The 98,552-nt window shown below is 62.4% G+C and carries 90 protein-coding genes and 1 tRNA gene (1 of these 91 cut by a window edge); 57 read left to right on the plus strand and 34 right to left on the minus strand.

The features are described from left to right. Positions 1-726, plus strand: the 3' portion of a protein-coding gene (locus MA04_RS09595) for a Dyp-type peroxidase (protein ID WP_262460248.1). Its footprint begins 138 nt before the window's first position; only the last 726 of its 864 coding nucleotides appear in the window; the start codon falls outside the window, past its left edge; it ends in the stop codon at positions 724-726. A gap of 29 nt (positions 727-755) precedes the next feature. Continuing rightward, entirely contained in the window at positions 756-1,625 is an 870-nt protein-coding gene (locus tag MA04_RS09600; protein ID WP_262460249.1) for a DMT family transporter, read from the plus strand. Positions 1,626-1,765: 140 nt separating this feature from the next. Here the strand turns inward: MA04_RS09600 and MA04_RS09605 are convergent, their stop codons facing one another. The 7 genes from MA04_RS09605 to map form a co-directional block, all read right to left on the minus strand. Next, complete coding sequence (locus tag MA04_RS09605) at positions 1,766-3,340, minus strand: aldehyde dehydrogenase family protein (protein ID WP_262460250.1); 1,575 nt, start codon at positions 3,338-3,340, stop codon at positions 1,766-1,768. Positions 3,341-3,536: 196 nt separating this feature from the next. Next, the gene (gene dapE, locus MA04_RS09610; protein ID WP_262460251.1) at positions 3,537-4,667 is read right to left on the minus strand and encodes a succinyl-diaminopimelate desuccinylase; all 1,131 of its coding nucleotides are present in this window, start codon (positions 4,665-4,667) and stop codon (positions 3,537-3,539) included. Between the two features lie 23 nt (positions 4,668-4,690). Further along, on the minus strand, positions 4,691-5,725 hold the full coding sequence (dapD, locus tag MA04_RS09615; RefSeq protein ID WP_262460252.1) for a 2,3,4,5-tetrahydropyridine-2,6-dicarboxylate N-succinyltransferase: 1,035 nt from the start codon (positions 5,723-5,725) through the stop codon (positions 4,691-4,693). A 64-nt stretch (positions 5,726-5,789) separates the two neighbouring features. Continuing rightward, complete coding sequence (locus MA04_RS09620) at positions 5,790-6,134, minus strand: ArsC family reductase (protein ID WP_262460253.1); 345 nt, start codon at positions 6,132-6,134, stop codon at positions 5,790-5,792. Positions 6,135-6,167: 33 nt separating this feature from the next. Continuing rightward, the gene (dapC, locus tag MA04_RS09625) at positions 6,168-7,349 is read right to left on the minus strand and encodes a succinyldiaminopimelate transaminase (RefSeq protein WP_014994265.1); all 1,182 of its coding nucleotides are present in this window, start codon (positions 7,347-7,349) and stop codon (positions 6,168-6,170) included. Between the two features lie 20 nt (positions 7,350-7,369). After that, positions 7,370-10,078, minus strand: a complete 2,709-nt coding sequence (locus MA04_RS09630) for a [protein-PII] uridylyltransferase (protein WP_014994266.1) — start codon at positions 10,076-10,078, stop codon at positions 7,370-7,372. A 119-nt stretch (positions 10,079-10,197) separates the two neighbouring features. Further along, a complete protein-coding gene (gene map / locus MA04_RS09635) occupies positions 10,198-10,992 on the minus strand; it encodes a type I methionyl aminopeptidase (protein WP_262460255.1) in 795 nt (264 codons plus the stop codon). Between the two features lie 451 nt (positions 10,993-11,443). Between map and rpsB the strand changes: the two genes are divergently transcribed. From rpsB to MA04_RS09780, 29 genes are all read left to right on the plus strand, one after another. Continuing rightward, the gene (gene rpsB, locus MA04_RS09640) at positions 11,444-12,205 is read left to right on the plus strand and encodes a 30S ribosomal protein S2 (protein ID WP_014994268.1); all 762 of its coding nucleotides are present in this window, start codon (positions 11,444-11,446) and stop codon (positions 12,203-12,205) included. Between the two features lie 75 nt (positions 12,206-12,280). Continuing rightward, the gene (gene tsf / locus MA04_RS09645; RefSeq protein ID WP_262460256.1) at positions 12,281-13,162 is read left to right on the plus strand and encodes a translation elongation factor Ts; all 882 of its coding nucleotides are present in this window, start codon (positions 12,281-12,283) and stop codon (positions 13,160-13,162) included. A gap of 415 nt (positions 13,163-13,577) precedes the next feature. Beyond that, positions 13,578-14,339: a UMP kinase gene (pyrH, locus tag MA04_RS09650; protein WP_014994270.1), complete on the plus strand. Its 762-nt coding sequence runs from the start codon at positions 13,578-13,580 to the stop codon at positions 14,337-14,339. A 43-nt stretch (positions 14,340-14,382) separates the two neighbouring features. Then, positions 14,383-14,940 carry a ribosome recycling factor gene (frr, locus tag MA04_RS09655; RefSeq protein WP_014994271.1) on the plus strand — a complete coding sequence of 186 codons (558 nt, stop codon included), beginning with the start codon at positions 14,383-14,385 and terminating at the stop codon, positions 14,938-14,940. A 157-nt stretch (positions 14,941-15,097) separates the two neighbouring features. Beyond that, the gene (gene uppS, locus MA04_RS09660) at positions 15,098-15,886 is read left to right on the plus strand and encodes a polyprenyl diphosphate synthase (RefSeq protein WP_014994272.1); all 789 of its coding nucleotides are present in this window, start codon (positions 15,098-15,100) and stop codon (positions 15,884-15,886) included. Beyond that, positions 15,880-16,704, plus strand: a complete 825-nt coding sequence (locus MA04_RS09665; protein ID WP_014994273.1) for a phosphatidate cytidylyltransferase — start codon at positions 15,880-15,882, stop codon at positions 16,702-16,704. Before uppS ends, MA04_RS09665 begins: the two co-directional genes overlap by 7 nt. Then, the gene (gene ispC, locus MA04_RS09670) at positions 16,701-17,873 is read left to right on the plus strand and encodes a 1-deoxy-D-xylulose-5-phosphate reductoisomerase (protein WP_262460260.1); all 1,173 of its coding nucleotides are present in this window, start codon (positions 16,701-16,703) and stop codon (positions 17,871-17,873) included. Before MA04_RS09665 ends, ispC begins: the two co-directional genes overlap by 4 nt. A gap of 69 nt (positions 17,874-17,942) precedes the next feature. Continuing rightward, complete coding sequence (gene rseP, locus MA04_RS09675; protein ID WP_262460261.1) at positions 17,943-19,256, plus strand: RIP metalloprotease RseP; 1,314 nt, start codon at positions 17,943-17,945, stop codon at positions 19,254-19,256. Beyond that, positions 19,253-21,616: an outer membrane protein assembly factor BamA gene (gene bamA, locus MA04_RS09680; protein ID WP_262460262.1), complete on the plus strand. Its 2,364-nt coding sequence runs from the start codon at positions 19,253-19,255 to the stop codon at positions 21,614-21,616. The genes rseP and bamA overlap by 4 nt, the downstream gene beginning before the upstream one ends. Before the next feature lie 75 nt (positions 21,617-21,691). Then, on the plus strand, positions 21,692-22,189 hold the full coding sequence (locus MA04_RS09685; RefSeq protein WP_014994277.1) for an OmpH family outer membrane protein: 498 nt from the start codon (positions 21,692-21,694) through the stop codon (positions 22,187-22,189). 3 nt (positions 22,190-22,192) lie between these two features. Beyond that, on the plus strand, positions 22,193-23,221 hold the full coding sequence (gene lpxD / locus MA04_RS09690) for a UDP-3-O-(3-hydroxymyristoyl)glucosamine N-acyltransferase (RefSeq protein WP_014994278.1): 1,029 nt from the start codon (positions 22,193-22,195) through the stop codon (positions 23,219-23,221). 78 nt (positions 23,222-23,299) lie between these two features. Beyond that, positions 23,300-23,737, plus strand: coding sequence for a 3-hydroxyacyl-ACP dehydratase FabZ (gene fabZ / locus MA04_RS09695; protein WP_014994279.1), 438 nt, complete (start codon positions 23,300-23,302; stop codon positions 23,735-23,737). Positions 23,738-23,853: 116 nt separating this feature from the next. Next, the gene (lpxA, locus tag MA04_RS09700) at positions 23,854-24,624 is read left to right on the plus strand and encodes an acyl-ACP--UDP-N-acetylglucosamine O-acyltransferase (RefSeq protein WP_014994280.1); all 771 of its coding nucleotides are present in this window, start codon (positions 23,854-23,856) and stop codon (positions 24,622-24,624) included. A gap of 1 nt (position 24,625) precedes the next feature. Continuing rightward, positions 24,626-25,771, plus strand: coding sequence for a lipid-A-disaccharide synthase (gene lpxB / locus MA04_RS09705; protein WP_262460321.1), 1,146 nt, complete (start codon positions 24,626-24,628; stop codon positions 25,769-25,771). Beyond that, the gene (gene rnhB, locus MA04_RS09710) at positions 25,768-26,406 is read left to right on the plus strand and encodes a ribonuclease HII (RefSeq protein ID WP_014994282.1); all 639 of its coding nucleotides are present in this window, start codon (positions 25,768-25,770) and stop codon (positions 26,404-26,406) included. The genes lpxB and rnhB overlap by 4 nt, the downstream gene beginning before the upstream one ends. A 37-nt stretch (positions 26,407-26,443) precedes the next feature. Next, complete coding sequence (gene dnaE / locus MA04_RS09715) at positions 26,444-29,947, plus strand: DNA polymerase III subunit alpha (protein WP_262460265.1); 3,504 nt, start codon at positions 26,444-26,446, stop codon at positions 29,945-29,947. A gap of 238 nt (positions 29,948-30,185) precedes the next feature. Next, a complete protein-coding gene (accA, locus tag MA04_RS09720) occupies positions 30,186-31,157 on the plus strand; it encodes an acetyl-CoA carboxylase carboxyl transferase subunit alpha (RefSeq protein WP_014994284.1) in 972 nt (323 codons plus the stop codon). Beyond that, positions 31,157-32,425: a tRNA lysidine(34) synthetase TilS gene (gene tilS / locus MA04_RS09725; RefSeq protein ID WP_262460267.1), complete on the plus strand. Its 1,269-nt coding sequence runs from the start codon at positions 31,157-31,159 to the stop codon at positions 32,423-32,425. The genes accA and tilS overlap by 1 nt, the downstream gene beginning before the upstream one ends. 447 nt (positions 32,426-32,872) lie before the next feature. Further along, the gene (locus MA04_RS09730) at positions 32,873-34,498 is read left to right on the plus strand and encodes a CTP synthase (RefSeq protein ID WP_262460268.1); all 1,626 of its coding nucleotides are present in this window, start codon (positions 32,873-32,875) and stop codon (positions 34,496-34,498) included. Positions 34,499-34,501: 3 nt separating this feature from the next. Next, positions 34,502-35,350 carry a 3-deoxy-8-phosphooctulonate synthase gene (kdsA, locus tag MA04_RS09735; protein ID WP_262460269.1) on the plus strand — a complete coding sequence of 283 codons (849 nt, stop codon included), beginning with the start codon at positions 34,502-34,504 and terminating at the stop codon, positions 35,348-35,350. A gap of 26 nt (positions 35,351-35,376) precedes the next feature. Continuing rightward, positions 35,377-36,666 (plus strand): phosphopyruvate hydratase, encoded by a 1,290-nt coding sequence (gene eno / locus MA04_RS09740; RefSeq protein ID WP_014994289.1) that lies wholly within the window; start codon positions 35,377-35,379, stop codon positions 36,664-36,666. 43 nt (positions 36,667-36,709) lie between these two features. Then, positions 36,710-37,024 carry an FtsB family cell division protein gene (locus MA04_RS09745; protein WP_014994290.1) on the plus strand — a complete coding sequence of 105 codons (315 nt, stop codon included), beginning with the start codon at positions 36,710-36,712 and terminating at the stop codon, positions 37,022-37,024. Beyond that, positions 37,008-37,742, plus strand: a complete 735-nt coding sequence (gene ispD, locus MA04_RS09750; protein ID WP_262460270.1) for a 2-C-methyl-D-erythritol 4-phosphate cytidylyltransferase — start codon at positions 37,008-37,010, stop codon at positions 37,740-37,742. Before MA04_RS09745 ends, ispD begins: the two co-directional genes overlap by 17 nt. Further along, the gene (gene ispF, locus MA04_RS09755) at positions 37,739-38,221 is read left to right on the plus strand and encodes a 2-C-methyl-D-erythritol 2,4-cyclodiphosphate synthase (protein WP_022994553.1); all 483 of its coding nucleotides are present in this window, start codon (positions 37,739-37,741) and stop codon (positions 38,219-38,221) included. Before ispD ends, ispF begins: the two co-directional genes overlap by 4 nt. Then, positions 38,208-39,290 (plus strand): tRNA pseudouridine(13) synthase TruD, encoded by a 1,083-nt coding sequence (gene truD / locus MA04_RS09760; RefSeq protein ID WP_262460271.1) that lies wholly within the window; start codon positions 38,208-38,210, stop codon positions 39,288-39,290. Before ispF ends, truD begins: the two co-directional genes overlap by 14 nt. 39 nt (positions 39,291-39,329) lie before the next feature. Then, complete coding sequence (locus MA04_RS09765) at positions 39,330-39,989, plus strand: protein-L-isoaspartate(D-aspartate) O-methyltransferase (protein ID WP_262460272.1); 660 nt, start codon at positions 39,330-39,332, stop codon at positions 39,987-39,989. Continuing rightward, complete coding sequence (locus tag MA04_RS09770) at positions 39,986-40,909, plus strand: DUF368 domain-containing protein (protein ID WP_014994295.1); 924 nt, start codon at positions 39,986-39,988, stop codon at positions 40,907-40,909. Before MA04_RS09765 ends, MA04_RS09770 begins: the two co-directional genes overlap by 4 nt. Positions 40,910-40,943: 34 nt before the next feature. After that, positions 40,944-41,675: a peptidoglycan DD-metalloendopeptidase family protein gene (locus tag MA04_RS09775; protein ID WP_262460274.1), complete on the plus strand. Its 732-nt coding sequence runs from the start codon at positions 40,944-40,946 to the stop codon at positions 41,673-41,675. After that, positions 41,672-42,586 (plus strand): cation diffusion facilitator family transporter, encoded by a 915-nt coding sequence (locus MA04_RS09780; RefSeq protein WP_014994297.1) that lies wholly within the window; start codon positions 41,672-41,674, stop codon positions 42,584-42,586. Before MA04_RS09775 ends, MA04_RS09780 begins: the two co-directional genes overlap by 4 nt. Positions 42,587-42,777: 191 nt before the next feature. Here MA04_RS09780 and MA04_RS09785 read toward each other — a convergent pair whose 3' ends face one another. Next, positions 42,778-45,426, minus strand: a complete 2,649-nt coding sequence (locus MA04_RS09785; protein WP_262460275.1) for an efflux RND transporter permease subunit — start codon at positions 45,424-45,426, stop codon at positions 42,778-42,780. A 33-nt stretch (positions 45,427-45,459) separates the two neighbouring features. Next, complete coding sequence (locus MA04_RS09790; RefSeq protein WP_014994299.1) at positions 45,460-45,888, minus strand: SRPBCC family protein; 429 nt, start codon at positions 45,886-45,888, stop codon at positions 45,460-45,462. Between the two features lie 233 nt (positions 45,889-46,121). On the opposite strand from MA04_RS09790, the gene MA04_RS09795 reads away from it, so the two are divergent. From MA04_RS09795 to MA04_RS09805, 3 genes are all read left to right on the plus strand, one after another. Next, positions 46,122-47,189, plus strand: a complete 1,068-nt coding sequence (locus MA04_RS09795; protein ID WP_163127314.1) for an AraC family transcriptional regulator — start codon at positions 46,122-46,124, stop codon at positions 47,187-47,189. A 150-nt stretch (positions 47,190-47,339) separates the two neighbouring features. Further along, positions 47,340-48,206: a fructosamine kinase family protein gene (locus tag MA04_RS09800; protein WP_262460276.1), complete on the plus strand. Its 867-nt coding sequence runs from the start codon at positions 47,340-47,342 to the stop codon at positions 48,204-48,206. Positions 48,207-48,244: 38 nt separating this feature from the next. After that, positions 48,245-49,411, plus strand: coding sequence for a 4-phosphoerythronate dehydrogenase (locus tag MA04_RS09805; protein ID WP_262460277.1), 1,167 nt, complete (start codon positions 48,245-48,247; stop codon positions 49,409-49,411). Here the strand turns inward: MA04_RS09805 and MA04_RS09810 are convergent. Continuing rightward, on the minus strand, positions 49,344-49,517 hold the full coding sequence (locus tag MA04_RS09810) for a PA1571 family protein (RefSeq protein ID WP_167321212.1): 174 nt from the start codon (positions 49,515-49,517) through the stop codon (positions 49,344-49,346). The two genes, MA04_RS09805 and MA04_RS09810, sit on opposite strands and share 68 nt — an antisense overlap. Positions 49,518-49,625: 108 nt before the next feature. Between MA04_RS09810 and MA04_RS09815 the strand changes: the two genes are divergently transcribed. From MA04_RS09815 to MA04_RS09830, 4 genes are all read left to right on the plus strand, one after another. Beyond that, entirely contained in the window at positions 49,626-50,768 is a 1,143-nt protein-coding gene (locus tag MA04_RS09815; protein ID WP_262460322.1) for an ATP-NAD kinase family protein, read from the plus strand. Between the two features lie 165 nt (positions 50,769-50,933). Next, positions 50,934-51,731: an SDR family oxidoreductase gene (locus MA04_RS09820; protein WP_014994304.1), complete on the plus strand. Its 798-nt coding sequence runs from the start codon at positions 50,934-50,936 to the stop codon at positions 51,729-51,731. 41 nt (positions 51,732-51,772) lie between these two features. Then, a complete protein-coding gene (gene ttcA / locus MA04_RS09825) occupies positions 51,773-52,642 on the plus strand; it encodes a tRNA 2-thiocytidine(32) synthetase TtcA (RefSeq protein WP_262460278.1) in 870 nt (289 codons plus the stop codon). A gap of 149 nt (positions 52,643-52,791) precedes the next feature. Then, positions 52,792-54,966: a malate synthase G gene (locus MA04_RS09830; RefSeq protein ID WP_262460279.1), complete on the plus strand. Its 2,175-nt coding sequence runs from the start codon at positions 52,792-52,794 to the stop codon at positions 54,964-54,966. Positions 54,967-55,117: 151 nt separating this feature from the next. Here MA04_RS09830 and MA04_RS09835 read toward each other — a convergent pair whose 3' ends face one another. Further along, positions 55,118-56,047, minus strand: coding sequence for a LysR family transcriptional regulator (locus tag MA04_RS09835; RefSeq protein ID WP_262460280.1), 930 nt, complete (start codon positions 56,045-56,047; stop codon positions 55,118-55,120). Between the two features lie 133 nt (positions 56,048-56,180). Here MA04_RS09835 and MA04_RS09840 point away from each other — a divergent pair, with 133 nt between their 5' ends. From MA04_RS09840 to MA04_RS09855, 4 genes are all read left to right on the plus strand, one after another. Then, positions 56,181-57,383: an MFS transporter gene (locus MA04_RS09840; RefSeq protein ID WP_163127310.1), complete on the plus strand. Its 1,203-nt coding sequence runs from the start codon at positions 56,181-56,183 to the stop codon at positions 57,381-57,383. Positions 57,384-57,466: 83 nt separating this feature from the next. Then, complete coding sequence (locus MA04_RS09845) at positions 57,467-58,498, plus strand: aldo/keto reductase (RefSeq protein WP_262460281.1); 1,032 nt, start codon at positions 57,467-57,469, stop codon at positions 58,496-58,498. 173 nt (positions 58,499-58,671) lie between these two features. Next, positions 58,672-58,989 (plus strand): hypothetical protein, encoded by a 318-nt coding sequence (locus MA04_RS09850; RefSeq protein WP_262460282.1) that lies wholly within the window; start codon positions 58,672-58,674, stop codon positions 58,987-58,989. A 77-nt stretch (positions 58,990-59,066) separates the two neighbouring features. Next, on the plus strand, positions 59,067-59,552 hold the full coding sequence (locus MA04_RS09855) for a hypothetical protein (protein ID WP_262460283.1): 486 nt from the start codon (positions 59,067-59,069) through the stop codon (positions 59,550-59,552). Here MA04_RS09855 and MA04_RS09860 read toward each other — a convergent pair. The 3 genes from MA04_RS09860 to MA04_RS09870 form a co-directional block, all read right to left on the minus strand. Next, positions 59,549-60,565 (minus strand): aldo/keto reductase, encoded by a 1,017-nt coding sequence (locus MA04_RS09860; protein ID WP_262460285.1) that lies wholly within the window; start codon positions 60,563-60,565, stop codon positions 59,549-59,551. The two genes, MA04_RS09855 and MA04_RS09860, sit on opposite strands and share 4 nt — an antisense overlap. Positions 60,566-60,584: 19 nt before the next feature. Beyond that, complete coding sequence (locus tag MA04_RS09865; protein WP_262460286.1) at positions 60,585-61,313, minus strand: hypothetical protein; 729 nt, start codon at positions 61,311-61,313, stop codon at positions 60,585-60,587. 111 nt (positions 61,314-61,424) lie between these two features. Continuing rightward, entirely contained in the window at positions 61,425-62,348 is a 924-nt protein-coding gene (locus MA04_RS09870) for a toxin-antitoxin system YwqK family antitoxin (protein WP_262460287.1), read from the minus strand. Positions 62,349-62,508: 160 nt separating this feature from the next. On the opposite strand from MA04_RS09870, the gene trmB reads away from it, so the two are divergent. Continuing rightward, entirely contained in the window at positions 62,509-63,195 is a 687-nt protein-coding gene (gene trmB / locus MA04_RS09875; RefSeq protein ID WP_041716975.1) for a tRNA (guanine(46)-N(7))-methyltransferase TrmB, read from the plus strand. A 24-nt stretch (positions 63,196-63,219) separates the two neighbouring features. Here the strand turns inward: trmB and MA04_RS09880 are convergent, their stop codons facing one another. Then, complete coding sequence (locus tag MA04_RS09880) at positions 63,220-65,340, minus strand: hypothetical protein (protein WP_262460288.1); 2,121 nt, start codon at positions 65,338-65,340, stop codon at positions 63,220-63,222. 96 nt (positions 65,341-65,436) lie between these two features. Here MA04_RS09880 and MA04_RS09885 point away from each other — a divergent pair, with 96 nt between their 5' ends. After that, the gene (locus MA04_RS09885) at positions 65,437-66,831 is read left to right on the plus strand and encodes an MFS transporter (RefSeq protein WP_262460290.1); all 1,395 of its coding nucleotides are present in this window, start codon (positions 65,437-65,439) and stop codon (positions 66,829-66,831) included. A gap of 45 nt (positions 66,832-66,876) precedes the next feature. Here MA04_RS09885 and MA04_RS09890 read toward each other — a convergent pair whose 3' ends face one another. From MA04_RS09890 to MA04_RS09925, 8 genes are all read right to left on the minus strand, one after another. Then, positions 66,877-68,238 (minus strand): TrpB-like pyridoxal phosphate-dependent enzyme, encoded by a 1,362-nt coding sequence (locus MA04_RS09890; RefSeq protein ID WP_262460292.1) that lies wholly within the window; start codon positions 68,236-68,238, stop codon positions 66,877-66,879. Positions 68,239-68,282: 44 nt separating this feature from the next. Next, the gene (locus MA04_RS09895) at positions 68,283-68,708 is read right to left on the minus strand and encodes a GNAT family N-acetyltransferase (protein WP_014994320.1); all 426 of its coding nucleotides are present in this window, start codon (positions 68,706-68,708) and stop codon (positions 68,283-68,285) included. Positions 68,709-68,719: 11 nt separating this feature from the next. Continuing rightward, positions 68,720-69,847, minus strand: a complete 1,128-nt coding sequence (locus MA04_RS09900; protein WP_262460293.1) for a cupin domain-containing protein — start codon at positions 69,845-69,847, stop codon at positions 68,720-68,722. Between the two features lie 2 nt (positions 69,848-69,849). Continuing rightward, positions 69,850-71,217 carry an adenylosuccinate lyase gene (gene purB / locus MA04_RS09905; RefSeq protein ID WP_262460295.1) on the minus strand — a complete coding sequence of 456 codons (1,368 nt, stop codon included), beginning with the start codon at positions 71,215-71,217 and terminating at the stop codon, positions 69,850-69,852. 143 nt (positions 71,218-71,360) lie between these two features. Further along, positions 71,361-72,005 carry a high frequency lysogenization protein HflD gene (gene hflD / locus MA04_RS09910; protein WP_014994323.1) on the minus strand — a complete coding sequence of 215 codons (645 nt, stop codon included), beginning with the start codon at positions 72,003-72,005 and terminating at the stop codon, positions 71,361-71,363. Next, positions 72,002-73,120, minus strand: a complete 1,119-nt coding sequence (mnmA, locus tag MA04_RS09915; RefSeq protein WP_262460298.1) for a tRNA 2-thiouridine(34) synthase MnmA — start codon at positions 73,118-73,120, stop codon at positions 72,002-72,004. The genes hflD and mnmA overlap by 4 nt, the downstream gene beginning before the upstream one ends. A gap of 25 nt (positions 73,121-73,145) precedes the next feature. Beyond that, positions 73,146-73,613, minus strand: coding sequence for an NUDIX hydrolase (locus MA04_RS09920; RefSeq protein WP_014994325.1), 468 nt, complete (start codon positions 73,611-73,613; stop codon positions 73,146-73,148). 58 nt (positions 73,614-73,671) lie between these two features. Then, positions 73,672-74,295 (minus strand): pseudouridine synthase, encoded by a 624-nt coding sequence (locus MA04_RS09925; protein WP_262460299.1) that lies wholly within the window; start codon positions 74,293-74,295, stop codon positions 73,672-73,674. A gap of 109 nt (positions 74,296-74,404) precedes the next feature. On the opposite strand from MA04_RS09925, the gene icd reads away from it, so the two are divergent. Next, a complete protein-coding gene (icd, locus tag MA04_RS09930; protein ID WP_163127299.1) occupies positions 74,405-75,667 on the plus strand; it encodes an NADP-dependent isocitrate dehydrogenase in 1,263 nt (420 codons plus the stop codon). 28 nt (positions 75,668-75,695) lie between these two features. Here the strand turns inward: icd and MA04_RS09935 are convergent, their stop codons facing one another. Beyond that, positions 75,696-75,968: a cold-shock protein gene (locus MA04_RS09935; RefSeq protein WP_014994328.1), complete on the minus strand. Its 273-nt coding sequence runs from the start codon at positions 75,966-75,968 to the stop codon at positions 75,696-75,698. A gap of 446 nt (positions 75,969-76,414) precedes the next feature. Between MA04_RS09935 and clpS the strand changes: the two genes are divergently transcribed. Beyond that, a complete protein-coding gene (gene clpS / locus MA04_RS09940) occupies positions 76,415-76,798 on the plus strand; it encodes an ATP-dependent Clp protease adapter ClpS (protein ID WP_205475470.1) in 384 nt (127 codons plus the stop codon). A 69-nt stretch (positions 76,799-76,867) separates the two neighbouring features. Continuing rightward, the gene (gene clpA / locus MA04_RS09945) at positions 76,868-79,141 is read left to right on the plus strand and encodes an ATP-dependent Clp protease ATP-binding subunit ClpA (RefSeq protein WP_163127298.1); all 2,274 of its coding nucleotides are present in this window, start codon (positions 76,868-76,870) and stop codon (positions 79,139-79,141) included. 75 nt (positions 79,142-79,216) lie between these two features. Here clpA and infA read toward each other — a convergent pair whose 3' ends face one another. Together infA and MA04_RS09955 are read right to left on the minus strand one after the other, a co-directional pair. Continuing rightward, on the minus strand, positions 79,217-79,435 hold the full coding sequence (gene infA, locus MA04_RS09950) for a translation initiation factor IF-1 (RefSeq protein WP_014994331.1): 219 nt from the start codon (positions 79,433-79,435) through the stop codon (positions 79,217-79,219). A 75-nt stretch (positions 79,436-79,510) separates the two neighbouring features. Next, the gene (locus tag MA04_RS09955) at positions 79,511-80,260 is read right to left on the minus strand and encodes an arginyltransferase (protein WP_014994332.1); all 750 of its coding nucleotides are present in this window, start codon (positions 80,258-80,260) and stop codon (positions 79,511-79,513) included. Positions 80,261-80,471: 211 nt separating this feature from the next. Between MA04_RS09955 and MA04_RS09960 the strand changes: the two genes are divergently transcribed. Continuing rightward, the gene (locus MA04_RS09960; RefSeq protein ID WP_163127297.1) at positions 80,472-82,472 is read left to right on the plus strand and encodes an acetoacetate--CoA ligase; all 2,001 of its coding nucleotides are present in this window, start codon (positions 80,472-80,474) and stop codon (positions 82,470-82,472) included. A gap of 99 nt (positions 82,473-82,571) precedes the next feature. Here MA04_RS09960 and aat read toward each other — a convergent pair whose 3' ends face one another. Together aat and trxB are read right to left on the minus strand one after the other, a co-directional pair. Further along, positions 82,572-83,294, minus strand: a complete 723-nt coding sequence (gene aat / locus MA04_RS09965; RefSeq protein ID WP_262460302.1) for a leucyl/phenylalanyl-tRNA--protein transferase — start codon at positions 83,292-83,294, stop codon at positions 82,572-82,574. 6 nt (positions 83,295-83,300) lie between these two features. Continuing rightward, complete coding sequence (trxB, locus tag MA04_RS09970; RefSeq protein ID WP_262460304.1) at positions 83,301-84,248, minus strand: thioredoxin-disulfide reductase; 948 nt, start codon at positions 84,246-84,248, stop codon at positions 83,301-83,303. Between the two features lie 363 nt (positions 84,249-84,611). Between trxB and MA04_RS09975 the strand changes: the two genes are divergently transcribed. The 6 genes from MA04_RS09975 to cysG are packed head-to-tail and all read left to right on the plus strand — an operon-like array spanning position 84,612 to position 92,117. After that, positions 84,612-86,957: a DNA translocase FtsK gene (locus MA04_RS09975; RefSeq protein WP_394356146.1), complete on the plus strand. Its 2,346-nt coding sequence runs from the start codon at positions 84,612-84,614 to the stop codon at positions 86,955-86,957. A 12-nt stretch (positions 86,958-86,969) separates the two neighbouring features. Beyond that, positions 86,970-87,581, plus strand: a complete 612-nt coding sequence (gene lolA / locus MA04_RS09980) for an outer membrane lipoprotein chaperone LolA (RefSeq protein ID WP_262460305.1) — start codon at positions 86,970-86,972, stop codon at positions 87,579-87,581. Between the two features lie 28 nt (positions 87,582-87,609). Further along, positions 87,610-88,941, plus strand: a complete 1,332-nt coding sequence (locus MA04_RS09985) for a replication-associated recombination protein A (RefSeq protein WP_163127292.1) — start codon at positions 87,610-87,612, stop codon at positions 88,939-88,941. After that, the gene (locus MA04_RS09990) at positions 88,938-89,333 is read left to right on the plus strand and encodes a fluoride efflux transporter FluC (RefSeq protein WP_163127291.1); all 396 of its coding nucleotides are present in this window, start codon (positions 88,938-88,940) and stop codon (positions 89,331-89,333) included. Before MA04_RS09985 ends, MA04_RS09990 begins: the two co-directional genes overlap by 4 nt. Before the next feature lie 46 nt (positions 89,334-89,379). Further along, complete coding sequence (gene serS / locus MA04_RS09995) at positions 89,380-90,672, plus strand: serine--tRNA ligase (protein ID WP_262460308.1); 1,293 nt, start codon at positions 89,380-89,382, stop codon at positions 90,670-90,672. 32 nt (positions 90,673-90,704) lie between these two features. Continuing rightward, complete coding sequence (cysG, locus tag MA04_RS10000) at positions 90,705-92,117, plus strand: siroheme synthase CysG (RefSeq protein ID WP_262460310.1); 1,413 nt, start codon at positions 90,705-90,707, stop codon at positions 92,115-92,117. 262 nt (positions 92,118-92,379) lie between these two features. Here cysG and MA04_RS10005 read toward each other — a convergent pair whose 3' ends face one another. The 5 genes from MA04_RS10005 to MA04_RS10025 are packed head-to-tail and all read right to left on the minus strand — an operon-like array spanning position 92,380 to position 95,041. After that, positions 92,380-93,366, minus strand: a complete 987-nt coding sequence (locus MA04_RS10005) for a glycosyl transferase family protein (protein WP_262460311.1) — start codon at positions 93,364-93,366, stop codon at positions 92,380-92,382. A 32-nt stretch (positions 93,367-93,398) separates the two neighbouring features. Further along, the gene (locus tag MA04_RS10010) at positions 93,399-93,659 is read right to left on the minus strand and encodes a hypothetical protein (protein WP_163127287.1); all 261 of its coding nucleotides are present in this window, start codon (positions 93,657-93,659) and stop codon (positions 93,399-93,401) included. A gap of 2 nt (positions 93,660-93,661) precedes the next feature. Beyond that, entirely contained in the window at positions 93,662-93,976 is a 315-nt protein-coding gene (locus tag MA04_RS10015) for a DsrE family protein (RefSeq protein WP_262460314.1), read from the minus strand. Continuing rightward, positions 93,969-94,355 carry a sulfurtransferase complex subunit TusD gene (gene tusD / locus MA04_RS10020; protein WP_163127285.1) on the minus strand — a complete coding sequence of 129 codons (387 nt, stop codon included), beginning with the start codon at positions 94,353-94,355 and terminating at the stop codon, positions 93,969-93,971. Before tusD ends, MA04_RS10015 begins: the two co-directional genes overlap by 8 nt. Beyond that, positions 94,355-95,041: a Bax inhibitor-1/YccA family protein gene (locus MA04_RS10025; protein ID WP_262460315.1), complete on the minus strand. Its 687-nt coding sequence runs from the start codon at positions 95,039-95,041 to the stop codon at positions 94,355-94,357. The genes tusD and MA04_RS10025 overlap by 1 nt, the downstream gene beginning before the upstream one ends. Positions 95,042-95,192: 151 nt before the next feature. On the opposite strand from MA04_RS10025, the gene MA04_RS10030 reads away from it, so the two are divergent. Continuing rightward, positions 95,193-95,280 (plus strand) — tRNA-Ser (locus MA04_RS10030). Between the two features lie 91 nt (positions 95,281-95,371). Here MA04_RS10030 and MA04_RS10035 read toward each other — a convergent pair. Continuing rightward, the gene (locus MA04_RS10035) at positions 95,372-96,034 is read right to left on the minus strand and encodes an AraC family transcriptional regulator (RefSeq protein WP_262460316.1); all 663 of its coding nucleotides are present in this window, start codon (positions 96,032-96,034) and stop codon (positions 95,372-95,374) included. A 197-nt stretch (positions 96,035-96,231) separates the two neighbouring features. On the opposite strand from MA04_RS10035, the gene MA04_RS10040 reads away from it, so the two are divergent. Both MA04_RS10040 and MA04_RS10045 read left to right on the plus strand, forming a co-directional pair. Further along, positions 96,232-96,567, plus strand: coding sequence for a hypothetical protein (locus tag MA04_RS10040; RefSeq protein ID WP_262460318.1), 336 nt, complete (start codon positions 96,232-96,234; stop codon positions 96,565-96,567). A gap of 217 nt (positions 96,568-96,784) precedes the next feature. Beyond that, positions 96,785-98,552: Ig-like domain-containing protein (locus MA04_RS10045; RefSeq protein WP_262460319.1), on the plus strand; the 1,768-nt coding region annotated here is incomplete at its 3' end.

Genomic DNA, 98,552 nt, shown 5'->3' on the forward strand with positions numbered 1-98,552 from the left:
ACCCCGCTGTTGATGGCGTTCGGCCCCGGGCTGTGGCGGAAGCTGTCCCGCTCATTCACCTTTCCGCCGTTCTCCCTGGAAGGCAAGGCGCCTTCCACGCAGGGGGATCTGTTGATCTGGATCCAGGCGGAAAATCCCAGTGACCTGTTTGACACCGCCCTGGCGGCGTCGCGGCGGTTGCGTGAGGTATTGGCTCTGCAACTGGAGGTTCAGGGTTTCGTTTACCACGATATGCGCGATCTGTCCGGCTTCGTCGATGGCATTGGCAACCCCACCGGTGACAAGGCTCTGGCCGCCGCGGTGATTCCGGAAGGGCAGCCCGGGGCGGGTGGCAGCTGGATGATCACGCAGAAATGGGTGCATAAACTCGAAAGCTTCAACGCCCTGCCGGTGGAAGAACAGGAAAAGGTGTTCGGCCGTACCAAGGCCGACGCGGTGGAGTTCGATGAGGAGAACATGCCGGAGAACTCCCACGTTGGCCGCACCGATGTGGACCATGATGGTGTGCCGCAGAAAATCTGGCGGCGCTCGGTACCCTATGGCACCACCACCGAGCACGGTTCCTACTTCATCGCCTTCACCTGCGAGCGGGAACGTTTCGAGTTCCTGCTACGGCGTATGTACGGCATGGTCGACGGTGTTCGCGATCGTCTGCTGGATTACAGCAGGCCGGTCACGGGCTCCTGGTGGTACGCGCCCAGCCAGGAATGGCTGAGCGCGCTCTGAACCACCGGCAAACGGGCGGGCAGGTCGGCATGGCTCCGCCGCCCGCACCGGCGCCGGCCCCACGGGCCCTCACCGGTGTCCTGCTGATGGCCGCCGGCGTCGGCATCCTGCCGTTGATGGACAGCCTGGCCAAATACCTCAGCGACGAATACCACGTGGTTCAGGTTACCTGGGCCCGGTATCTGTTCCATTTCCTGCTGCTTGGCGCACTGCTGCTTTGGCGCTTGCCCTTGTCCGCGCTGATCCCGCGCCATGCCGGCCTGCAGGTGATCCGTAGTGCTTTCCTGCTCAGTACCACCCTTTGTTATTTCGGTGCCATTGCCTTTTTGCCGCTGGCCAATGCATTGGCTCTGGCGTTTCTCGGGCCGCTGGTCAGTACCGCTCTGGCGCCGCTGATCCTGGGCGAAAGCGCTGGCCCGCGCCGTTGGATCGCGGTGACGGTGGGTTTCCTTGGCACTCTGGTGGTGATCCGTCCCGGCTGGGGCGAGTTCCATTGGGCCTCATTGCTGGGATTGGGGGCGGGGGTGTCCTACGGGCTGTACCAGCTCACCACCCGGCGCCTGTCCGGCAGCGGCCGTCCCTCGGTGACGCTGTTTTACACCTCGGTGTTTGGCCTGGCGGTGCTCAGTTTAATCGTCCCGATGGTCTGGCGCTGGCCGGACCCGGCCACTTGGGGACTGATGCTGTTGATGGGCTCGGTGGGCGCCCTGGCGCACTTTCTCATCATCCGCGCCTTCGAATACGCCAGCGCCCCGGTCCTGTCCCCGGTGAGCTATATGGAAATGGTCTCCGCGGTCACCCTGGGCTGGCTGATCTTCGGCGACTTCCCCGACCCCTGGACCTGGGCCGGGATTGGATTGATCGTGGTCAGTGGGTTATTGATTGTTATATGGGAATGATAAGAGCAGTTAATAGTGAACAGTGAATAGTTAACAACGAAAACAAGAGCCACCGAAAAGGTTTTGTGCACATTGCAAATCCCCTCATGCGTCCCTGCAACGGTGTTTTTCACTATTCACTGTTACTTGTTACTTATTAACTAGTCTCTGCTTTTCCCAAACATTTTCCGGACCAGGAACGGAGTCAGCTTCAGGCTGGCGCCGAGCCATTGCAGCGGGCTTTTGGGGAAAGCAAAGTACAGGGCGTTGAGCAGGCCCTTGTAGGTGGCGTGGTCGAAGGGGTACCACCAGAGGTTACGCTTGGCCGGGAGTAAGTCCCAGTTGATCGCTTTGACGTGGGTCATTTCCTCCAGGCCTTCCGGGCCGTGGGTGCGGCCGATGCCGGATTCCTTCCAGCCGCCCCAGGGGGTTTCCGACAGGCCATGACTGTAGAGGTGGTCATTGAGGGTGGTGACGCCGGATTCCAGCCGGGCGGCGAGGGCGCGGCCTTTTTTGTTGTCGCGGGTCCAGATCGAGGAGGTCAGGGCCAATTTGGAGTCGTTGGCTTTTTCCAGGGCTTCCTCGGCGTTGGCCACAGCAGTGACGGCAATGATCGGGCCGAAGGTTTCTTCACGCATCACCAGCATGTTGTCGCTGACCTGGGTGAGCAGGGTGGCGGGCAGGAAATAGCCGTTTTCCACCTCGCCCACCGGTCGTGACTGGGCCTCGATACGCGCGCCTTTGGCGAGGGCGTCTTCCAGATGTTGTTCCACCGTGCGTTTCTGGCCCTCTGTGGTGAGGCTGCCAATGTCCACCGGGATGCTTTTATCGTTGCCGGGACCATGGCGCAGGGCGCGGGTTTTCTTCGCCAATAGTTCGACGAAGTCATCGTACACTGAAGCTTCCACATAGACGCGCTCGACACCCCCGCAGCTTTGCCCGGCGTTCTGGTAACCGGCCCAGGCGGCGCCGTTGCTGGCACGCTCCAGGTCGGCGTCGGCCAGCACGATCATCGGGTCGTTGCCGCCCAGCTCCAGCGACAGCGGCGTCAGTGTTTGCGCGGCCTGGGCCATCAGCACCTTGCCGGCGTTGACGCTGCCGGTGAAGAAAAGCTTGTCCACGCCATTTTCAAAGAAGGCGGTGGCCACTGCCGAGCCGGAGCCGACGATGTGCTGGAACAACCCGTCCGGCAACCGGCCGGCCTCGACGATGCCCTCGATGGCGCGGCCCACCGCCGGGGTGGCGGCGGCCACCTTCAACAGCACGGCGTTACCGGCCATCAGGCCCATGATGATTTCACCGAACGGAATCGACAGCGGGTAGTTCCAGGGGCTGATAATGCCCACCACGCCCAGGGGCAGGCGGCGAATCTCGGTGCGTTTATTGGCGAACAACAGACTGCCGCCGGGGCGGCGTTTCGCCGCCAGGACTTTCTCCGCGTTGCGACTGTACCACTGGCAGGCCAGGGCGCAGGGCAGCACTTCGGTGGCCAGGGCGTCGACCAGGGTTTTGCCGTTGCTTTCGCTCACCACTCGCGCCAGTTCCTCGGCGTTGTCGCGAATGTAATTGCGCATGCGCTTGATGTGGACGGCGCGTTCCTTGAACGATTTGGCGGCCCAGATCCGCTGCGCCTGACGCGCCTTCTCGAAACGTTCCGGCAGAGTAGCGAGGTCGGTTTCATTAAGTTCCGCTACGGCTTTGCCGGTGGCGGGGTTGGTGTCGATCACGACGGTCATGGTTACGGCTCCGGCGGCAACATTGAATCACTGGCGGTAATAGTGGAGCGATCGGGAAAGCCATGCCATGGCCGGGGCGCCGGGGATGAGGGCTGCTGTGGGAAGCTTGCTTGCAAGCGAATATTGCCAACGTCCGAAGTAACCCCATTCGCTTGCAAGCAAGCTTCCCACAGCGGCTTCGTAGCGACCTAATAAGTCACACCAGAAGGTTTTCCAGCACCCGTCGATAGATTCCGGTGAGGGTATCCAGTTCGCTGATACTGGTGTGTTCGTCCACTTTGTGGATGGTGGCGTTTACCGGTCCCAGTTCCACTACCTGAGCGCCGGTGGGGGCAATGAAGCGGCCGTCGCTGGTGCCGCCGGCGGTGGACAACTCGGCATCGCGGCCGGTTTCCTGGCGAATCGCCGCCACGGTGGCGTCCACCAGGGCACCGCGATCGGTGAGGAACGGCTGCCCGGACAGAGTCCATTGCAAGTCATAGTCCAGGCCGTGTTTGTCCAGAATCGCCTCGGTGCGCTGGCGCAATATCGCTTCGGTGAGTTCGGTGGAGAAACGGAAATTGAAAAGTACCCGGCAATGGCCGGGAATCACGTTGGTGGCGCCGGTGCCGGCCTGAATGTTGGAAATCTGGAAGCTGGTGGCGGGGAAGAAGTCGTTGCCCTGGTCCCATTCCTCGGCGGCCAGTTCCGCCAGGGCGGGAGTGGCCTGGTGCACCGGGTTTCGGGCCAGGTGGGGGTAGGCCACATGACCCTGGATGCCTTTGACCGTGAGCACGGCGCCGAGGGAGCCGCGCCGGCCGTTTTTAATCACATCGCCGACGGTGTTGGTGGAGGAGGGCTCGCCCACCAGACAGTAATCGATGGCCTCGTCGCGTCCCTGTAAATACTCCACCACTTTGACGGTGCCGTTCATCGACGGCCCTTCTTCGTCGGCGGTGATCAGAAAACCGATACTGCCGTGGTGATCGGGGTGGGCGGCGACGAAATCCTCCACCGCCGCCAGCATGGCCGCGATGGAGCCTTTCATGTCCGCCGCGCCGCGACCATAGAGCAAGTCTCCGTCGATAGTGGGGGCGAACGGATCATGGGTCCATTCCTCGCGTTCCCCGGTGGGCACCACATCGGTGTGCCCGGCGAAGACGAACAGCGGGCCGCCGTTGCCGCGCCGCGCCCACAGATTGCGCACCTCTTCGAACCACAGGGTTTCGCACTGGAAACCCAGGGCTTCCAGTTTTTCGATCATCCAGTCCTGGCACCCTTCGTCTTCCGGCGTAACGGAAGGGCGGCGGATCAGTTCCCGGGCGTAGTCGAGGGTTTTGCTCACCATGGGCTCCCGTGTCGGTGTGGGCGTCAGTTGTGCTTGTGCAGTTCTTCGTTCAGGGCGATGGCGCTCTTGTTGGTCCGGCACTGCACCGCGCCGCTTTCCGAGTTACGGCGGAACAGCAGATCGGATTTGCCGGCCAGATCCCGTGCCTTGACGGTATCGACCACGTCGCCGTTTTCGTCCAGCACTTCCACCTTGGTGCCGGAGGTGATGTAGAGGCCCGCTTCGATGGTGCAACGGTCGCCCAGCGGGATGCCGGTGCCGGCGTTGGCGCCGAGCAGGCAGCCTTCGCCCAGGGAAATGACGATGTTGCCGCCGCCGGACAGCGTGCCCATGGTGGAAGCTCCACCGCCGATGTCGGAGCCCTTGCCGACGAACACGCCGGCGGAGATGCGGCCTTCGATCATGCCCGGGCCTTCGGTGCCGGCGTTAAAGTTGATGAAGCCCTCGTGCATGATGGTGGTGCCTTCGCCCACATAGGCGCCGAGGCGGACCCGGGCGGTATCGGCTATGCGCACGCCGGTGGGGACCACGTAGTCGGTCATTTTCGGGAACTTGTCAACGCTGTTCACTTCCAGCAGCTTGCCGTTGAGGCGGGCCAGCAGTTGACGCTCCGGCAGCTCTTCCAGATCCACCGCGCCTTCGTTGGTCCAGGCCACGTTCGGCAGCAGCGGGAAGATGCCGCTGAGTACCACGCCGTGGGGTTTCACCAGGCGATGGGAGAGCAGGTGCAGCTTCAGATAGGCTTCCGGGGTGGAGGCCGGCTCGGCATCGGTTTCCAGGATGGTAAGCACCACCGGTCGCTCGGATTCCTGGAACGCCACCGCGTAGCTGGCCTCATGCTCGAAACCGGCTTCACGCCATTCCCGGGCCAGGTGTTGCACCTGGCGATGGGTCAGTTCCAGGGCGGCATTGCCGCCTTGGTAGCCCACTTCCTCACGCACGACCTCAATCAGTTTGGGATCCGGATTCAGGTAAGGATCCGGATAAAACACTTCCAGCCAGTTGTCATCGCGGTTCTTGGTACCGCAACCCAGGGCGAAGGCGAAAATCGTGCTCATAACAATCTCCTTTGGCGTCGAACGTCAGACCGGGGCGCCCGACGCTAATTAAAACAAAACTCTTTTAGAACAAGGCTTGCCATTGGTCGGCGTTGAAGCCGGCCACCAGGGCCTCTCCGTGCTGGAGGATCGGCCGTTTAATAATGGATGGATTGTCCAGCGCCACGGGCACGGCCTGTTCGGCATCCATGTTGTCGCGCACGGCCGGGTCCAGTTTACGCCAGGTGGTGCCGCGACGGTTGATGACGGTTTCCCAACCCAGGGTATCGATCCAGCGGCGCAATTCCGCTTCCGGCACGCCTTCCTTTTTGTAATCGTGAAACACGTACTCCACGCCCTGGTCGTCCAGCCAGACCCGGGCCTTCTTCATGGTGTCGCAGTTCTTGATGCCGTAAAGGGTAGTGGCCACGGTAAGCTCCTTGCTGTGTTCATATGCCGGCGGTTACAGACGCTTGATCAGCGCGCGCATGCGCTCGGCGCCTTCCACGCACTGGTCCAGCTCCGCCACCAGCGCCATGCGCACCCGGTTATTACCGGGGTTGCGGCCGTTCACGGTGCGAGACAGATAGCGGCCGGGCAACACGGTGACGTTCTCTTCCGCCTTCAATTGACGGGCGAAACTTTCGTCGTCGATGGGTGTGCGCGGCCACAGGTAAAAGCCCGCGTCCGGGGCGGATACCTTAAGTTCGTCACCGAGAATGTCCAGCACCGCGCGGAATTTTTCCACGTACAGGGCGCGGTTGGCTTCCACGTGGGTTTCATCGTTCCAGGCGGCGATACTGGCCAGCTGGTGATGGACCGGCATGGCGCAGCCGTGGTAGGTGCGGTAGCGCAGGAACCGTTGCAGGATTTCGCCATCGCCGGCGACGAAGCCGGAACGCAACCCCGGCAGGTTGGAGCGTTTGGACAGGGAGTGAAACACCACGCAGCGGCGGTAGTCGTGGCGGCCCATTTCCGCGCAGGCCTGCAGCAGGCCGGCGGGCGCCTGATTCTGATAGATTTCCGAGTAGCACTCATCGGAGGCGATGACAAAATCGTACTTGTCAGCCAGTTGGATCAACGCTTTCAGCTGTGCCTTGGAGAGGGTGGCACCAGTGGGGTTGCCCGGAGTGCAGATGAACAGCAATTGAGTGCGGATCCACACGTCTTCACCGACCGCGTCAAAATCCGGTTGCAAGCCGGAAGCGCTGGTGCACGGCAGGTACACCGGCTCGCCACCGCCGAGCAGCGTGGCGCCTTCGTAGATCTGATAGAAGGGATTGGGCATCAGTACCAATGGCCGGCGCTGCCGGTCCAGCAGGGCCTGGGTGAAGGCGAACAGCGCTTCGCGGGTGCCGTTCACCGGAATCACCTGCCGGTCATGATCCACCGCGGTCAGTTTGAAGCGGCGCACCAGCCAGTCAGCGATGGCCTGGCGCAGTTCCGGCAGGCCGTTGGTGGCCGGATAGCGGGACAGTAAAGCGGTATTCTCGCGCAGCACTTGCTGCACGAATTCCGGTGCCGGATGTTGTGGTTCGCCGATGGAAAATGACACCGGGGCTTTGTCCGAGGCGGGCAGGTTGTTGAACAGCGTCGCCAGTTTTTCAAAAGGGTAGGGATGCAGCTGCTCCAAATCCGGATTCATGAGGCGCCGGCGCTCCTTGATCAAAAAGTGGTGGAATAAGTGTCGTTCTGATTGCGCTTGTCCAGTTCCTGCATGAGCGTGTCCTGCAGGTGCTGGCACAGTTCCGGGTCGGACACCGGATCACCGTTGAGGTCGGTGACGAAGAACACATCCTCGACCCGTTCTCCCAGGGTGGCGATGCGGGCGTTCTGCACCAGCAGTTCGAACTGCACGAAAATGCGACCGATGTGGGCCAGCAGGCCGGGGCGGTCCAGAGTGTGGATATCCACCACGGTGCGATCGTTGACGATGTCGTTGCTGATCACCACCTGGGTTGGCACGTCGAAATGCTTGTGCCGGCGCGGCATGCGCCGGCTTACCGTGGTGCCGAACTTCTCCGGGTGTTTGAGCGTCTCGGTCAGGGTCTGGCGAATGTGTTCGATACGCGGCCAATCATCGCCGATCGGCGTGCCATGTTCGTCCAGGACGATGTAGGTATCCAGACTGAAGCCGTCGGCACTGGTGATGATGCGGGCGTCCATGATGGTCAGGCCCAGGCTGTCGAGGGCGTTAACGGTGGCGGCGAACAGATTCTGGGTATCGGGCGTGTAGATAAAGATTTGCGAGCCGCCTTCGGTTTGCCCCTGGCCCATCTGGTTCTCACGGATCAGCACCAGCGGATCTTCCGGATTGGGGCGGCCGAGCAGCGCCTCGGTGTGCCAGGCGATATCCCAGGGGGTTTCGCGAAGAAAATACTCATCGCCGATGTTGGCCCACAGTGCTTCCACCGCCTGCGGATCCTGATCGCGATCCATCAGCATTTTAAGCGCCGCTTCGTGGGTTTCGTCGACCCAATCCTGTTTGTCCAGCGGGTTGTTCAGGCCGCGGCGCAGGGCGCGCTTGGTTTCCACGTACAACTGGCGCAACAACGAGGCGCGCCAGGAATTCCACAGGCTCGGATTGGTGGCATTGATGTCCGCCACGGTGAGCACGTAAAGGTAGTCCAGATGCACCAGGTCGCCGACCACGCGGGCGAATTCGTGCACCACGTCCGGATCGGAAATGTCCTTGCGCTGGGCGGTGACACTCATGGTCAGATGGTTCCGCACCAGCCAGGCCACCAGTTTGCCGTCCCAGTTGCTGAGGCCGTGGCGCTGGCAAAAGGCAATGGCGTCCTCGGCTCCCAGTTCGGAGTGATCACCGCCGCGGCCCTTGGCGATGTCGTGGTAGAGGCCGGCGACATACAGCAGTTCCGGCTTCGGCAGGCGGTAGAACACCTCGCTGGCCAGCGGGAACGTTTCGCGCATGTCGTCATAACGCAGCCGGCGCATGTTCTTGATCACCAGCAGGGTATGGGCATCGACGGTGTAAATATGGAACAGGTCGTACTGCATCATGCCGATGATGCGGCCGAACTCGGGCAGGTATTTGCCGAGCAGCCCGTAGCGTTTCATCCGCCGCAACTGGGTGAACAACGAGTGAGGGCTGCGCAGCAACTGCATGAACAGGGCGGTGTTGGCCGGATCGTTGCGGAACTGATCGTCGATGGTGGGCCGGGCTTCGATCAGCGCGCGAATAGTCTCCGCACGAATGCCTTTCAGGTCCGGGTTCTGGGCCAGTAGCACGAACATTTCCAACATCGCCGAAGGGTGCTTCTGGAACACGTCCGGAGCGCTGATTTCCAGGTAATCGTTGCGCGCCTGGAAGCGGCGGTTGAGCGGGCGTCTTTGTTTCGGGGTGGATAGTTCCGGGGTGCCGGAGCGCAGAATCGCTTCGTCGAACAACTGCAGCAGCATTTCGTTGAACACCGACATGGCCAGCGCCACCCGGTAGAACCCTTTCATGAAATGCTCCACCGCCAGGTTGGCGTCGGAATCCCGGTATCCAAGGCGGTCCGCCAGTTGCCGTTGATGGTCGAACAGCAGCCGGTTTTCATTGCGCCCGGTGAGCGTGTGTAGCGCCCAGCGGATGCGCCACAGCTCGGCCAGCCATTTTTGCAGCAGCGCGTGTTCCTTGCGGGTGATGAAGCCCGCTTCGACCATGGTGTCGATGCTGTCGGCGCCGAAATGCCGGTGCGCCACCCAGGAGATCATCTGAAAATCACGCAGGCCGCCGGGGGCGTTCTTGAGGTCCGGTTCCAGGTTGTATTCGGTGTCGTTGTGCTTGGCGTGGCGGGCGGTCTGCTCGTCCCATTTGGCGGCGAAGAAGCGGTCCGCCGGCCACATCCGGTCCGGGGCGGTGCGTTCGGCCAGGGCGGTCAGGACCGCGTTATCGCCGGCCAGGGTACGTGCCTCCATGATATTGGTGGCGACGGTGATGTCCTCGGCCGCCAGGGCCACGCACTCGTCAAGGGAGCGTACGCTGTGGCCGATTTCCAGGCCGATGTCCCAAAGAAAGGCAACAAAGCCTTCCAGGGAACCGCAGGCCTGCTCGTCCGGGCGCTGGCGGAACAGCACCATCAGGTCCACATCGGAATAGGGGTGCAGTTCGCCGCGGCCATAGCCGCCCACGGCCACCAGGGCGGCGTCGCTCAGATGGTCCAGGCCGAACAGGGACCAGGCGGCGATCAGGACCCGGTCCACCAGGGTGGCGCGGCTGTGCACCAGATCCTCGATCGGAGTCTGGTCAAAGGCGGCGTCCAACTGCGCCTGTCCTTCCTCCAGGTAAGCCCGGGCGGTCTGTCCCGGTTGGTCGGTGCCGCGCAGGCGTGCAAGAAGGTCGGACTGGCTCAGAGGGGGCGTCAACGTCATGCTGGAACCTGCCACATAAAAGAAGGGGCCGGCGCAAGGCCGGCCTCCGGGTTGGACGAGCCACCGGGCTGGCGGTGCCGTCCGCTCATTCTACACAAACCACCGATGACACGAACGGATCAATACAGGTCCTGTTCCTCATTGCGTGCGGTGAGCACTTCGTAGCCGTCGGCGGTGACCGCGATGGTATGCTCCCATTGGGCGGACAGCTTGCGATCCTTGGTGACCACGGTCCAGCCGTCCGGCAGCACCTTGTTGGAGGCCTTGCCGGCGTTGATCATCGGTTCGATGGTGAACACCATGCCCTCGACCAACTCCAGGCCGGTGCCGGTTTTGCCGTAGTGCAGGACCTGGGGCTCCTCGTGGAAGCCCTCGCCGATGCCGTGGCCGCAGTATTCGCGTACCACTGAGAAGCGCTCGCTCTCGGCCAGTTTCTGGATGCGGTGGCCGATGTCGCCCAGACGCACTCCGGGTCTGACCATCCTGATACCGGTCAGCATGCACTCGCGGGTGGTTTCCACCAGGCGGCGGGACAGTACCGACGGCTCACCCACGTAGTACATTTTGCTGGTGTCGCCATGCCAGCCGTCCTTGATCACGGTGACATCGATATTGACGATATCACCGCTCTTGAGCACCTTTTTCTCATTGGGAATACCGTGGCAGACCACGTGGTTCACCGAGGTGCAGATGGACTTCGGAAAAGGAATGCGGCCGGGCGCGCCACCATAACCCAGGCAGGCGGGGATGGCCTTCTGCTTGTTGACGATGTGGTCATGGCAGATACGATCCAGTTCCTCGGTGGTCACCCCCGGCTGAACGTGCTCGCCAATCATTTCCAGGACTTCGGCGGCCAGACGGCCGGCTTCGCGCATTTTGGCGATTTGTTCGGGGGTTTTGATCACTACATTCATGCCAGGAACCTGTTCGTGGTAAAGGATGTCGTCGTCAATGAGCCGCGGCAAATAAAGACCGAAGTCAGTAAAGGTCGAGAACGAGCCCGGTGTCTACCCTGGAGATCGAGGGAAAAATACCGTGTTTTCAGAGACTTGGACGGACCCGGTCGGGTAGCGGCCGGGTCTTTTCCGTTGCCTCGATGGGGGCGGTCGTGGTATAAAGCGCCCGCTTTCTCACTCGTCGGCGGTGCCGCATTGTAACCGTTCGGCGCTGAGGAGTGGAGCCTTGGACCGGGCAACCCTTCCCAATACCGGGAAATGGGGGCTCCGGCCGGGTAAACAACGACACACACGTTCCGACACATGGCTCGGGGTGCTTCCAGGCGCTTCCTCTCTATTTATTAGGGAAGGGGAGACCGGAGGTTGGGTCATGAGGGGACGTGGAGGCCTAACCCTTGGAGTTTACATTATGTCTAGCGTAACCATGCGCGATATGCTGAAGGCCGGCGTGCACTTCGGCCACCAGACCCGTTACTGGAACCCGAAGATGAAGCCGTTCATCTTTGGTGCCCGCAACAAGATTCATATCGTTAACCTGGAATCCACCCTGCCGCTGTTCAACGAAGCCATTGGCTTCCTGAACAAACTGGCCGCCAGCAACAACAAAGTGCTGTTCGTTGGCACCAAGCGCGCCGCCCAGAAGGCTATTCGCGAGGAAGCCACTCGTTGCGGCATGCCTTATGTGGATCACCGTTGGCTCGGCGGCATGCTGACCAACTGGAAAACCATCCGCCAGTCCATCAAACGCCTGCGTGATCTGGAAGCGCAAAGCGAGGACGGCACCCTGGCCAAGCTGACCAAGAAAGAAGCCCTGATGCGTCACCGGGAAATGGAGAAGCTGGAACGCTCCATCGGTGGTATCAAGGAGATGGGCGGCCTGCCGGATGCGCTGTTCGTGATTGATGTGGACCACGAAGACATCGCCGTTCAGGAAGCCCGCAAACTGGGTATTCCGGTGGTGGCGGTGGTGGACACCAACTCCGACCCGGATGATATCGACTATGTCATCCCGGGCAACGACGATGCCATTCGCGCTATTCAGCTCTACGTCCAGGCCGCCGCCGACGCGATCCTGGAAGGCAAGGAATACGCGAAAAACAGTGGTGCCGGCGGCGAGAGCGAATTCGTCGAGGTAGTGGAAGACTCGGAAGCCGACCAGGCCGAGGGTTGATTCGCGTCGGGCCGGGGCATACTCCGGCCCGTACCACCTGATTCAACACCCTGTTAAAAGATTCAAGAGGTAAGCATGGCTGCTGTAACTGCTGCAATGGTGAAAGAGCTTCGTGAGCGCACCGGCCTGGGCATGATGGAATGCAAAAAGGCGCTGGTGGAAGCGGACGCGGACATCGAAAAAGCCATTGATGACCTGCGCAAATCCGGCCAGGCGAAAGCCGCCAAGAAAGCCGGTCGTACCGCCGCGGAAGGCGCCGTGGTCGTGGCTACCAGCGACGACAAGTCCCGCGCGCTGATGGTTGAGATCAACTCCGAAACCGACTTCGTCGCCCGCGACGAGAACTTCCTTGGTTTCGCCGACAAAGTGGCTCAGGCCGCTCTGCAGGCTGGTGTCACCGACGCCGCCGGGATCGCTGAACTGAAGCTGGAAGATGGTGCTTCCGTGGAAGAAGCGCGTCAGGCTCTGGTGCAGAAAATTGGCGAGAACATTCAGGTGCGTCGCGCCGTGGCTCTGAACGTGGAAGGCGGCGTGGTCGCCTCCTACGTGCACGGCGGCAAAATCGGCGTGCTGGTTTCCCTGTCCGGTGGCGATACCGAGCTGGGTAAAGACGTGGCCATGCACGTGGCCGCGGTAGCGCCGATGGTGGTCAAGTCCGACCAGGTGCCCGCCGAGACGCTGGACAAAGAGCGTGAAATCATCCGCGCTCAGCCGGATATGGAAGGCAAGCCGGCGGAAATCGTCGAGAAAATGGTCGGCGGCCGCATCAACAAATTCCTCAAGGAAGTGAGCCTGCTGGATCAGCCCTTCGTGAAGGATCCCAACACCTCCGTTGGCAACCTGGTGAAAGGCGCCGGTGCCGAGGTGGTGGCTTTCGAGCGCCTGGTGGTGGGCGAAGGCATCGAGAAGGAAGAAGTGGATTTCGCCGCGGAAGTGATGGCTCAGGCGAAACGCTAAATTGCGCGCCGCATGGCGTGCCGGGGTGGCGGCCGTAAAGTCTGCATATTTACGCCGCCGCGCCACCAAAACGCCTTGTTGGGCTCCCCAGCAAGGCGTTTTTTTAAGATCATGAACAGGCTTCAAGCAGCCTATTGAAACCGGGTGCCAACCGGTGCGCCCGATGGCTTTGGCGCCGATGGCCGCTCTCTCTTCATGAGGGCGCGCCATGTTGTCCGCGGGCCCCGCGGAGACGGCGTGGCAAGCGTGTGAGCGAATCTTCGCCGGCGCGATTAAACAGTTGCATCCTCGCGTGCGGCGGGTAGTGTGTCGAGAGTCCTGTGGCTGCGGTACGCTTGCGGGCCGGGTCATTTCAGGCGCACGGACCGAACGATTAGCAAATGGCGGATATTCCATGAGTGGCGGAGAGCATGATATGGCCAAGAGCAAGGAGCGTTCACCGCGCTACAACCGCATCCTTCTCAAGCTGAGCGGTGAGGCGTTGGCGGGTGATGAGGGGTTCGGCATCGATCCCCGGGTACTGGACACCTTATCCCTGGAGATTGGTCAGTTGGTGGGGATTGGTGTTCAGGTCGGCATCGTGATCGGTGGCGGCAACCTGTTTCGCGGCGCCGCCCTGCAAACAGCCGGCCTGGACCGGGTGGCGGGCGATCACATGGGGATGTTGGCCACGGTCATGAACGGCCTGGCCATGCGCGACGCGCTGGAGCGCTCCAACATCCGCACCCGGCTGATGTCGGCCATTCCCATGAGCGGCATCGTGGAGCATTATGATCACCGGCACGCCATCCGCTATCTGAAAAACGGCGAGGTGGTGATCTTCTGTGCCGGCACTGGCAACCCGTTCTTCACCACGGATTCCGCCGCCTGTCTGCGCGGTATTGAAATCAGCGCCGACGTGGTGCTCAAGGCCACCAAGGTGGACGGTGTCTACGACGACGATCCGGTGAAGAACCCCGAAGCACGCAAATACGACCGCCTGACCTTCGATCAGGTGCTGGACAGCAAGCTCGGCGTGATGGACCTGACCGCCATTTGCCTGTGTCGTGACCATGACATGCCGTTGCGTGTGTTCAACATGAACAAGCAGGGCGCGTTGCTGAATCTGATGCTGGGGGGCAGTGAAGGCACCCTGGTGGCGTCCGAAGTACAGGAAGCGGGCTCCGAAACCGCATGATACGGCGGCGCAGCCCAGTGAAGAACAGGCGAGGAATCGAAAGGTGATCGAGGACATCAAGAAAGACGCGGAATCACGCATGAAGAAGAGCCTGGAGTCTCTGGACGTGGCTCTGAAAAAAGTGCGCACCGGCCGCGCCCATCCCAGTCTGCTGGACACTGTCCACGTGTCCTATTATGGCTCGGACACGCCGCTGAGCCAGTTGGCCAACATCAGCGTGGAAGAGGGGCGTACCCTGTTGGTGTCGCCGTTCGACAAGAGTCTGGTGCCGGATGTGGAAAAAGCCATCATGGCTTCCGATCTGGGCCTGAATCCCTCCACCGCCGGCACCGTGATTCGTTTGCCGCTGCCTCCTCTGACCGAGGAAACCCGTCGCGATCTGGTGAAGGTGGTGCGCGGCGAGGCCGAGCATGCCAAAGTGGCGATCCGCAACATCCGTCGCGACGCCAACGGTGACTTCAAGGATTTGCTCAAGGAGAAGGAAATCTCCGAGGACGAAGCCCGTCGTGGCGAAGAGCAAATTCAGCAGCTTACCGACCGCATGGTCGGTGAAGTGGAGAAGATGCTCAAGACCAAGGAAGAGGAGTTGATGACCGTTTGAGGATCCCGGGATCCTGAAGCGGCCATTGCCGTCAGTGCGGGCGCCGGCAGTTACCGGCGCCTGCGTTGTTTCGGGTGGTACGGGACGGCGAAACGGATCAGGCCCGTTCGTTGCCTGGTGAACAAGAGAAGCAAGGACGACAACCCGGAGGTTCTTGATGGAAGAAACCCGACCGGTTTCCTCGGCGCCGGACCTGGATTCCCACGCCGGGGCTTTGCCGCGCCACGTCGCCATCATCATGGACGGCAACAACCGTTGGGCCCGCCAGCGCGATTTGCCCGGCGTCGAAGGTCATCGGGCCGGTGAAGCCACGGTGCGGGAAGTGATTCGCCGTGCCGCCCGTCGCGGTATCGAAGTAGTGACGCTGTTCGCTTTCAGTTCCGAAAACTGGCGCCGGCCCGAGGACGAGGTGCAGCATCTGCTGGCGCTGTTCGTTCACGCTCTCGGGGCCAGGGTCGCCGAATTGCATGAAAACGGCATCCGCTTGCGCTTCATCGGCGAGCGCTCCGCCTTCAATGACGGCTTACGCCGGGGCATGGACCAGGCCGAGCAGTTGACCGCCAATAACGATGGCATGACCCTGGCCATCGCGGTCAATTATGGTGGCCAATGGGATCTGACCCAGGCCGCCCGCCGTGTGGCGCAACGGGTGCGTGACGGTGAGCTGGCGGTGGAGGAGATCACCGACGCCGAGTTGGGCAGTCACATTAGTCTGGCCGATCTGCCGCCGCCGGATCTGCTGATCCGCACCGGTGGCGAGCAACGCCTGAGCAACTTCCTGTTGTGGCAGGCCGCCTACAGTGAATTCTATTTCACCCCAACCCTGTGGCCGGATTTTGACGGCCAGGCGCTGGATCGGGCGCTGGCGGATTACGCCTCCCGGCAGCGCCGCTTCGGGCGCTCCGGTGAGGAAGTCAATCGCCTCGATGGAGACTCTTCATGCTGAAACAGAGGGTGATCACCGCTCTGATTCTGTTGCCGATCGTGCTGGGCGCGGTCTTTGGCCTCGGCCGGGTGCCGTTCGCGGTGATCGCCGGTGTGTTCTTCGTCGTCGGTGGCTGGGAATGGTCCGGCATGATGCGTGGCCCGGGGCAGGGCGCCCGCCTGCTATGGTGCCTGTCCCTGGCGCTGCTGATGGTGGCGGTCGAGATCTGTCGCCCGGCCTGGGTGCTGAACGCGCTGCCGTTGTGGTGGTTGCTGGCGTTGGTGATGGTGCTCGGCTATCCGCGTAACGCCCGGCTGTGGTTCCGGACACCGATCATGGTGGTGGTGGGCTGGTTGCTGCTGATACCGTCCTGGGCCGCGGTGGTGGAGCTGCAGGATCATGGCGCGCTGGGTCTGGCCGGCCCCTGGGCGCTGCTGTTTATTCTGGTGTGGGTGTGGGCGGCCGATACCGGCGCTTATTTCGCTGGCCGGGCCTTTGGACGGCATAAGCTGGCGCCGCTGGTCAGTCCTGGCAAAACGGTGGAAGGGCTGGTCGGTGGTGCTCTGCTGGCATTGGCCGTGGTGGCCCTGGTGTACGCCACAGGCTGGCTGCGGGCGACCTTGCCGGCGCTGTTGATCGTCGCGTTGATGACCGTGCTGGCCTCGGTGCTGGGTGACCTGTTCGAGAGCATGGTCAAGCGCGAGCGCGGTATCAAGGACAGTGGCTCGGTATTGCCGGGCCACGGCGGTATGCTGGACCGTATCGACAGTGTCACCGCCGCTCTACCGGTGGCGCTGGCCGGCCTTAACTGGTTCTCCCTGCCAGGAGGCGTGCTGTGAAGGAGCGTATTACCGTCCTCGGTGCCACCGGCAGCATCGGCTGCCAGACCCTGGAGGTGCTGGCCCTGCACCCGGAACGCTATGAAGTGGTGGCGCTGACGGCGGGCCATCGCTGGCGTGAACTGGCGGAACAGTGTCTGCGCTGGCGCCCGCGTTACGCCGCTCTGGCGGACGAACAGGCCGCCGGCGAGCTTCGGAACCATCTCAAGGCGGCAGGGTCTGACACCGAAGTGCTGGCCGGGCACCAGGGTGTGTGCGCTGTCGCCGGGCTGGACGATGTGGACGCGGTGGTCGCCGCCATCGTCGGCGCCGCTGGCGTGCGTCCGACCCTGGCGGCGGTCGGCGCCGGCAAGAAAATTCTGCTGGCGAACAAGGAAACCCTGGTGGTGACCGGCGCGCTGTTCATGGAGGCGGTGAAGCGCCACGGTGCCACGCTGTTGCCGGTGGATTCCGAGCATAATGCCATCTTCCAGTGTCTGCCCCGGGGCGGCGTGGACCAGGGCGTGCGAAGAGTGCTGCTGACCGCCTCCGGCGGTCCGTTTCTGGGCTGGTCCGCTGAGCAACTGGCGTCGGTGACGCCGGAGCAGGCAGTGCGGCATCCCAACTGGGACATGGGGCCGAAGATTTCCGTGGATTCCGCCACGCTGATGAACAAAGGCCTGGAATTCATTGAGGCCTGCTGGTTGTTCGATATGCCGCCCGAACGGGTGGACGTGGTGATTCACCCGCAAAGCGTGGTGCATTCCATGGTCGAATACCTGGACGGCTCGGTGCTGGCGCAAATGGGCACACCGGATATGCGCACGCCGATCGCCTGCGCGCTGGCGTGGCCACAGCGGATCGCCTCCGGCGCGCCGTCACTGGATTTCGCCAAGCTTGCCGAGCTGCGTTTCCTGCCGCCGGATGAGAAAGCCTTTCCCTGCCTGGCTCTGGCCCGGCAGGCGATGCAGGCGGGCGGCGCCGCCACCGCCGTGCTCAACGCCGCCAATGAAGTGGCGGTGGCCGCTTTTCTTGACGGCGGGCTGGGTTTCCAGCATATCGGTAGCGTGGTGGCGAACACTCTGGACGCCTTGCCCGGCGGTTGCTGTGACGATGTGGATGAAGTGATGGACCTGGACGGCCGCGCGCGGGAACTGGCCCGGCAACAATTAGTGACGTTGGGCCGATGAAGGAGAAGGTGTGAAACGCGATGGGCAGACAGCAATGCCGCCGCTGATGGCTTGTACAGAGGTCAATCGATGCTGACGGTTCTGGCTTTCGTCGTCGTCATTCTGGTCATCGTTGCCTTCCATGAATGGGGACATTTCCTTGCCATGCGCGCCTTTGGCGTGCGGGTTTTGACGTTTTCCGTCGGCTTCGGTCCGCGCCTGTGCCGTTTTACCGATCGCCGCGGCACCGACTGGGTGATCAGCGCGATTCCCCTGGGCGGCTTCGTCAGGCCGCTGGATCGCCGGGACAGCGAGATTCCGGAGGATGCCACTCTGGATGAAGAGTTCTCCGGCAAACCCGCCTGGCAGCGCGTGATCGTCTACGCCGCCGGCCCCATATTCAATTTCATTCTTGCTTTCCTGATCTACTGGCTGCTGATGATGACCGCCGGCGAGCGCGGCTATGCGCCGGTGCTGGGCAACCCGGCGGTGGATTCGCCGGCGGCGGCGGCGGGCTTCGAGCCCGGTGATCGCATGCTCACCGTTGGTGGTCGCAAGGTCGACACCTGGCAGGACGTGATGGGGCGGCTGGTGCTGCATCTGGGTGACGCCGAGCCGGTACCGGTGCAGGTGCGGGACAGCCGTGGCCAGGAGCGGACCCGGCAACTGGATATCAACGCCTGGTCCCGGGATCCGGAACAATCGCCATTGCCGGTATTGGGCCTGAGCCCGGCGGTGGTGATTGGTGAGATCGCCGAGGGCAGCGGGGCCCAGCGCTCCGGCGTGCGGACCGGCGATCAGGTGCTTACCACCGACGGCCAGCCAGTGCCGGGCTGGAGTGCCTGGCGGCAGAAGCTGCAGGAAAATCCGGGGCAGGCTCTGCCGGCTACCGTGCTGCGCGACGGCCGCGAGCATTCCCTGACGTTGCATCCCGAGCCGGTGACGGTGGAGGACCGCGTGGTCGGTCAACTCGGAGTGTTGCCCGGCGGTATCGTCGAACAGCGCTATAATCCGTTGTCGGCGCTGGATGCCGCCGGCGGTCGCCTGGCCGACCAGTCCGGCGTGGTGTGGGCGAGTATCGCCAAATTGTTTACTGGTCACTTGCCACTGGATAGTCTCGGTGGGCCGGTGACCATTGCCCAGGTGGCCGGCCAGAGCGCGGAGGTGGGAATTCTCAGCTTCCTGATGCTGCTGGCCTATCTCAGTATCACCTTGGGTATTATCAACCTGCTGCCGGTGCCGATGTTGGACGGCGGTTGGATTCTTTTCGGCATCATCGAAATGATTCGCGGGCGCAGCCTGCCCGAGCGGTTCCTGACCACCGCTCAAGGGGTGGGGTTGACGCTGGTGATGAGTTTCATGTTGTTGGCCATCTACAACGATCTGGTGCGACAGTTTTCATGAGATACCGGGAAACGACCCAAACCCTGTTCGGCGGGGTACTGCTGACTCTGGGGGCGCTGAGCCCCGCGCTGGTACAAGCCCAGGAAGCCGTGCCGTTTCAAGTAAGGGATATTCGCGTGGAGGGGCTGCAACGCATTCCCGTCGAGCGGGTATACGCCACCTTGCCCATTCAGCCTGGTGACACCGTGACCCGGCAAAGCGTGGTGCAGTCGGTGCAGTCCCTGTTCGCCACCGGCAATTACGAGGATGTGCAACTGGGGCGCGACGGCGACGATCTGGTGGTGATGGTCTCCGAACGGCCGAGCATTGCCCGCATCGAGCTGTCCGGTAACAAGTCGATCGAGGAGGATGCCCTGCGCAAGGGGCTGACCGAAGCCGGTCTGGCCGAGGGCGAAGTGTTCCAGCGGTCCACTCTGGAAGCCATTTCCGGCGAGCTGGAACGGCAATACGTGGCCCAGGGCCGCTATGGCGCGGATATCAACGCCGAGGTGACGCCTTTGCCGCGGAACCGGGTGGCGCTGAAAATCGATATCTACGAAGGCAAATCCGCGCGCATCAACGACATCAACATCGTTGGCAATACGGTGTTCGATGACGATGAGCTGCTCAAGGTCTTCAACCTCCGGTCATCTCACTTCTGGTCGTTCATCAAGGGTGACGACAAGTACAGCCGGGAACGGCTGGCCGGCGATCTGGAGCAATTGCGGTCGTACTACCTGGACCGCGGTTACATCAACTTCTCCATTGAATCCACCCAGGTGGCGGTGACCCCGGATCGGGAAAAGGTGGCGCTCACCGTCAACGTCAACGAAGGCGAGCAGTACACCGTCAACAGTATCAAACTGGCCGGTGATCTGGTGGTGGATGAGGAGCAACTGCGCTCGCTGGTGGTGCTGGACAAGGGCCAGGTCTTCAGCCAGCAGCAGGTCACTTACACCAGTGATCTGATCAAACGCCGCCTCGGTAACGAAGGCTATACCTTCGCCGAGGTGCGTGGTATCGACCAGGCAACCAACGATGACGACAACACCGTCGACGTGGTGTTTTACGTGGAGCCGGGGCGCAAGGTTTACGTTCGCCGCATCAACTACAGCGGCAACCAGAAAACCTCCGACGAAGTGATGCGCCGGGAAATGCGCCAGTTCGAGCAGGCGCCGGCCAATACCGCGCTGATCGACTTGTCCCGTCAACGCCTGGAGCGCCTCGGTTACTTCAGCGCGGTGCAGGCGGACACCGATCCGGTGCCCGGTTCCGATGATCTGGTGGATGTGAACTACAAGGTGGAGGAGCAGCCGTCCGGTTCCATCGGTGCCAATGTCGGTTATTCCGACGCCTCCGGCGTGGTGTTCGGCGCCAACATCAGCCAGAACAACTTCCGGGGTACCGGTAACCGGGTGTCCTTCGCGCTCAGCCGCAGTGATATTCGTGACGCCTACAGCTTCTCTCACTACAACCCGTACTACACCCTGGACGGCGTCAGCCGGGGCTTCAGTCTGTATTACTCCAAGATTGATTTCGATGAGGCCCGGGTCTCCTCCTATGCCGCGGACCGTGCCGGTGGCTCGGTGACGTTCGGCTACCCGATTTCCGAATACACCCGCCTGAGCTTCGGCGGTGGCCTGGAGCGCACCAAGATTTCCGATGGCGAATTCATTGCCGTGGACATCGCCCGCTTCATGGAAGAAGAAGGCCGCACCTTCGACGAGATCAAGACCAACGCCACCTTGCGCACCAGCACCCTTAACCGGGGCGTGCTGCCGGACCGTGGCTGGGCCAGCACTTTGAATCTGGAAGTGGCGGTGCCGGGCTCCGACTACCTGTTCTATAAACTGAGCTGGGACGGCGAGAAGTATTTCCCCATCACCAACCGCTGGACCCTGCGTACCCGCAGTGCCATCGCCTATGGTGACGGCTACGGCGACAACGAAGTTCTGCCGTTCTTCGAAGCGTTCTACGGCGGTGGTATCGGCTCGGTCCGGGGCTATGAGTCCCGCTCTCTGGGTCCTCGGTCCGATGCGCTGTATTACGCGCAACGCGGCGAAACGGATCCCGATCCCGATCCGATCGGGGGTAACCTGCTGACCGAACTCAGCGTGGAATTGATCTTCCCGACGCCGTTCGCGGCGGAATCTCGCAGCGTGCGGACTTTCCTGTTCGCCGACGCGGGTAATATTTTCGAGACCAAACGGGATGATATCGATGCTGATTTCGCTGTCCAGGATCTGCGGGCATCGGTGGGTATCGGTTTGAGCTGGCTCACCGCCATCGGTCCGCTCAGCTTCAACCTGGCCAAGGCGATCAACAACGAGTCCGGCGACGATACCGAAGTGTTCCAGTTCTCTCTGGGGCAAACGTTCTGATAGAGATCGGATAGAGGCAGGCCCGGCGGCGCCGGGCCTTTGTTGTTATTGGGAAGGGAAGGGTTAGGAGCGGTTATGAAGAAGAGCTTGCTTGTTGTACTGATGCTGTTTCCGGTGCTGGCCAGCGCGGAAATGCGGATTGGCGTGGTGGATCCGATCGGCGCCTTGCAGGAGGCCGACGAATTCAAGACCCGCTACAGCAAACTGGAATCATCATTGCAGGGTGACCAGTCACGGCTGGAGCAACTGGGCAAGGAAGTGGAAGGGCTGCGCAATCGCCTCGACAAGGAAGGCATGACCATGGGTGAGGACGAACGCCAGCGCTTGCAAACCCAGGGACAGCAAAAGATGATCGAGGTGCAGAACCTGCGTCAATCCGCGCAAAAGAAACTGGGGCGTGGCCAGCAGGAAATCCTGGATGTGATGGAGCCGAAACTGCGCGAGGCGGTGGAAGCGGTGGCCAACAAGCGTAATCTGGACATGGTCCTCAATGGCCAGGCGGTGGTGTACTTGAAGGGCGATGAGCCGGACATCACCAAGGACGTTACCCAACAACTCAATCGCATGAAATAATCAATGACGGTTACTCTGGAATTTCTCGCCCGGGAGCTGGATGCGGAACTGCATGGTCCGGCGGACGCCGAAGTCAGCGGTCTCGGCACCATCGGGGCGGCCGGCCCACAGCAGCTCACTTTTCTGGCCAACTCCCGCTATCGTGCCTTCCTGGAGAACACCAGCGCTGGCGCCGTGCTGCTGAGCGCGGAGCAACGGGAGCATTGTCCGGTGCCGGCTCTGGTGGTGAAGGACCCGTACCTGGCGTTTGCCAAGGCCAGTCATTTCTTTGATACCGCGCCGCCGGTGTCCGCCGGGATCCACCCGAGCGCGGTGGTGGACCCCTCCGCGACAGTACCGGAGTCGGTATCGCTGGGCCCGAATGTAGTGATTGACGCCGGTGTGGAGCTGGGTGAAGGCACCGTGGTGATGGCCAATTCCGTCATCGGGGCCGGCACCCGGATCGGTGGGCAGGGCCGTATCTGGCCGAATGTTACAATTTATCATGGTGTTACCATCGGGCCGCGGACTACCATTCACTCCCATGCCGTGATCGGCGCGGACGGGTTCGGCTTTGCCTTCAATGGCGCGGGCTGGACCAAGGTAGCGCAGGTGGGCGGTGTGCGTATCGGCGCGGACGTGGAGATCGGCGCCGGCACCACTATTGATCGCGGGGCCATCGAGGACACCGTGATCGGCAATGGGGTGATCCTGGATAATCAGATTCAGGTGGCCCACAACGTGGTGATCGGCGATCATTCCGCCCTGGCCGGCAAGGTCGGTATTGCCGGCAGTAGCCGTATTGGCAGTTACTGCATGATCGGCGGCGCGGTGGGAATCTCGGGTCACCTGGAAATCTGTGACCAGGTACAGATTCTCGGCATGTCCCTGGTGTCCCGTTCGATCACGGAACCGGGCACTTACGGGTCGGCGCTGCCCGTGGACAAACAGGACCGTTACCGCCGTAATGTGGCGCGTTTTCGCCACTTGGACGAGTTGTCCCGGCGGGTTCGTCGTCTGGAAAAGGCGCGGGGCGGGAGCAGCGAAGACTGAATCCCAGGCCGCGTCAGGCCCAGCGACGATCGGATGTCACGCCCCCGACAGGGGGTTTTTGCTTTCGGAATACATATCATGATGGACATTAACGAGGTGCGGGAATACTTGCCCCACCGCTATCCGTTTTTGCTGGTGGACCGGGTGGTGAACGTGGAGCCGGGCAAGCGCATCGAGGCGTACAAGAACGTCACGATCAACGAACCTTTCTTCAACGGCCATTTCCCGCAGGAACCGATCATGCCCGGAGTGCTGATCATTGAAGCGATGGCCCAGGCCGCCGGGATCCTCGGGTTCGTCACCGAGAACAAGCGCCCGGCGGACGGTTACATCTACCTGCTGGTGGGCGTGGACAATGCCCGTTTCAAGCGCCAGGTCGTGCCCGGTGACCGTTTGACGCTGCATGCCGAGTGGCTGATGCTGCGCCGCAGTATCCTCAAGTTCACCTGCCGCGCGGAAGTGGAAGGCCAACTGGTGGCCTCCGCCGACATGCTGGTGGCGGAACAGAAAGTCTGATTCACGCCCGCTCGGGCGGGCGTCACGGCCATCGCCGCCCTTTGGACTCTTGGCTATACTGGCGGCGGTTGCACCATTCGGAACGACACACCAGCCCAGGGTGGACACGCATACCTATGATTCATCCCACAGCCATTATTGATCCCAAAGCGGACCTGGCGGCGGACGTCGAAGTCGGGCCGTACTCCGTGATCGGGCCTGACGTCACCATCGGTGCCGGCACTGTTATCGGCCCCCATGTGGTGATCAAAGGACCGACCCGCATCGGCGCCAATAACCGCATTTTTCAGTTCGCTTCGGTGGGCGAGGACTGCCAGGACAAGAAATATCAGGGGGAGCCCACTCGTCTGGAGATCGGTGACGGTAACGTCATTCGAGAGCACGTCTCCATTCACCGCGGCACCGTGCAGGATCAGGGGCTAACCCGCATCGGCAACAACAATTTGCTAATGGCCACGGTGCATGTGGCCCATGATTGCATGATCGGCAACGATAATATTTTCGCCAATGCCACCGGCATCGCCGGCCATGTGCACATCGGCGACAATGTGATTCTTGGCGGCATGACCGGCATTCACCAGTTCTGTCACATCGGCTCCTACGCCATGTCCGCCGGCTGCAGTCTGATCGTCAAGGATGTCCCCGCCTACGTCATGGTCGGTGGCAATCCTTCCTCCGCCCGCAGCATGAACTTCGAAGGCATGCGCCGGCGTGGCTGGGACAGCGAAGTCATCAACCGTCTGCGCAAGGCCTTCAAAGTGGTCTATCGCCAGGGTATGACCCTGGAACAGGCACTGGCGGAGCTGGATCCGGAAGCCGGGCAGTGCGATAAGCTGAAGCTGTTCGTGGACTCGCTGCGTGACTCCACCCGGGGCATCACTCGCTGATATGGACGCGCCGCTGATCGCCCTGGTGGCCGGCGAGGCTTCCGGCGATATTCTCGGCGCCGGCCTGATCGAGGCCTTGCGGGCGCGTTACCCGGATGCCCGTTTCTTCGGTGTTGGCGGCGAACGCATGATCGCCGCCGGTTTTGAAACCTTGTTTCCGATGGAAAAGCTGTCGGTGATGGGTATCACCGAGGTTCTCTCCCACCTGCCGGAGCTGTTCCGTCTGCGCCGCCAGTTGGTGGACGCCTTGCTGGAAAAGCGCCCGGCGGTGGTGATCACCATCGATTCCCCGGATTTCACCCTGGGCGTGGCCAAGCGCGCCCACGCCGCCGGGCTGCGCACCGTTCATTACGTCAGCCCGTCGGTGTGGGCCTGGCGCCAGGGGCGGGTCAAGGGGATCCGCCGGGACGTGGACCTGATGTTGACGCTGTTCCCGTTCGAGGCGCTGTTCTATGAGGAGCATGGCGTGCCGGTGGCCTTTGTCGGCCACCCGCTGGCGGACATGATCGATCTGGATGTGGACACCGCCGCCGCCCGCGATGAGCTGAGCCTGGCCGGGGACGGCCAGTGGCTGGCGGTGCTGCCGGGCAGCCGGGGCGGAGAGGGGTCCCAACTGATGCCGCCGTTCCTCGATGCCATGGTGCGCCTGCACCGGGATAATCCGGCGCTGCGTTTTGTCATTCCCGCTGCTAACCCGGCCCGCCGCGAGCAAATCGAACTGGCGCTGGGGGCGGCGCCGGCGTTGCCGGTGACGGTGGTGGACGGGCACAGCCGCACGGTGATGGCGGCCGCCGATGTGGTACTGATGGCTTCCGGCACCGCCACCCTGGAAGGCTTGCTGCTGAAAAAACCCATGGTGGTGGGCTACCGGGTGGGCGCGGTGACCTATGCCATCGTCTCGCGATTGGTGAAGAGCGAATTCGTCGCCTTGCCCAATCTGCTCTGCCGGAAAGCCATGGTGCCGGAACTGATTCAGGATCAGTTGAGCGGCGAGGCGGCGGCGCGGGAAGTGAATCGCTGGTTGCATGAACCGCGGCGGGTGGCCGCGTTGCGGGAGGATTTCACCCGGGTGCATGAAGCCTTGCGTGGTGGCGCCAGCGTCAAGGCCGCCGCTGCCGTTGCCGGCCTGTTGGAAGGACAGCGATGAACCATCCCTTTCCTGAATATGATCTGAGTGAGCCGTTCGTGCCCAGCGCTTTTGCCTGGCAACCGGGCATGGTGCTGGCCGGCGTCGACGAGGTGGGCCGGGGGCCGTTGGTGGGGGCGGTGGTGACCGCCGCCGTGGTGCTGGACCCGGCAAGGCCCATAGAGGGGCTGGCGGACTCCAAGAAACTCACCGCCAAACGCCGCGAGCGGTTGGCGGAATTGATCCGTGAACGGGCCCGGGGCTGGGCTTTGGGCCGCGCCGAGGCGGCGGAAGTGGATCAACTGAACATCTATCACGCCACTCACCTGGCCATGGTCCGGGCGGTGGAGGCGCTGCCCATTGACGTGGAAGCGGTGTTGGTGGACGGTAATCGGACCCCGTCCTTCGCCTGTCCGGCGGAAGCGGTGGTGAAAGGGGACGGCCGGGTGCCAGCCATCGCCGCCGCCTCGATTCTCGCCAAAGTGGCGCGGGACGCGGAAATGGTGGCGTTGCACCAGCGGCATCCCGATTACGGCTTCGACCGTCACAAGGGCTATCCCACCGCGGTGCACCTGGAAGCGTTGCGCCGGCTCGGTCCCTTGCCAGAACATCGCCGTTCCTTTGGCCCGGTAGCGGCCCTGATCGAATCGAACTGACCCGCCGCAGCCGTGGCGGGAATCAAGGAGTTTTTTCGTGAGCGAACCCCGTTTCGTCCATTTGCGATTGCATACCGACTACTCCCTGGTGGATGGGGTGGTGCGGGTGAAAGAACTGATCAAGACCTGCACCGCCCAGGGCATGCCGGCGGTGGCGGTCACCGATGAGAACAACCTGTTCGCACTGATCAAGTTCTATTCCAATGCTCAGAATGCCGGGATCAAACCGGTGATGGGCGCGGACCTGTGGGTGCAGGCGGATGATCCTGAAGACGACCCCAGCTATATCACTTGCCTGGTGCAGAACGAACAGGGCTACCGCAATCTGACCCTGTTGATCAGCCGCGCCTGGCAGACCAACCAGGTGCGCGAACGGGCGCTGATCCGGCGCGAGTGGCTGCTGGAGCTCAACGAGGGGCTGATCGTGTTGTCCGGCGCCCGTTTTGGCGACGTGGGTAAATGGCTGCTGGCGGAGAAGACCGATCTGGCGCGGGAACGGGCCACGGAATACAAAACCGTATTTGGTGACCGTTACTATCTGGAGGTGCAACGCACCCAGCGCCCCGGCGATGAGGACTGCGTGCACGCCAGCGTGGCGCTGGCGGCGGAGCTGGACATTCCGGTGGTGGCCAGCAATGACGTTCGTTTCCTCAAGCGCGAGGATTTCGAAGCCCACGAGGCGCGGGTCTGTATTCACGACGGCAACACCCTGGATGATCCGCGCCGGCCACGAAAATATTCCGAAGAGCAGTATCTGAAAAGCGCGGAGGAAATGGCGGAGCTGTTTTCCGATCTGCCGGAGGCGCTGCAAAACAGCGTCGAGATCGCCCGTCGCTGCACCCTGGATATTCGCCTGGGCAAGAACTTCCTGCCGGATTTCCCGGTGCCGGAAGGCATGACCATCGAGCAGTACTTCGAGAAAGTGTCCCGGGACGGGCTCGAGGAGCGGTTGGTCAAGATTCTCGATCCGCAGGCGCCGGACTACGCCGAGCGCCGCAAGATCTACGATGACCGCCTCAAGTTCGAACTGGACATCATCAATCAGATGGGTTTCCCCGGTTACTTCCTGATCGTGGCGGACTTTATCCAGTGGGGTAAGGAACATCAGGTGCCGGTGGGACCCGGGCGGGGCTCCGGCGCCGGCTCCCTGGTGGCCTACGCACTGAAGATCACCGACCTCGATCCGATCGCCTACGACCTGCTGTTCGAACGGTTCCTCAACCCGGAGCGGGTATCCATGCCCGACTTCGACGTCGATTTCTGCATGGAAAAACGCGACCGTGTGATCAATTACGTGGCCGATAAATACGGCCGTGACGCGGTCAGTCAGATCATCACTTTCGGCACCATGGCGGCGAAGGCGGTGGTGCGGGACGTGGCGCGCGTGCAGGGCAAACCCTACGGCATGGCCGACCGGCTTTCGAAGATGATTCCCGGCACTCCGGGGATGACCCTGTCGAAGGCACTGGAGCAGGAAGAAACGCTGCGGGATTTCCTCGAGGACGACGGCAACCCGGACAAGGAAGCGGTCAATGAAATCATGGAGATGGCCTTCAAACTGGAGGGTCTGACCCGAAACGTGGGTAAACACGCCGGCGGCGTGGTGATCGCGCCGGGCAAACTCACCGACTTCGCGCCCTTGCACTGCGACGAGCACGGCGAAAACCTGGTCACCCAGTACGACAAGGACGACGTCGAGCAAGCCGGGCTGGTGAAATTCGACTTTCTCGGTCTGAAGACGCTGACCATCATCGACTGGGCGATGAAAGCGGTGAACGTGCGCCGCCAGCGCGAAGGGGACGGGCCGCTGGAGATCGAGCGGATTCCGCTGGACGATTCGCCCAGCTTCGATCTGCTCAAGCGCGGCGACACCACCGCCGTGTTCCAGCTTGAAAGCCAGGGCATGAAGGAGCTGATCAAGAAGCTCAAGCCCGACGTGTTCGAGGACATCATCGCCTTGGTGGCGTTGTACCGGCCCGGTCCGCTGGAGTCCGGCATGGTGGACAACTTCATCAACCGGAAGCACGGTCGGGAACCGCTGGCCTACCCGGATCCGCAGTACCAGCATGAATGGTTGGAGTCGATCCTCAAGCCCACCTACGGGGTGATTCTCTACCAGGAGCAGGTGATGCAGATCGCCCAGGTCCTGGCCGGCTATACCCTCGGCGGCGCGGACATGCTGCGCCGCGCCATGGGCAAGAAAAAACCGGAGGAGATGGCCAAGCAGCGGGAGATCTTCGAAAGCGGCGCGAAAGAGAAGGGCGTGGACCCGGATCTGGCGATGAAGATCTTCGACCTGGTGGAGAAGTTCGCGGGTTACGGCTTCAACAAATCCCACTCCGCCGCCTACGCCCTGGTGGCCTATCAAACCGCCTGGCTCAAGGCCCATTACCCGGCGGAATTCATGGCGGCGGTGATTTCCGCCGATATGCAGAACACCGACAAGGTGGTGACCTTCATCGATGAATGTCACTCCATGGGCCTCAAGGTACTGCCGCCGGATGTGAACTCCTGTGGTTATCGTTTCACGGTGAACCCGGAAGGCGACATCATCTATGGCCTGGGCGCGATCAAGGGCCTGGGCGAGGGCCCCATCGAGGCGATTGTCAGTGCCCGTGGCGACACTGACGGGTTCGACGATCTGTTCGACTTCTGCCGCCGTATCGACCTGAAAAAGATCAATCGCCGTTCCCTGGAAGCCCTGGTGCGTGCCGGAGCCCTGGACAAGCTCGGGCCGAACCGCCATTTCCGTGATCGCGCCACGTTGCTGGTGACCTTGCCGGATGCCATCGCCGCGGCGGAACAGGATGCCCGCAACGAAGAAGCCGGCATGATGGATTTGTTCGGCTCCATGCAGACCGCCGAAACCCCGGTGGTGGAGTGGAAGCCGGCCCGCGAGTGGAATGACGAACTGCGTCTCAACGGCGAGCGCGATACCCTGGGCCTGTTCCTGACCGGTCACCCCATCGACCAGTTCGAGCACGAGGTGCGGCAATTCGTCAGCGCCCGCTTCAATGCCCTGCAACCCACCGCCAAGGGCGAGGCCGCCACCGTGGCCGGGCTGGTGGTGGCGTTGCGTATTACCCGCAGCAAGCGCAGCGGTGAGCGCATGGCCTTCGTTACCCTGGATGACAAGACCGGCCGGCTGGAAGTATCGGTGTTCGGCAAGACCTTTGCCCAGTTCGGTGAGCGTATCCAGAAGGACATTCTGCTGGTGGTACGCGGCGGAGTCCGTAACGACGATTACTCCGGCGGCTTTAATCTGGTGGCCGACGAGGTCATGGACATGCGCCAGGCCCGCGAGGTGTTCGCCCGCCGCCTGTGCGTGTCGGTGCCGGTGGAGCAGCAACTGCCGGACACCCTGGACCGGTTGTTTGCGCCGTACCGGGGCGGGGCGATCCCGGTGACGTTGCGGCTCGCTCACAAGGAAGCGGATGTGGCCATGCCGCTTGGCGATGAGTGGAAAATCAGCCCCCACGAAGCCCTGGTGGATGAACTGCGCAACCGCTTCGGCGAGACGTCGGTGCAGTTGGAGTATTAGGGGAGAAGACCTCGCTTACACGCAACACGCCGGCACGCTAACACGCAATTCGCCGGGCGGCCCCCGGGGTTAGCGTGTAAGCGTGTAGGCGTGACAGCGAATTGCGGGACCCCGCTGGTCTGGGGACCGCGACTCCCGGGCACTTGGTAACAACTTGCAACTTTACGCCCAGCCGGGTATCTCGACGCTGTCATTGTATTGCGGCTACACTTGAGCGCACTGTGACAAGGGGTAGCACATGAATCCGAATTTCCTCGAATTTGAACAACCTATTGCGGAACTGGAAGCCAAAATCGAGGAACTGCGACTCGTAGGCACCGGCAGCGAGGTCAGTATCTCCGACGAGATCGCCAAGCTGCAGGAGAAGGGGATCGCGCTTACCGAGAACATTTTCAGCAAGCTGAGCTCCTGGCAGATCTCGCAGCTTTCCCGGCATCCCAAGCGTCCCTACACGCTGGACTACGTCAAGCGAATCTTCGGCGACTTTGACGAACTGCACGGCGACCGCAGCTTTGCTGATGATCCGGCCATCGTTGGCGGCATTACCCGTCTGGACGACCGGCCGATCATGGTGATCGGCCACCAGAAGGGCCGGGAAGTGAAAGAAAAGGTACGCCGTAACTTCGGCATGCCCAATCCGGAAGGCTACCGCAAGGCGTTGCGCCTGATGGAGCTGGCGGAGCGGTTCCGGATGCCGATTTTCACCTTCATTGACACCCCGGGTGCCTTTCCTGGCATCGACGCGGAAGAACGCGGGCAGTCCGAGGCGATTGCTCGTAATCTGCGGGTGATGTCCCAGTTGAAAGTCCCGATCATCGCCACCGTGATTGGCGAAGGCGGTTCCGGCGGCGCGCTGGCCCTGGGCGTCTGCGACCACTTGCAAATGCTTCAGTACAGCACCTATGCGACGATTTCCCCGGAAGGCTGCGCCTCGATCCTCTGGCGCAGCGCCGAGAAGGCGCCGGAAGCGGCGGAAGCGATGGGGCTGACCGCCAACCGTTTGCATGAACTGGGCATCGTCGATGAAGTGGTGCAGGAGCCGCTGGGCGGCGCCCACCGTGATTACGACCAGGCCGCCGACGCCGTGCGCCGCTCCCTGACCGCCGCCCTCAACAGCCTTGACGCTCTGGAGCAGCCGGAACTGATTCAGCGCCGCTACGAGCGCCTGATGAGCTACGGCAACTTCATCAGCGACCCCGTGGATGAGTGATGTCCGACGCCGCCGTCCCCCGCGTGTCGGCGGCCCAGGCCCCGCCCGGGCCCCTGTTGCTGGCATTCAGCGGCGGTCTTGATTCTTCCCTGTTGCTGCACCTGCTGGTGGAGGCCGGTCTCGGTCCCCGCCTGCGGGCCCTGCACGTCAATCACCAATTGCAGGCACGGTCGGCGGACTGGGCGGTATTCTGCCGAACCCGGGCCGAGGCACTGGGCGTGCCGTTCGAGGAAGTCCGGGTCAACGTGCCGGCCGATGTGAATCTGGAAGCTGGCGCCCGTGCCGCCCGCTACCAGGCTCTGAGCGAACAGGCCGCCGGCGCCGCCGTGATCACCGCCCACCACCGTGACGACCAGGCCGAGACGGTGTTGCTGAACCTGCTGCGTGGCGCCGGCGTACAAGGGCTGGCGGCGATGTCCGAGCACTCCTCGCTGGATGGGCTGCGACTGTGGCGGCCGCTACTGGCATTCGGGCGGGCACAGCTGGAGCGCGAGGCTCGCCGCCGGGGCCTGGAGTGGGTGGAGGATCCCAGTAACACCGATATCAGTCTGCGCCGGAACCGGCTGCGTCACGAGATTCTGCCCCGCCTGGCCGCCACCTGGCCGGGCGCTCCGGCAATCCTGGCGCGCACCGCCGGGGTTATGGCCGATGCCGCCACCTTGCTGGACGAAAGGGCCGCCGAGGATGCCCGGGGGTTGGCGGCGGAGAGGGATCGATTACCCCTGGAGGGGCTGGCGGCGCTGAGCCGTGAACGTCGGGATAATGTACTGCGCTGGTGGCTGGATCAGGCGGGGGCGCCGCCGCCGTCCCTGGCCGTCACCGGGCAAATCCACGCTCTGCTGCGGGCGCCATCGGACCGGGAGGCCCGGGTGAGTTGGGGGGGGCGCACACTGCGTCGCTATCGCGGTGATCTCTACTTGCTCCGCGACCGTGACTTGCAGCCGCTCAGCCGGCCGCTGGACTGGCGGGACGGTCATCAGCCCCCGGATTCCGGTCTCTGGCGTCTGCTCCCAGGGGAGGGCGCGGTGACCGTGTGGGTACCGCCCGGTGACGTCCAACTGCGGCCTTTCGCGGGCGGTGAGCGTGTGCACCGTCACGGTCAGCATCAGCAGGTTTCGGAGTTGTGGCGCGTGGCCGGGGTGCCGCCCTGGCGTCGCCGCCAATGGCCGCTGCTGTATCAGGATGATGAATTGGTGTCGGTGCCAATGATCGGCGTCGCCGATGGCGTGGACCGGCACCGCTGCCGGCCGTGGCATTTACGGTGGTAGGCGGGCGCGGACGACGAAGCCGTTTGCTCGCTTGCCGTCTTTTACGTTTTTACCCGTTTTCGCGCTGCGACAGTGGTTCCCTGGCGGCAGCCGTTCTGTTACTATTTCGTCCCATCCTGACGTAGCCCAACTCCCTGATATTTCAGGAATACCGAGACCCGGCGGTACGTCCGTTCCAAGCCGAAACAGAACACACCTTTGCCCACCGCGGTGAGCAAAGGTATTTTTTTTGAGGTCATGCCATCCATGGCGACCTCCCTTCGGGCCATCGCTGGCACGATGTGAAAAATCGCTCCCGGCGATTTTTTGGTGTTTCGTTGGCGCTTTCTCACCTCCGGGGCTTGGGGCCTGGGGCAGGTTGTGGAAAGATCAGTGGCACGGTCGATGAATATGAAGTTGTCGGGACGGCTTGGGCACGTTCAATCCATGACTGATTCTGGTGGGTGCATGGCACGTTATATTTTTGTCACTGGCGGTGTGGTGTCTTCCCTGGGCAAGGGAATCACCTCGGCGTCCCTGGCCTCGTTGCTCGAGGCCCGTGGTCTGAAGGTCACTCTGATCAAGATGGACCCCTACATCAACGTGGACCCAGGCACCATGAGCCCCTATCAGCACGGGGAGGTGTTCGTCACCGAGGACGGCGCCGAAACCGACCTGGACCTGGGGCACTACGAGCGCTTTATCCGTGCCCGGCTCAGCCGCCGCAACAGCTTTACCACCGGCCGCGTCTACCAGGACGTGCTGGACAAGGAGCGTCGTGGCGAGTATCTGGGGGCCACCGTGCAGGTGATCCCGCACATCACCGACGAAATCAAACTGAAGATCCAGGAAGGGGCCGGTGACGCCGACGTGGCCATCGTCGAGATCGGCGGCACCGCCGGCGACATCGAGTCGTTGCCGTTCCTGGAAGCGGTGCGGCAGATGCGTGTGGAACTGGGTTCCAGCCGGTCCTTGTTGGTGCATCTGACGCTGGTGCCGTACATCGCCACCGCCGGCGAGATCAAAACCAAACCGACCCAGCATTCGGTGAAAGAGCTGCGTTCCATCGGTCTGCAGCCGGACATTCTGGTCTGCCGCGCCGATAATCCGATTCCGCAGAGCGCCCGTGAGAAGATCGCGCTGTTCACCAATGTGGAAGCCCGCGCGGTGATCTCCTCGCCGGACTGCAAGAGCATTTACCAGGTCCCGCGCGGCATGCACGAGCAGGGACTGGATGCCATCGTGGTGGAAAAATTCGGCCTTGATCTGCCGCAGCCGGACCTGTCCGAGTGGGACCGGGTGGTGGAAGCCCAGTTGCATCCCCAGCACGAAGTCACCATCGGCATGGTGGGCAAGTACGTGGAGCTGGCGGACGCCTACAAGTCGCTCAACGAAGCGCTGATGCACGCCGGCATCGCCACCCATGCGCGGGTCAACATCCGCTATATCGACGCCGAGGAGATCGAACGCAACGGCACCGGTGAGCTGGCGTCGGTGGACGCCATTCTGGTGCCCGGCGGCTTCGGCGACCGGGGCACCGAGGGCAAGATCGCGGCGATCCGCTATGCCCGGGAAAACAAGGTGCCCTATCTGGGTATTTGCCTCGGCATGCAACTGGCGTTGATCGAATACGCCCGCCACGTGGCCGGCCTGAAAGACGCCCATTCCACCGAATTGAGGCCGGATACCCCGCAACCGGTGGTGGCGCTGATTACCGAGTGGACGCGCGAGGATGGCAGCAAGGAGTTGCGTTCGGAAACCTCCGATCTGGGTGGTACCATGCGTCTGGGTGGCCAGGAATGCGTGCTGGAAGAGGATTCCGTGGCGGCCCGGTGCTACGGCCGTTCCGATATCGTTGAACGTCACCGGCACCGTTACGAGGTCAACAACAACTATCTGCCGCAATTGGAAGGCGCCGGTTTACGCATTGCCGGCCGTTCCCACGACGGCGAACTGGTGGAAGTGATCGAAGTGCCGGACCATCCGTGGTTCGTGGCCTGTCAGTTCCACCCGGAATTCACCTCCACGCCCCGCGACGGCCATGGTCTGTTCAAGGGATACGTGGAAGCGGCGCTGGCCCACAAGGAGAGTTAATCCGTGAGCAGCCAGATAACCATCCAGCTTGACGGTCTGCGCTTCGCCAACGATGCCCCGATGGCCTTGTTCGGCGGTATGAACGTGCTGGAATCCCGGGACCTGGCCCTGCAGGTGGCGGAGCAATACGCCCGGGTCACCGAAAAGCTGGGGATCCCCTGGGTGTTCAAGGCCAGCTTCGACAAGGCCAACCGTTCCTCCCTGCATTCCTTTCGTGGGCCGGGCATGGAAGAAGGGCTGAAGATCTTCGAGGAGATCAAACAGACCTTCCAGTGCCCGGTGATCACCGATGTGCACGAGCCTTATCAGGCGGCGCCGGTGGCGGAAGTGGCGGACATCATTCAACTGCCGGCGTTTCTCGCCCGGCAGACCGACCTGGTGGTGGCGATGGCAAAAACCGATGCCATCATCAACATCAAAAAGCCCCAGTTTCTGGCGCCCCAAGAGATGCGCCACATTCTGCACAAGTGCGAGGAAGCCGGTAACGACCAGCTGATCCTCTGTGAGCGGGGCTCCAGCTTCGGGTACAACAACCTGGTGGTGGACATGCTCGGCTTCGGCATCATGAAGACCTTCGGCTATCCGGTGTTCTTCGATGTCACCCATGCCCTGCAAATGCCCGGTGCCCGCAGCGACTCCGCCGGCGGCCGCCGCGCCCAGGTGGCGGAGCTGGCCCGTGCCGGTATCAGCCAGGGCATCGCCGGTCTGTTCCTGGAAGCCCATCCCGACCCGGACAACGCCAAATGTGATGGCCCCTGCGCCCTGCGTCTGGAACGCCTGGAGCCATTCCTGGCGCAGCTGCAAACCCTGGATAATACGGTCAAGGCATTCCCCGCCTTCGACAACGACTGAATTTGAAATTCTGGAGTAATTCTCCCATGTCCAAGATCGTCGACATCAAGGCCCGCGAAATTCTGGATTCCCGCGGTAACCCCACTATTGAAGCCGATGTGATTCTCGAATCCGGCGCCAGCGGCAGTGCCTGTGCCCCCAGTGGTGCCTCCACCGGCTCCCGCGAAGCACTGGAACTGCGTGACGGTGACAAAGACCGCTATCTGGGCAAGGGTGTGACCCGGGCCGTGGGCAACGTCAACTCCGAGATCCGCGAACTGCTGGTGGGCCGCGATGCCGTCGCCCAACGTGAATTGGATCAGTTGATGATCGATTCCGACGGCACCGACAACAAAGGCCGCCTCGGCGCCAACGCGATCCTGGCGGTGTCCCTGGCGACCGCCAAGGCCGCGGCGCAATTCCAGCAAAAGCCGTTGTACGAATACATCTCCGATCTGCAGGACGACGACAACGAGTACTCCCTGCCGGTGCCGATGATGAACATCATCAACGGTGGTGAGCACGCGGATAACAACGTCGATATTCAGGAATTCATGATCCAGCCGGTGGGCGCTCCCACCGTGGCCGAGGCCATCCGCTACGGCGCCGAGGTGTTCCACGCCCTCAAAAGCGTGTTGAAGCAACAGGGCCTGAGCACGGCGGTGGGTGACGAGGGCGGCTTCGCTCCGGACCTGCCCAGCAACGAAGCGGCCCTGGAAGCGATCATGAAGGCCATCGACCTGGCCGGTTACAAAGCCGGTGACGACATCACCCTGGCCCTGGACTGCGCCTCCAGCGAGTTCTACAAGGACGGCCAGTATGTGCTCGCCGGTGAAGGGCGCAGCATGGATGCCGCCGGTTTCAGTGATTATCTGGCCGAGCTGTGTGACCGTTATCCGATCATTTCCATCGAGGACGGCATGGATGAGTCCGACTGGGAAGGCTGGAAGATCCTGACCCAGACCCTGGGCAGCCGGGTTCAATTGGTGGGGGATGATCTGTTCGTCACCAACACCAAGATCCTCAAGCAGGGGATTGACCAGAACGTGGCCAATTCCATCCTGATCAAGTTCAATCAGATCGGTTCCCTGTCGGAAACTCTGGACGCCATCAAGATGGCCAAGGACGCCGGTTACACCGCGGTGATTTCCCACCGCAGCGGTGAGACCGCCGACACCACCATCGCTGATCTGGCGGTGGCCACCGCCGCCGGTCAGATCAAAACCGGTTCCCTGTGCCGCTCCGACCGAGTGGCCAAATACAATCGTCTGATCCGTATCGAAGAGGAATTGGGCCGTGCCGCCTACAAAGGCCGCAAAGAGTTCAAATTCCTGTGAGGAGCGACGGGCGGCCAGCGGCCGCCCGTGATGAGGATTGCCCATGAAACTGTCCCCGGCCCGCCAGGTCATGCTCGCCGTTCTGGCTTTGCTGCTGGTGGTACTGCAGGTGCGCCTGTGGTTCGGGGAGGGCAGCCTGCGCCATGTGGCGACCCTGAAAAAGGAGGTTCAGGCGCTCTCCGAACAAAACCACACGCTCAGTGAACGGAACCGCCTGATGGCGGCGGATGTACGTGATCTCAAGGAAGGCAGCGATGCGGTGGAGGAGCTGGCGCGCAAGGATCTGGGCATGATCCGTGACGGCGAGACCTTCTTCCTGATCCTGGAACCGGACACACCCCGTGACGACAAGCGTTAAGCCTTTCCCTTTGTACGCGGTGGTGCCCGCCGCCGGTGTCGGCGCGCGTATGGGCGCCAGCCTGCCCAAACAATATCTGACACTGGAAGGGCGCACCCTGGCGGAACATACCCTGCAGCGGCTGCTGGCGTTCGCGCCCTTGTCCGGTGTGGTGGTGGCGGTGGCTGAGGGCGACCCCTGGTGGCCGCGATTGTCGCTTAATGGATTGTCGCTCCAGGACCACCCGCGTATCCGCACCGTCACCGGCGGTGCCAGTCGCGCCGAGTCAGTGCGGGCCGGCCTCCAGGCGGTGCTGGAGCAGGCCCCGGACGCCTGGGCGTTGGTGCATGACATGGCCCGCCCTCTGGTGCGCCTGTCGGATATCCAGAAGCTGATCGACGGCGTCGGAGAGCAGGGCGGAATTCTGGCCTGCCCGGTGGTGGATACCATCAAGCGGGCGGACCCTGGTCAATGCATCGACGCCACCGTGGATCGCAGCCTGATCTGGCGGGCCCTGACCCCGCAATTGTTCCCGGCCGCGGCCCTGGCCGAGGCGCTGGCGGCGCCGGATGACGCCATCACCGACGAAGCGTCGGCCATGGAAGCGCGTGGCTGGCGGCCGAGGCTGGTGGCCGGAAACGCCGACAACATCAAGATCACGGTACCGGAAGACCTGCCGCTGGCACGCTTTTATCTGCGCCGCCAGGGACTGGACTCCGGCCAGGAGGAGTCATCATGAGCCTGCGTATTGGTCAGGGTTTCGACGTTCACGCCTTCAGTGATGACGGCGATCACGTTGTCCTCGGCGGTATCCGCATTCCCCATGAGCGTGGCCTGAAAGCTCACTCCGACGGCGACGTGGCGCTGCACGCGCTCAGCGATGCGCTGCTCGGCGCCCTGGCGCTGGGTGACATCGGCCATTATTTTCCGGACACCGATCCGCGCTGGAAAGGCGCGGACTCCGCCGTCTTGCTGAAAGCGGTGCTCAAGGATGTCACCGGTCGAGGCTGGCGGCCGCTGAATCTGGATCTGACCATCATCTGCCAGCAGCCGAAGATCGCTCCCCATGTGCAGGCCATGCGTGAACGTATCGCCGATCTAATGGGGCTGGCGCTGGACGCGGTGTCGGTGAAAGCCACCACCACGGAACGGCTGGGCTTCACCGGACGGGGCGAAGGTATCGCGGTGCAGGCGGTGGTGTTGCTTGAACGAGACTGAGTTGAATGGCGCCGTTTTGAACAACGGCGGCGCCCCGGCGCGGCCGCCGGCCCATGGCGCGCCGCTGGGGCGTGCCTTGATGCGGGAGCAGTTCGCTGACTTTCGCGTCGACGAGATCATGACAGTGACGCCGGAAGGAGAGGGCGAGCACCTCTGGCTGGAGATCGAGAAAACCGATTGGAACACCGAGGACGTGGCGTTGTGGCTGGCCCGGCAGGCCGGCATTCATCGTCTCTCGGTGGGCTACAGCGGGCTTAAGGACCGCCGCGCCATCACCCGCCAGTGGTTCAGTCTCCATCTGCCCGGCAAACCGGACCCTGACCTGGACTGTCCGCCGGGGGTGCGGCTGTTGCAGGCTCGCCGCCACCGGCGCAAGTTGAATCGCGGTACCCATCGCGCCAATGCTTTCCAGCTGTGCCTGCGTCAGGTCCAGGCGGATCCGGCGGCGCTGGCGGAGCGTCTGGCGTTGATCGCCCGCCTGGGCGTACCCAACTATTTCGGCGAGCAGCGCTTTGGCCGGGACGACAGTAACTGGCAGCGCGGACTGATCTGGCTGAGCGGAGAGGGCGAGGCGCCCCGCAAACGCACCTTGCGCGGCCTGTGGCTGTCGGCGGTGCGCTCGGGTCTGTTCAACGCGGTATTGGCGGAGCGGGTGCGCCGTGGCTGTTGGGACCGGCTGCTGGACGGCGACCTTTTGCAACCGGACGGCAGCCGTGGATTATTCGCCGCCGCCGATGAACCGGACGCCGAAACCCGTTTGAGTGCCGGAGAAGTTCATCCCACCGGGCCTTTGCCCGGCGCCGGGGGCATGGCATCATCGGGCGCTTGCCAAGTATTGGAACAGACCGTTCTGGCCCCCTGGGCCGCGGTCATCGAAGGATTGGCGGGGCAGGGCGTCGACGCGGCCCGCCGCGCCACCCGCCTGCCGGTGTCCGGCCTCGACTGGGACAGCAGGGACGATACCCTGTATTTATCTTTCCGCTTGCCGGCCGGGGCCTTCGCCACCACCGTGCTGGCGGAGTTGCTGGAGACTCGCGGGCCGGAACGGCGCTCGCGGGAAAGGCTTTGATATCAGGGGGGCGTCTGGCCCCATTGGGATTTTAGCAACATGACAGACCGACGAAGTGGGATTGGCATGACGTCCGCGCGTACCCGGGAACGGCTGATCAGCCGGCTAAGGGAATCGGGGATCACCGATGAACGGGTACTGGAAGCCATTCGCGCCACGCCACGGCATTTGTTCGTGGACGAGGCGCTATCCCATCAGGCCTATGACGATACCGCCCTGCCGATCGGCCACGGGCAGACCATTTCCCAGCCCTGGGTGGTGGCGCGCATGACCGAGCTGCTGATCGAGCAGGCGATTCCGGAGAAGGTGCTGGAGGTGGGAACCGGCTGCGGTTACCAGACCGCGGTACTGGCCGCTTTCGCCCGTCAGGTCTGTTCGGTGGAGCGGATCCGCCCTTTGCAGGATGCCGCCCGGCGACGGCTGCGTGAACTGGGACTGGCCAACCGGGTGCAGCTGCGCCATGCCGACGGCGGCTTCGGCTGGTCCTCGGCGGCCCCGTTCGATGGCATCCTGGTGACCTGCGCCCGTCCGGACATCCCCGAGGAACTGCTTGCCCAACTGGCCGAGGGAGGCCGTCTGGTGATGCCAGTGGGGGATCGCCAACAACGGCTGACCGTGGTGGATCGGCATGGCAACGAACTGGTGTCGCGGGCGCTGGACCCGGTGCGCTTCGTGCCCTTTCAGAGAGGCGTGCAATGACCGCTTTGTTTCGGCCCGGCGTCTACTGCCGGGGCATCGCCATGGGCGCGGCCGACGTGGTGCCCGGGGTTTCCGGTGGCACCCTGGCGCTGATCACCGGCATCTATGAGGAACTGATCGCCACTCTGGGCGGGGTTCGCCCCGGTCTGATCACGATCTGGCGACGGCAGGGATTTGCCGCGTTCTGGCGTGCCGGCAACTTCACTTTCCTGATTTCTCTGTTGGCGGGCATCCTCACCAGCATCGCCTTGCTGGCGCGCTTGATTACCTGGTTTCTGGAACACCATCCGGTACCGGTGTGGGCGTTCTTTTCCGGTTTGATTGCCGCCAGCATCCCGATGATTCTCAAGCCGCTGGTACGAAGAGGCCCTTCCCAATGGGCTACCTTCCTGGCCGGCACTCTGGCGGCGGTGGCGATTTCGCTGGCGCCGGGACTGCAGGGTGCCGGGGCCGGCCCGCTGGTGTTTTTCCTGGGTGGCGCCGTGGCTATCTGCGCGATGATTCTGCCGGGCATTTCCGGCAGTTTTATCCTTCTTTTACTCGGGCTTTATGAGCCGGTTCTGCAGGCGGTGCGTGACGGCCAGTGGTCATTGCTGGCTGCTTTCGCGGGCGGCTGCGCGGTGGGGCTGTTGAGCTTCGTGCATTTGCTGAAGTGGCTGTTGAGTCGTTACCACGACACAGTAATGGCGCTGCTTGGCGGCTTCATGGCCGGTTCGCTGGTCAAACTCTGGCCCTGGCGCATCGGTGACGAAAGTGGCCTCGGAGAGCATTGGCTGACGCCGCATCAATACGCTCAGGCCACCGGCGAAGGGACGCAAATTCTCATCGCCGTGCTTGCCGCTTTATTGGGAATGGCTGTGGTCTGGCTACTTTCCCTGGCCGCACCTGTGCATAATGTCGCCAAGGAGACGACCGACTAAAGGCTTCTACTTGCGCGTTCTGGTCTGGATAACTTTGACACTGTGGCTGGGCGGGTGTGCGGTAAGCAATCCGCCGCCGGTGGTTGACCTGTACGGCAAGTCATCCCGCTCCCAGCCGGTGACTTCCGGCAGCCATAAGGTGGCTCGCGGCGAGACCTTGTATTCGATTGCCTGGCGCTACGGCTGGGACTACAAGTCGCTGGCGCGCGCCAATGGCATCAAAGCGCCTTACACCATCTATCCCGGACAGGTGATCCGTTTCTCCTCCCGCGCCGCGGCAGCACCGAAAACCCGTCCACGCGGTACCGCCTCAAGCAGCAAACCGACGGCGAAGCCGGCCGCCAAACCGGTCGCCAAACCGGCCCCTCCAGCGACCCCGAAAGTGGTCAGCAACGTGCGTTGGCGCTGGCCGGCGGAGGGAGAGCTGGTGCAGCGCTTTTCCTCCGCTGGCAGCGGCCCTCGCGGTATCGCCATCGCCGGGCGTCGCGGTGCGTCGGTGGTGGCCGCGGCGGACGGGACGGTGGTGTATAAAGGGGTGGGGCTGACCGGTTACGGCAAGTTGCTGATCATCAAACATAATGATCGCTGGCTGAGCGCCTATGCTCACAACGATAACTTACTGGTGAAGGAGGGGGAGCAGGTGAAGTCCGGTCAGAAGATCGCCACCATGGGGTCCAGTGGCACCTTTCGCACCCAATTGCATTTCGAGATTCGCCGGGATGGACAGCCGGTGGACCCGCTTCCTCTGTTACCGAAGAAATCATGACCGATCATTCCCGCGCGTCCCATCGTTTATTGCTTCTCGCCGCCTCGGCTTCGGTGGCGGTGGCCATGGTGCTGATCGTGGTCAAGGCGCTGGCCTGGAGCGCCACCGGCTCGGTCAGCCTGCTGGCCTCGCTGGTGGATTCAGCGATGGACTCGCTGGCCTCGCTGGTCAACTTCGCCGCCATTCGCTATTCGCTGGTACCGCCGGATAAGGAACACCGCTTCGGACACGGCAAGGCGGAGGCGCTGGCCGGGCTGGGCCAGGCGGTACTGGTGGCGGGCTCGGCGGTGTTTCTGGGGCGGGAAGCGATCCTCAAAATGCTGGATCCACAACCGCTGGAAGCCACGGGGCTGGGTATCGGCGTGATGGTGTTTTCCATTGTCCTGACCGGCGCCCTGGTGATTTTTCAACGCTACGTGATCCGTCGCACCGGCTCCACCGCGATCCAGGCGGACAGCCTGCATTACTTCTCCGATCTGGCGGTGAACCTGGGCATTATCGCCACGCTGGTGATCGCCTGGTTCGGCTTCCCTGAGGCGGATGGCATCGTGGCGATGCTGATCGCGGTGTTCGTGCTGCGTTCCGCCTGGCAGATCGGCTGGGAGGCCAGTCAGCTGCTGCTGGACCGGGAGGTGGAAGGGGATACCCGAGATCGTATTGGCGCCATCGTCGGAGCCCATACCGAGGCGCTGGGATTCCATGATCTGCGCACTCGTCTTTCAGGGCGGACGCTGTTTATTCAATTGCATGTGGACATGGACCAAACCATGTCATTGCTCGATGCCCATGCCCTCGGCGAGCGCATTCGTTTGGACATCCGCAAGGCATTTCCCAACGCCGAGGTGATCATTCACCAGGACCCGGTGCCGGGAGCGCCCCGGGTGCCGGTGGATGAACGTCAGGACGTCTGACGCCAGGAAAGGCTTATCGCGGTTCAGGGAAAACCGGGGGGGCCAGCAGGGACAGCGGAGCCACGTTAGGCCTTTGCGGAAACGCCGTGAATACGTCCGTGTAGGCTCCCGGTCGAACGTCCGTGTTCGACAGGGTCCCGCAAAGGCCTAACGCGGCTCCGCTTCGAGGTAACCGGCGAGCGCAGGAGCCCTCACACCCTCAACTTCGGTTTCACACTGATCAGCAAGGCCGGCAACAATGTCAGGTTGCTGAGCAACGCCACCAGCATGGCCAGGCCGGTGAGCAGCCCGAAATAGACGGTGGGATTGAAGTTGGAAATCGCCAGGATCGAGAAGCCGGCGATGATCACCAGAGAGGTGTAGTACATCGCCTTGCCGATGGAGCCGTGGCAGCGGTACATGGTGGCCACATAATCGTTGTCTTTCGGCAATTCCTCATGGAAGCGGTGTATGTAGTGGATGGTGTCGTCCACGGCGATGCCGATGGTGATCGCGGTAATGGTGATGGTCATCAAATCCAGCGGCAGACCGATCCAGCCCATCAAACCCAGTACCAGCGCCGCGCTGACCAGGCTCGGCACCATGCTGATCAATGCCACCGGCAACGAGCGGAACAGGATCAGCAACATCACCATGATCGCCACGAACACATAGCCGAGGGTCTTGATCTGGGAATCGAACAGACTCTGCAGCATGTTGTTATAGAGCACCATGGCACCGGTGAGATGCACCTGCTCGGGCTGCAGGTCGAACTTCTCCAGCAGATCGCCGCGAATCTTCTTGAGCAGGTCATCGCGATTGAGATTCTTGTCTGAATCGATCACCCGCACACTGATGCGTACCTGGCGGCCGTCCTCGGACATGTATGGATTCACCAGCTGTGAACGCAGATCGTCGGGAATGAAGCTCGCCAGCAGCATCAACTGCATGTAACTGAGAGGGCCGCCATTGAGCTTTTCCGCTACCTGGTAAGTGGTGGCGATGGACAGCACCTTGCCGGTTTCCGGCAGGGACTTGAGATATTCCTCGATCTCGATCAACTGGCCCAGCCGGTGGGGGGTGTACCAGTAAGCGTCGCGCAGACGGCGTTCACCGGCGGAAGCCTGTTTGAACGGATCGCCGCCATCGTCGGCACCGAAGGGGTCGGCACTGAACGAGTCGGTACTGTCGGCGGCGAAAGGATCGCCCGCCTGATCCGTGCCGTCCGTGCCAAAGCCGTCGTCACCGGCGCTGAAAGGATCTTCGTCCGTCGCGCCAAAACCATCGTCGGACGCCGGCTCGGACGTGGCGGTGTGGTGGTCTTGTGTTTTGGGTTCCGGCCTCGGCGGCGCATCAATAATGATATCCAGCGGTGTGGTACCACCCAGTTTGCGGTCGATCTGCAGCATGCCCTGGTGGATTTCCGTGTCCTTCTGGAAGTAATCAATAAAGCGGTTTTCCACCGTCAGACGGCTCATCCCCCACACCGCCAGGGCGATGATCACCAGCGCTGCCAGCAGCAGTGGCAGCCGGCTTTTTTCGGTGATGGTGGCGAAGCCCAGTGTCAACTTGCGGGTCAGGTCGCTACCGCCGGGGGCAGTGCCGGGCTGCAATGGCAACAGCAGGGCCGGGAAGGCCAGGAAACACACCACCAGCGCCACCGCCAGACCAATGGTCATCATCCAGCCGAAGTCGATGACCGGGCGGATGTCGCTGATCACCAGGGACGAGAAACCGACCATGGTGGTCAGGATCATGTACACACAGGGCCGCATCATATGGGCGGCGGTTTCCCGTACCAGCCAGGCCTGGGTGGCCGAGGGGTTTTCTTCGTGCAGTTCCCGGTATCGCACGGTCAGGTGAATGGCGATGGACATGGTGATGATCAGCAACAACGAGATGTAGTTGCTGCTGATCACGGTGACCTTCCAGTCCATGAAGCCGAGCCAGCCGGTGACGATCAACACCGTGAGTCCGCAGCAGACCAGTGGCACCACCACCCAGCGGGGGCGGCGGAAAATCAGAAACAGGGCCAGGATCAGAAATACCAGAACGCCGATGCCGAAGATCTCCAGATCGGCGCGAATGAAGCTGACCATGTCACTGGCGATCATCGGCACACCGCCAAGGAACAGTCCCGCCTGATCGCGATACTGGTCCATGATGCCGCGCACCTGCTCGATACGCTGGGTGCTTTCCGCCTGCAGCTGGCTGCTGTAGTCGCTGAATTCCCGGGAGACCCTGTCCAGCCGCTCTTCTTCTTCGGTGCTGAGCGTGTCTTCGCGTCGCTTCTTGCGCAGTTCCGTACGTTGTGCCAGCAGGTCGCGGTAATGCTGATCGTCTTCCAGCGTCAGCAGCAGCGCGGTGGTGTTGCCGTCCCGGCTGACAAGCAGGTCCTGATAGAGAGGGTTTTCCTCGGTGAATTCCTTCTTCGCCAGGGCCAGGTCAGTGTCCGCTTCAAGCAGGGTACGGTAGCCGCTGGCCAGATCGGTGAATTCCACCTGCGGGCTGAACAGCAGCGGCACATCCAGCATGCTGTAAACCGAGGCCACCCGATCCACTTTCTTCAGACTGTCCTGCAGTCGTGACAGGTGTTCCAGGGTATCGCGCTGGAACAGAGGGCGATCCTTGGGGGTGTAGGTGACCACCAGGAAATCGCTACCGCCATAGCGCTTGGCGATACCACGGTAGTACTGCAACGCCTGGTCGTTCTCCAGCACCAGAGAATCCGCCGAGGCGTCCAGTTTGAAGTGTCGTGCCTGCCAGGCGGCGGTGGCGCTCACTAAAGCCACGATCAGCAGCCAGAACAGTGGATGGCGCAGCACCACCCGGCAATAGCTCAAGAACAGTCGATGGGTCATGGAACCTCTCGGACCGGTTATTATTAACAGGCTCTAAAACATCGCCGCGAATTCGGCGGCGAAACGGCGATCAAAGCGATGAATCAGTTTGCCGAAGGGGAGTGTAAGCAATGTCAGGGCGCCCTCGGACCACTCTTCCTGATGCAACCGGCAGCCACCTTCATCGTCGTCAATGAAGGAAAAGCGGTGCTGAATCCTCGCCAGCGGCAACGACAGTCCCCAACTGATGCGCTCGTTTTCGACCACTTCCAGCACTTTTACCGCCACCGGCGCGGGGGGCAGGCCGGGCAGGTCGATAACGAACAGCAGGGTGGCGCCGGGGCGCCAGCCGCCGAACAATCTGGCATAGCGAACCACCGAACACCAGTCGGGCCAGTCTTCCACCCGGGTGAACAGGGAGAAAGCCTGACGGCGGGAAGCGGCGGTGTCGGTGACGTCGTCGATGAAATAGCGTTTCAGCATGGCGGGCTCGTCAGGGTTTGCGCCAAGATTACCCGTCGCGATGGATCACGGCCAGTTCAGTGCCGAGGCGAATCGGGCCATTATCCACTGGAAGCTTGACCGAAGGCCGCGTCCTGCCTAGCGTGAACAAAAAATCATAGGGAATGATTGTTGATGTCGCTTGCGACGGCCCGTAGGGGAGATGGCGGTCATAAAAAATAACAAAGGCGAAAGCCACTACGTAAGGAAACCACATGGCGAGCAAATTGTTCCCGGCATCCAACCTGCCGGCGTTAATGGAGATCGCACTGCGCAGCCGCCTGGACGTGCAGGCGTTGTTTCAGAAAGCCGGGATCGACGCGGACATGGTCGGGCGCGCGGAGTGCTATGTGCGCGTGGAGCAGATCGATACCGTGCTCAGCACCGCGTTCGCCGAAACCCGGGATCCGCTCTTTGGTCTGCATGTGGGCAGAGACAACCACTACGGCAATCTGGACATCATTGGTAACCTGATGGCGGCTTCCGCGTCCCTGGATCAGGGGCTGGCGCTGCTGTTCCGCTACAAGGACCTGTTGGTGCCGTACCTGGGGTTCGCCCTGCGCCACGAACCCGATGCCGTGGCCCTGGAAGTGTTCCCGCATTATCCGGATTTGGAGTTTACCCAGACCCGCACTCACAACGAATTGGTGGTGGCCACCATCGTCGCCATTGGCCGCTCCCTCACCGGTGGGCGTTTCCCGGTACGGGAGGCGGCCTTCCGCCATCCGGCCCCGCCACCGCCACAACTGAATGAATACCGTGCCTTCTTTCAATGTCCGCTGGTCTTCGAGGCTCCCTGTAATGCCGTGCTGTTCGATGAAGCGGCGTTGACCTCGCCGCTGCCCGGTGCCTATCCGGATTATCGGCGCCGTCTGGAACGCGCCGCGGATCGACTGCTTGGCGCGTTGACCCGGGCGGCGGCGGTGAGTCTACAGGTGCGTGAGCGGCTGTATGAAACTCTGGGACAAGGCGCCTGGTCGGTGGAGAAGGTGGCTTCCTCATTGAACATGACCACCCGTACGCTGCAGCGACGACTGCGTCAGGAGGGGCTGCGCTTCGCCGATTTGCGCGACCAGGTGCGGCACGAGCACGCCTGCCGTAAACTGGTGGAACCGTGCTGTGACATGCAGCAACTGACCCAGGATCTGGGCTTTTCGGATATCGCCAATTTCTACCACGCTTTTCGCCGCTGGCAGGGGTGCGCGCCGGGGGAATACCGGCGCCGGCAATTAACCGAACGGGCCCGCAACGAACGGATGGCGATCCATCAAATGGAGCGCTGAAACGGCATCGCAAGCATGACTTCAGAGGTGGCTACGAAGCCACTGTGGGAGCTTGCCTGCAAGCGAATGGGGCTCTCGGCTCACACGGGATTCGCTTGCAGGCAAGCTCCCACAGCGGCTTTATCACGTGGATCGACAGCCCGAACGCTTATGATCGATATCGACACCGCCGCCCGGGAACTGGAAATACTGTGGTCGTTGCCCGGCCGGGACTGCCGGCTGCAACCGCTTGGGCAAAGCGGTGCCGGGCTCACCGCGATCATCCATACCCCGGCGCAGCGCTTCTTCCTCAAATGGATGAGCGATGGCGACCCGCTGGAGGCCGAACAGGACGGGCTGACCCGGCTGGCGCCAGTGGTGAGAGTGCCGGGCTGGCGTTACCTCGGCCCACTGGCGGGCGGCCAGGCTCTGATTCTGGAATGGCTGGAACTGGGGCAGTCCCTGTCCCATGGACAATGGCGGGAGCTGGGCGAGCTGCTGCGGCGTCTGCATTCCGTGCCCGGTGAACAGTTCGGTTATCACCGTGATAACTGGATCGGCGCCAGCCGCCAATACAATGCACCGTCGCCGGATTGGGCCACCTTCTTCGTCAACCAACGGCTGGCGCCACAATGGCGCTGGGCCTGTCAGCGCGGGCTGCCGGCGGCGGAGGCGGGCCAGGTGGAAGCGGTGATGGCGCTGGCCATGGACTGGCTCTCCGAAGTGACGGTGACGCCGTCGCTGGTGCATGGCGATCTGTGGTCCGGCAACCTGGGCACGCTCACCGACGGCACCGTGGTGCTGTTCGATCCGGCGGTGTACTACGGCCACGGGGAGGTGGATCTGGCCATGCTGGAATTGTTCGGTCCGGTGCCGGAAGAATGTCATCGCGGTTATGGTATCGACCCTCACGATCCCGCCGTGGTGCAGCGCAAGACGCTCTATAACCTGTATCATCTGCTCAACCACTTTGTGCTGTTCGGTGGCGGCTACCTCAATGCCATCACCCGCAGCTGTCGGACCCTGCTGTCCTACTGACAGCGCGATCCATGATGCCTTGTTGATGGTGTTGAGCTTTGACTCCCATTCGTATTGTCGCTGATGAAAACATGCCGGGGCTGGCGCCCTTTGAAGCGCTCGGGACGGTGCGCCGTGTGGACGGCCGCCGCCTTACCCGGATCGACCTTGCCGACACCGAGGTGTTACTGGTGCGCTCCGTTACCCGGGTGGACCGGGTGCTGCTGGAGGGCACCCCGGTGCGTTTCGTCGGCTCCGCCACCATCGGCACCGATCACGTGGACCGGGCGGCGCTCAAGGCCATGGGCGTGGCCTTCGCCCATGCGCCGGGTTGCAACGCCCGGGCGGTGGCGGAGTATGTGCTGCAGGCGCTGTTGCTGGCCTGCCGGGAACAGGGCAGGACCTTGCGCGACAGCAGCGTGGGCATTGTCGGCCTGGGGAACGTGGGCAGCCGGGTGGCGCAGTGGCTGAGCGCCCTTGGGGTAACGGTCCTGGCCTGTGATCCGCCGCTGCAACGGGCCGGAGCCGATACCGTGGTGCCGCTGACCGACCTGGATACGGTGCTGGCGGCGGATCTGGTCACCCTGCACGTGCCGCTGACTCGCCAGGGGCCGGATGCCACCTTCCATATGCTCGACCGCGAGCGCTTGTTGCGTCTCGGCCCGCGGCAAACGCTGCTCAGTACCTGCCGGGGCGCGGTGATCGACAACCAGGCGCTGCGGGAGAGACTGGCGGACGCCAACGCGCCGCTGGTGCTGCTGGACGTCTGGGAGGGGGAGCCGCGAATCGATGCCGGGCTGCTGGCGCGGGTGCGTCTTGGTTCCCCGCATGTGGCCGGTTACAGCGTGGAAGGGAAGTGGCTGGGCACCACCATGCTCCACCAGGCCTTCCGTTTGTGGCGGGGGGAAAGCGCGGGAGTTCCGGTGATGGACGGGGAGCGGCCGATACAGGAACACCCGGTGGCGGACGAGGATGACCTGCTGGCGTTGTTACAGCGGGCCTACCGGATTGACGACGACGATCGCCGTCTGCGTGCCAGCGTCGATGAAACCGACCCGGGGAGGGCGTTCGATGCCTTGCGGCGCGACTATCCGCCGCGCCATGAACTGCACCACTGGCGTCACCGTGGTGAGGTGGCGCCGGCGCTGAGCGCCTTGCTCAGCCTGCTTTTCGATCCGCCTGGCGCGGGTAGCGCCATGCCTGCTCCAGCTCTCGACAGGCCTTGAGAATCATCGCTTCGGTGATCGGAATCTCGCGTCCCTGTTCGTCCACCAGGGCGGCGTCGTTGAAATCTCCGGATCCCGGCGAGCGGGAGAGGGAAGTGCGGCTCATGGTAGTCTCTCCGTTAATCCGACCCTCCATGGAGGGCTGACCTTTGGGTTCGGGGTGATCTCCCCCGGCACGGCCATTCTTGTTGTTGGATATGATGATTTTATGACGATGGACGAAAAATCCCCGCTAACCGTGGGGGTACTGGTCAATCCGTTCGCCGGCATCGGCGGTGCCGTCGGCCTGAAAGGCAGTGACGGTGCCGAAACCCGTGCCGAGGCGCTGCGCCGGGGCGCGCGGCCGATGGCGGTGGAGCGCATGACTCGGGCCCTGCAAGCGCTGGGACCGGCGGCGCGGCCGCTGCGCTGGTTGACCTGGGGCGGCGACATGGGCGAACACAGCTGTCGGGACGCCGGTCTCCAGGCGGAGATCGTGGGGCAATCGCCGCCGGCCAGCGAAGCCGAGCATAGCCGTGAGGCGGCGGCGGCTCTGGTGACGGCGGGTGTCGACCTGCTGCTGTTCGCCGGTGGTGATGGCACCGCCCGGGATCTGGTGGACGCGGTGGGGCAGCGCATCCCGGTGTTGGGCGTGCCGGCCGGCTGCAAAATGCATTCGGCGGTGTATGCGGTGAACCCGGAAGCCGCCGGCCATTTGCTGGCGGATATGCGCGACGGTGGGCTGGTGGCGCTGCGGGAAGCGGAGGTCCGTGACATCGACGAAGAGGCGTTCCGCCACGGCGAGGTCCGTGCCCGTTACTATGGCAGCTTGATGGTGCCGGAAGAGGGGCGTTACCTGCAGCAGGTGAAATGCGGCGGCCGCGAAGTGGAGGACCTGGTGGTCACCGAAATCGCCGCCTGGATCATCGACACTCTGGAGGATGACGTCTATTACCTGGTCGGTTCCGGTTCCACCTTGGCGGTGGTGATGGAACAACTGGGGCTGCCGAACACGCTGCTCGGGGTGGATATCATCCGCAATGGCGAGATAGTGGCGGCGGATGTGGGCGCCGAAGCGATTCTGGAGTGTATCGGCGAAGCGCCGGCGCGAGCGCTGCTGACCGTGATCGGTGGTCAGGGACACTTGTTTGGCCGTGGCAATCAGCAGTTCAGCCCGGCGGTGATCCGCCGTCTCGGTAAGGACCGCGTCCAGATCCTCGCCAGCCGGGGTAAGCTGGCCACTCTGGAAGGGCGTCCATTGCTGGTGGACACCGGTGACGCCGAGCTGGATCAGGAACTGTGCGGACTGTGGCCGGTGACCAGCGGCTATGAGGATACGTTACTATATCGGGTGGCGCTGGACGCCGGTGAGAAATAGCGGCCCGCGTGTACGCAACATCGGAACGTTATTCGCGAGCAAGCGGAGCGCCGACCGGCTCGCTTCCCACGGCGGCTTCGAAGTCCCTCTGTGGGAAGCTGCTTTAGCAGCGATGGCGTGCCAGCGTGTTGCGTGTAAGCGCTTTTCAAAACAAAGAGGATTTAGATGATGGCTTCCCTGGCGGATCAGGTGATCTGGATTACCGGCGCCTCTTCCGGTATCGGTGAGGCGCTGGCAGCGGAATACGCCCGCTACGGCGCCCGGCTGGTGTTGTCCGCCCGGCGACGGGAGGAATTGGAGCGGGTGCGCGACGCCTTGGTGAACGCCGACCAGCATCTGGTGTTGCCGCTGGATCTGACCGACATTGATGCCATGCCGGCGGCGGTGGAGCAGGTCATGGCCCGCTTCGGGCGGCTGGATCAGGTGGTGCACAACGGCGGCATCTCCCAGCGTTCGCTGGTGCGTGACACCGGCGTGGCGGTGGATCAGCGCATCATGGCGGTGAATTACTTCGGCGCGGTGGCGCTGACCAAGGCGGTGTTGCCGGTGTTCCGGGCGGCCAAAGCCGGCCGTTTCGTGGTGGTGACCTCGCTGGTGGGGGAGCTGCCGACCCCGCTGCGTTCCGCCTACAGCGCCAGCAAACACGCCCTGCACGGTTTCTTCGAGGCGCTGCGGGCGGAAGAGTACGATGAAGGTATCCGGGTCACCCTGGTCATGCCCGGTTTCATCCGTACCCAGGTGTCGGTTAACGCGCTGGTGGGTGACGGCTCCGCCCAGGGCACCATGGACGCGGCCCAGGAGCAGGGCCTGGCCGCCGAGGAGTGCGCCCGGCGGGTGGTGGAGGCCGTGCAGCGTGGCCGCGATCAGGTTATCATCGCCGGCCGCGAGCGCATGGGCGTGTATCTGAAACGATGGTGCCCACCGTTGTACCGCCGCCTGATCCGCAAGATCAAAGTCACCTGACCCCTTACTCACCAACCCGCAGAGCCCGTTCAGAGGTTGCCATGGCAAGCGTCACCGACAGTCTCGATGCCAAGCATCGCACTCACTTCAACAAGCTGCATAAGAAGTTGCGGCGGGAAGTGGGCAAGGCCATCGCTGATTACAATATGATCGCTGACGGCGACAAGGTGATGGTGTGTCTGTCCGGCGGCAAGGATTCCTACACCATGCTGGAGATTCTGCGCAATCTGCAGCTTTCCGCACCGGTCAACTTCGAGCTGGTGGCGGTGAATCTGGATCAGAAACAACCGGGTTTCCCGGAGCACGTACTGCCGGACTACCTGGAGAAGGAAGGGGTGTCTTATCACATCCTGGAGAAGGACACTTATTCCATCGTCAAGGAGAAGGTGCCGGAAGGAAAAACCACCTGTGGGCTCTGTTCACGGCTGCGACGGGGCAGTCTGTATGGGTTTGCGGAGGAGATCGGCGCCAACAAGATCGCCCTGGGCCACCACCGTGACGACATCGTCGAGACCCTGTTCCTGAACATGTTCTTCGGCGGCAAGATGAAAGCCATGCCGCCGAAGTTGCGCAGCGACGACAACAAGAACGTGGTGATCCGCCCGCTGGCCTACTGCCGGGAAAAGGACATCGTGCGCTTCGCCCGCTACAGGGATTTTCCGATCATCCCCTGTAACCTGTGCGGTTCCCAGGAGAATCTGCAGCGCCAGACCATCAAGGAAATGCTCAACAACTGGGATCGTGAGCATCCCGGCCGTATCGAGAGCATCTTTTCCGCGATTCAGAATATTGCCCCCTCCCAACTGGCGGACACCCGCCTGTTTGACTTCGAACACCTGGAAGACGGCGTGCAGCGCGCAGGGCAGCAGGCCCATCGTCTGGATGTGGTCAATTTGTTCGGCGGCCATTGAACGGGCTGACCGGTGCGTCACGCCGGAAACGGTTGATGGCATGAATCATGGCGGTGTTTCGGGTAAAATGCCGCCGCTTTCCGGCCTCTGGGCCTCGCGCACCGCGCCGCCCGGGCCTTGTTTTCGACTCGACCAGAAGGTAGGAGCACATGACCGATCGCATTAAAAAGGGCGGACTGGAAATCGCCGCTGAACTTCATGATCTGGTAGTCAACGAAGTGGCGCCGGGTACCGGTGTGGATGTGGAACACTTCTGGGCGCAGCTGGAACAGATCGTGGCCGACCTGGCGCCGCGCAACAAGGCTCTGCTGGCCAAGCGTGACGAGATCCAGCAGAAGATCGACGGCTGGCACCTGGAGCGCAAGGGCAAGCAGATCGACCTGCCGGAATACAAGCGCTTCCTCACCGAGCTGGGCTACTTGCTGCCGGAAGGCGATGATTTCAAAGTGGCCACCCGGAACGTGGACAACGAGATCGCCCACATCGCCGGTCCGCAGTTGGTGGTGCCGGTGAAGAACGCCCGTTTCGCCCTGAACGCCGCCAACGCCCGCTGGGGCAGCCTGTATGACGCGCTCTACGGTACCGATGCCATCTCCGAGGAAGACGGCGCCGTGCGCGGCGGCGGCTACAACCCGAAACGCGGCGACAAGGTGATTGCCTTTGCCCGTGATTTCCTCGACACCTATTTCCCGCTGGCCAGCGGCTCCCACAAGGACAGCACCGGCTACGCGATCCGCGACGGCAAGCTGGTGGTGAGCCTGAAAGAGGGCGAATCCGGACTGGCCGACGAAGGCCAGCTGCGCGGCTTCCTGGGCGACGCCGAGCGGCCCAGCGGCGTGCTGCTCAAGCACAACAACCTGCACGCGGAAATCCAGATCGACGATCAGCATCCGATCGGCGCCGAGGACCCGGCCAACGTCAAGGACGTGCTGCTGGAATCCGCCATCACCACCATCCAGGACTGCGAAGACTCCGTCGCCGCGGTGGACGCCGAGGACAAAGTCGAGGTGTACCGCAACTGGGCGGGCCTGATGAAAGGCGACCTGAAGGAAAGCTTCGACAAGGGCGGCCGCACCCTGACCCGCGCCCTCAACCCGGACCGTGAATACACCGCGCTGGACGGCGGCAAGCTGGTGCTGCCGGGCCGTTCCCTGCTGCTGGTGCGCAACGTCGGTCACCTGATGACCAACCCGGCGATCCTGCACAACGGTGAGGAAATCCCGGAAGGCATCATGGACGCCATGGTCACCGTGCTGGCCGCCATCCACGACCTGAAGAAGCAGGACGGCGCCGATTTCCGCAACAGCCGCACCGGCTCCGTGTACATCGTGAAGCCGAAAATGCACGGTCCGGAAGAAGTGGCGTTCGCGGTGGAACTGTTCGAGCGCGTGGAAAAAGCGCTGGGCCTGCCGGCCAACACCCTGAAAATCGGCATCATGGACGAAGAGCGCCGCACCACCGTGAACCTGAAGGAATGTATCCGCCAGGCCAAGGACCGGGTGATCTTCATCAACACCGGTTTCCTCGACCGTACCGGTGACGAGATGCACACCTCCATGGAAGCGGGCCCGATGGCGCGCAAAGGCGATATGAAAGGCATGCCCTGGATCAACGCCTATGAAAACTGGAACGTGGATATCGGCCTGGAATGCGGCCTGCAAGGCGTGGCCCAGATCGGTAAAGGCATGTGGGCGAAGCCGGACGAAATGGCGGAAATGATGGCCACCAAGGCCGGTCATCCGAAAGCCGGCGCCAACTGCGCCTGGGTGCCGTCACCCACCGCCGCCACCCTGCACGTGATGCACTATCACGAAGTGAACGTGCAGCAGGTACAGGATCAACTGGCCAGCCGCGGTCGCGCCTCCCTGGACGACATCCTCACCATTCCGTTGCTGGAAGGCGAACTGACCGCCAATGAAATCCAGCAGGAACTGGACAACAACGCCCAGGGTATCCTCGGCTACGTGGTGCGCTGGATCGACCAGGGCGTGGGCTGTTCCAAGGTGCCGGACATCAACAACGTGGGCCTGATGGAAGACCGCGCCACCTGCCGTATCTCCAGCCAGCACATCGCCAACTGGCTGCACCATGGCATTGTCACCGAGGAACAGGTGATGGAGTCCATGAAGCGCATGGCGCAGGTGGTGGACAAGCAGAACGCCGGTGACCCGACCTACATGGACATGGCGCCGAACTTCGATGACAGCATCGCCTTCCAGGCGTCCTGTGATCTGGTGTTCAAGGGCTGCGAGCAGCCCAGCGGCTACACCGAGCCGGTCCTGCACCGCCGTCGCCGTGAACTGAAAGCCAAACTGGCCGGTTAATCCGGGCCCGCTTCTTCCCACGAAGGGGACTACGAAGCCGCTGTAGGAGCTTGCCTTGCAGGCGAATGGGCTCTTGAACGAAAGATTCGCCTGCAGGCAGTCTCCTACAGCAACTCGTCCCACAGAGACGGATTCGAGCCGGGGTGCCCGTTCACGCCCGGCTTCCCTCCGGCAGCCGTTCCCACAACGGCGCTTCTCCCAGACTTTCCGATACGAACTCCACGAAGGCCCGCACCCTTGGCGGCACTTGCTTGCGTTGCGGCATCACCGCGTGGATGGCGGTGTCGGCCAATTGATAATCCGCCAACACCACCTTGAGACGGCCCTGGCACAGGTGTTCGTGGATGTGCCAGAGCGAATGCTGGGCAATGCCCAGGCCGGCGAGCACGGCTTCGGTCAGTAACTCCCCCTGATTGGCGCGGACCGGGCCGCTGACTTTGACCGGGAATGGCCGCCCGTCCGAGGCGCGCAGATCCCAGACGTCCTGCCGGTCCGGATGGCTGGTCAGCAGCAGACAAGGGTGGTCGACCAGTTCCCGGGGATGAGCAGGCACGCCGTGGCGGGCCAGGTAATCCGGGGAGGCGCACAGCACCCGCTTGTCGTCGGCCAGCCGCCGCGCCACCAGGGAGGAGTCCTTGAGCACACCGATACGGATGGCGAGATCAAACCCTTCCCCCACCAGGTCCACCTGGTCATCGCTCAGATGCACGTCCAGACGCACTTGCGGGTAGCGTTGCAAAAAACCGGGCAGCAGCCGCGAAATATACTGACGCCCGAATGCCGGCGGCAGCGCCAGACGCAGGGTGCCGCTGATCTCGTTGGCGCTTTGCCTGAGCCCGTTGGCCAGGGCTTCCAGGTCTTCCACCAGCAACCGCCCCCGCTCCGCCAGAAGCCGGCCCTCGGGGGTAGGGTGGAGACGGCGGGTGGTGCGGTGCAGCAGACGTACCTGCAGATCCCGTTCCAACCGCTTCAGACGCTGGCTGGCCACCGCCACGGAAAGGTCGAGGGTACGTGCCGCGGCGCTGATCGAGCCCTGATCCAGCACGCGTAGGAACAGCGCGATGTCACTGAGTCTTTCCATGGTTCGTCCAAGGCAGGAATGGAGAGTTATTTTCAATGAAATGTTGAAAGTGAATAAAAGGCTATATTGTTTTTGTGAAAGAGGTAAAGCCCTAGCATGCCGTCTCTCTATCCCATTCCAACGGAGAACGGTCATGAAAGACCCGCGACAGGGCGGTATACCCTGGGCGCTGTACGCGCTGACCATCGGTGCCTTTGGCATCGGCACCACTGAATTCGTGATTATGGGCGTGCTGCAGCAGGTGGCGGACGATCTGGGCGTCAGCATCGTCGCCGCCGGCCTGCTGATTTCCGGCTACGCCCTGGGCGTGTTCGTCGGCGCGCCTTTGTTGACCGCCACCACCGGCGGCCTGTCCCGCAAGCGGGTACTGGTGGGGCTGATGCTGATCTTCACCGTCGGCAACCTGGCCTGTGCCCTGGCGCCGAACTACACCGTGCTGATGGTGGCGCGGGTGATGACCTCCCTGGCGCATGGCACTTTCTTTGGCGTCGGCTCGGTGGTGGCCACCTCCCTGGTGGCGCCGCACCGGCGTGCCAGCGCCATCGCCATCATGTTCACCGGCCTCACCGTGGCCACCCTGCTGGGGGTGCCGGCGGGCGCCTGGCTGGGCGTGGAGTACGGCTGGCGCACTTCGTTCTGGGCCATCACCGGTGTTGGTGTGCTGGCCACCTTGGTGATCCTGGCCCTGGTGCCCGCCGATCAGGGCGGGCAGGGCGGGGAATCATTCCGCGACGGATTCCGCGTGATCGGGCGCGCCAACGTATTGCTCGGGCTGCTCACCACCGTTCTGGGTTACGCCGGCGTGTTTACCGTCTTTACCTACATCCAGCCCATGCTGGTCCGCCTGGCCGGCTTTTCCGAAGCGCAGGTGTCCTCGATTCTGCTGGTCTTCGGCGTGGGCATGATCGCCGGCAATCTGGCCGGTGGCCGGCTGGCCGACCGTAACCTGCCGCGCGCCATCGGCGTGACGTTGACGATCTTGGCGCTGGTGCTGGCGATGACCGGCCCGGCGCTGCGGCATCCAGTGACCGCGGTGGTGTTCGTCGGCCTGCTCGGCGCCGCCAGTTTCGCCACCGTGGCGCCGCTGCAACTGTGGGTGCTCAGCCGCGCCGAAGGCGCCGCCAGTCTGGCCTCCAGCTTCAATATCGGCGCCTTCAATCTGGGTAACGCCCTGGGCGCCTGGCTCGGCGGCGCGGTGATTCACTCCGGCACCGGTTTGACCGGCATCCCCTGGGTGGCCTCGGCGGTCACGCTGTCCGGCCTCGCCCTGGCGCTGTGGGCGCTGCGGCGGGAACGGCAGCGCGCGCCGCTGCTTGAAACCGGGGACTGTGTCTGAGGCCGGTTCCCTTGAACGTCACTACGAAGCCCCTGTGGGAGCCTGCCTGCAGGCGAATGACATCAGACCAAGGAGAAACGATCATGGAACACCGTTATCTGGGACGCTCCGGCTTCAAAGTACCGGTACTGGGCTTCGGCGCCGGCACCTTTGGCGGCAAGGGGCCGCTATTCAGTGCCTGGGGAAACACCGGAGTGGAGCAGGCGCGGCGGCTGGTCGACCTGTGTCTGGAGGCCGGCGTGACCCTGTTCGACACCGCCGACGTGTACTCGGACGGCGCCTCCGAGGACGTGCTCGGGGCCGCCATCGCCGGTCGTCGCGACCAGGTGATTCTATCCACCAAAGTGAGCCTGCGAACCGGAGAGGGCGCCAATGACGTCGGCGCCTCCCGTCATCATCTGGTGCGGGCGGTGGAACAGTCGCTGAAGCGGCTCGGCACCGATTACATCGACCTGCTGCAACTGCACCACTTCGACGCCATGACGCCGGTGGAGCAGGTGATGGCGACCCTGGACGATCTGGTGCGCTCCGGCAAGGTCCGTTACATCGGCGCCTCCAATTACTCCGGCTGGCAACTGATGAAGTCCCTGGCGGCGGCGGATCGCTACGGCTACAGCCGCTTCGTCGCCAACCAGACTTATTATTCGTTGATTGGACGCGACTACGAGTGGGAACTGATGCCGCTGGGCCAGGACCAGGGACTGGGTGCGCTGGTGTGGAGCCCGCTGGGATGGGGGCGCCTTACCGGCAAAATCCGCCGTGGGCAGCCCTTGCCCGACGGCAGCCGTCTGCATGAAACCGCCGGCTTTGCCCCGCCAGTGGAGGAAGAGCGGCTGTACAACGTGGTGGATGCGTTGCTGACGGTGGCGGAGGAAACCGGCAAAACCGTGCCGCAGGTGGCGATCAACTGGCTGCTGCGCCGGCCCACGGTGTCCTCGGTACTGATTGGCGCCCGCAACGAACAGCAATTGCGCGACAACCTGGGTGCGGTGGGCTGGTCCATGACGGAGGAACAGGCCGCCCGGCTCGACAAGGCCAGCGCCGTGACACCACCGTATCCCTACTATCCGTATTGGAACGGCCAGTTCGCCGAGCGGACGTCGCCTTTGGTGTGAGAGCTGTGGTTGGTCAATGGCTATGTTTTGAGGGTTGAGTAATATGGATAGCTGCAATTGTTACGCCTGCATTGCGGCGCTTGTTATTAATCCGCAACAAGCCTTTCCTGTATTGTCCATGGAGAAAGGGGCCGCATAGTAAAGTAGACTCGAACTTGGGCGAAAGATTTGGCATGTACCGCTGGTTTGGGCTGGCATTCGGGGGAAACGTGGAAACGGTAACCGCAATCTTTCTTGTTGTCGGAGTTTCGGTCTCTCTTGCGACAATATATTTGTATGCGTTAATAGAGCTGAGGAAGGCTAATAGTGATCTGTCTTTGAGAGATGTTAATAAGCATGTTTCTTGGCTTTCTATTGGGATGGGGAGGCTGGATCGATCAAATCTATCTGATAAGGATCGTGAGTTGATTGTTCAGGTTTTCAATTTGTTTAAAATTTCCATTGGCGGAGTGGTACTTGTTTTCTTTTTTATTTTTATGATTTTTGTTTGATGTTTATTTTTTAGGGCTTGAGTTGGAAGTAATCGGATATGCCTTTCGTATTGGGGGAGGTAGAGGAAAATATATTCATGAAGATCGGCGTATTGGTGATCGTTTTGTTTCTGTGTGAAAGCGCTTTTGGGCAGGATCTTTGTCTTTCCGTGGAATCCAGGTATTGGCCAATTGCTGATGACTATAAGGTCATGAAAAGAGTTGTCGGCTTGATGGAAATGACAGGGATTAAAGATCCATACGATGATGAATGGAAAGAATTGCAAGTGCAGAACCCTTACTTAGTTCATTCTGTAGCATCGTATTTTATTGATCCTTATTTTCTATCTGTTGAAGGAGGGAGAGAAAAGCTGGATTTCTTATTTGATTTAGGGGTTGATATACAGGATCGGGATGTGGCGGGGAGACTCATCATAATGGAGTTTGTATCCACAAGAAATAGAAAGTTTGTGGATTATGCTATCGACAGGTATAAAAAAGAGAACGTTAAAATTCCAATTGGCGATTTGAAGGTGATTTTGGGCTGCTATGGCTTTGAAGGAAGTTTGGTTGATGAGGATTAGATCGGGTTCTGCCGACCCGCCGGAGCCATAAACTCCGGCCCCACCGGGTTGGTGATCGTCTCGGCCAGGATACGTTCGATCTCCGTGTTCAAAGCATCATCCAGATGCCAGCCGTCCAACTCCAGCATGGGCAGAATCTGTTCCGGGCGGCGCACGCCCCAGAGGGCCAGATCGACGCCGGGCTGGTCCAGCAGCCAGCGCACCGTCAGCGGCAGCACGCCGCCCAAACCGTTGTCGCGGGCCAGCGTGTTGAGGGCGTCCACCGCCTCGAGGTACTGGGCGTAGCGGGGAGGTTGGAATTTGGGGTCGTGGTTACGCAGGTCGTCGCTGTTGAAACGGGTGTGCGGGCGCATCTTGCCGGACAGCAGGCCACGGCACAGAGCGCTGTAACCCAATACGCTGATGCCCAGCTCCCGGGCGGCAGGCAGCAGGTCCTCTTCAGTACGCCGTTCGAACAGGTTGTAGGGGGCCTGGACCGCGGTGAGTGGACAGATGGCGTGGAAGGCGCGCAGCTGCTGGCCGGTGAGGTTGCTGACGCCGACGGCGCGGATCTTGCCTTGGCGCTGCAGTGTGGCCATGGCCCCGGCGGTGTCTTCCAGCGGGCAGGCCAGATCCGGCCAGTGCACCTGATACAGATCGATGACATCGGTGCGCAGGCGCCGCAGGCTGGCGTGCACCTCCTCGAACAGCCGTTGCGGCCGGGCGTCACGGAACGGGATGCCGTCACGCCAATCCAGGCCGGCCTGGGTGGACAGCGTCACATGCTGTCGCAGACGGCCGCGGCGCAGCGCTTCGCCCACCAGCGCTTCGGATTCTCCGAAGCCGTACAGGGGAGCCGTGTCGATGGTGGTAATACCGTTTTCCACCGCCTCCAGGATGGCCTGCAGAGCGTTGTGGCGATCCCATCCCGCGCCCGCTGCGGCGCTGTCCCGCGCTCCGGCGCCCATGGTCCGGGTGCCCAGGGCGATACGGCTGCAGGTCAGGTCGCTGTTGGCCAGTGTGGTGGTTTCCATTGCCGCTCCCGTGGGTCGCTCAGTGGATCAGATCGACTTTGATTTCCAGCGGCAGGGTGACGGTGCTGCCGTGTTGCTCCACGCCGCCCAAGCCCTGGCTCTGGGTTTGTTCACGCACTTCTATGTTCCCCAGGGGCGTCCACTGGCCCAGGGGCACTTGCAGGGTGGTGGCGGTGCTTTGGGTGTCCGCGACGGTGCCATGGCTCAATTGCTCGAAGCGCTGGCTGATGCGCAGGCGCACCTGATTGTCAGCGGTGAGCAGAGGCAGAATATCGATCCCTTGTTTCAGGCTCAATAAAGCGGGCAACTGGCTGCCGGCAAGGGCGATCAGGGTACCCTGACCAACACTGGCCGGATGCCCTGACAGGGTGTTGATACGATACTGGTCCTCGCGCTGCTGCCGGTGGCGACCGTCGCTCACGATGACCCGGCCGCCTTCGACTTTCAATACGCGGTCGTCGCCTTCGCTGTTCTGGCGCCGCCGCAACACCACCGATATCGTGCGCGGCGCCGAGGGCATGTCGCCCAGGGCATTGAGGATTTGATCAAAATTCTCCTGACTGGTGCGGATCACCAGCCGGCCCTGGTAGGCGTTGACGGAGCCGCCTTCCGGCAGCAGCGGTTCGATGATCTGCACCAGAGCTTCAGCGTCGGCTCGCTGGATCACATGGATGGACATCTGTGCCAGGGCAGGGCCGGTCAGGATCAGGCCCAGCAGCAGGGCCAGGGTGCGGATGAATGGGGTCATGGCGGCCTCTTGGTCATGATGCGCTTGTTATCATAGCCCTGCTGAGGGCGGATTGATTTGTGGCGATACTCATCCTTTGGATGGTGGAAAGAGTACGCGGTTCAGGCGTTGTTATCCGCCATCGCCGGCATTAGTGGTTTCGATGGTGCCGTCGCGGCCGCGCTGATGCCATTCGCCGACCCGTTTGCCGTCACGATATTGCCCCCACAGCAAGGGCATACCGGTGGCCGTTTGCACACGCCAGGGGCCATGCAAGCGACCTTTGACATAGGTCTCCCGGTAGACACGTGTTCCTTTCCGGCTGATCTTCAGACCCTCGGGCAGGCCGTTGACGATATGATGAAGTTCCACCAGGGCGCCCTTTTCGAAACGCTCAAGCCAGCGTTCACCGGTCTCGGCGTAGTGAATGTCAGCCTGGATCGGCTGGTGCTGGTGGTAGCGGGCAGTAATGATCAGCCATAGCGGCGCGTTGTCCAGGAAGCGCCCCTCCGAGTCTCGTCGATACTCAACTTGGTGCTGGGTCAATTCACCGTCCTTGCCCCAGAAGCGTGTTTCGACGATGCCGGCACTTTGCGCCGTGCCCCGGGCGGTGACGCGGCCGCTCTCGTCAAAATAGCTGAACACGCCGTTTTTCTTGCCCCGGACAAAGCAGACTTGTTCGCGCAGATTACCGTCAGGGTAGTAACGGCGCACTTGACCGTGTACCTGATTATTCCGGTAGGGAATCTCCTCGGTGAGGTGTCCGGCGCGGTCGAACCACTGTTCCAGGCCGGATTGAACACCATTCCGGTACTGGGCGATGCGTCTCAGAGGGCCCTTTTCCACACGCCCTTCTTCCTGCCCGTTTTCGCCGCTCCTTTCGCCGCTCCTTTCATAGTAATAGCGTTGCTCGCCGTGCCGCTTGCCGTCCTTGATACGCCGATGTTCGATCAGCGCGCCTTGTTGATTGAGTACTCCGAACTCGCCCTGAAGGGCAGCGTTCGCCGGCGGTTTGGCTGTCTCGGCGGTGCTGAGGCCGGCGCACAGCAGAAGCAATGATACGAGGCATCGGCGGACCATTATTATCGGTGCCCCGATAAATCCGTCGACGGGAGGAAAAACGGTCTTTTAAAACGCATAATGGTGCCTCCGTGCGGCTTGCTGAAAGAATAGCAAACGGCCGCCATCCCAACTTCATGCGGATCACAACAATTTCATGTTTGCCAACAGTTCCCCCGTGGTGTCGAACCAGACCGGACCGCACGAGCGCCTGGAGGCTACCGTGCGCCGCCATTTGTCGCAGCCCTGGCGGGCGCCGCTGGCGGAGCATGACCGTCAGGCGTTTGATCGGGCGCGGCAATGGCTCGGCGATGATGCGAGGCCGCTGATCCTGGATTCTGGTTGTGGTACCGGCCGTTCCTCGGTGATGCTGGCCCGCCGTTTCCCGCAGGCGAGGGTGCTCGGCCTGGACCAGTCCGAACACCGGCTGCAGCGGGGCGAGCGGCGTTTCGGCGAGGCGCTGCCGGAAAACCTGCGGCTGGTGCGTTGCGATTGCGCCGGATTCTGGCGGCTGGCGCAGGATGCCGGCTGGCGTGCGCAACGCCATTATCTGCTGTACCCCAATCCGTGGCCCAAGAGCGCCCACCTGAAGCGGCGCTGGCACGGACACCCGGTATTTCCGCATCTGCTCGCCCTGGGCGGCGAGTTGGAGGCACGCAGTAACTGGCGGCTGTATCTGGAGGAGTTGGCGGCGGCGCTGGCGCTGGCCGGGGTCGAGGCGTCCTTGCAACCGTTGCCGGAAGATGAGGTGGCGTTGACCGACTTCGAGGAGAAATACCGTCTCAGCGGCCACCATTTGTGGCGCTTGACGGCGTCCCTGGGGGATGGCGCCGGTTCCGCCTGAGCGGTTCCTTCGGCGCCGGCGTGATTACTCCGGCAGGGTCACGGTCAGGGTTCGGGTGACCGGATCATGGCCGCGCATGAACGCCACCTCCTGAATACCCGATCCCCAGAAGTGCCGCACTTTGCCGTCCTGGCCGACCGGCGCCAGCGGCAGACCGGTCTGATCCCGTGCTTCCAGACCAGCATCCGGCAACTGTCCGCAGTGGTCCGGGATGACTACCCCGTTATCGCCCTGGAAACGGGCACAACCTGGTTTCTCAGGTGTCACCGAAACGGTTTCCACCCGGCTCGGGCAGCGGACTTCAATGGTCAGGGTGCGGTCATGAAAACGATGATTGAAGCCGTCATCGTTGCTCAACACAAAAGCGCCGGTGAAATAGCGCTCATGGTCGGGACGGGCGCCCCAGTCCCACTGGAACCGGGGCGGGCTCTCCAGGTCCTCGGCGCCACTTTTTACCGAGAGATGGCAGAGTCTCAACGCCGGCGGGCCGCCGATGATCACTTTATTGTCGTTCTGCCCGGTGACTTCGAGCTGCCGCAGAAGGGTTTCCGGTTGTTCGGGCGGCTTCGGCAGGCGGCGCGGGTTATGGCGCACACCGGGTGGATGCAGATCGCCGGAGTCCGGCAGGGGGCGGATGTGGAAGGTCACCGGCCGCGACTCGATGCTCAACGGGATCAGTCGCAGCGCGGCGATATCGGCCTCCCTGGTCTGGTAGGTGGCCGTTTCCATCAGCCCATGCAAGGTTAACTGATCGGTGAGCCAGCGGTCCTGGTCCGGGTGTTCCTGGTCGATACCGGTCGGGTAAGTCAGTGCACTGAACGCCAGCGGTTCACCGTCCGCGCCCAGCGGCTCCACCCGGACGCTGGTGGTGCCGTCGAAGTGCAGATCCACTCGCCGAGGCTGCCAGCGCGCTACCTGGATACCGGGTGGGAAGGCATCGTCTTTTGCCAGCACCACCGGTTCGCCGGGCACGTGGATGTGAAGATCCGCTGTCACATCGATTTGTCCGAGCTGGTGCAGGTTTGCTCCGGCGGGCACTGTCAGCAGCTCCTCATTGCGAGGGGAAGCCAGTGGCAAGCCCAGCAGATAGTTGCGTTCCGCCAGCCGGTTGACCATCAGCCCGTCGATCTGGCCGGAACGGGCCGAACGGAACAGCGGGTCGATTTGTTCGGTTTGCAGCCCCAGGGCGGTGTCGCCTTCCAGTGGCAGACGGTTTTCCTGCACGGTATAGAAGAGACTTTCCGTCAGCGCATCGGCGAACCGGTCGAGCGCGGCCCGGTCATGCAGTGGGTTGGCATACCCGGTGTAGGACGGGGTGTCGAGTTGCCGCTTGATCATGTCCCGGTTGAATCGGACCCGCAGCGGATTGATGCCCTGAAGATCCAGCTTCCGCTGATAGTGACGCTGACTGACCAGCGCCAGACGCTGGTGGATCACGGCGTCGCTGCCCGGTACCTCAACGGTGATGGCGAGCAGGGCGATCACCGGCATGCCGGAAGGCAGCCGGGCCACCAGCCGGCCGGCACCGGTCACCGAGTCGCCCTCGAAGTCGGCTTTCAGCAGAACCCGGTCGCCATCCCGGTCCAGTACCTGGAAGCGTGCTTCCGCCTCGGGCAAGCCAATGAAAGCGGTGTCCTCGCTCCAGTGGTCGCCGGGCTGTGGATCGGCGGGCAGACCGGGCACCGCCACCGGGGTGTTGTTCCCGGTGAGCGTCTTCAGCTTCGGATCCAGTTTCGCCATCAGCCTGTCATGAAGTTCCGGCTCGCCCGGACGGATCTCCACTATCTCGCCGTTTTTGATACGGCTGAGCGTGCCGGCGCTCATCATTCGCAGCATTTCTTGCTGGCGCTGGTTGGTGTCGCTCAGGTCGCGGGTGTCCAGCCGGCCCATGGAGGTGTCGATGCTCATCCAGGGCAGGGTGGTCCGCAGCCACAAGGCGTCGTCATCCCGGTTGTGGTCGGTATCAATGCGGGTGCGAAGCAGGGTATTAATGCGGAGCTCGTTTTCGTAGCCGGGCCGGGACACGCTCTGATGGCTGAGCAGCAGAAACTCGTCTTGGTAATTGCTGGCCGGCACATCGGGGCGTGAACCGACGTCGCAGGCGGACAGAACCAGTGAACAGAGAAACAGGCAGAAATAGCGCATAATCCAACTCCGGCAGCGGCACGAGTGTACCGAAATCATCGGCCTTGCGGTGTCGCCGTCGCTGAATTCGTGAACTTGCCGGCAGGGAGGCCCCGCATGCCCGTTCCCACAGCGCCCCAGTCCGACACTTGGCGTGATCTCTGTTCAGGCCGGCGTGGGCCGCGCCTGTTGCTGATCTGGCTCGGTATCTGGGTGGGAGCGGCGGAAAGTCTGGTCACCGCCACCATCATGCCGACAGTGGCGCGGCAATTGGGCGGCTACGCGTATTTCAGTTGGGCGGTGGCGCTGTTCATGATCGGAACGATCCTGGCGGTGGCCAGCGCGGGGCGATTGGCGGAGCGATACGGTTTGGCGCGTGCCAGCGCGGGCGCCGGACTGGTGTTGGCGACCGGGTGCGCGGTGTCCGCGCGGGCGCCGGATATTTTGACCTTTCTGGCCGGCCGCTGGGTGCAGGGCGTTGGCGGGGGCTGGATTTCCGGTTTCGCCATGGTGGCGGTGTCGCGGTTCTTCCCGGAACGGCATTTGGCGCGGGTGTTTGCCTCGGCCACCGCGATCTGGGCGCTGGCCACGGTGCTCGGCCCCTTGCTGGGGGGTGTGTTTGCCGAGAGCGGTGGCTGGCGTGGCGTGTTCTGGCTGTTCTCGGCCCAGGCGTTGCTGTTCATACTCGCCGCTTTGCGGCTGTTTCGTGGCGCGGCCCCGGCGGAACGCGGTGCCCGGGTGCCCTGGCCGCAGCTGGGATTGTTGGCGGTGGGGGTGGCGGCGTTGGTGCTGGCCAGTCTGGCGGAACACTGGCTCTGGGTATTGGGACTGCTGATGTTGTCGATCGGCATGCTGGCGTGGTTGCGCTGGCGGGATCAACGCGGAGAGAACCGCCTGTTGCCCGCCGGGGCCTGGCAACTGCGGCACACTGTGGGGGCTGGTTACGCGGCGATGGCGGCGGTGACGGCGGCGTCCATGGCGTTGCTGATCTATGGCCCGCCGATTCTGCAAGCACTACAGGGGTTGTCGCCGTTGCGGGCCGGTTATGTGGTGGCGGTGCAGGCGATGGCCTGGACACTGGCGGCGCTGGCGGTTTCCGGGGCGGATCGGAAGGGCGAGCGCCGCTGGATTCGCATCGGCGCGTTGACGGTTTTACTCGGGGTGCTGTTGCTGGCTGCCGTTATGACGTCGCCGGTGCTCTGGGTATTGATGGGCGCGGCAATCTGTGGTCTGGGCCTGGGTTGGGGCTCCAGTCTGATGAACCGGCGCTTGCTGCGGGCGCTGGCGGAAGAAGACCGGGCCATTGGCTCCTCGGCATTGATCGGGGTTCGTCAGGTGGGTGGTGCCGTGGGCGCGGCGCTGGCGGGGTTGGCGGCCAATCTGACCGGAGTGGCGGAAGGTCTGTCGCCGGAAAGCGCCGAGCGGGCAGCTCCGGTGGTGTTCATGGCGGTGCTGCCGATGGCGCTGTTGGCGGTGTGGTGCGCGTGGCGGTTTACCCGGTCGGCGGATTGAATCGCGGCGCACAAGCCGCGATTCCGCGTGTTGCCGTCACGGGCCTCAACCGAGCTGAGGCAACTGCGCCAGCGCCACTTCCGCGGCGGCGGCGTCGTACTCACGGTCTTCCAGTTTGCCATCGAAGAAATCGATGTAGGCCTGCATGTCGAAATGACCGTGGCCGGACAGGTTGAACAGGATGGTTTGTCCCTGGCCTTCTTCCTTGCAGCGCAGAGCTTCGTCGATGGCGGCCTTGACCGCGTGGGAGCACTCTGGTGCCGGCACGATGCCTTCGTGGCGGGCGAATTGCACCGCCGCCTCGAAGCAGCCGGTCTGGGCGTACGCGCGGGCTTCGATCAGCCCCAGTTGCAACGCGTGGGAAACCTGCGGGCCCATGCCATGGTAACGCAGGCCGCCGGCGTGGAAGCCCGGCGGGGTGAAGCTGGAGCCCAGGGTGTGCATCTTGGTCAGCGGTGTCAGGTGGGCGGTGTCGCCGAAGTCGTAGGCGAACCGGCCCTGAGTCAGGGTCGGGCAGGCCGCCGGCTCCACCGCCAGGATGCGGCGACCGCGGCCACCACGCAGTTGCTCGCCGAGGAACGGAAACACCAGGCCGGCGAAGTTGGAGCCGCCGCCGGTGCAGCCGATCAGTATATCCGGATCGTCGCCGGCCATTTCCATCTGCAGCAGGGCTTCCTGGCCGATGATGCTTTGATGCAGCATCACATGGTTGAGCACGGAACCAAGGGCGTACTTGGTATCATCGGCCTGGGCCGCCAGTTCCACCGCCTCGCTGATGGCGATGCCGAGGCTGCCCGGGTGATCGGGGTTCTCCGCCAGTATGGCGCGGCCGGCGTTGGTGAGATTGGACGGGGAGGGGATGCACTCGGCCCCGTAGGTGCGCATCAGTGCCTGCCGATAGGGCTTTTGTTGATAGGACACCTTGACCTGGAATACCTGCACCTCGAGACCGAACAGGCTGCCGGCGAACGCCAGGGAAGAGCCCCACTGGCCGGCGCCGGTTTCGGTGGTCAGACGGCGGGTGCCGGCTTCCGCATTGTAATAGGCCTGGGCCACGGCGGTGTTCGGCTTGTGCGAGCCGGCGGGGCTCACGCCCTCGTATTTGAAGTAGATGCGCGCCGGCGTATCCAGGGCTTTTTCCAGCCGCCGGGCACGGATCAGCGGACTTGGCCGCCACATCTTGTAGATGTCCAGCACCGCTGCCGGAATCTCCACATAGCGTTCGGCGGTCATTTCCTGGGCGATCAGGGTATCCGGGAACAAGGGCGCCAGATCCGAGGGGGCCACCGGCTGATGGGTGCCGGGATGCAGCACCGGGGCCATCGGTTCCGGGAAGTCCGCCATGATGTTGTACCACTGGCGTGGCAGACGGGATTGCTCCAGGAAATATTGGGTGGTGTCGGACATGGGGCTCTCTTCTTCTGATTATTGTTCCGTCGTGGCGTGACGGGTTATTTCAGCAACTTGATCATTTGCCGGTGCGGGATATGGGCATCCATGAAAATGCCGCCGGAACTGGCGAAGCCCGCTGCTTCATAGAAGCTGGTGGCGTGGGTCTGGGCGTTGAGGAAGATCTCCTGCATGTCACGGGCCCGAGCCGCTTCCTCGGCGGCCACCAGCAGGGCCCTGCCGACACCGCTGTTGCGGTTGTTCGAGAGCACGCACAGGCGGCTGATCTGGCCGCTGCTCTGCAGGCGGATACAGCCCACCGGCTGGTTCTGCTGGTCAAGCGCGAGAAAATGACAGGCACCGGGATCCTCGCCGTCCCACTCCAGTTCTTCCGGCACACTCTGCTCGCCGATGAAGATGGTTTCGCGCAGCAGGCGCAGTGCCGGCTCGTGTTCGTCCCAAGTGGTTTCGATGATGCTAAAGGCCATGGTGTTCTCGGTTAAAGCGGGGCAAAGAAGCCCTGATCGATCCAATGATTGAGCAGCTCGCGGGCGGACCGGGTCAGCAGCGGCTCCAACTGGTCGTTGCGGTAGCGGCGCTGTCCGGCCAGCAGGTCCACCAGGGCGGTTTGCTCCGCGTCCAGTGTCCAGCATTCGCCGTTGAGCCAGGCATGGTCGCCCTGACGAAGCAGGCGCACACCGCCGTGCCGTACCAGTACGGCGTCCGGTGCGCCGGCGCGAATCTGCTCTTCGTCCACAATAAAATCAAGACCGTTCTGACGCGGTGTGCTCAGCCAGCGGGCCACCGCCCGGGCGGCCTGGGCGCGGTCCAACAGCCCCAGGGAAGCAGACAGCAGGTTGTCCAGATCGTTCTGTTCGAGCCGTCCCGGGGCCGGGCAGGGCGCACGTCCGGCGTCGCCGTAGAGCTGCTCAGGCTGATTGGCCAGACATTCGGCCACCATTTCCGCCAGCAGGTCACGGTAATCCGGGGCGCGGAATCCCACCGACCAGGTGACGCAATCGCTGTCGCTGGCGACGCCATGGTGGGCGACGCCCGGAGGCAGATACAGCACATCGCCGGGGCCGGCGTGAAACTCCTGTTCGCAGGGCATGTGCGCCAGCATCTTCAGCGGCGTATCGGTGCGCTGCGGCGTGGCGTCGTCACAGTGCGGGCCGATTTTCCAATGGCGATGGCCACTGGCCTGGATCAGAAACACGTCGTACTGATCGAAATGCGGGCCGACGCTGCCACCCTCGGCGGCGTAGCTGATCATGATGTCTTCCAGGCGCCAGCCCGGCACGAAGCCGAAATCGTCCAGCAGCAGGCTCACCGGTGTCAGAAAGTGGTCCACGGACTGTACCAGCAGGGTCCAGTCCTGCTCGCCCAGGCCCTCGAACGCATCCTCTTCCAGCGGTCCCTGCTGCAACGACCAGGGGCCATCACCGGCGCCACGGATCAGCCGGGATTCCACCTCCGCCTCCAGTGCCAGCCCGGCCAGGGTGTCGGCGTCGGGGTAGTCAAGGCCGCGGGCGGCGGCAGGCATGAACAGCGTGCGCCGCTGCCAGTGCCGTTGGAGAAAGGTCTCCACCGGCAGTGGCAGCGTGAAGCGGGGCAGTTCGGTGGCCAAGGTCAGACCGTCCGGGCCTGCTGGCCGGCGCTGCCCACGTAGGAGGCCGGGGTCATTTCCTTGAGCCGCGCCTTGGCTTCTTCCGGGATCGCCAGGGTGTCGATGAAGGCAATCAGAGCCTCCTCGGTGATCGCCTTGCCACGGGTCAGGGCCTTGAGTTTTTCGTAGGGCTGCTCGATGCCGTAGCGGCGCATTACCGTCTGGATCGGCTCGGCCAGCACTTCCCAGGCGTGCTCCAGATCCTCTTCCAGGCGAGCCGGGTTCACTTCCAGCTTGCCGATGCCTTTGAGGCTGGCTTCATAGGCGATCAGGCTGTGGGCCAGGCCCACGCCCACATTGCGCAGCACGGTGGAGTCGGTGAGATCGCGCTGCCAGCGGGAGATCGGCAGCTTGGCGGCGAGGTGATCCATCATCGCGTTGGCCAGGCCCAGGTTGCCTTCGGAGTTCTCGAAGTCGATCGGGTTGACCTTGTGCGGCATGGTGGAGGAGCCCACTTCGCCTTCCACGGTTCTCTGTTTGAAGTAACCGAGCGAGATGTAACCCCAGACGTCGCGGTCGAAGTCCAGCAGGATGGTGTTGAAGCGCATCAGGGCGTGGAAGTATTCGGCGATCCAGTCATGCGGTTCGATCTGCGTGGTGAACGGGTTGAAGGTCAGTCCCAGACCCTCGACGAAACGGCGGGCGAAGGTTTCCCAGTCCACTTCCGGATAGGCCGCCAGGTGGGCGTTGTAGTTGCCCACCGCGCCATTGATCTTGCCGAGCACCGGTACCGCCGCGAATTGTTCGCGCTGGCGCTGCAGGCGTGCCACCACGTTGGCCATTTCCTTGCCCACGGTGGTGGGAGAGGCGGACTGGCCGTGGGTGCGTGACAGCATCGGCCGGTCGGCGTTGGCGTGGGCCAGCTTGCGGATGGCGTTGATGACCTGATCCAGTTTCGGCAGCAGGACGTCGCGTGCTTCCTTGAGCATCAGCGCGTAGGAGAGATTGTTGATGTCCTCGCTGGTGCAGGCGAAGTGCACGAACTCGGTCATCTTGTCCAGCTCTTCGTGCTCGGCCATGCACTCCTTGATGAAGTACTCCACCGCCTTGACGTCATGGTTGGTGGTGGCCTCGATGTCCTTGATGCGCTCGGCGTGCTTTTCCTCGAATTCACGGGTGATGCCACGCAGGTGCCAGGCGGCCTTGCCGCTCATCAGCGGGACCTCCGGAATCGCCTTCTCGTGGGCCAGCTGTTCCAGCCAGCTGACTTCCACATGAACCCGGTAGCGGATCAGGCCGTATTCAGTGGTGATGTCGCGCAGGGCATCCGCTTTGCCGGCGTAGCGGCCGTCCACCGGAGAAATGGCACGAAGGTGAGTAAGGCTGGACATGAAGCACTCCTAGACAGGAAAACCGAAAGCGGCGCTATCATACAGCAAATCGGGGGGCGCCGCGTGGGTTATGACGAAGGTCGAAGGGTGGAACAATCGCGGCTCGTAAGTCGCGATTTATCATTACATTCCACTTTATAAAACTATTTTAACTCATTGATTTTTATGCTGTTTAGAATGTCGAGATGCGCTTTGCGTTGAAACAGTAAACGCCAGCGCCGGCCACCCATCTGATGCCACAGAAAGGCGGCTCGCACGCCGGCCAGGAACAGGCCGCGGATGCGGGCCGCGTTGTCCTCGTCCTGCAATTTGGCCGGGTCGCCCTGCACGCGGATACGAAACCGGAACGTGCCCAGCGTATCCACGTAGATTCCCGCCAGCCGGTGGCAAAAGCCGGGCTGGGTGAGGTCCTCGAAATGGGCGCGCTGACCTTCCAGGGCCAACAGCCGGTTGCGCAGGATATTCACCACGTCGTCATTCTTGCGCAGTTTTGAAGAGAGATGCAGCAGTGCCAGCCCATAGCTGAGAGGGCGGGCGGCATCCCGATTCTGTTCCCTGTTGAGGCTCTTGCGCAGCAGGCGCAGGCCGTCCTGGAAGCGGGCCGGGCGCGGGTAGATGGTGTCGAAGTCGGTGGCGTCCATCACCAAGACCGATTCGAACAGTGACTCCAGGACCGCCGGATCGGCGTCGCCACGGGTGGCGATCTGGTCGGCCATGACCGCGCACTCGAACACCGCGCCGAGAGCCAGCATCTGCTGTTGCTGTAGGGACAGGGATTGCTCGGTCATCGTGTCTCCTCGATCACGGCCCCGCCGAGACAGGCGTCGCCATCGTAAAACACCACCGACTGCCCCGGGGTGACCGCCCGTTGTGGCCGATCGAACACCACCCGTACCCGGCCGTCGCCGGCGCTCTCCACGGTACAGGCCTGATCGGGCTGGCGATAGCGGGTTTTGGCGGTAAGCCGGGCCGGAAGGGCCGGCGGCGACATCGCCACCCAGTCCACCGGCGCGCTGGTCAACTCGCGGCTGAACAGCAGCGGGTGGTCATGGCCTTGCACCGCGATCAGCACGTTGCGGGTCAGATCCTTGCCGGCCACGTACCAGGGTTCATCATTGCCGTCCGCGCGACCGCCGATGCCAAGACCCTGGCGCTGACCCAGGGTGTAGTACATCAGTCCGTCGTGCCGGCCGATCACCTTGCCATGGTCATCCTCGATGACACCGGGCTGGGCCGGCAGATAGGTTTCCAGGAAGTCCTTGAAGCGGCGCTCGCCGATGAAGCAAATGCCGGTGGAATCCTTCTTTTTGTGGTTGTCGAAGCCTTTCTCCCCGGCCAGGCGGCGCACTTCCGGTTTGTGCAGGTCACCCAGGGGGAACAGGGTGCGGGCGAATTTGTCGCCGCCCACCGCGTGCAGAAAGTAAGTCTGGTCCTTGTTGGCATCCACCGCGCGCAGCAGCCGGGCGGGGCCGGGCCCATGCTCGACCCGGGCGTAGTGGCCGGTGGCGATGGCGTCGGCGCCCAGCGCCACGGCGTGATCCAGGAAGGCGCGGAACTTGATTTCCTTGTTGCAGAGGATGTCCGGGTTGGGAGTGCGGCCGGCCCGGTATTCCTCGAGGAAGTGCTCGAACACCCGGTCCCAGTACTCGCCGGCGAAATTCACCGTATGCAGCTCCATACCCAATACGCCGGCCACTTGCATGGCGTCGAGCAGATCCTCCCGGGCGGTACAGTATTCGGTACCGTCGTCCTCGTTCCAGTTCTTCATGAACAGGCCTTCCACCTGATAGCCCGCCTCCAGCAGACGAGCGGCGGCCACCGAGGAATCGACACCGCCGGACATACCGACGATGACGCGGGTGGATTGAGGGGCAAGAGTGGACGGAGAAGGCAGTTCCGACATGGCGACCAACCGTGTAGTGATGGATTCAACCCTGCTGCAAAGGCCAGGGGTGTTGATAAATGCTGTCCAGCGGCAGACGCCGGCCGCTCAGGTAATCGGAGACGCAACGCGCTACCAGCGGACTGCGGTGCTCGGCTTGCAGCGCGGATAATTCCTGAGGCGTCAGCCAGACCGCTTCCTCGATGCCGCGATCCAGTTTCTGGCGCGGGTCATGTTTCAGCGGACGGGCGACGAAACAGGCCCGGTAGTATACTCCGGCACCCTTGAACGGCTGAAAAATGTACCAGCCGAGCAGGTCGGTCACTTCCACTTGCCAGGCCGTCTCTTCCAGGGTTTCGCGGTAGGCGGCCTGCATCAGGTCCTCGCCGAATTCCACATGGCCGGCGGGCTGGTTGAGCACCAGTTCTCCGTCCTGGTGTTCACGCACGAACAACAGGCGTCCGTCTTGCTCCACCACGGTGGCTACCGTAATGTGCGGTTCGAAGCTGTTCATAGATTGGCCGTTCCAGGCATGGCGGGCGCCAGATGGTAGCGCAACGCCGGGGGGCTCGTCACGACCGGCGCGCTTTCCCTCGCGGCTGACGTGGAGGAGCGCGGCGCCGGGATGGCCCGCCCCGCGCTGGCGCCTTGGGCAGGTGCACGGTTTCATCCCGCCACTGGCCGGGCTGCAGGCCGTCCAGGCTCCAGTCGCCGATGCGCCAACGCACCAGCCGCAGGGTGGGAAAGCCTATCGCCGCGGTCATGCGCCGCACCTGGCGGTTGCGACCTTCGTCTATGGTGAGTTCCAGCCACTGGTCGGGTACCGTGAGCCGCGTGCGCACCGGCGGTTGGCGCGGCCATAGCCGCGGTTCGTCGATGCGCCGGATCCGCGCTGGCCGGCAAGGGCCGTCCTTGAGCGTGATGCCCTGGCGCAACGGTTTCAGATCGTCTTCACCGGGCGTGCCTTCCACTTGTACCAGATAGGTTTTCGGCAGGTGAAAGCGCGGGTTGGCGATGCGTGCCTGGAGGCCGCCGTCATCGGTGAGCAGTAGCAATCCTTCGGAGTCCCAGTCCAGCCGGCCGGCGGGGTAAACGCCCTCCATGGGGAGTGTTTCCTTGAGCGTCCGGCGCCCACGGGTATCGGTGAACTGGGACAACATCTGAAAGGGTTTGTTAAACAAAATAAGCCGGGCCATTGGGAAATTCGTCGGTTCGGGCCCATGAAGGCCAAGCAAGGTTATTCACTCGATGGTATACTCGCCCGGCAACCGAATTCCACGGTTATTCTCAGAGGGAGTAGTGTAGATGGGATACCAAAAGATCGTGGTTCCGGCAGACGGTGACAAAATCACCGTTAATGCGGACCTATCCCTGAATGTCCCCAACCACCCGATTATTCCGTATATCGAAGGGGACGGCATCGGCGTTGATATCTCGCCGGTGATGATAAAAGTGGTTAACGCCGCGGTGGAAAAAGCCTATGGCGCCAAGCGTGGCATCACCTGGATGGAAATCTATGCCGGTGAAAAAGCCACCCGGGTTTACGGGCCGGATGTATGGCTGCCCGAAGAAACCCTGGAGGCCATGCGGGAGTTCACCGTAGGTATCAAAGGACCGTTGACCACTCCGGTGGGCGGTGGGATCCGTTCTCTGAACGTGGCCCTGCGCCAGGAGCTTGACCTTTATACCTGTATGCGCCCGGTGCGATGGTTCGAAGGGGTACCCAGCCCGGTACGCCACCCCGAACTGACCGACATGGTGATCTTCCGTGAAAACTCCGAAGACATCTATGCCGGCATCGAATGGGCCGCGGACGGTCCCGAAGCCACCAAACTGATCCGCTTCCTGCGCGAGGAAATGGGCGTTACCCAGATCCGTTTCCCGGAAGGTTGTGGTATCGGCATCAAGCCGGTGTCCCGCGAGGGCACCCAGCGTCTGGTCCGCAAGGCGATCCAGTACGCCATCGACAATGACAAGGATTCCGTCACCCTGGTGCACAAAGGCAACATCATGAAGTACACCGAGGGGGCCTTTAAGGATTGGGGCTACGAATTGGCCCGGGACCGCTTCAACGCCGAGCTGCTTGACGGCGGCCCATGGATGGTGATGAAGAACCCGCGTACCGGGAAAGAGATCGTCATCAAGGATGTGATCGCGGATGCCTTCCTGCAGCAGATCCTGATGCGTCCGGCGGAGTACAGCGTGATCGCCACGCTGAACCTGAACGGTGACTACATTTCCGACGCCCTGGCGGCGGAAGTGGGCGGTATCGGCATCGCGCCGGGCGCCAACATCGGTGGCTCCGTGGCGCTGTTCGAGGCCACTCACGGCACCGCGCCGAAATACGCTGGCCAGGACAAGGTGAACCCGGGTTCGCTGATCCTGTCCGCCGAGATGATGCTGCGCCACCTGGACTGGGAAGACGCCGCCGATCTGGTGATCAATGGCATGGAAGGGGCGATTGCCGCCAAGACCGTGACCTACGACTTCGAGCGTCTGATGCCCGATGCCACGCTGCTGAAGTGTTCCGAATTCGGCGATGCCGTAATCGAACACATGGGGAACTGATTCCAGTCCCCTCCGGTGAAGCGCTCACTCAGGTGGAGAGGGCGCTTTTCTCCCGCTCCCGCCTCCGGCCCGTCCGGTGCCGGCGGGTGGTGGGAACCGCTCCCGGCTTCAGGTTCACCGCGTGGTAACCCTTGCTGGCCTCGAGCAGTTCGTATTCCACACTCTGTCCGGTGTATAAGGTTTTGTAACCTTTCTCCTGTATATAGGAGTAGTGCACGAACAGATCATCGCCACCTTCGTCCGGCCGAACGAAGCCATACCCTTTGGCATTGTTGAACCACTTTACCGTTCCCGTTGCCATGGTCGTCCCTCATGTTACCCCGGGGGTTTGTTCCGGGTGTCCCGCCGTGCCGGTGTTCTGTATGACAACCGGTCATCGCACGGTAACCTATGGCTGTACATTGTTTTTGTTATCCCCGCCCGGGCGGGGCCTGGATCACTGACGTCAATATCCAACATCAACGCCGCCGGCCATGGGACTTTGCTCTGGTTATCATAGCGGGCTGCTATGAAGACCTTGCCTTGGCCTCGGCATGATATGGATTGAGATGTGCCGAACGGGCCGGAAAGTCCCGGAACATCCGGCATTGTTGGATTCAGAGATCCCCTGGGTCGCGCTCTGCCCAACTTTTCATCATGGAAAACTGAGTGTCAAGCCCAATCGTTGGGATTGAAAAATAGCGGTTAATGCCCCAATTAGTGGATTGCCTGTCGGCGCCCGCGGGTATACAAACTTCAGAGAGACGCATGAAAAGGCAGCACAAGGTGTTTTTCACGGGTAACGAGCGGGGGGCGCAAATACGCCTGGGGCCGGATCAGCCGGCGGATCCCGATCGTCAGGGCGATCTGGCCGTGGAGGCGAGCAAACCACGGCTAAAGCGCCCGTCCATGTATAAAGTGATCATGCTCAACGACGATTACACACCGATGGACTTCGTCGTTGAGGTACTGGAAACCTTTTTTCGTATGGACCGCGAGCAGGCCACGCGTGTCATGCTGACGGTCCATACCGAGGGCAAGGCGGTGTGCGGGGTGTTTCCCCGGGATATCGCCGAGACCAAGGCCGCGCAAGCGGTCGATTACGCCCGGGAACATCAGCATCCGCTGATGTGTCAGGTGGAGAAGGCCTGATTCAGGCCCAAGGGCCTGATTTCAGGCCGGCAAGCCCGACACCAAGGGTGACGAGTAGTGAGGTAGCCTATGCTCAGCAAAGAACTGGAACTTACCCTTAACGAGGCGTTCCATCACGCACGAAGCCACCGTCATGAGTTCATGACCGTGGAGCATCTGCTGTTGGCACTGCTGGACAACGATGCCGCGTTGGAAGTGCTGCGCGCCTGCGGCGCGGATCTGGATGAGCTGCGCGAGGCCCTGACTCAGTTCATTAGCGATGCCACGCCGCTGTTACCGGATGACGGTGACGATGAGCGTGATACACAACCGACGCTGGGGTTCCAGCGGGTGCTGCAACGCGCGGTGTTCAGCGTGCAGTCCTCGGGCAAGAAGGAAGTGACCGGCGCCAACGTGCTGGTGGCGATCTTCAACGAGCAGGAAAGCCAGGCGGTTTACCTGCTCAACAGCCAGGATGTGCATCGCCTCGACGTGGTCAATTACATTTCCCACGGTGTCTCTCCGCAGCAGGAGGCGGATGATGCTCAGCAGCCGGATATCGAGGCCGGTGGTGGTCCCGAAGGGGGCGCTTCCGCCAACGCGCTGGAGGCTTATGCGTCCAATCTGAACGAGCTGGCACGGGCGGACCGGATCGACCCGCTGGTTGGACGAGCGTTTGAAATTGAACGGGCGGCGCAGATCCTGTGCCGGCGGCGCAAGAACAATCCGCTGCTGGTAGGCGAACCCGGGGTGGGCAAGACCGCCATCGCCGAGGGGCTGGCGCGCATGATCGTGGAAGGCCAGGTGCCCGAGCCGCTGCAGGATGCCGTGGTTTATTCCCTGGATCTGGGCGCTTTGCTGGCCGGTACCAAATACCGCGGTGATTTCGAGAAGCGACTGAAAAGTTTGCTGGCGGAATTGCGCAAGCAGGACAACTCGATTCTGTTCATCGATGAGATCCACACCATCATCGGTGCGGGCGCGGCTTCCGGCGGTGTCATGGACGCTTCCAATCTGCTTAAACCGCTGCTCGCTTCCGGGGAATTGAAATGCATGGGCTCCACCACCTTCCAGGAGTACCGGACCATTTTTGAAAAAGACCGGGCGCTGTCCCGTCGCTTCCAGAAAGTGGATGTGGTGGAACCGTCGGTGGAGGACACCGTGGGTATTCTCAAGGGGCTCAAGAGCCGCTTCGAGAAACACCACGGCGTGAAGTACACCGACGCGGCACTGCGCTCGGCGGCGGAGTTGAGCGCGCGCTACATCAATGACCGCTTCCTGCCGGACAAGGCCATCGATGTGATTGACGAAGTGGGTGCCTGGCAGCGCCTGCGGCCGGAAAACGAGCGTCGTGAGATCATCGAACAGGACGACGTGGAAGTCATGGTGGCGAAAATCGCGCGGATTCCGCCAAAGCAGGTGTCCTCTTCCGACAAGGAAGTGCTGCGTAATCTGGAGCGGGACCTGAAGATGACCGTGTTCGGTCAGGACGAGGCCATCGATGCCATCTCCGCGGCGATCAAGCTGTCCCGCGCCGGGCTGAAAGCGGACAACAAGCCGATCGGCTCGTTCATGTTCGCCGGTCCCACCGGGGTGGGTAAAACCGAGGTCAGCCGGCAACTGGCTCGCGCACTGGGCGTGGAGTTGGTGCGCTTCGACATGTCCGAGTACATGGAGCGGCATACCGTCAGCCGTCTGATCGGCGCGCCTCCGGGCTACGTCGGTTACGACCAGGGTGGCTTGCTCACCGAGGCGATCACCAAGACACCGCACTGCGTGTTGTTGATGGATGAGATCGAGAAGGCACACCCGGAAGTGTTCAACATTCTGTTGCAGGTGATGGACAACGCTTCATTGACCGACAATAACGGCCGCAAGGCGGACTTCCGCAATGTGATCCTGATCATGACCACCAATGCGGGCGCCGAGGTGTTGAACAAGCGCTCCATCGGCTTCACCGAGCAGGATCAGTCCAGCGACGGCATGGAAGTGTTGAAGAAAGCCTTCACGCCGGAGTTCCGCAACCGGCTGGACGCCATCATCCAGTTCAATCCGCTGGGTCGGGAAACCATTCTCGGCGTGGTGGACAAGTTCCTGGTGGAACTGCAGGCGCAGTTGGATGAGAAAGGCGTGGTGCTGGAGGTGGAGGCGGATGCCCGCACCTGGCTGGCCGATCACGGCTATGACAAGGATATGGGCGCCCGTCCCATGGCCCGTCTGATCCAGGAGCAGATCAAGAAGCCGCTGGCGGAGAAGCTGCTGTTTGGAGAGCTGGCGGAGCAGGGTGGTCGCGCACGAGTTGTGGTTCGCGACGACAAGCTGCTGCTGACCGTGGACGCCTCCCAGGAGGAAGCCACCTGCTGAAGATCGCGGCCATGGATGGCTGGCTTAACAAAAAAACCCGGCATGCCGGGTTTTTTTATATCAAGAAAACCGTGATTACTTCATGCGGAAGGTGATACGCCCTTTGCTCAGATCATAGGGGGACATTTCCACCTTGACGCGATCGCCGGTGAGGATCCGGATGTAGAATTTACGCATCTTGCCGGAGATATGGGCGGTGATTACATGCCCGTTATCCAGCTTCACACGAAACATGGTGTTGGGAAGGGTTTCAAGAACCACGCCTTCCAATTCAATTTGCTCTTCTTTCGCCATTCAGCGCGTACCCTGATGTCGTCGGCTACGGAGGGAGGCGCAATTGTGCCGGAATTGGACGCTTGCTGCAAAGGTTTAGGCGATGGGAGAGCGACGCCCCGGAGGAGTGGGGGGGTGAAACTCCTGCCACTCGTCGTTGATCAACAGTTCCAGCGGGCGGTACTGGCTCTTGTAGCTCATCTTGCGGCATTCGCTGATCCAGTAGCCCAGGTAGAGATAGGGCAGGCCCAGACGGCGGCATTCCTCGATTTGCCAGAGCAGGGCATTGACGCCGAGGCCGCGCTCGGCGGCGGCCGGGTCGAAGAACGTGTAGACCGCCGACAGGCCGTCCTTGAGGGCGTCGGTGACCGCCACGGCAAGCAATTTTTTGGTGGCCGGATCACGGAAACAGTAGAAGCGGGTATCGGTCCAGGCGCAGGTCAGGAAGCTGGAAAACTGCTCCTCGGAAGGCGGATACATGTCGCCGTCGCCGTGGCGTTCGCGAATATACAGCGAGTAGAGCCGGTAGAATTCGCGGGTGTACCGGGAAGGCTCCTGTCGTACGATCAGATCGCTATTACGCTGCAGGATCCGTTTCTGCCGCCGGCGGGGCTGGAAATCCGCCACCCGCACCCGTGCCGGCAGACAGGCGTGGCAGGCCTCACAATGTGGCCGATACAGGTAGTCGCCACTGCGGCGGAAGCCGAGCAGGGACAACTCGCTGTACAGGGCCGCATTGAGGCGCACCTGAGGGTCCACGAACAGCGTGGCGGCCTGCTGGCCTTCCAGGTAGCTGCAGGGGTGGGCCGGCGTGCGGAAAAAGCGGAGTTCGGACAGATCACTCATGGGGCCAGTTTATCCAACAGGGGGCCACCAAGGCCAGCCGTCCGAGTGTGGCGGTGCTTTTACCGTGCGGACGGGTGGTCCGTGAATACTTGTACCTTTCGCCGCCCTCCGGAGTTGGATAGGCTTCCGAAGCCCGGTTTATGGCGGAATAACAATAAACGGCCTCGGCCTATACAGAGGCTGTGTTCAGGAGAGCTATTTCAGGAGAGCTATGATGACAACAATCGATCCGGTGCCCCTGTGGCAACCCAGCGAGGAACGCATCCGCAACAGCCGCCTGCATCATTTTCAAGGCTGGCTGGAGCAGCGCACGGGCGAGCGTTTCAACGATTACGACGCCCTCTGGCGGTGGTCCGTGGACCATCTGGAAGCCTTTTGGGAAGCGATCTGGCAGTACTTCGAAGTGGCCGCCTCGGAGCCCTACAGCGAGGTGCTCGACAGCCATGAAATGCCCGGCGCCCAATGGTTCGAGGGCAGCCGGCTGAACCTGGTGGAGCAGATCTTCCGTTTTCACCATGACCAGCCCGATCGTCCGGCGATCCTCTCCCGTTCCGAGCTTCGCCCGTTGCAATCCCTGTCCTGGGGCGAGCTGCGCCGGCAGGTGGCGGCCCTGTCCGGCCAACTGCGCCAGCGTGGGGTCGGCCCCGGAGACCGGGTAGTGGCCTATTTGCCCAATGTGGCGGAAACGGTGGTGGCATTCTGCGCCTGCGCCAGTGTTGGCGCGATCTGGTCCAGCTGTTCCCCGGACATGGGCACCCGCAGCGTACTCGACCGCTTCCGTCAGATCGATCCGAAAGTGATCATCGCGGTGGACGGTTACCGCTATGGCGGCAAGGACTTTGACCGCCTGGAGGTGGTGCGCGGTTTGCGTGAGGCACTGCCGACGGTGGAACAGGTGATCCTGTTGCCTTACCTCAACCCCGAGGCCCGTCTGGATGGGGCCGATCTCTGGCAGGACATGGTCGCCGGCGAGGCGCCAATGGCCTTTGAGCAGGTGCCGTTCGATCATCCGCTGTGGGTGGTGTATTCCTCGGGGACCACCGGCATGCCCAAGCCCATCGTGCACGGCCATGGCGGTACCTTGCTGGAGGGGCTGAAAGGTCACGCCCTGCATATGGACCTGGGACCGGAGGACCGCTTCATGTGGTTCACCACCACCGGCTGGATCATGTGGAATTCGCAGATCACTGGTCTGATGGTGGGCAGCACCATCTGTCTGTACGACGGCAATCCCGGCTATCCGGACCTGGGCACTCTGTGGCGTTTCGCCGAGGAAACCGAACTGACCTTCTTCGGCGCGGGCGCCGCCTATTTTCTCAACTGCAAGAAAGCGGAAATCGAGCCTGGCCAATGGCTGAGTCCCGGCAGGCTCAGATCGGTGGGTTCCACCGGTTCGCCGCTGCCGGAGGAAGGGTACCAGTGGATCATGGATCAACTGGGCGAGGTGATGATCGCCACCATCAGCGGGGGTACCGATGTGGCGGCGGCCTATGTGGGCGGCTGTCCGATACTGCCGGTCTACGCCGGAGAGATGCAATGCCGGTATCTGGGCACGGCGACCTACGCCATGTCCGACGACGGCCGGATCCTGGAGGACGAAGTGGGAGAACTGGTGGTGACCAAGCCGATGCCGTCCATGCCGTTGTATTTCTGGAACGATGAAGAAGGGCTGCGCTACCACGACAGCTACTTCGACGTGTTCCCCGGCATCTGGCGCCACGGTGACTGGATTCGCATCACCCCGCGCGGCGGCGCGGTGATCTATGGCCGTTCCGACACCACCATCAATCGCCACGGGATCCGCATGGGCACCAGCGAGATCTATCGGGTGGTGGAAGAACTCCCGGAAGTGCTCGACAGCCTGGTGGTCGATCTGGAATACCTGGGACGGGAATCCTTCATGCCGTTGTTCGTGGTGCTGCGCGAAGGGCTGGTTCTCGACGACGATCTGAAAGGCCGGATCAAGGCAGCGATCCGCGACAACCTGTCCGCCCGGCACGTGCCCAACGACATCGTGCCGGCGCCGGAAGTACCGCGTACACTCACCGGCAAGAAAATGGAGCTGCCCATCAAGAAGCTGCTGTTGGGGCACTCCCTGGACAAGGTGGCCAACCCGGATGCCATGGCCAATCCGGACAGCCTGGCGTTCTACATCGACTACGCCGAACGCCGTGACACCGCCAATGGGGCCGGGCAGGTGAAGACCGGCTGAAGCTAGGGAAGTTTCCAGACCTTCGCTGCCAAGGCAGCTTCCCACAGACCAAGCTACGAAGCCGCTGTGGGAAGCTGCCTTGGCAGCGAAGGCCTGCTTTCATGGATCGCGATCCCGTTCAGCAAGCCCGTTCCAGGTCACAGGAACCGGCGGCCATGTGCGGGGCTCGGTGTCGGTGATCAAGGTCCGCAACGCTGTCTGAAATTCCTGTCGCGGCATCAACACCGCGCCCAGCCGCATCAGGTGAGGATTCTCCACCTGGGCGTCCAGCAACTGGATGCCCAGCTCCGGCGCCAGCGTCCATAACGCCGCCAGCGCGCATTTGGAACCGTTATCGCGGCGAGAGAACATGGACTCGCCGAAGAACACACCGCCCAGATGAATACCATAGATACCGCCGGCCAGACCCTGGTCGTCATGCACCGTCACGCAATGGGCATGGCCCAGATGGTGCAGGCGCAGATAGGCGTCGCGCATGTCGCGGGTGATCCAGGTGCCGTCCTGGCCGGCGCGGGGGGCCGCGCAAGCGTCGATGACTCCGGCGAAATCCCGGTCCAGGCGGATTTCCGGGTTCCAGCGGCGCAGGGTGCGCCGGGTGCGGCGGCTCAGATGCAGGTCTCCGGGGCGAAACACACAGCGCGGGGCCGGTGACCACCACAGGATCGGCTGGGTGTCGTCGTACCAGGGGAAGATGCCTTGGCGATAAGCGCAAAGCAGTGTGGAGGGGGAGAGGTCGCCGCCGGCGGCGAGCAGCCCGTTGGGCTCCTCAAGGGCCTCTTCCACGACGGGAAAAGGCCCCCCGGCGGGCAACCAGGGGATCATGCGTGATCAGTCTTCCAGGGTTTCCAGATAGCGCTCCGCGTCCAGTGCCGCCATGCAGCCGGAACCGGCGGAGGTCACTGCCTGACGGTATACGTGATCGGCCACGTCGCCGGCGGCGAACACGCCCGCCACGCTGGTGGCGGTGGCATTGCCTTCCAGGCCGCTGCGGATGCGGATATAGCCGTCGTGCATGTCCAACTGACCGGCGAAGATGTCGGTGTTGGGTTTGTGACCGATGGCGATGAACAGACCCTGCAGCTCCAGTTCCTCGGTGCTGTCATCCTTGGTGGACTTGACGCGGATGCCGTTGACGCCGGAATCGTCGCCCAACACTTCGTCGAGCACGTGATCCCACATGACGGTGACGTTGTCCTTGGCGAACAGCTTGTCCTGCAGGATCTTTTCCGCGCGCAGTTTGTCGCGACGGTGAATCAGCACCACCTCGGAAGCGATATTGGACAGGTACAGGGCTTCTTCAACGGCGGTGTTGCCACCGCCCACCACGGCCACTTTCTGGCCCCGGTAGAAGAAACCGTCACAGGTGGCGCAGGCGGAAACCCCTCTGCCCATGAACGCCTGCTCGGAATCCAGGCCCAGGTACATGGCCGAAGCCCCGGTGGCGATGATCAGGGCATCACAGCTGTAGGTGCCGGAGTCACCCTTGAGCACGAACGGGCGTTGGTCCAGCACCACTTCGTTGATGTGATCAAACAGGACCTGGGTATCAAAGCGCTCGGCGTGCTGCTGCATGCGCACCATCAGATCCGGGCCTTGCAGGCCCTCCACGTCACCGGGCCAGTTATCCACTTCGGTGGTGGTGGTCAGCTGCCCGCCGGGTTGGATGCCCGTGATCACCACCGGATTCAGGTTGGCCCGGGCCGCGTAGACCGCCGCGGTGTAGCCGGCGGGGCCGGAACCCAGAATGATCAGTCGATGGTGCTGCACGTCGCTCATTGAATCCTCCACCAGGTCAGGGCCTGAAAACTGGGTCTGCGTAAGAAGTGGCGACGTTATGGTGTCGCCCACGGGCCGTTTCAAGGATGAGCAAGCTACAATACTTTCATGGCCCGGTGAAGGCGGCTCCGGCTATGAATGCGATTTGAGGCAACGATAACCTCGCCACCGGGCCCTTGTTGCCCGGGCCCAGGCGCGGGATACTGCGGGCGCAAGAGCCGGTCGGGGCGCTGGCTCGAAAGGCGCTAATTCTGTACAATTCCATAGTTTTCAAATTGTTATGGCATTGAGTTCATGTTTTTTCCAGCTTTTACACGACACAGGGAAAAACACTGGCAAGCTTTGAGATCATAAACGGGCTCTATGGAATCCAAACGCAAGAGGCGAGGCGTGACAAAGGCAGCCGCCGGTAACACTCAATCCGGTTTTTCCCGCCATCTCAAACGGGGTTTGGTGGAAGGCATGGTCATCGCCCTGATCGCCCTGTCGCTGTATCTGCTTCTGGCATTGATCAGCTACGACAGCCGCGACCCGGGATGGTCCTATGTGGGGCACGTGGACAGCGTGCGTAATGCCGGCGGCCGCGCCGGCGCTTTCTGTGCCGATCTGTTGCTGGGACTGTTCGGGCTGATGGCCTATCTGTTCCCGGTGTTGGTGGGGTTCTGGGCGTTCAAGGTATTGCGCGAGCGCCACGCCGGTCTGCCGGGCAGTTGGCCCATGTTCAGTCTGCGCCTGGTGGGGTTCGTGTTGACCATGATCGGTGGCACGGCCCTGGCCTACATGCACTTCGCCACTGGCGGCCTGCCGGAGGACGCTGGTGGGATACTCGGCCAGGTGGTCGGTGGCAGTGCCCTGGATGCCTTCAACGCCCTGGGCGGCACCCTGGTGATGGTGGCGCTGTTTCTGATTGGCATCACCGTGTTCACCGATCTGTCCTGGATCGCCCTGACGGAGCGCCTGGGTGAACTGGTGGTGACTATTGGCCAGAAGGTGCCGGCCTGGTTCGAGCAACGCCGCGAGCAGCGCGAGGAGCGCAAGGCGGCCCAGGCCGCCCGTGAGCAGCGCGCCCGGGTGATCACCGAGGCCAACAAGAAAAAGGAAAACCGCACGCCGCCGAAGATCGCCCAGCCCGCCAAACCGGTGGAAAAAAGCGTACGGGTACAAAAGGAGAAACAGCAAAAGCTGTTTACCGCCGCGGTCTCCGGCGACCTGCCGCAGGTGTCCTTGCTGGATCAGGTGGATGAGGACGGCAAGGGCGGTTACTCCGAGGAAGCGCTGGACGCCATGTCGCGTCTGCTGGAAATCAAACTCAAGGATTTCAACGTCGACGCCGAAGTGGTGGCGGTGCAGCCCGGACCGGTGATTACCCGCTTCGAGATCCAGCCGGCGCCTGGCATCAAGGTGTCCAAGATCACCAACCTGGCCAAGGATCTGGCCCGTTCCCTGGCGGTGATCAGCGTGCGGGTGGTGGAGGTGATCCCCGGCAAGACCACGGTGGGTATCGAGATTCCCAACGAGCAGCGGGAGATGATTCGTTTCACCGAAGTGGTGGGCTCGAAGATGTTCGACGATGCCAGTTCGCCACTGACCATGGCCCTGGGCAAGGACATTTCCGGTAACCCGGTGATGGCCGATCTGGCCAAGATGCCGCACTTGCTGGTGGCGGGTACCACCGGTTCCGGTAAGTCGGTGGGCGTGAACGCCATGTTGCTGTCCATGCTGTTCAAATCCAACCCGGACGATGTGCGCCTGATCCTGATCGATCCGAAGATGCTGGAACTGGCGGTCTATGACGGCATTCCCCATCTGCTCACGCCGGTGGTCACCGACATGAAGGAAGCCGCCGGCGCATTGCGCTGGGGGGTCGGGGAAATGGAGCGCCGCTACCGCCTGATGGCAGCCATGGGCGTGCGTAATATCTCCGGCTATAACCGCAAGGTGGAGGAGGCCAGGAAATCCGGCGCGCCACTCAAGGATCCATTGTGGAAGCCCAATGACCCGATGGATCTGGAGGAGGAGCCGCCGCTGGCGGAGAAGTTGCCGTACATCGTTATCGTCATCGATGAATTCGCCGATATGATGATGATCGTCGGTAAGAAGGTGGAAGAACTGATTGCCCGTATCGCGCAGAAGGCGCGGGCCGCGGGCATCCACCTGATCCTGGCCACGCAGCGCCCGTCGGTGGATGTGATCACCGGTCTGATCAAGGCCAACGTGCCGTCACGCATCGGTTTCCAGGTATCGTCGAAAATCGATTCCCGCACCGTGCTGGACCAGGGCGGGGCGGAACAGTTGCTCGGTCATGGTGACATGCTCTATTTGCCCGGCGGCAAAAGCGTTCCGGAACGGGTGCACGGCGCCTTTGTCTCGGATGAGGAAGTGCACCGGGTCTGTGATGACTGGCGCAAGCGGGGCGAACCCAACTATCTGGAAGAAATTCTTGACGGTGGTTCGGATCTGAACGCGCCCATGCCCGGCATGGAAATCGCCGGTGGCGGCGATGAAGAGAGTGATCCGCTCTATGACGAGGCGGTGGCCTATGTGACGCAGTCACGGCGAGCTTCCATTTCCTCGGTGCAGCGGAAACTGAAGATCGGCTACAACCGCGCCGCCAACCTGGTGGAAGCCATGGAAATGGCCGGCGTGGTCTCCGAGGCCGGACACAATGGACAACGAGAGGTGCTGGCGCCACCACCGCCGGACGCCTGAGGATAAAGAGCAATGGCAAAATGGCTTGTATTGGCACTATTGATGCCGTCCCTGGCCTGGGCTTCCGCCACCGAAACCCTGCTCGCCAAACTTGGTGGACTGCGCAGCATGAGCGGCCACTTCGAACAGTCCATGGTGAACTCCGACGGTGACCGCCAGCAGAGCGCCAGCGGTACCATGGACGTGGCCCGGGGCAACCGGTTTTACTGGAAGACCGAGGCGCCGTTCGAACAACTGGCGGTTTCCGATGGCAAGACCGTATGGGTGTACGATGTGGATCTGGAGCAGGTGGTGGTCCGCCCGCTGACACCGGACCTGGGCAACACGCCGGCGTTGCTGTTCGGCGGCGATCCGCAGCGGGTAGGGCAGGCGTTCGAGATTTCCGAACTGGAAAGCGACGGCGCCAACATCACCTATCGGCTTAAGCCCAAGGGCGCCGATCCGCTGTTCGATACCCTGGATGTCACCTTCCATGGCGACACGCCGCATTCCATGCGTTTGCGCGATGCGCTCGGCCAGCAGACCCTGATCCGTTTTCAGGATCTGACCCTGAACCGGTCGTTGCCGGCGGCGCGGTTTTCCTTCACCCCGCCGGAAGGCACCGACGTTATCCGTCAGGAGTGAATCATGAGCGGGGGTGGTGGCGCGCACCATGAATGATCTGTTCGCCGATCAGACCCGTGGCGATGCTCAGCCGCTGGCCGCGCGGCTGCGGCCATTGTCGCTGGACGATTATGTCGGGCAGTCCCATCTGATTGCCCCCGGCAAGCCCCTGCGTCAGGTGGTGGAGCGCGGGCAATTGCACTCCATGATCCTGTGGGGCCCGCCGGGTACCGGAAAAACCACTCTGGCACTGATTCTCGCCGGTGCCGTGGACGCGGAATTCATCACTTTATCGGCGGTATTGTCCGGCGTGAAGGACATCCGCGCGGCGGTGGAACAGGCCAAGGCGCGGTTGGGGCAGGGGCGTCGCACGGTGCTGTTCGTGGATGAGGTGCATCGCTTCAACAAGGCGCAACAGGACGCCTTTCTGCCTCACGTGGAAGACGGCACGGTGATCTTCATCGGTGCCACCACCGAAAACCCTTCTTTTGAGCTCAACAACGCCTTGCTGTCCCGGGCCCGGGTTTATCGCCTGCGCAGCCTGGAGCGGCAGGACCTGTCCGGGCTGCTGGACCGGGCCCTGCGTCAACCGGATCTCAGTGCCATGGTTCTGGAGGCCGACGCCCGCGATTTGCTGCTGGACTATGCCGACGGCGACGCGCGACGGCTGCTCAATATGCTGGAAGTGGCCATGGACCTGGCGGACGGTGATCAGCCTCGCGTCGACCGGCCGTTGATGCAGGAAGTGTTGCGTGACGCGGTGCGCCGTTTCGACAAGGGTGGGGATCTGTTCTATGACCAGATCAGTGCCTTGCACAAGTCTGTGCGCGGGTCTGATCCGGATGCGGCCCTGTACTGGTTCGCGCGCATGCTCGACGGCGGCTGCGATCCGCTCTACGTGGCGCGGCGGGTAGTGCGCATGGCCAGCGAGGACATCGGCAACGCCGACCCGAGGGCCCTGACACTCGCCTTGAACGCCTGGGAGGTGCAAGAGCGGCTTGGCAGTCCGGAGGGCGAACTGACCATCGCCCAGGCCATCGTTTTTCTGGCCGTGGCACCGAAAAGCAATGCGGTCTATGACGCCTATAATACGGCCCGGCGATTTGTCGCGGAGCACCCCAGTAATGAGGTGCCGCTGCATCTGCGCAACGCGCCCACCAAATTGATGAAGGCGGAAGGTTACGGCGCGGAGTATCACTACGCCCACGATTACCCCGATGCCTTCGTGGACGGCGAGAATTACTTTCCGCCGACGCTGCGCGACACCCGCTTTTACGAACCGGTGGAGCGCGGTCTGGAAATTCGCATCGCCGAGAAGCTGCGCCAGTTACGGCGCCGCAACCGCGACAGCCAGTGGCAACGTTACGGGGACGAGCAATGAATGCACACGGTATTTTCCCCTGGCTGGCGGTGGCACTGGGAGGCTCGATGGGGGCCTGTTTGCGCTATGCTACCGCGCTTTGGGTGGGGGTACCGGCGATGCCGGCATGGCCCTGGGCCACCTTCGCGGTGAACCTGGCTGGCAGCTTCCTGTTTGGTTTTCTGGCGGTGATGCTGGCGAGCCTGACCACCAGCGAACTGTGGCGGCTGGCATTGATGACTGGCATGCTTGGCGCCCTGACCACCTTCTCGACTTTTTCCTTCGAGCTGGTCCGCCTGTTGGAGAGCCGCAGCCTGGGGCTGGCCCTGGGATACGCCGCCGTTTCGGTGGTGGCCTGCGTCTCGCTGGCCGGTCTGGGCCTGGCGGTGGGGCGTGTGTTGTTTGAATCTTGATATTTGTTTGAATCCTGACATCTTATGAGTGCGCAAAGGAGCCACCATGCTTGATATTCGGGCCTTGCGGGACAATGGCGAAGCCATCCGCGATGCACTGGCAAAACGGGGTTATTCCCTGGATCTGGACGGCTTTCGGGCGCTGGATGGGCGCCGTAAGGAGGCCGATATTCGCTCTCAGGATCTGCAGGCCCAACGCAAGAAGGCCTCCAAGCAGATCGGCGAACTGATCCAGTCCGGTTTGTCGGTGGATGAGGCCAAGGCCAAGGTGGCGGAGACGCTGAAGACCCTGGATGCCCAGCTCGATGACGAAGTGGCCCGGGCAAAAGAGATTCAGGACGAGCTGCGCGCTTTCCTCATGGGGGTGCCCAATGCGCCGGCGGAGGAAGTGCCGCCGGGCGCGGATGAGGACGACAACGTGGAAGTGCGCCGCTGGGGCACGCCGCGCCAGTTCGACTTCGAACCCAAGGACCACGTCGACGTGGGTGAGGGGCTGAACGAGGGCCGGCTGGATTTCGAGCGCGCCAGCAAGTTGTCCGGCGCCCGCTTCGCGGTGATGACCGGGCAATTGGCACGGCTGCATCGCGCCTTGATCGACTTCATGCTCGACCAGCACACCAGCGAGCACGGTTATCAGGAACTGTACGTGCCTTACCTGGTGGGGCCGGAAGCCCTGGCCGGTACCGGTCAGTTGCCGAAGTTCGAGGAAGACCTGTTCAAAATGCGCGGCGAGCGCGAGCTGTATCTGATCCCCACCGCGGAAGTGCCGGTGACCAATCTGGCGGCGGATGAGATTCTCGACGCCGAGACCATGCCGCGCCGTTACGTCTGCCACACGCCCTGTTTCCGCTCGGAGGCCGGCAGCCATGGCAAGGACACCCGCGGCATGATCCGGCAGCATCAGTTCGAGAAGGTGGAACTGGTACAGCTGGTGCGCCCGGGAGAGTCCGAGCAGGCCCTGGAAGCGCTCACCGGTCACGCCGAGGCGATCCTGCAAAAACTGGATCTGCCTTACCGATTGGTGACCCTGTGCGGCGGCGATCTGGGTTTCTCCGCCGCCAAGACCTATGACCTGGAAGTGTGGCTGCCGAGCCAGCAGCGCTACCGGGAGATCTCTTCCTGTTCCAATTTCCGTGACTATCAGGCGCGGCGCATGCAGGCCCGTTGGCGCAACCCGGAAACCGGCAAGCCGGAGCTGGTACATACTTTGAATGGTTCCGGGCTGGCGGTAGGCCGCACCCTGGTGGCGATCCTGGAAAACTATCAGAATGAAGATGGTTCCGTGACCGTGCCGGAGGCACTGCGGCCCTACCTGAGAGGCAAGGAGCGTCTGAGCTGAGGCGCTCCACAACACAAGGGCGCCAGCTGACGATGGATTTTCTTCCCCTTGGTCTGAAACTGACCGGACAAACGGTGGTGATCGTGGGCGGTGGTGACACCGCTCTGCGCAAGGCCGGTCTTTTGCACCGATCCGGTGCGGTGATGCGTTTGATTGCGCCGCAATGGCGCACCGATTTGTGCGCTTTGGTGGAGCAGGGCGGCGGCGACTGCCGGCAGCGGGTCTATCAAGAGGGCGATCTTGATCAGGCACGGCTGGTGGTGGCGTGTACCGATGATGATGCCCTGAACCAGCGTATCGCCGGGCAATGCCATGCCCGTGGTCTGCCGGTCAACGTGGTCGGGCGGCCCGAACTCAGCAGCTTCGTTTTCCCGGCTCTGGTGGATCGTGATCCGCTGTTCGTGGCGGTCACCTCATCCGGTGCGTCGCCGGTGCTGGTGCGGCGTCTGCGCGATCAACTGGAAGCCTGGCTGCCGGCGCGCTGGGGCCGGCTGGCCACTTTCCTGGGCCGTCTGCGGGAGAGCGTCGCGGCGCGTCTGCCAGGGCGCCGCCAGCGGGAAGCGTTCTGGGAGGCGCAGCTGGATGGCCCGCTGATGGAGCAGGTGCTTTCCGGTCATGAAAGCGAGGCGGAACAAGCCCTGGAACGTGCCCTGGCCAATATCGACGGCAATCAGCCGGCGGCGCGGGGAGAGGTTTATCTGGTCGGTGCCGGCCCTGGCGATCCGGATTTGCTGACCTTCCGGGGGCATCATCTGCTGACCAAGGCGGATGTGGTGCTGTACGACCGTTTGGTGGCCCCGGAGATCGTTGCTCTTGCCCGCGCCGACGCGGAGAAAGTGTACGTCGGTAAAGCCCGTGATCAGCACGCATTACCCCAGGGAGAGATCAACGATCTGCTGGTGCACTACGCCAGCCAGGGGAAAAGGGTGTGCCGTTTGAAGGGCGGGGATCCGTTCATCTTCGGGCGCGGCGGTGAAGAACTGGAAAAAGTAGTGGCCGCCGGTATCGACTTCCAGGTGGTGCCCGGCGTGACCGCCGCCGCCGGCTGCGCCGCCTATGCCGGCATCCCGCTGACCCATCGCGATCACGCCCAGTCAGTGCGCTTCGTCACCGGCCATCGCCGCGACGGCAGTGTCGACCTGGACTGGCCCAATCTGATGGCGGAGCAGGAAACCCTGGTGTTTTACATGGGACTGGTGGGGCTGAAGGAAATCTGTGCCCAACTGATGGCCCACGGTCGCTCGCCGGAAACTCCCATCGCCCTGGTATCCCGGGGCACCACCGACGCTCAGGAAGTGATTACCGGTCAGTTGGATTCTCTGCCGGCGGCCATCGAGGGACGCACCGTGCATGCGCCGACCCTGATCATCGTCGGCAGTGTGGTCAGCCTGCATCCGCGTTATCGCTGGTTCGGAGAGGCCGGCCGCTCGACGCCGGACGCCTGACGCTAAACAAATCGGGGTCCGCGAATCATGAATTGTCCATTGCCAACCGGCCTTGGAAACATGGATTCGGAGATGGCCACGAAGCCGCTGTGGGAGCTTGCCTGCAAGCGAATCGTGCTTTCGGCACCCAACGATTCGCTTGCAGGCAAGCTCCTACAGCGGCGTCTTAGTCAAGTCTGTGGGAAGCTTCCTTGGCAGCGAATTGGCGTGCCGACGTGCCATTCCATAACTGTGGGACACCAGCGGTCCACGGACCGCGATTCTATAGCGCGTCCCGGTCCCGAGCGGTCCACAGCGCCTGGGCGGCTTTGGTCCCTTCCTCCAGATCCTTCACTTTACCCAGCCCCCACAGGGTCGTCGCCACTGTTTGCCGGACCGCCGCTTCGCCGTAGGCGTCGGTTTCCTCCGCGCGCCACACTGCCCGTAGATGGTCGGTGGAGACGGTGCCCGGCGGCGTTTGCCGGGGCATGGCGGCGTCGAGCATGGTCTCCACCGGCTCTCCGGCACGCAGACCGCCGATACTGGTGCGGGCGTCCGGGCGGATTTCCACTTCTCCCCCTTCACCTTTGAACAGCAGCAGATTGCGGTCGCCGCAGAGACGGGACGCTTCAAGATGCAAGTTCAGATAGGCGGGGTGAAACACACTTTGCAGGCTCAGCGCGGCCTGGGCCGGATTGAGATTGCGCGACAGCGTGTTGATCGGCGAGCGCAGTCCCAACTGAAAGCGCAGCATCAGCAGCGTGCTCAGCGGTGGACAGAACTGCTCGACCCCCAGATAAGTAAAGCCTTCATCATGCAATTGCTCGCCGGCTTCCGTCACCGTGCGTGGCAGCTTGAAGCCGAGTTTGCGCAGGCTCTCATCGGTATAATGCCGCTCCGGCGTATGGGCGGGCCCGCCGTGCATGAATACCCGCACACCATTGCGCGCCAGCAACCGGGCCGCCAACAAGTACCAGGGGTGATGCTTTTTCTTGCCGGCGTAGCTTGGCCAGTCGACATCGGCTTTCGGCAAGCCGATCAAATAGTGGCTGCATACCGGACGGCAGGCATCGAGAAAGCCGGCCAGTTCCTCCGGGGTTTCCTCCTTGACCCGCAGCAGCATGAGAAAGGCGCCAATCTGCGCCTGGGTCACCTCCCCCTGAAGAATATGCCCCATGGCCTCGGCGGCTTCTTGCCGGGTCAGGCCGCGGCGGGCGCGCTTACCGCGTCCCAGGGTTCGGACGAAAGGGGCGAAGGCATGCTCGCTCATGGATGGACTCGCGTGAGATCAAACAGGGTAGATCAAGAATACCAGCTTGTGGCCGGGCCGTATTCCGCTGTCAGAGCCACCAGCCGGTCGTAGTCGATGCATTCCAGGTCGGCGCGCCGCGCCGGCGGCAACGGCGGCTGGCCGAGCAGGTAGCCCGGACCTTGCAGCGGAAACTCCGCCGCCACCAGATGGCCGTGGTCGACGAACACGCACAGATCGCCGGGTTGATACAGGGCCAGGCAGGTCCGCGCCTGCTCGCTGTCCAGATCGTCGAAAGCAATGAGATGCAGCATGGTCAAAACACCAGGGTCTGATCCGAAGCGGCTTGCAGATGATGTAAGTCGCCGGCACCCAGTGGTTCAACGCCATCCAGGGGATGGTCGGCCAGGGCTTCGGCGGAGGCCACACAGCGCACCGCGAAGGCCTGCAATTGCTCCAGCTGTGTTTGCGGTGCCGCGAGACGGTCGAGCGCCCGCAATACTCCGTCGGTGAACCACACCGTGCATTGCAGGCCGAAGGCAGCGCCGGTGAGGATCATTTCCTGGGTCTCGCGCCAATCCGGGGAGTGCCGGGGGCCACGATGCAGTATGTACAGAATGGAATCAGCCAAAGTGCAATACCCGGTCGCTGTGGCGGGCTGCGTCCACCCACTCGCCGAGCCCCACCAGTTGGAAGCCCTCGGCCAGGTTGTCGCCGTCGAGTCCTGCGCGTTGACCTTCCGTATCGTCGGTAACGCCTCTTCGCAGTGCGGCTCCGACACAGACCCGGGCGGGCAGGGCGCTGTCCTTGACCAGGGACTGCCAGCGGCTGGCCACGGCTTCGCCGTCACGTCCCGGATGGATCAGCCGGTTGGCCAGGTGGACGCCGTTGCCGTAGAAGAAGACTCGAAACAGGGAGTAGGGGGAACGCAGCACCGCTTCGGTGGTGTGGAGAGCGGTGACCGCCGCGGCCGTTTCCGGCCCGGCGGTCACCAGGATACTGAATTGCATCAATCGTTGCCGGTGAGGGCGGTCAACAGGTGCAGCAGGGACAGGAACAGATTGTAGATGGATACGAACAGAGTCACGGTGGCCATGATGTAGTTGGTCTCGCCGCCGTGAATGATGGCGCTGGTCTGCCACATGATCAACAGGGAAGAGAGCAGCACGAACGCCGCGGACACCGCCAGCGCCAGAGCCGGGATGTTGAAGAAGAACGCCGCCAGACTGGCGACGAACGCCACCAGAATACCCACCATGATGAAGTTGGTGAGGAAGCTGAAGTCCTTGCGGGTCACCAGCGCGATGGCGGACATGGCCACGAAAATGGTGGCGGTGCCGCCCAGAGCCAGACTGACGATTTCCATGCCGCCAGGGATCTGGGCGTACATGTTGATGATCGGGCCAGTGGTGAAGCCCAACCAACCGGTCAGGCCGAACACGGCCAGAATGCCCCAAGCGCTGTTACGCAGCTTGCTGGTGGCGAACAGCAGACCAAAATAAACGACGATGGTCAGGATGGGGCTCATATAGCCCATGCCCGTGGACATGGCGAACACGGAAGCGCCGGTGGCCACGATCAGGCTCAGGCCCAGCAGCATATAGGTGTTTTTCAGCACCTGGGCGGCACGTTCGCCAGTGACTACCGCTCCACCACTGGCGTGCGGGGCGACATAGGGATTCGGTTGGTTGCGCATGATCAATCGCTCACAAAACAAAGTGTATCAACGATAATAGGGACGTCCGCGCCAAAATCAAGATTTTCCCAACGAATCACGGGGTTACAGCAATTTTCTTGATCTTTCCCCGTTGACTGCCAATTCGTCTCAGGTATGATTGGCGCCCATTGGAGAGGTGGCTGAGTGGCCGAAAGCAGCGGTCTTGAAAACCGCCGACGGGAGACCGTCCGTGGGTTCGAATCCCACCCTCTCCGCCATACCTCTATAAGCGCCCCGCACTGCGGGGCGTTTTTGTATGGCCCTCCTGCGTTCTCCTACCCAGACGATTATTCAAGATGCTCCCTTGGCTCACACCGACGCAATATCGAAGCCGGAGTGGCGTACGCTACGAATCAGAGCCGGATTCGAGCGGAAAGCACGGGGAGTAACGCCAAACCACCGGCGAAACTCCCGGGACAGATGCGCCTGATCGGCAAACCCCAAGTCTCCAGCCAGATCGGCCAGCGAGCGGCCGTCGTCAAGACAACGGGCTGCCTGTCGTGCCCGTGCCAGGTTGCGCCACCATATCGGAGGGCGGCCGGTATGGGAGGCCAACAGACGCGTGAGGCTTCTGCTTGAGACGCCCAGCGACCGCGTTGAGTTCAGGATGCGTTGACCCTGGGCGAGGGACGCCAGTGCTTCCGCCAAGGAAAGGGAGCGATGGCAAAAGGCATCGACCAGCGACAAGGTCTCGGTCAGATTCCTCTCGGGTAAGTCCGCAAGCGCTTTTAACAAGCCGGCCTCATCAATGGCGGCGCCGGGAACCAAGCGGATTCCCACGAACCGGTCTCCGGCCTGATGAGCATGGCTCTGGGTTACATCCATCAAAGGGGAAACAAAGCCGTTCACGGAGCCCGCCGCCGTTGTTCTGATAACAAGATCCCGGCAGCCGTCGGGAAGAATCAACGTCTGTTCACTTTCCCGGGGACAGTGGCGCCAGACGGCAAGGACGGTGTCCGGTACGGATGTCATGAGAGTTCGTGCCTCGAATGTATTCGGCGGCTCGGGATTCTACATTTATAGGGGAGGCCGTTTTGTTGAACAACATTGGCGCGGCTCAGGCCATGCTCCGCCGAAATCTTATGAGTAGCAAAGTGCTTATCATACCTCATGGTTTGTGAGGTGATCGCATACCGTCGTCCGCCGATTTGTTGATGGCGACTCCTTGCTTGCTTCGCGTGATCCCGAATGACACTAAACCGCGTTTATTTCCATTGCCCGGAATGCTATTCATGGGCTCAATTGTAAAAAATTTGAGTTATTTTACCGGAGGGCAGGGTTACTTCCTTGACGCACCCTTTGTTCGTCCTTTGTGCCGAAATGACTTTTTTTATGAGCAGAATGATGACGTCGTTCCGGGTTTTTTTGTGACCCAATCCCTTCTTAATCAAGCATTTTATGCGGTGGATCACGATTTGGGACTTTATCTCTCCGCCACTATTTCTCATGGAAAAAAAGGGGACAGACCTGACCCACTCTTCAAGCAGTGCAACAAGGTTTTCTGAAATGCGCGTCTCCAGGGCGTATTGCCGCGCAAAATGGATTGCGCTACAAGTGGTCAAAACCGAAGAGCTTATGACGCAGTTATCGGCTGCTCGCTAGGCACTGCTTTCCGCTGTTTTTAAGTACAGGCGGCCGAAAAGTCATGAACGGATTTCACTGACTAACGCATCGGTTACGAAGAAAAACAATTCGCAACGTGCGTTCCGAAGGAGTGGGAAGATGGCTGATAAAATTATCAATATCGTGGATAAATCCAGCGGCGCCGTTACGGAAACACCTTGGAGTGACATTGTGTCGCTTCTGGGTGGCGGCAATGTTGTTCAAATGCCCCTCGGCCCTGACCAGATCGATTTCACCAGCCGGGTGGGTAACGATCTGGTCATTACCCTCAAGAATGGTGAACAAGTCACCATTACCAATTTCTATCCCGCCAATGAAGGTGAAGAGGCGGCGAACGAGCTACAACTTCTTGATGACGAAGGTGTCCTCTGGCTCGGCCAATCCGATGGCGCGGGAGGATTCGGTTTTGCCCAGGCCGCCTCTGGGAGCGGGGACTGGGGGCTGGCGGCGCTGGCGGTTGGTGGCGCGGCGGCGGCATTCCTGGTCAGTGATTCTTCTTCCGGCTCCAGCTCCGGTGGATCCGGGGGCGACAACGTGGCACCCGATGCTCCCACGGACCTGGCGGTCAGTGGTGACGGGGGTGTGGTGACGGGTCGAGGTGAGCCGGGTTCCACGGTCACCGTGCGTGATTCCGACGGCAATGTCATCGGCGAAGGACAAACCAACGCGGAAGGCGATTTCGAAGTCGAGCTGAGCGAGCCGCAGCTCGATGGTGAAGAACTGGATGTCAGCCTGACCGACGAGGCAGGCAATGAATCGGAACCTGGCCAGGTCACCGCGCCGGACAGCACGGCACCGGATGCACCGACCAACGTCGAAGTGAGTGGGGACGGCACCACCGTGACCGGTGAAGGCGAGCCCGGAAGCAGCGTCACCATCACGGATCCCGACGGCAACGTGATTGGCGAAGGCACGGTGGATGACGATGGCAACTTCACCGTCGAATTGACCGAACCGCAAACCGATGGTGAAGAGCTGGAAGTGACCCTGACCGACGGAGCGGGTAACGAGTCCGAACCGGTCACCGCGATGGCCCCGGATGGTACCGGCCCTGATGCTCCGGTCATTACTCAGGCCGAAGATGATGTGGCGCCGGGCACCGATCCGGTGATGTCCGGTGGCAGTACCAATGACAGCACTCCGGTGCTGGCGGGTACCGCGCAAGCGGGCAGCACGGTAACGATCTTCCAGGACGGCACGGAGATCGGCACCGCCACCGCCGATGCCAGCGGTAACTGGAGTTTTGCGCCGTCGGCCCTGGCTGATGGCGATTACAGCTTCACCGCCACGGCGACGGATGAGTCGAACAATGTGTCCGATCCGAGCCCTGCCTTCGATCTGACCGTGGATACCGCGGCTCCGGAGGTCACGGTGGAGCCCTCCGACGGCTCGGTGTTGGCGGGTACAGCGGAAGCCGGCAGCACCGTTGAAGTGGACACCAACGGTGACGGTACCCCGGACTATACGGTGGAAGCGGATGCCGATGGCAACTGGTCGGTGGCACCGGATGCGCCACTGGCCCACGAGACGGAAGTGTCGGTAACGGCCACGGATGAAGCGGGCAACACCAGTGATCCGGTCACCACCATCGTTGATGAGAACCTGAATGACACCACGCCACCGGCGGCACCGACCATCGCGGAAGTGGTGGACGACGTGGCACCTGGCACCGATCCGATTCTGACCGGTGGCAGCACCAACGACACCACGCCGACTCTGACCGGGACGGCGGAAGCGGGTAGCACGGTGGCGATCTTCCAGGGTGCTACCGAGATTGGTACGGCAACCGCCGACGCTAGCGGCAACTGGAGCTTCACACCCACGACCGAACTGGCGGAAGGCGACTACAGCTTCACGGCGACGGCCA

The organism is Alloalcanivorax balearicus MACL04, from assembly GCF_025532145.1.
Classification (GTDB): domain Bacteria; phylum Pseudomonadota; class Gammaproteobacteria; order Pseudomonadales; family Alcanivoracaceae; genus Alloalcanivorax; species Alloalcanivorax balearicus.

Bases quoted from the DNA above. Each gene is read 5' to 3' on its own strand.
- lpxA (WP_014994280.1), top strand. From the start codon at position 23,854: ATGATTCATCCCACAGCCATTATTGATCCCAAAGCGGACCTGGCGGCG.
- hflD (WP_014994323.1), bottom strand. From the start codon at position 72,005: ATGACCGAGCAATCCCTGTCCCTACAGCAACAGCAGATGCTGGCTCTC.
- cysG (WP_262460310.1), top strand. From the start codon at position 90,705: ATGGATTTTCTTCCCCTTGGTCTGAAACTGACCGGACAAACGGTGGTG.
- lpxD (WP_014994278.1), top strand. From the start codon at position 22,193: ATGACGGTTACTCTGGAATTTCTCGCCCGGGAGCTGGATGCGGAACTG.
- MA04_RS09780 (WP_014994297.1), top strand. From the start codon at position 41,672: ATGACCGATCATTCCCGCGCGTCCCATCGTTTATTGCTTCTCGCCGCC.
- MA04_RS09835 (WP_262460280.1), bottom strand. From the start codon at position 56,047: ATGGAAAGACTCAGTGACATCGCGCTGTTCCTACGCGTGCTGGATCAG.
- MA04_RS09800 (WP_262460276.1), top strand. From the start codon at position 47,340: ATGATCGATATCGACACCGCCGCCCGGGAACTGGAAATACTGTGGTCG.
- MA04_RS09960 (WP_163127297.1), top strand. From the start codon at position 80,472: ATGATGACAACAATCGATCCGGTGCCCCTGTGGCAACCCAGCGAGGAA.
- MA04_RS09605 (WP_262460250.1), bottom strand. From the start codon at position 3,340: ATGACCGTCGTGATCGACACCAACCCCGCCACCGGCAAAGCCGTAGCG.
- MA04_RS09920 (WP_014994325.1), bottom strand. From the start codon at position 73,613: ATGAACAGCTTCGAACCGCACATTACGGTAGCCACCGTGGTGGAGCAA.
- MA04_RS09845 (WP_262460281.1), top strand. From the start codon at position 57,467: ATGGAACACCGTTATCTGGGACGCTCCGGCTTCAAAGTACCGGTACTG.
- tilS (WP_262460267.1), top strand. From the start codon at position 31,157: ATGTCCGACGCCGCCGTCCCCCGCGTGTCGGCGGCCCAGGCCCCGCCC.
- MA04_RS09860 (WP_262460285.1), bottom strand. From the start codon at position 60,565: ATGGAAACCACCACACTGGCCAACAGCGACCTGACCTGCAGCCGTATC.
- MA04_RS09885 (WP_262460290.1), top strand. From the start codon at position 65,437: ATGCCCGTTCCCACAGCGCCCCAGTCCGACACTTGGCGTGATCTCTGT.
- MA04_RS09765 (WP_262460272.1), top strand. From the start codon at position 39,330: ATGACAGACCGACGAAGTGGGATTGGCATGACGTCCGCGCGTACCCGG.
- MA04_RS09685 (WP_014994277.1), top strand. From the start codon at position 21,692: ATGAAGAAGAGCTTGCTTGTTGTACTGATGCTGTTTCCGGTGCTGGCC.
- mnmA (WP_262460298.1), bottom strand. From the start codon at position 73,120: ATGTCGGAACTGCCTTCTCCGTCCACTCTTGCCCCTCAATCCACCCGC.
- aat (WP_262460302.1), bottom strand. From the start codon at position 83,294: ATGATCCCCTGGTTGCCCGCCGGGGGGCCTTTTCCCGTCGTGGAAGAG.
- rpsB (WP_014994268.1), top strand. From the start codon at position 11,444: ATGTCTAGCGTAACCATGCGCGATATGCTGAAGGCCGGCGTGCACTTC.
- MA04_RS09865 (WP_262460286.1), bottom strand. From the start codon at position 61,313: ATGACCCCATTCATCCGCACCCTGGCCCTGCTGCTGGGCCTGATCCTG.
- clpA (WP_163127298.1), top strand. From the start codon at position 76,868: ATGCTCAGCAAAGAACTGGAACTTACCCTTAACGAGGCGTTCCATCAC.
- ispF (WP_022994553.1), top strand. From the start codon at position 37,739: ATGAGCCTGCGTATTGGTCAGGGTTTCGACGTTCACGCCTTCAGTGAT.
- accA (WP_014994284.1), top strand. From the start codon at position 30,186: ATGAATCCGAATTTCCTCGAATTTGAACAACCTATTGCGGAACTGGAA.
- pyrH (WP_014994270.1), top strand. From the start codon at position 13,578: ATGGCCAAGAGCAAGGAGCGTTCACCGCGCTACAACCGCATCCTTCTC.
- tsf (WP_262460256.1), top strand. From the start codon at position 12,281: ATGGCTGCTGTAACTGCTGCAATGGTGAAAGAGCTTCGTGAGCGCACC.
- MA04_RS09770 (WP_014994295.1), top strand. From the start codon at position 39,986: ATGACCGCTTTGTTTCGGCCCGGCGTCTACTGCCGGGGCATCGCCATG.
- purB (WP_262460295.1), bottom strand. From the start codon at position 71,217: ATGTCCAGCCTTACTCACCTTCGTGCCATTTCTCCGGTGGACGGCCGC.
- trmB (WP_041716975.1), top strand. From the start codon at position 62,509: ATGTTTGCCAACAGTTCCCCCGTGGTGTCGAACCAGACCGGACCGCAC.
- trxB (WP_262460304.1), bottom strand. From the start codon at position 84,248: ATGAGCGACGTGCAGCACCATCGACTGATCATTCTGGGTTCCGGCCCC.
- MA04_RS09745 (WP_014994290.1), top strand. From the start codon at position 36,710: ATGAAACTGTCCCCGGCCCGCCAGGTCATGCTCGCCGTTCTGGCTTTG.
- map (WP_262460255.1), bottom strand. From the start codon at position 10,992: ATGAATGTAGTGATCAAAACCCCCGAACAAATCGCCAAAATGCGCGAA.
- MA04_RS09990 (WP_163127291.1), top strand. From the start codon at position 88,938: ATGAATGCACACGGTATTTTCCCCTGGCTGGCGGTGGCACTGGGAGGC.
- rseP (WP_262460261.1), top strand. From the start codon at position 17,943: ATGCTGACGGTTCTGGCTTTCGTCGTCGTCATTCTGGTCATCGTTGCC.
- MA04_RS09880 (WP_262460288.1), bottom strand. From the start codon at position 65,340: ATGCGCTATTTCTGCCTGTTTCTCTGTTCACTGGTTCTGTCCGCCTGC.
- MA04_RS09630 (WP_014994266.1), bottom strand. From the start codon at position 10,078: ATGACGTTGACGCCCCCTCTGAGCCAGTCCGACCTTCTTGCACGCCTG.
- MA04_RS09730 (WP_262460268.1), top strand. From the start codon at position 32,873: ATGGCACGTTATATTTTTGTCACTGGCGGTGTGGTGTCTTCCCTGGGC.
- rnhB (WP_014994282.1), top strand. From the start codon at position 25,768: ATGAACCATCCCTTTCCTGAATATGATCTGAGTGAGCCGTTCGTGCCC.
- uppS (WP_014994272.1), top strand. From the start codon at position 15,098: ATGGAAGAAACCCGACCGGTTTCCTCGGCGCCGGACCTGGATTCCCAC.
- serS (WP_262460308.1), top strand. From the start codon at position 89,380: ATGCTTGATATTCGGGCCTTGCGGGACAATGGCGAAGCCATCCGCGAT.
- MA04_RS10005 (WP_262460311.1), bottom strand. From the start codon at position 93,366: ATGAGCGAGCATGCCTTCGCCCCTTTCGTCCGAACCCTGGGACGCGGT.
- icd (WP_163127299.1), top strand. From the start codon at position 74,405: ATGGGATACCAAAAGATCGTGGTTCCGGCAGACGGTGACAAAATCACC.
- MA04_RS09665 (WP_014994273.1), top strand. From the start codon at position 15,880: ATGCTGAAACAGAGGGTGATCACCGCTCTGATTCTGTTGCCGATCGTG.
- MA04_RS09830 (WP_262460279.1), top strand. From the start codon at position 52,792: ATGACCGATCGCATTAAAAAGGGCGGACTGGAAATCGCCGCTGAACTT.
- MA04_RS09790 (WP_014994299.1), bottom strand. From the start codon at position 45,888: ATGCTGAAACGCTATTTCATCGACGACGTCACCGACACCGCCGCTTCC.
- dapC (WP_014994265.1), bottom strand. From the start codon at position 7,349: ATGAATCCGGATTTGGAGCAGCTGCATCCCTACCCTTTTGAAAAACTG.
- dapD (WP_262460252.1), bottom strand. From the start codon at position 5,725: ATGAGCACGATTTTCGCCTTCGCCCTGGGTTGCGGTACCAAGAACCGC.
- MA04_RS09925 (WP_262460299.1), bottom strand. From the start codon at position 74,295: ATGGCCCGGCTTATTTTGTTTAACAAACCCTTTCAGATGTTGTCCCAG.
- eno (WP_014994289.1), top strand. From the start codon at position 35,377: ATGTCCAAGATCGTCGACATCAAGGCCCGCGAAATTCTGGATTCCCGC.
- bamA (WP_262460262.1), top strand. From the start codon at position 19,253: ATGAGATACCGGGAAACGACCCAAACCCTGTTCGGCGGGGTACTGCTG.
- MA04_RS09600 (WP_262460249.1), top strand. From the start codon at position 756: ATGGCTCCGCCGCCCGCACCGGCGCCGGCCCCACGGGCCCTCACCGGT.
- MA04_RS09820 (WP_014994304.1), top strand. From the start codon at position 50,934: ATGATGGCTTCCCTGGCGGATCAGGTGATCTGGATTACCGGCGCCTCT.
- MA04_RS10025 (WP_262460315.1), bottom strand. From the start codon at position 95,041: ATGCGCAACCAACCGAATCCCTATGTCGCCCCGCACGCCAGTGGTGGA.
- MA04_RS09890 (WP_262460292.1), bottom strand. From the start codon at position 68,238: ATGTCCGACACCACCCAATATTTCCTGGAGCAATCCCGTCTGCCACGC.
- MA04_RS09810 (WP_167321212.1), bottom strand. From the start codon at position 49,517: ATGAGCCGCACTTCCCTCTCCCGCTCGCCGGGATCCGGAGATTTCAAC.
- lolA (WP_262460305.1), top strand. From the start codon at position 86,970: ATGGCAAAATGGCTTGTATTGGCACTATTGATGCCGTCCCTGGCCTGG.
- MA04_RS09840 (WP_163127310.1), top strand. From the start codon at position 56,181: ATGAAAGACCCGCGACAGGGCGGTATACCCTGGGCGCTGTACGCGCTG.
- infA (WP_014994331.1), bottom strand. From the start codon at position 79,435: ATGGCGAAAGAAGAGCAAATTGAATTGGAAGGCGTGGTTCTTGAAACC.
- ttcA (WP_262460278.1), top strand. From the start codon at position 51,773: ATGGCAAGCGTCACCGACAGTCTCGATGCCAAGCATCGCACTCACTTC.
- MA04_RS09850 (WP_262460282.1), top strand. From the start codon at position 58,672: ATGTACCGCTGGTTTGGGCTGGCATTCGGGGGAAACGTGGAAACGGTA.
- MA04_RS09795 (WP_163127314.1), top strand. From the start codon at position 46,122: ATGGCGAGCAAATTGTTCCCGGCATCCAACCTGCCGGCGTTAATGGAG.
- MA04_RS09975 (WP_394356146.1), top strand. From the start codon at position 84,612: ATGGAATCCAAACGCAAGAGGCGAGGCGTGACAAAGGCAGCCGCCGGT.
- MA04_RS09935 (WP_014994328.1), bottom strand. From the start codon at position 75,968: ATGGCAACGGGAACGGTAAAGTGGTTCAACAATGCCAAAGGGTATGGC.
- MA04_RS10010 (WP_163127287.1), bottom strand. From the start codon at position 93,659: ATGCTGCATCTCATTGCTTTCGACGATCTGGACAGCGAGCAGGCGCGG.
- MA04_RS09855 (WP_262460283.1), top strand. From the start codon at position 59,067: ATGAAGATCGGCGTATTGGTGATCGTTTTGTTTCTGTGTGAAAGCGCT.
- MA04_RS09895 (WP_014994320.1), bottom strand. From the start codon at position 68,708: ATGGCCTTTAGCATCATCGAAACCACTTGGGACGAACACGAGCCGGCA.
- MA04_RS09785 (WP_262460275.1), bottom strand. From the start codon at position 45,426: ATGACCCATCGACTGTTCTTGAGCTATTGCCGGGTGGTGCTGCGCCAT.
- MA04_RS09985 (WP_163127292.1), top strand. From the start codon at position 87,610: ATGAATGATCTGTTCGCCGATCAGACCCGTGGCGATGCTCAGCCGCTG.
- tusD (WP_163127285.1), bottom strand. From the start codon at position 94,355: ATGCAATTCAGTATCCTGGTGACCGCCGGGCCGGAAACGGCCGCGGCG.
- MA04_RS10035 (WP_262460316.1), bottom strand. From the start codon at position 96,034: ATGACATCCGTACCGGACACCGTCCTTGCCGTCTGGCGCCACTGTCCC.
- fabZ (WP_014994279.1), top strand. From the start codon at position 23,300: ATGATGGACATTAACGAGGTGCGGGAATACTTGCCCCACCGCTATCCG.
- lpxB (WP_262460321.1), top strand. From the start codon at position 24,626: ATGGACGCGCCGCTGATCGCCCTGGTGGCCGGCGAGGCTTCCGGCGAT.
- dapE (WP_262460251.1), bottom strand. From the start codon at position 4,667: ATGGTGAGCAAAACCCTCGACTACGCCCGGGAACTGATCCGCCGCCCT.
- clpS (WP_205475470.1), top strand. From the start codon at position 76,415: ATGAAAAGGCAGCACAAGGTGTTTTTCACGGGTAACGAGCGGGGGGCG.
- MA04_RS09955 (WP_014994332.1), bottom strand. From the start codon at position 80,260: ATGAGTGATCTGTCCGAACTCCGCTTTTTCCGCACGCCGGCCCACCCC.
- MA04_RS09815 (WP_262460322.1), top strand. From the start codon at position 49,626: ATGGACGAAAAATCCCCGCTAACCGTGGGGGTACTGGTCAATCCGTTC.